Annotated in this window: 112 protein-coding genes and 1 riboswitch (2 of these 113 running past the window's edge); of the genes, 60 read left to right on the forward strand and 52 right to left on the reverse strand. The window is 62.1% G+C overall.

Going from position 1 to position 112,209, the window contains the following annotated elements; translation table 11 throughout:
• Positions 1-719: the start of an indolepyruvate ferredoxin oxidoreductase family protein gene (locus GGQ68_RS08730; protein ID WP_183965084.1), read on the reverse strand. It extends 2,698 nt beyond the left edge of the window; the window shows 719 of its 3,417 coding nt (coding positions 1-719); it begins with the start codon at positions 717-719; the stop codon falls past the left edge of the window.
• Between the two features lie 166 nt (positions 720-885).
• On the opposite strand from GGQ68_RS08730, the gene GGQ68_RS08735 reads away from it, so the two are divergent.
• The 5 genes from GGQ68_RS08735 (at position 886) to GGQ68_RS08755 (ending at position 6,369) form a co-directional block, all read left to right on the forward strand.
• Positions 886-1,791 (forward strand): LysR family transcriptional regulator, encoded by a 906-nt coding sequence (locus GGQ68_RS08735; protein WP_183965085.1) that lies wholly within the window; start codon positions 886-888, stop codon positions 1,789-1,791.
• Positions 1,792-2,118: 327 nt separating this feature from the next.
• Complete coding sequence (locus GGQ68_RS08740) at positions 2,119-2,514, forward strand: YbaN family protein (RefSeq protein ID WP_183965086.1); 396 nt, start codon at positions 2,119-2,121, stop codon at positions 2,512-2,514.
• A 78-nt stretch (positions 2,515-2,592) separates the two neighbouring features.
• Complete coding sequence (locus GGQ68_RS08745) at positions 2,593-3,162, forward strand: DUF6151 family protein (protein WP_183965087.1); 570 nt, start codon at positions 2,593-2,595, stop codon at positions 3,160-3,162.
• A gap of 75 nt (positions 3,163-3,237) precedes the next feature.
• Positions 3,238-5,397: a phosphoribosylformylglycinamidine synthase subunit PurL gene (purL, locus tag GGQ68_RS08750; RefSeq protein WP_183965088.1), complete on the forward strand. Its 2,160-nt coding sequence runs from the start codon at positions 3,238-3,240 to the stop codon at positions 5,395-5,397.
• Positions 5,398-5,682: 285 nt separating this feature from the next.
• Positions 5,683-6,369 (forward strand): M48 family metallopeptidase, encoded by a 687-nt coding sequence (locus tag GGQ68_RS08755; protein WP_183965708.1) that lies wholly within the window; start codon positions 5,683-5,685, stop codon positions 6,367-6,369.
• Positions 6,370-6,374: 5 nt separating this feature from the next.
• Here GGQ68_RS08755 and GGQ68_RS08760 read toward each other — a convergent pair whose 3' ends face one another.
• Both GGQ68_RS08760 and GGQ68_RS08765 read right to left on the reverse strand, forming a co-directional pair.
• On the reverse strand, positions 6,375-7,526 hold the full coding sequence (locus GGQ68_RS08760; RefSeq protein WP_183965090.1) for a hypothetical protein: 1,152 nt from the start codon (positions 7,524-7,526) through the stop codon (positions 6,375-6,377).
• Positions 7,527-8,306 carry an SDR family oxidoreductase gene (locus GGQ68_RS08765; protein ID WP_183965092.1) on the reverse strand — a complete coding sequence of 260 codons (780 nt, stop codon included), beginning with the start codon at positions 8,304-8,306 and terminating at the stop codon, positions 7,527-7,529.
• 127 nt (positions 8,307-8,433) lie between these two features.
• Here GGQ68_RS08765 and GGQ68_RS08770 point away from each other — a divergent pair, with 127 nt between their 5' ends.
• On the forward strand, positions 8,434-9,429 hold the full coding sequence (locus GGQ68_RS08770) for a Hint domain-containing protein (RefSeq protein ID WP_183965094.1): 996 nt from the start codon (positions 8,434-8,436) through the stop codon (positions 9,427-9,429).
• 180 nt (positions 9,430-9,609) lie between these two features.
• On the opposite strand, the gene GGQ68_RS08775 is transcribed toward GGQ68_RS08770, so the two are convergent.
• Positions 9,610-9,873 (reverse strand): DUF7218 family protein, encoded by a 264-nt coding sequence (locus GGQ68_RS08775; protein WP_183965096.1) that lies wholly within the window; start codon positions 9,871-9,873, stop codon positions 9,610-9,612.
• Positions 9,874-10,058: 185 nt separating this feature from the next.
• Between GGQ68_RS08775 and GGQ68_RS08780 the strand changes: the two genes are divergently transcribed.
• A complete protein-coding gene (locus GGQ68_RS08780) occupies positions 10,059-11,669 on the forward strand; it encodes a peptide chain release factor 3 (RefSeq protein WP_183965709.1) in 1,611 nt (536 codons plus the stop codon).
• A gap of 103 nt (positions 11,670-11,772) precedes the next feature.
• Entirely contained in the window at positions 11,773-12,192 is a 420-nt protein-coding gene (locus GGQ68_RS08785; protein WP_183965098.1) for a hypothetical protein, read from the forward strand.
• 92 nt (positions 12,193-12,284) lie between these two features.
• On the opposite strand, the gene GGQ68_RS08790 is transcribed toward GGQ68_RS08785, so the two are convergent.
• From GGQ68_RS08790 to GGQ68_RS08800, 3 genes are all read right to left on the reverse strand, one after another.
• Positions 12,285-14,549, reverse strand: a complete 2,265-nt coding sequence (locus tag GGQ68_RS08790) for an OmpA family protein (RefSeq protein WP_246429312.1) — start codon at positions 14,547-14,549, stop codon at positions 12,285-12,287.
• Positions 14,550-14,683: 134 nt separating this feature from the next.
• A complete protein-coding gene (locus GGQ68_RS08795) occupies positions 14,684-15,934 on the reverse strand; it encodes a vWA domain-containing protein (protein ID WP_183965100.1) in 1,251 nt (416 codons plus the stop codon).
• Positions 15,935-16,040: 106 nt separating this feature from the next.
• Complete coding sequence (locus GGQ68_RS08800) at positions 16,041-16,949, reverse strand: AAA family ATPase (RefSeq protein ID WP_183965102.1); 909 nt, start codon at positions 16,947-16,949, stop codon at positions 16,041-16,043.
• A 203-nt stretch (positions 16,950-17,152) separates the two neighbouring features.
• On the opposite strand from GGQ68_RS08800, the gene GGQ68_RS08805 reads away from it, so the two are divergent.
• The 11 genes from GGQ68_RS08805 (at position 17,153) to GGQ68_RS08855 (ending at position 29,839) form a co-directional block, all read left to right on the forward strand.
• Complete coding sequence (locus GGQ68_RS08805; protein WP_183965104.1) at positions 17,153-18,202, forward strand: glycosyltransferase family 2 protein; 1,050 nt, start codon at positions 17,153-17,155, stop codon at positions 18,200-18,202.
• Between the two features lie 82 nt (positions 18,203-18,284).
• A complete protein-coding gene (locus GGQ68_RS08810) occupies positions 18,285-18,929 on the forward strand; it encodes a sulfotransferase (RefSeq protein WP_183965106.1) in 645 nt (214 codons plus the stop codon).
• Positions 18,926-21,391, forward strand: coding sequence for a glycosyltransferase family 2 protein (locus GGQ68_RS08815; RefSeq protein WP_183965108.1), 2,466 nt, complete (start codon positions 18,926-18,928; stop codon positions 21,389-21,391). Before GGQ68_RS08810 ends, GGQ68_RS08815 begins: the two co-directional genes overlap by 4 nt.
• A 1-nt stretch (position 21,392) precedes the next feature.
• Positions 21,393-22,094, forward strand: a complete 702-nt coding sequence (locus GGQ68_RS08820; RefSeq protein WP_183965110.1) for an FkbM family methyltransferase — start codon at positions 21,393-21,395, stop codon at positions 22,092-22,094.
• Between the two features lie 55 nt (positions 22,095-22,149).
• Entirely contained in the window at positions 22,150-23,199 is a 1,050-nt protein-coding gene (locus GGQ68_RS08825; protein WP_183965112.1) for a glycosyltransferase family 2 protein, read from the forward strand.
• Between the two features lie 133 nt (positions 23,200-23,332).
• Positions 23,333-23,539: riboswitch (cobalamin riboswitch) on the forward strand.
• A gap of 134 nt (positions 23,540-23,673) precedes the next feature.
• Positions 23,674-25,476 (forward strand): TonB-dependent receptor plug domain-containing protein, encoded by a 1,803-nt coding sequence (locus GGQ68_RS08830; protein WP_183965114.1) that lies wholly within the window; start codon positions 23,674-23,676, stop codon positions 25,474-25,476.
• Positions 25,477-25,501: 25 nt separating this feature from the next.
• The gene (locus GGQ68_RS08835) at positions 25,502-26,353 is read left to right on the forward strand and encodes an ABC transporter substrate-binding protein (RefSeq protein WP_183965116.1); all 852 of its coding nucleotides are present in this window, start codon (positions 25,502-25,504) and stop codon (positions 26,351-26,353) included.
• On the forward strand, positions 26,353-27,336 hold the full coding sequence (locus GGQ68_RS08840; protein WP_183965118.1) for a FecCD family ABC transporter permease: 984 nt from the start codon (positions 26,353-26,355) through the stop codon (positions 27,334-27,336). Before GGQ68_RS08835 ends, GGQ68_RS08840 begins: the two co-directional genes overlap by 1 nt.
• On the forward strand, positions 27,333-28,088 hold the full coding sequence (locus GGQ68_RS08845) for an ABC transporter ATP-binding protein (RefSeq protein ID WP_183965120.1): 756 nt from the start codon (positions 27,333-27,335) through the stop codon (positions 28,086-28,088). The genes GGQ68_RS08840 and GGQ68_RS08845 overlap by 4 nt, the downstream gene beginning before the upstream one ends.
• Positions 28,088-28,747, forward strand: coding sequence for an adenosylcobinamide amidohydrolase (locus GGQ68_RS08850; protein ID WP_183965121.1), 660 nt, complete (start codon positions 28,088-28,090; stop codon positions 28,745-28,747). The genes GGQ68_RS08845 and GGQ68_RS08850 overlap by 1 nt, the downstream gene beginning before the upstream one ends.
• Positions 28,748-28,882: 135 nt before the next feature.
• Entirely contained in the window at positions 28,883-29,839 is a 957-nt protein-coding gene (locus GGQ68_RS08855; RefSeq protein WP_183965123.1) for a phosphoadenosine phosphosulfate reductase, read from the forward strand.
• Positions 29,840-29,842: 3 nt separating this feature from the next.
• On the opposite strand, the gene GGQ68_RS08860 is transcribed toward GGQ68_RS08855, so the two are convergent.
• Complete coding sequence (locus GGQ68_RS08860) at positions 29,843-30,118, reverse strand: hypothetical protein (RefSeq protein WP_183965125.1); 276 nt, start codon at positions 30,116-30,118, stop codon at positions 29,843-29,845.
• An 85-nt stretch (positions 30,119-30,203) separates the two neighbouring features.
• Between GGQ68_RS08860 and pyrC the strand changes: the two genes are divergently transcribed.
• The gene (gene pyrC, locus GGQ68_RS08865; protein WP_183965127.1) at positions 30,204-31,238 is read left to right on the forward strand and encodes a dihydroorotase; all 1,035 of its coding nucleotides are present in this window, start codon (positions 30,204-30,206) and stop codon (positions 31,236-31,238) included.
• A 329-nt stretch (positions 31,239-31,567) separates the two neighbouring features.
• Positions 31,568-32,035 carry a DUF6647 family protein gene (locus GGQ68_RS08870; RefSeq protein ID WP_183965129.1) on the forward strand — a complete coding sequence of 156 codons (468 nt, stop codon included), beginning with the start codon at positions 31,568-31,570 and terminating at the stop codon, positions 32,033-32,035.
• 9 nt (positions 32,036-32,044) lie between these two features.
• Here the strand turns inward: GGQ68_RS08870 and GGQ68_RS08875 are convergent, their stop codons facing one another.
• Positions 32,045-32,503 (reverse strand): thiol-disulfide oxidoreductase DCC family protein, encoded by a 459-nt coding sequence (locus GGQ68_RS08875; protein ID WP_183965132.1) that lies wholly within the window; start codon positions 32,501-32,503, stop codon positions 32,045-32,047.
• 147 nt (positions 32,504-32,650) lie between these two features.
• On the opposite strand from GGQ68_RS08875, the gene GGQ68_RS08880 reads away from it, so the two are divergent.
• On the forward strand, positions 32,651-33,316 hold the full coding sequence (locus tag GGQ68_RS08880) for an orotate phosphoribosyltransferase (RefSeq protein WP_183965133.1): 666 nt from the start codon (positions 32,651-32,653) through the stop codon (positions 33,314-33,316).
• Between the two features lie 245 nt (positions 33,317-33,561).
• Entirely contained in the window at positions 33,562-35,037 is a 1,476-nt protein-coding gene (locus GGQ68_RS08885; protein ID WP_183965136.1) for a replicative DNA helicase, read from the forward strand.
• A gap of 7 nt (positions 35,038-35,044) precedes the next feature.
• Here the strand turns inward: GGQ68_RS08885 and GGQ68_RS08890 are convergent, their stop codons facing one another.
• Positions 35,045-35,824 carry an adenosylcobinamide-GDP ribazoletransferase gene (locus GGQ68_RS08890; protein WP_183965138.1) on the reverse strand — a complete coding sequence of 260 codons (780 nt, stop codon included), beginning with the start codon at positions 35,822-35,824 and terminating at the stop codon, positions 35,045-35,047.
• Positions 35,825-35,939: 115 nt separating this feature from the next.
• On the opposite strand from GGQ68_RS08890, the gene alr reads away from it, so the two are divergent.
• The 14 genes from alr (at position 35,940) to GGQ68_RS08960 (ending at position 48,643) form a co-directional block, all read left to right on the forward strand.
• A complete protein-coding gene (alr, locus tag GGQ68_RS08895) occupies positions 35,940-36,977 on the forward strand; it encodes an alanine racemase (protein WP_183965140.1) in 1,038 nt (345 codons plus the stop codon).
• 8 nt (positions 36,978-36,985) lie between these two features.
• On the forward strand, positions 36,986-37,768 hold the full coding sequence (locus GGQ68_RS08900; RefSeq protein WP_183965142.1) for an MlaE family ABC transporter permease: 783 nt from the start codon (positions 36,986-36,988) through the stop codon (positions 37,766-37,768).
• A 67-nt stretch (positions 37,769-37,835) separates the two neighbouring features.
• Entirely contained in the window at positions 37,836-38,582 is a 747-nt protein-coding gene (locus tag GGQ68_RS08905) for an ABC transporter ATP-binding protein (RefSeq protein ID WP_183965151.1), read from the forward strand.
• A 60-nt stretch (positions 38,583-38,642) separates the two neighbouring features.
• Positions 38,643-39,029 (forward strand): hypothetical protein, encoded by a 387-nt coding sequence (locus tag GGQ68_RS08910; RefSeq protein ID WP_183965153.1) that lies wholly within the window; start codon positions 38,643-38,645, stop codon positions 39,027-39,029.
• A gap of 59 nt (positions 39,030-39,088) precedes the next feature.
• Positions 39,089-39,514 carry a paraquat-inducible protein A gene (locus GGQ68_RS08915; RefSeq protein WP_183965155.1) on the forward strand — a complete coding sequence of 142 codons (426 nt, stop codon included), beginning with the start codon at positions 39,089-39,091 and terminating at the stop codon, positions 39,512-39,514.
• A 145-nt stretch (positions 39,515-39,659) separates the two neighbouring features.
• Entirely contained in the window at positions 39,660-41,027 is a 1,368-nt protein-coding gene (gene radA / locus GGQ68_RS08920) for a DNA repair protein RadA (RefSeq protein ID WP_183965157.1), read from the forward strand.
• 54 nt (positions 41,028-41,081) lie between these two features.
• Positions 41,082-41,642, forward strand: coding sequence for a CvpA family protein (locus GGQ68_RS08925; protein ID WP_183965159.1), 561 nt, complete (start codon positions 41,082-41,084; stop codon positions 41,640-41,642).
• Between the two features lie 701 nt (positions 41,643-42,343).
• A complete protein-coding gene (gene purF, locus GGQ68_RS08930) occupies positions 42,344-43,834 on the forward strand; it encodes an amidophosphoribosyltransferase (protein ID WP_246429313.1) in 1,491 nt (496 codons plus the stop codon).
• Between the two features lie 82 nt (positions 43,835-43,916).
• The gene (locus GGQ68_RS08935; protein WP_183965161.1) at positions 43,917-44,465 is read left to right on the forward strand and encodes a DUF2199 domain-containing protein; all 549 of its coding nucleotides are present in this window, start codon (positions 43,917-43,919) and stop codon (positions 44,463-44,465) included.
• 197 nt (positions 44,466-44,662) lie between these two features.
• Positions 44,663-44,929 (forward strand): amidophosphoribosyltransferase, encoded by a 267-nt coding sequence (locus tag GGQ68_RS08940; protein WP_183965163.1) that lies wholly within the window; start codon positions 44,663-44,665, stop codon positions 44,927-44,929.
• Positions 44,930-45,178: 249 nt separating this feature from the next.
• Positions 45,179-45,814 (forward strand): SDR family NAD(P)-dependent oxidoreductase, encoded by a 636-nt coding sequence (locus tag GGQ68_RS08945; RefSeq protein ID WP_183965165.1) that lies wholly within the window; start codon positions 45,179-45,181, stop codon positions 45,812-45,814.
• Between the two features lie 125 nt (positions 45,815-45,939).
• Positions 45,940-46,725 carry a 5'/3'-nucleotidase SurE gene (gene surE / locus GGQ68_RS08950; protein WP_183965167.1) on the forward strand — a complete coding sequence of 262 codons (786 nt, stop codon included), beginning with the start codon at positions 45,940-45,942 and terminating at the stop codon, positions 46,723-46,725.
• On the forward strand, positions 46,722-47,363 hold the full coding sequence (locus tag GGQ68_RS08955) for a protein-L-isoaspartate(D-aspartate) O-methyltransferase (protein WP_183965169.1): 642 nt from the start codon (positions 46,722-46,724) through the stop codon (positions 47,361-47,363). The genes surE and GGQ68_RS08955 overlap by 4 nt, the downstream gene beginning before the upstream one ends.
• Before the next feature lie 65 nt (positions 47,364-47,428).
• Positions 47,429-48,643, forward strand: coding sequence for a M23 family metallopeptidase (locus tag GGQ68_RS08960; RefSeq protein ID WP_183965170.1), 1,215 nt, complete (start codon positions 47,429-47,431; stop codon positions 48,641-48,643).
• A 78-nt stretch (positions 48,644-48,721) separates the two neighbouring features.
• On the opposite strand, the gene GGQ68_RS08965 is transcribed toward GGQ68_RS08960, so the two are convergent.
• From GGQ68_RS08965 to GGQ68_RS08980, 4 genes are read right to left on the reverse strand one after another with little or no spacing between them, the layout of a single operon-like run.
• Positions 48,722-49,564 carry an ATP-binding protein gene (locus GGQ68_RS08965; RefSeq protein ID WP_183965171.1) on the reverse strand — a complete coding sequence of 281 codons (843 nt, stop codon included), beginning with the start codon at positions 49,562-49,564 and terminating at the stop codon, positions 48,722-48,724.
• A complete protein-coding gene (tatC, locus tag GGQ68_RS08970) occupies positions 49,561-50,511 on the reverse strand; it encodes a twin-arginine translocase subunit TatC (RefSeq protein ID WP_183965172.1) in 951 nt (316 codons plus the stop codon). The genes GGQ68_RS08965 and tatC overlap by 4 nt, the downstream gene beginning before the upstream one ends.
• Positions 50,508-50,993, reverse strand: coding sequence for a Sec-independent protein translocase protein TatB (tatB, locus tag GGQ68_RS08975; protein ID WP_246429314.1), 486 nt, complete (start codon positions 50,991-50,993; stop codon positions 50,508-50,510). The genes tatC and tatB overlap by 4 nt, the downstream gene beginning before the upstream one ends.
• Before the next feature lie 6 nt (positions 50,994-50,999).
• A complete protein-coding gene (locus GGQ68_RS08980) occupies positions 51,000-51,221 on the reverse strand; it encodes a twin-arginine translocase TatA/TatE family subunit (RefSeq protein ID WP_183965173.1) in 222 nt (73 codons plus the stop codon).
• 262 nt (positions 51,222-51,483) lie between these two features.
• Here GGQ68_RS08980 and GGQ68_RS08985 point away from each other — a divergent pair, with 262 nt between their 5' ends.
• Positions 51,484-52,137, forward strand: a complete 654-nt coding sequence (locus GGQ68_RS08985; RefSeq protein WP_183965174.1) for a helix-turn-helix transcriptional regulator — start codon at positions 51,484-51,486, stop codon at positions 52,135-52,137.
• Between the two features lie 78 nt (positions 52,138-52,215).
• Here GGQ68_RS08985 and GGQ68_RS08990 read toward each other — a convergent pair whose 3' ends face one another.
• The 4 genes from GGQ68_RS08990 to GGQ68_RS09005 all read right to left on the reverse strand — a co-directional run bounded on the left by GGQ68_RS08990 (position 52,216) and on the right by GGQ68_RS09005 (position 56,666).
• On the reverse strand, positions 52,216-53,112 hold the full coding sequence (locus tag GGQ68_RS08990) for a fructose bisphosphate aldolase (protein ID WP_183965175.1): 897 nt from the start codon (positions 53,110-53,112) through the stop codon (positions 52,216-52,218).
• A 165-nt stretch (positions 53,113-53,277) separates the two neighbouring features.
• Positions 53,278-54,633 carry a cytochrome P450 gene (locus tag GGQ68_RS08995; protein WP_183965182.1) on the reverse strand — a complete coding sequence of 452 codons (1,356 nt, stop codon included), beginning with the start codon at positions 54,631-54,633 and terminating at the stop codon, positions 53,278-53,280.
• Positions 54,630-55,859 carry a hypothetical protein gene (locus GGQ68_RS09000; protein ID WP_183965184.1) on the reverse strand — a complete coding sequence of 410 codons (1,230 nt, stop codon included), beginning with the start codon at positions 55,857-55,859 and terminating at the stop codon, positions 54,630-54,632. Before GGQ68_RS09000 ends, GGQ68_RS08995 begins: the two co-directional genes overlap by 4 nt.
• A 57-nt stretch (positions 55,860-55,916) precedes the next feature.
• Positions 55,917-56,666, reverse strand: a complete 750-nt coding sequence (locus tag GGQ68_RS09005; protein WP_183965186.1) for a cytochrome c biogenesis CcdA family protein — start codon at positions 56,664-56,666, stop codon at positions 55,917-55,919.
• An 84-nt stretch (positions 56,667-56,750) separates the two neighbouring features.
• Between GGQ68_RS09005 and GGQ68_RS09010 the strand changes: the two genes are divergently transcribed.
• Positions 56,751-56,981: a sulfurtransferase TusA family protein gene (locus tag GGQ68_RS09010; RefSeq protein ID WP_425502967.1), complete on the forward strand. Its 231-nt coding sequence runs from the start codon at positions 56,751-56,753 to the stop codon at positions 56,979-56,981.
• A gap of 68 nt (positions 56,982-57,049) precedes the next feature.
• Here GGQ68_RS09010 and GGQ68_RS09015 read toward each other — a convergent pair whose 3' ends face one another.
• Together GGQ68_RS09015 and GGQ68_RS09020 are read right to left on the reverse strand one after the other, a co-directional pair.
• Complete coding sequence (locus GGQ68_RS09015) at positions 57,050-60,346, reverse strand: Rne/Rng family ribonuclease (RefSeq protein WP_183965188.1); 3,297 nt, start codon at positions 60,344-60,346, stop codon at positions 57,050-57,052.
• Between the two features lie 687 nt (positions 60,347-61,033).
• A complete protein-coding gene (locus GGQ68_RS09020; RefSeq protein WP_183965190.1) occupies positions 61,034-62,167 on the reverse strand; it encodes an anhydro-N-acetylmuramic acid kinase in 1,134 nt (377 codons plus the stop codon).
• 62 nt (positions 62,168-62,229) lie between these two features.
• On the opposite strand from GGQ68_RS09020, the gene tyrS reads away from it, so the two are divergent.
• Positions 62,230-63,483, forward strand: a complete 1,254-nt coding sequence (gene tyrS, locus GGQ68_RS09025; protein ID WP_183965192.1) for a tyrosine--tRNA ligase — start codon at positions 62,230-62,232, stop codon at positions 63,481-63,483.
• A gap of 74 nt (positions 63,484-63,557) precedes the next feature.
• Here tyrS and GGQ68_RS09030 read toward each other — a convergent pair whose 3' ends face one another.
• Positions 63,558-63,734, reverse strand: coding sequence for a hypothetical protein (locus tag GGQ68_RS09030; RefSeq protein WP_183965749.1), 177 nt, complete (start codon positions 63,732-63,734; stop codon positions 63,558-63,560).
• Positions 63,735-63,886: 152 nt separating this feature from the next.
• On the opposite strand from GGQ68_RS09030, the gene GGQ68_RS09035 reads away from it, so the two are divergent.
• The gene (locus GGQ68_RS09035) at positions 63,887-64,666 is read left to right on the forward strand and encodes a GNAT family N-acetyltransferase (protein ID WP_246429315.1); all 780 of its coding nucleotides are present in this window, start codon (positions 63,887-63,889) and stop codon (positions 64,664-64,666) included.
• Here GGQ68_RS09035 and GGQ68_RS09040 read toward each other — a convergent pair whose 3' ends face one another.
• The 4 genes from GGQ68_RS09040 to GGQ68_RS09055 form a co-directional block, all read right to left on the reverse strand.
• Positions 64,667-65,638, reverse strand: coding sequence for a DUF3179 domain-containing protein (locus GGQ68_RS09040; protein ID WP_183965196.1), 972 nt, complete (start codon positions 65,636-65,638; stop codon positions 64,667-64,669). It abuts the gene before it with no gap.
• Between the two features lie 53 nt (positions 65,639-65,691).
• Positions 65,692-66,567 (reverse strand): alpha/beta fold hydrolase, encoded by an 876-nt coding sequence (locus GGQ68_RS09045; RefSeq protein ID WP_183965198.1) that lies wholly within the window; start codon positions 66,565-66,567, stop codon positions 65,692-65,694.
• A 74-nt stretch (positions 66,568-66,641) separates the two neighbouring features.
• Entirely contained in the window at positions 66,642-67,205 is a 564-nt protein-coding gene (locus GGQ68_RS09050) for a peptidylprolyl isomerase (RefSeq protein ID WP_183965200.1), read from the reverse strand.
• Positions 67,195-67,704: a peptidylprolyl isomerase gene (locus GGQ68_RS09055; protein ID WP_183965202.1), complete on the reverse strand. Its 510-nt coding sequence runs from the start codon at positions 67,702-67,704 to the stop codon at positions 67,195-67,197. The genes GGQ68_RS09050 and GGQ68_RS09055 overlap by 11 nt, the downstream gene beginning before the upstream one ends.
• A 146-nt stretch (positions 67,705-67,850) precedes the next feature.
• On the opposite strand from GGQ68_RS09055, the gene GGQ68_RS09060 reads away from it, so the two are divergent.
• Positions 67,851-69,065, forward strand: a complete 1,215-nt coding sequence (locus tag GGQ68_RS09060) for a phosphoglycerate kinase (protein ID WP_183965204.1) — start codon at positions 67,851-67,853, stop codon at positions 69,063-69,065.
• Positions 69,066-69,120: 55 nt separating this feature from the next.
• Here the strand turns inward: GGQ68_RS09060 and GGQ68_RS09065 are convergent, their stop codons facing one another.
• On the reverse strand, positions 69,121-70,059 hold the full coding sequence (locus GGQ68_RS09065; protein ID WP_183965206.1) for an alpha/beta hydrolase: 939 nt from the start codon (positions 70,057-70,059) through the stop codon (positions 69,121-69,123).
• A 251-nt stretch (positions 70,060-70,310) separates the two neighbouring features.
• On the opposite strand from GGQ68_RS09065, the gene GGQ68_RS09070 reads away from it, so the two are divergent.
• The 5 genes from GGQ68_RS09070 (at position 70,311) to GGQ68_RS09090 (ending at position 74,707) form a co-directional block, all read left to right on the forward strand.
• Positions 70,311-70,613: an FtsB family cell division protein gene (locus tag GGQ68_RS09070; RefSeq protein WP_183965208.1), complete on the forward strand. Its 303-nt coding sequence runs from the start codon at positions 70,311-70,313 to the stop codon at positions 70,611-70,613.
• Positions 70,614-70,771: 158 nt separating this feature from the next.
• Positions 70,772-71,779, forward strand: coding sequence for a pyruvate dehydrogenase (acetyl-transferring) E1 component subunit alpha (gene pdhA / locus GGQ68_RS09075; protein ID WP_183965210.1), 1,008 nt, complete (start codon positions 70,772-70,774; stop codon positions 71,777-71,779).
• Positions 71,779-73,176, forward strand: coding sequence for a pyruvate dehydrogenase complex E1 component subunit beta (locus GGQ68_RS09080; protein ID WP_183965212.1), 1,398 nt, complete (start codon positions 71,779-71,781; stop codon positions 73,174-73,176). Before pdhA ends, GGQ68_RS09080 begins: the two co-directional genes overlap by 1 nt.
• A 10-nt stretch (positions 73,177-73,186) precedes the next feature.
• Complete coding sequence (locus GGQ68_RS09085) at positions 73,187-73,429, forward strand: hypothetical protein (protein ID WP_183965214.1); 243 nt, start codon at positions 73,187-73,189, stop codon at positions 73,427-73,429.
• Positions 73,430-73,432: 3 nt separating this feature from the next.
• Positions 73,433-74,707, forward strand: a complete 1,275-nt coding sequence (locus tag GGQ68_RS09090; protein ID WP_183965216.1) for a 2-oxo acid dehydrogenase subunit E2 — start codon at positions 73,433-73,435, stop codon at positions 74,705-74,707.
• A gap of 58 nt (positions 74,708-74,765) precedes the next feature.
• On the opposite strand, the gene cysE is transcribed toward GGQ68_RS09090, so the two are convergent.
• The 19 genes from cysE to GGQ68_RS09185 all read right to left on the reverse strand — a co-directional run bounded on the left by cysE (position 74,766) and on the right by GGQ68_RS09185 (position 90,312).
• Complete coding sequence (gene cysE / locus GGQ68_RS09095) at positions 74,766-75,584, reverse strand: serine O-acetyltransferase (RefSeq protein WP_183965218.1); 819 nt, start codon at positions 75,582-75,584, stop codon at positions 74,766-74,768.
• A gap of 102 nt (positions 75,585-75,686) precedes the next feature.
• Positions 75,687-75,986 carry a DUF7742 family protein gene (locus GGQ68_RS09100; protein ID WP_183965220.1) on the reverse strand — a complete coding sequence of 100 codons (300 nt, stop codon included), beginning with the start codon at positions 75,984-75,986 and terminating at the stop codon, positions 75,687-75,689.
• A complete protein-coding gene (locus tag GGQ68_RS09105) occupies positions 75,983-79,939 on the reverse strand; it encodes a baseplate multidomain protein megatron (protein ID WP_183965222.1) in 3,957 nt (1,318 codons plus the stop codon). The genes GGQ68_RS09100 and GGQ68_RS09105 overlap by 4 nt, the downstream gene beginning before the upstream one ends.
• Positions 79,940-79,942: 3 nt before the next feature.
• Entirely contained in the window at positions 79,943-80,374 is a 432-nt protein-coding gene (locus GGQ68_RS09110) for an NlpC/P60 family protein (RefSeq protein WP_183965224.1), read from the reverse strand.
• Positions 80,371-81,255, reverse strand: a complete 885-nt coding sequence (locus tag GGQ68_RS09115) for a DUF2163 domain-containing protein (RefSeq protein WP_183965226.1) — start codon at positions 81,253-81,255, stop codon at positions 80,371-80,373. Before GGQ68_RS09115 ends, GGQ68_RS09110 begins: the two co-directional genes overlap by 4 nt.
• Positions 81,255-81,887 carry a DUF2460 domain-containing protein gene (locus GGQ68_RS09120; protein ID WP_183965228.1) on the reverse strand — a complete coding sequence of 211 codons (633 nt, stop codon included), beginning with the start codon at positions 81,885-81,887 and terminating at the stop codon, positions 81,255-81,257. The genes GGQ68_RS09115 and GGQ68_RS09120 overlap by 1 nt, the downstream gene beginning before the upstream one ends.
• 24 nt (positions 81,888-81,911) lie before the next feature.
• A complete protein-coding gene (locus GGQ68_RS09125; RefSeq protein ID WP_183965230.1) occupies positions 81,912-82,571 on the reverse strand; it encodes a phage tail tape measure protein in 660 nt (219 codons plus the stop codon).
• A complete protein-coding gene (locus tag GGQ68_RS09130) occupies positions 82,568-82,777 on the reverse strand; it encodes a rcc01693 family protein (protein WP_183965232.1) in 210 nt (69 codons plus the stop codon). Before GGQ68_RS09130 ends, GGQ68_RS09125 begins: the two co-directional genes overlap by 4 nt.
• Positions 82,764-83,096: a gene transfer agent family protein gene (locus GGQ68_RS09135; RefSeq protein ID WP_183965234.1), complete on the reverse strand. Its 333-nt coding sequence runs from the start codon at positions 83,094-83,096 to the stop codon at positions 82,764-82,766. The genes GGQ68_RS09130 and GGQ68_RS09135 overlap by 14 nt, the downstream gene beginning before the upstream one ends.
• Positions 83,096-83,518, reverse strand: coding sequence for a phage major tail protein, TP901-1 family (locus tag GGQ68_RS09140; protein ID WP_183965719.1), 423 nt, complete (start codon positions 83,516-83,518; stop codon positions 83,096-83,098). The genes GGQ68_RS09135 and GGQ68_RS09140 overlap by 1 nt, the downstream gene beginning before the upstream one ends.
• 45 nt (positions 83,519-83,563) lie before the next feature.
• Positions 83,564-83,980, reverse strand: a complete 417-nt coding sequence (locus GGQ68_RS09145) for a DUF3168 domain-containing protein (protein WP_183965236.1) — start codon at positions 83,978-83,980, stop codon at positions 83,564-83,566.
• On the reverse strand, positions 83,977-84,399 hold the full coding sequence (locus GGQ68_RS09150; RefSeq protein WP_343055903.1) for a head-tail adaptor protein: 423 nt from the start codon (positions 84,397-84,399) through the stop codon (positions 83,977-83,979). Before GGQ68_RS09150 ends, GGQ68_RS09145 begins: the two co-directional genes overlap by 4 nt.
• The gene (locus GGQ68_RS09155) at positions 84,330-84,920 is read right to left on the reverse strand and encodes a head-tail connector protein (RefSeq protein ID WP_183965240.1); all 591 of its coding nucleotides are present in this window, start codon (positions 84,918-84,920) and stop codon (positions 84,330-84,332) included. The genes GGQ68_RS09150 and GGQ68_RS09155 overlap by 70 nt, the downstream gene beginning before the upstream one ends.
• A 165-nt stretch (positions 84,921-85,085) precedes the next feature.
• Complete coding sequence (locus GGQ68_RS09160) at positions 85,086-86,267, reverse strand: phage major capsid protein (RefSeq protein ID WP_183965242.1); 1,182 nt, start codon at positions 86,265-86,267, stop codon at positions 85,086-85,088.
• A gap of 61 nt (positions 86,268-86,328) precedes the next feature.
• The gene (locus GGQ68_RS09165; RefSeq protein ID WP_183965244.1) at positions 86,329-86,877 is read right to left on the reverse strand and encodes an HK97 family phage prohead protease; all 549 of its coding nucleotides are present in this window, start codon (positions 86,875-86,877) and stop codon (positions 86,329-86,331) included.
• 103 nt (positions 86,878-86,980) lie between these two features.
• On the reverse strand, positions 86,981-87,187 hold the full coding sequence (locus tag GGQ68_RS09170; RefSeq protein ID WP_246429316.1) for a GTA head formation protein, RCAP_rcc01685 family: 207 nt from the start codon (positions 87,185-87,187) through the stop codon (positions 86,981-86,983).
• A gap of 13 nt (positions 87,188-87,200) precedes the next feature.
• Complete coding sequence (locus GGQ68_RS09175) at positions 87,201-88,406, reverse strand: phage portal protein (protein ID WP_183965721.1); 1,206 nt, start codon at positions 88,404-88,406, stop codon at positions 87,201-87,203.
• Positions 88,407-88,679: 273 nt separating this feature from the next.
• Positions 88,680-90,026 carry a DNA-packaging protein gene (locus tag GGQ68_RS09180; protein ID WP_484592949.1) on the reverse strand — a complete coding sequence of 449 codons (1,347 nt, stop codon included), beginning with the start codon at positions 90,024-90,026 and terminating at the stop codon, positions 88,680-88,682.
• Positions 89,962-90,312, reverse strand: a complete 351-nt coding sequence (locus tag GGQ68_RS09185) for a hypothetical protein (protein WP_183965250.1) — start codon at positions 90,310-90,312, stop codon at positions 89,962-89,964. The genes GGQ68_RS09180 and GGQ68_RS09185 overlap by 65 nt, the downstream gene beginning before the upstream one ends.
• A 348-nt stretch (positions 90,313-90,660) precedes the next feature.
• Here GGQ68_RS09185 and GGQ68_RS09190 point away from each other — a divergent pair, with 348 nt between their 5' ends.
• The 3 genes from GGQ68_RS09190 (at position 90,661) to GGQ68_RS09200 (ending at position 93,440) form a co-directional block, all read left to right on the forward strand.
• Entirely contained in the window at positions 90,661-92,769 is a 2,109-nt protein-coding gene (locus GGQ68_RS09190; protein WP_183965252.1) for a methyl-accepting chemotaxis protein, read from the forward strand.
• An 80-nt stretch (positions 92,770-92,849) separates the two neighbouring features.
• The gene (locus GGQ68_RS09195; RefSeq protein ID WP_183965254.1) at positions 92,850-93,020 is read left to right on the forward strand and encodes a YqaE/Pmp3 family membrane protein; all 171 of its coding nucleotides are present in this window, start codon (positions 92,850-92,852) and stop codon (positions 93,018-93,020) included.
• Positions 93,021-93,032: 12 nt separating this feature from the next.
• A complete protein-coding gene (locus GGQ68_RS09200) occupies positions 93,033-93,440 on the forward strand; it encodes a DUF4112 domain-containing protein (protein WP_183965256.1) in 408 nt (135 codons plus the stop codon).
• Between the two features lie 64 nt (positions 93,441-93,504).
• Here the strand turns inward: GGQ68_RS09200 and ndk are convergent, their stop codons facing one another.
• Positions 93,505-93,927, reverse strand: a complete 423-nt coding sequence (gene ndk / locus GGQ68_RS09205; RefSeq protein WP_183965258.1) for a nucleoside-diphosphate kinase — start codon at positions 93,925-93,927, stop codon at positions 93,505-93,507.
• A gap of 197 nt (positions 93,928-94,124) precedes the next feature.
• On the opposite strand from ndk, the gene GGQ68_RS09210 reads away from it, so the two are divergent.
• The 4 genes from GGQ68_RS09210 (at position 94,125) to GGQ68_RS09225 (ending at position 98,176) form a co-directional block, all read left to right on the forward strand.
• Positions 94,125-95,972: an ABC-F family ATP-binding cassette domain-containing protein gene (locus GGQ68_RS09210; RefSeq protein WP_183965260.1), complete on the forward strand. Its 1,848-nt coding sequence runs from the start codon at positions 94,125-94,127 to the stop codon at positions 95,970-95,972.
• A gap of 327 nt (positions 95,973-96,299) precedes the next feature.
• On the forward strand, positions 96,300-96,854 hold the full coding sequence (locus GGQ68_RS09215; RefSeq protein ID WP_183965262.1) for a J domain-containing protein: 555 nt from the start codon (positions 96,300-96,302) through the stop codon (positions 96,852-96,854).
• Positions 96,855-96,912: 58 nt separating this feature from the next.
• Positions 96,913-97,533, forward strand: coding sequence for a MarC family protein (locus GGQ68_RS09220; protein WP_183965264.1), 621 nt, complete (start codon positions 96,913-96,915; stop codon positions 97,531-97,533).
• Positions 97,534-97,594: 61 nt separating this feature from the next.
• Positions 97,595-98,176 (forward strand): retropepsin-like aspartic protease family protein, encoded by a 582-nt coding sequence (locus GGQ68_RS09225; RefSeq protein WP_183965266.1) that lies wholly within the window; start codon positions 97,595-97,597, stop codon positions 98,174-98,176.
• 52 nt (positions 98,177-98,228) lie between these two features.
• Here the strand turns inward: GGQ68_RS09225 and GGQ68_RS09230 are convergent, their stop codons facing one another.
• Entirely contained in the window at positions 98,229-98,687 is a 459-nt protein-coding gene (locus GGQ68_RS09230) for a DNA polymerase III subunit chi (protein ID WP_183965268.1), read from the reverse strand.
• 86 nt (positions 98,688-98,773) lie between these two features.
• The gene (locus tag GGQ68_RS09235; protein WP_183965270.1) at positions 98,774-100,255 is read right to left on the reverse strand and encodes a leucyl aminopeptidase; all 1,482 of its coding nucleotides are present in this window, start codon (positions 100,253-100,255) and stop codon (positions 98,774-98,776) included.
• Between the two features lie 143 nt (positions 100,256-100,398).
• Here GGQ68_RS09235 and lptF point away from each other — a divergent pair, with 143 nt between their 5' ends.
• From lptF to rsmA, 6 genes are all read left to right on the forward strand, one after another.
• Positions 100,399-101,532, forward strand: coding sequence for an LPS export ABC transporter permease LptF (lptF, locus tag GGQ68_RS09240; protein WP_183965272.1), 1,134 nt, complete (start codon positions 100,399-100,401; stop codon positions 101,530-101,532).
• Positions 101,529-102,623, forward strand: a complete 1,095-nt coding sequence (lptG, locus tag GGQ68_RS09245; RefSeq protein WP_183965274.1) for an LPS export ABC transporter permease LptG — start codon at positions 101,529-101,531, stop codon at positions 102,621-102,623. The genes lptF and lptG overlap by 4 nt, the downstream gene beginning before the upstream one ends.
• Positions 102,620-104,812: an LPS-assembly protein LptD gene (locus GGQ68_RS09250; protein ID WP_246429317.1), complete on the forward strand. Its 2,193-nt coding sequence runs from the start codon at positions 102,620-102,622 to the stop codon at positions 104,810-104,812. Before lptG ends, GGQ68_RS09250 begins: the two co-directional genes overlap by 4 nt.
• Entirely contained in the window at positions 104,803-106,035 is a 1,233-nt protein-coding gene (locus GGQ68_RS09255; RefSeq protein ID WP_183965276.1) for a peptidylprolyl isomerase, read from the forward strand. The genes GGQ68_RS09250 and GGQ68_RS09255 overlap by 10 nt, the downstream gene beginning before the upstream one ends.
• Positions 106,036-106,157: 122 nt before the next feature.
• Positions 106,158-107,132, forward strand: a complete 975-nt coding sequence (pdxA, locus tag GGQ68_RS09260; protein WP_425502971.1) for a 4-hydroxythreonine-4-phosphate dehydrogenase PdxA — start codon at positions 106,158-106,160, stop codon at positions 107,130-107,132.
• A gap of 169 nt (positions 107,133-107,301) precedes the next feature.
• A complete protein-coding gene (gene rsmA, locus GGQ68_RS09265; RefSeq protein WP_183965280.1) occupies positions 107,302-108,141 on the forward strand; it encodes a 16S rRNA (adenine(1518)-N(6)/adenine(1519)-N(6))-dimethyltransferase RsmA in 840 nt (279 codons plus the stop codon).
• 707 nt (positions 108,142-108,848) lie between these two features.
• Here the strand turns inward: rsmA and GGQ68_RS09270 are convergent.
• From GGQ68_RS09270 to GGQ68_RS09285, 4 genes are all read right to left on the reverse strand, one after another.
• On the reverse strand, positions 108,849-109,727 hold the full coding sequence (locus GGQ68_RS09270) for a DUF4167 domain-containing protein (RefSeq protein WP_183965282.1): 879 nt from the start codon (positions 109,725-109,727) through the stop codon (positions 108,849-108,851).
• 214 nt (positions 109,728-109,941) lie between these two features.
• On the reverse strand, positions 109,942-110,784 hold the full coding sequence (prmC, locus tag GGQ68_RS09275) for a peptide chain release factor N(5)-glutamine methyltransferase (protein ID WP_183965284.1): 843 nt from the start codon (positions 110,782-110,784) through the stop codon (positions 109,942-109,944).
• On the reverse strand, positions 110,781-111,830 hold the full coding sequence (gene prfA, locus GGQ68_RS09280) for a peptide chain release factor 1 (protein WP_183965286.1): 1,050 nt from the start codon (positions 111,828-111,830) through the stop codon (positions 110,781-110,783). Before prfA ends, prmC begins: the two co-directional genes overlap by 4 nt.
• A 114-nt stretch (positions 111,831-111,944) precedes the next feature.
• A protein-coding gene (locus tag GGQ68_RS09285; protein WP_183965288.1) for a DUF1499 domain-containing protein crosses the window boundary here: on the reverse strand, positions 111,945-112,209 show its 3' portion. 143 nt of this gene lie beyond the right edge of the window; the window shows 265 of its 408 coding nt (coding positions 144-408); its start codon lies beyond the right edge, outside the window; it ends in the stop codon at positions 111,945-111,947.

Consider the following 112,209-nt stretch of genomic DNA (forward strand, 5'->3'; position numbering starts at 1 on the left):
GTGTCGCCCAGACGGATGTTCAGACCGCCCTCCGGCATGGGGAAATCCGGCGTGACCAGCTGCACGCGATCCGGGCGGCCATCAACGACGGCCGTGGCCTCGACCGTGTCTTTCATGGTCTTGAGGCCAACCCAAACCCCGGCAAAGCGGCTGAGCGCGTAGCCATAAATGCCGTAATCGAGGATTTCCTGCACGCCTGCGGGACTGACAACGGGCATGTAGGCGTCCACCAGCGCCCATTCGGACTGGTGCAGAACGGTGGAGGATTCGCCGGTGTGGTCGTCGCCCATGGCCATCAGCACGCCGCCATGCTGCGACGTTCCGGCCATGTTGGCGTGGCGCATGGCGTCGCCGGAACGGTCCACCCCCGGCCCCTTGCCGTACCAAAGACCAAAGACGCCGTCGAACTTGCCCTCGCCGCGCAGTTCCGCCTGCTGGGCACCCCAAAGGGCCGTGGCGGCGAGGTCCTCGTTCAGCCCCTCCTGAAAAAGAATATCGTTTTCATGCAACTGTTTTTGGGCGCGGTGCATTTGCATATCGACGGCGCCGAGTGGCGAGCCCCTGTAGCCAGTGCAATATCCGGCGGTGTTCAGACCCGCAGCGCGGTCGCGCGCCTTTTGAGTCAACATCAGCCGAACAAGTGCTTGCGTGCCGTTCAACAGGACCGTGTCCTTTGTCAGGTCGAACCTGTCATTCAGGGTAATCCGATGCTTGCTCATGATACGCCTCCCAACGCTGAGTTTAGAGGCATTATACAGACAAACAAGGTCAATGAAACTGACCTATGCGTGATTTTTTTCTTAAAGACCGACGCTTAAATCAAGTTGGTATTCATTTAATCGTTTTCTGCGTCTATGTGTGCGCCAGCAGCTGAAAGTGTAAGATATGGACTGGGACAAGCTAAGGATATTTCACGCGGTCGCGGATGCGGGCAGTTTGACCCATGCGGGCGATGCGCTGCATTTGTCGCAATCTGCCGTGTCCCGACAGGTGCGCGCCCTCGAAGAGGCGCTCAACACCACCCTGTTCCACCGCCACGCGCGGGGGCTGATTCTCACCGAACAGGGGGAGTTGCTGTTCGAGGCGACCTCTTCGATGATCAAGCGGATCGACAGCGCCACCGCGCGCATCCGCGACTCCGAAGAAGAGGTGTTCGGCCAGCTCAAGGTGACGACCACGCATGGCTTTGGCGCGCTGTGGCTCGCGCCGCGGCTGGCGAAACTTTACGACAAATATCCCGACCTCAAGATCGACCTGATGCTGGAGGAGCGCGTGCTCGACCTGCCGATGCGGGAGGCCGACGTTGCCATCCGCATGAAGGAGCCGAGCCAGGCCGATCTGATCCGCAAACGGCTGATGTCGATCCGGATGCGGATGTATGCATCACCCGAATACCTTGAGGCGCACGGTGTGCCGACGGAAATCTCGGACATTCAGAACCACCGTCTGATCTGCCAAGCGCCCGGCGCACCGCAGGTTATGGCGGGTGAACAGCTGGTTGAATCGCTGCTGGCGCATGATGTTCAGACGTCGCTGACGGTGAACAACTACTTTGGCGTCTTGCAAGCCGTGGTTGCAAACCTCGGGATCGGCGTGCTGCCGGATTACATCATCGAGGACTTCCCCACGATGATCCGCGTGCTACCTGATATAGAAAGCATCGAAGTGCCTGTTTTTCTGGCATATCCAGAAGAACTGCGTCAGTCGAAGCGCGTTTCGGCCTTCCGCGACTTCGTTCAGGACGAAATTATAGCACACAGACGCCAAAGACGCGCCATGGGCGCCGACTAAATCAACTCAGGGGAGAAATTCTCAGTGTGGTATGCGCACAACGCATAACAGCAATGCTGCATCTGCGACATGGTTTTGCTTGCTCGACTCATATCTGATGATTTAATCGGCACATGTTGATGCAGCGTAGTATCTGCGATGCATCTTCAACCTCCCTGTTGGACTTCGGCCGAGCTTTGTGCTCGGCCTTTTTTTTGGCCAGGCGCGAGGACGCGACACCGTGTTTTAACGAAGTCTGCGCGATACTTGGCTTGCCCTCTTCCCCAACCTGCGGCGCGCGCTAGCATTCCTCCCAGTCAGCCAGCCCGAAAGGTATACAAAGTGCAAATGCCGCCGCCCCGTGTGCCGTACCGTTCGGCGCATCGCTTTGCCCGTCCACTGTGGACGGCTGCGGGGATATTGGCCGTGGCCCTCGGAGTGATCGGCATCGTGCTGCCGGTCTTGCCCACGACACCGTTCCTGCTGCTGGCGGGGGTGTGCTTCGGCAAGGGATCGCCGCGGCTGCGCCATTGGCTGGAAACGCATCCACGCCTTGGCCCGCCGGTTGTCGCCTGGGAGCAGACAGGCGCGATTGCCAGACGGCACAAGAAAATGGCGCTTGGCATGATGGCGGCGACCTTTGCCGTCGGCCTTGCCGTTGGCCTGCCCGCGCATGTGCTGGGCATCCAGGTGATCTGCTTTCTGTGCGCGGGCAGCTACGTGTGGACCCGCCCCGACGCGTGATCGCGAAAACCCTCAGTTGCATCGCCGGGGAAACAGCCTAACCTGATTGCATCGCTACAGACGTTCCGGGACCTTTCGATGCAAAGCACGCAACATATCTCCTGCTCTTGTCATGCCATGACCTGGAGCCTGTCTAACAGCGCGCCGGGTCGCCACGTGGTCTGTTATTGTGCCGATTGCCAGTCGTTTGCGCGCCATCTGGGACATACGGAGATCTTCGCGCCCCACAACGGCACGCACATCTGGCAGACCGTGCCGGAGGCGTTGCAGATCACCGGCGGGCTGGAGCATCTGCGCGCGCTGCGCCTGTCTCCAAAGGGATTGATGCGCTGGTACGCGGGCTGTTGCGGGACGCCCATCGCCAACACGCTGGCCAAGCCGACGGTGCCCTTTGTCGGGGCCATCCTGCCCGCGCCGGGCGACGGGTTCGGCCCGGTGAAAGGTCATGTGAACACCGCCATCACGCGCGGCGCGGTCAAGGAACGGGGGCTTCACGCGGCAGGCGGCACGATCCTGCTGCGCGCCGTCGGTGCCCTGCTGCGGCAAAAGACGCGCGGCAGCTTCTTTGACGAGGCGGGCCAGCCGGTGCGCGATCCGCAGGTGTTGACCGTGGCAGAACGCACAGCAGCACGGGGCGCGACGGCCTGAGGACCGCCTTGCCCCTTCCCCCCGCGCCCGCCTTGGCTTAAAGAGCGCGGCAAATGCCAATCGAGGGGGAATCCCATGCAGGAACCGGCCATCACCGAAGAGCTCATCGCATCTCACGGCATCAAGCCCGATGAATACGCCGAGATCCTGCGCATCCTGGACCGGGAGCCGACCTTTACCGAGCTCGGCATCTTCTCTGCCATGTGGAACGAGCACTGTTCCTACAAGTCCTCCAAGCTGCATCTGAAGAAACTGCCGACCACCGGCCCGCAGGTGATCTGCGGCCCCGGTGAAAACGCCGGTGTGGTGGATATCGGCGACGGTCAGGCCGTGGTGTTCAAGATGGAGAGCCACAACCACCCCTCCTACATCGAACCCTATCAAGGTGCTGCGACGGGCGTGGGCGGCATCCTGCGCGACGTGTTCACCATGGGCGCGCGGCCGATTGCGGCGATGAACTCGCTGTCGTTTGGTGAGCCGGACCATCCCAAGACACGGCAACTGGTGCATGGCGTCGTCGAAGGCGTCGGCGGCTATGGCAACGCGTTCGGCGTGCCGACGGTCGGTGGCGAGGTGCGCTTTCACGCGGCCTACAACGGCAACTGCCTGGTGAACGCCTTTGCCGCCGGTCTGGCGGATACGGACAAGATCTTTTACTCCGCCGCGTCGGGCGTGGGCCGTCCCGTGGTGTACCTTGGGGCCAAGACGGGCCGTGACGGGGTTGGCGGTGCGACTATGGCCTCGGCCGAGTTTGACGAGACCATCGAGGAAAAGCGCCCCACCGTTCAGGTCGGCGACCCCTTCACCGAAAAGCGCCTGATGGAAGCGACGCTGGAGCTGATGCAGACCGGTGCGGTGATCTCCATTCAGGATATGGGCGCGGCGGGCCTGACCTGCTCTGCTGTTGAGATGGGCGACAAGGGTGGCCTTGGCGTGCGGCTGGACCTGGAAAAGGTGCCGCAGCGCGAAACCAACATGACAGCCTATGAAATGATGCTGTCGGAATCCCAGGAACGCATGTTGATGGTGCTGGACCCGGCGAAGGAAGCCGAGGCCAAGGCGGTGTTTGTCAAATGGGATCTCGACTTTGCCATCGTGGGCGAAACGATTGCCGAGGACCGCTTCCTCATCGTGCACAACGGCGAGGTCATGGCGGACATGCCGCTGTCCAAGCTGTCGTCCTCCGCTCCTGAATACGACCGCCCGCATGTGCCCACCCCGGAGGCCGCGCCGCTGGCGGATGTGCCGCAGATCGACCCGATCGACGGGCTGAAGGCGCTGCTGGCCAGCCCGAACTACGCGTCAAAGGCCTGGGTCTACAACCAATACGACAGCCAGGTGATGGCTGATACCATGCGCACGCCGGGCTTTGGCGCGGGCGTGATCCGCGTGCATGGCACCGAGAAGAAGCTCGCCTTCACCTCCGACGTGACGCCGCGCTACGTCAAGGCCAACCCCGTCGAGGGCGGCAAGCAGGCGGTGGCCGAAGCCTATCGCAACCTGAGCGCCGTAGGCGCGCTGCCGCTGGCCACCACCGACAACCTGAACTTCGGCAACCCCGAGAAGCCCGAGATCATGGGCCAATTCGTCGGCGCGCTGGATGGCATCGGTCAGGCCTGCATTGCGCTTGACATGCCCATCGTGTCCGGCAACGTTTCGCTGTACAACGAAACCGACGGCACCGGCATCCTGCCGACGCCAACCATTGGCGCGGTGGGCCTGATTGCCGCCGACGAGGCCCCGATCCTCGACACCCCGCGCGAAGGCCATGTGGCCCTGCTGCTGGGGGACACCGGTACACATCTGGGCCAGTCGGCCTTGCTGGCAGAGGTCTTCAACCGCGAAGACGGCGATGCGCCGCATGTGGACCTCGCAGTGGAAAAGGCCAACGGTGACTTCATCCGGGCCAACCGGGACTGGATCAAATCCTGCACCGACCTGTCGGATGGCGGCCTTGCCATGGCCGCGTTCGAAATGGCCGCAGCCGGTGGCGTGGGTGTGGTGCTCGACAGCGCCGACACGCAGGAGCTGTTTGGCGAGGATCAGGGCCGCTACCTGATCGCCTGCAACTTCGACCAGGCGGAGGCCCTGATGCTGGCCGCCGCGCAGGCCGGCGTCACGCTGACCACAGTGGGGAAATTCGTTGGCACCACGATGAAGATGGGCAGCTCCGAGGCCCCCTTGTCCGAGTTGGTCAACGTCCACGACGGCGCCTTCGCCGCCACTTTCGGCTGACCTCGTCAGAAGCTTTTGCTTCGGAGCCGCCGTCGCCTGAGACCGGGGCGACGGACGGTATCACGGCGCGCAAGCTGTTTCGCCGAGGGGCCCCGCCGCGCGGGGAGACGGCTAAACCGCTTGCGGGACGGGGTGGCGTGCGTCAGCACAGGATCAGGCGACGGCGGCTTTGATGCATTTGCTTTGCTGAGCCAGAGCCCCCCTTCCCTTCCGCTCACCGGCAAATCAATTCTTTTCACGCATTGCGCCCTTCCCCGCTGGCACGTCGTGCCCCATATTCACACCATGCTGAAGTTCACGCCCCTCCTGCTCGCCATTCTTTATGCGCTGGTCATGTATCAGGTCTCGTCCTGGCGCACCCGTCGGGAGCTTGATGCGAAATCCACCGAACTGGCTGATCCGGGGTTGAAACGCCTGACCGACCGCATGGCCAAGGCGTTGGATCTGCCGCGGATCAAGGTGCATATCTACGAGATCGATCCCGTGAACGGGCTTGCCGCGCCGGACGGGCGGATTTTCATCACGCGCGGGTTCTATCGCAAGTACCGCAATGGCGAGGTCACGGCAGAAGAGCTGGCCTCGGTCATCGCGCATGAATTGGGCCACGTGGCGCTGGGGCATTCGCGGCGCCGGATGATCGACTTTTCCGGGCAAAACGCAATTCGCACGGCCTTGATGATGATCCTCGGACGCTTTCTGCCCTTTGGGATCGGCGCGCAGCTGGCGCATTTCGCGGCGTCCTTGCTGGCGGCACGACTGTCGCGCAGCGATGAATACGAGGCCGACGCCTACGCCAGCGCGCTCTTGCACAAATCCGGCATTGGCCTTGCCGCGCAAAAGAGCCTGTTCCAAAAGCTCGAAGCCCTCACACAGTCGCGCGGTGGCGCCCCTGCCTGGCTTATGTCACATCCGAAAACCGACGAGCGGATCAAGGCCATCGAAGCGATGGAGACCCGCTGGCAGAACACCTAGGCCTGTCATCCTTCTGCGTCGGACAACAGCTCGAAGCCGCCTTCGGCCACGTCCTCGCCATTGACCTGCACCACCAGCCGGTGCCAGCCCGGATGCAGCTTGTAGGTCGTTGCATCGCCGCGCAGGGGATGGCGTTTTTCAAACGTGGTCGGCTGTCCCTTTTGCAAGCGCCCGGTCTTCAGCTTGAACACCTTTTCCACCGCGCGCCCCGGTCGGGCAAATCCCAGACGGTAGTCGACCATGACATTGCGGTCGTCTGCGCCAAGCAGGTCGACGGCAAAGTGCAACGCATCACCGATCCGCAAGGTCGGCGTCTGGACCGTAAGATGCGCGGTGACACCGCCCGCGCGATAGCCAAGCAACGCCAGGGCACCGGGTTCGCCGCGCTTGACCGCGGTGCGCAGCGCGTGGCGGGTGATCCAGTCGATCTCTTTCGGGGCCTGGCGGCCGGACGCTTGCCAAGCTGACAGATGTGTCACCACGGTCTCTGGCATCACCTTTGACAAATCGTTCATGTGGTTGGCCACAGACCGCGTCACGTAGCGGGTGGGATCGCTGTGCAGCGCATCGAGGAAGCGCAGCGGCACGCTTGGGTCCAGGATCAGGTTGCGCGCCCACGGCAGGCGGGGCCGCGTGCCTTCGCTCACCAGCCTGCGCACGTGGTAGTTGTCGTCCTCAACCCACCGGTCCAGCCGCGCGAGCGTTTCCTCCGGCCAGCGGTTGAGGAAGGGACGGATGTAGAATTCCATCGAGAAGCGTTTGGTCGCGGCGTAAAGCAGATCCAGCGCCCGCTCCCGGTGATCCTCCAGCCCGTGCCGCACCGCGAGGATACCCGGCACTGCATGGATAAAGCGGCCAAAATCGTTGTCCGTCAGGCTGCTGTCCAGCGCAGGTGGCATGGCGGCCTCCAGCGCGTCGGCCATGGCGGCGAAGTTGGAGGGCAGTTGCGCCTCCAGCCCGTCCGCGATCCAGTCGAGCCGCTCCAGCAAGCTGCGCGACGCCAGTCCCGGCACAACCTGTGCCACGAAACGGTCCGCGTCAAAGCCCGGCAGCACCGCGAATTGCGCCCCCAGATCCGCGACGGACTGCGCGTTGAACAGTTGATCGGCGAGGGAGACGCCTTTGCCGCCCCCCACACCATCCGGTCCACGGGCCATTCAGATCGTGGCCAGGGTCGCGCCGCCGTCGAGCAGCACGTTCTGCCCCACCATGAAGCCCGCGTGTTGCGAACACATGAAAGCGCACATGGCCCCGAACTCCTCGCGCGTGCCGTAGCGCTTTGCGGGGATCGTCGCCTGACGCTGTGCCTTGGCCGCGTCGAGGGAGATGTTCTGCTGCTGCGACACGCCGGTGTCCAAGGCGATGGCGCGGTCGGTGGCGTGGATGCCCGGCAGCAGGTTGTTCACGATCACCCCGTGCTCTGCCACTTGCCGCGCCGTGCCTGCCACATAGCCTGTCAGCCCGGTGCGTGCCGCGTTGGACAGTCCCAGCACCGCGATGGGCGCCTTGACCGATTGCGAGGTGATGTTGACCACCCGGCCCCACCCCTTGTCGATCATCTTCGGCATCAGCTCCGTCATCAGCGCGATTGGAGTCAGCATGTTCGAATCGAGCGCGCTGAGAAAATCCTCGCGGCCCCAGTCGGACCACATGCCCGGAGGCGGTCCGCCCGCGTTGGTCACCAGGATGTCCACATCACCGGCGGCCTCCAGCACCTTGGCGCGGCCGTCCTCAGATACAATGTCCGCCGCGACAGTGGTGACCGTCACGCCAAAGCGGTCGCGGATAGACTGAGCCGTCTCTTCCAATGCCTCCGCACCGCGCGCGTTCATGACCAGATCCACGCCTGCTTCGGCCAATGCCTCGGCGCAACCGCGTCCCAAACCCTTACTCGACGCACAAACCAGTGCGCGTTTCCCTCGAATGCCCAGATCCATGGCACCCTCCTTGCTTTGTTTACGCAACGTCAGCAAATCGCCGACCTCACACCTATTTGATGCCACAATGTGGTGGCATACAATGGATGTGCGCTGCATCACTTTTCAGTACGTCAGGGACGCTATAATGCCCACCACCGATTTGAATGTTTTCCCCGCCACCGCGCTGCGCGTGATCAACGGGGCGAACCTTGGCGACGCCTTGTCATGGGCGGATGATCTGGTGCCTGACGATGTGTACCGCCTGTCACCGATGTCGATGCTCAAACCGCTCAGCGTCACAAGCGCGGCAACACCGCCATTCCGCCTGGCGGAGCAGTCGGAACAGGGGGTGCCCGGCCACGCCCTGCACCTCGATTGCTGCGTCACGTTCATGTCCAGGTCGGGCGAGACGACGGAATGCCTTGTTCTGGTGGAAACCGACGACGCGGGCGACGCGGCACAGGTCCATGTGATGCCGCTGGCGGAGATGACGCCAAACACCGACTACGTGCTGGTCGGCGTCTCAGAGGAGGCTGCGCTGGCCCGCTATGCCCAGACGGCCTGCACCTCCTTTACGGCCGGGACCATGATCACGCTGGCAAGCGGCGCACAAAAAGCGGTTGAGGATCTGGCGATTGGCGACCGGGTTCTGACCCGCGACGACGGCCCGCAGCCTATCCAATGGATCGGCCACCACACTGTGCGCGCAACGGGGCGTTTTGCACCGATCCGCATTGCCGAGGGTACGCTGAACAACGCGCGCGACCTCTATGTCTCTCCGGATCATCGGCTGTTCATCTATCAGCGCCTCGACAAAATCGGAGCCGGTCGTTCAGAGATTCTGGTGCGCGCACGCCACTTGGTGAATGACAGCACGGTCACCGTCGCGCCGGGTGGCTTTGTCGACTATTACCAGATGCTGTTTGACGCCCATCAGATCATCTACGCCGAAGGAATCGCCGCGGAATCAATGCTGGTCAACACGCGCACCCAAGCCGCCCTGCCAGAGGAGCTTTTGGACTCGCTGTCCAACCTGGTGCCCGGACACAAGCGAAGCGATATTTCCGATCTGGAGATTGGAGAGTCGCTGCTGTCGCACCCGGATGCGGCAGCGCTGCTGCGCAGGTCTTCCACGGGTTAGAGCCTCTCTTCTCCGCGCTTAAGCGATAGCCGGATGAAGTTTGCATCCGGCTGGCGGCCCCGGGCGTGGGACGCATTGTGGCCGCGCAATGACGCGCCGCTGCCCAGCCTTTCGGGGAGTGTCACGGTGGGCATGACTCAGCGCCGCCCTGAGGTGTCCGCCGCGCCGATCTTACCAGCCTCAATGGTTGCGCAAAGCCTCGATCAACGCGTCCTTGTTCATGTCTGACCGCCCATCAATCCCGATCTCCTGCGCCCGGGCATAAAGGTCGTCCTTGGTCCAGTCCTCGTACGGGGGCTGCTTGCCGCCCTTTTCCGACGGGTGCATGTTGTCATTGGCCTGCGCGTTGGCGATCCGCGCGGCCTTTTCCTTGGACATGCCCTTGTCACGCAAATCCCCGTAAAGCTTGTCATTCTTGATCGATGATCCGTGGTCTTCGGCCATGTCAGTCACTCCCTGTCTGATCTGCACATCAAACCCGAAGCCATGGCACAGAGTTCCCGATCATATGTCCGGCGCGACGAAGCCCGCCAAGCTTCCTCGCTTTTAGAAATACTCAAGACGCTTCGGCATCAGGCGGCGTAACATCCCCAATGGACGAGACCTCGAATTCACGCTATCTGCGCGCCATGCTTGACAATCGCCCCACCCTTCCGCCTGAAATCGCCCGCCGCCGGACTTTTGCGATCATTTCGCACCCGGACGCCGGCAAGACGACGCTGACTGAAAAATTCCTTCTCTATGGCGGCGCCATCCAGATGGCCGGTCAGGTACGGGCCAAGGGCGAGGCGCGGCGCACGCGCTCGGACTTCATGCAGATGGAAAAGGACCGGGGCATCTCTGTCTCGGCCTCCGCCATGTCGTTCGATTTTGCCAGCGGCGACAATAACTTCCGCTTCAACCTCGTGGACACCCCCGGTCACTCGGACTTTTCCGAGGACACATATCGCACGCTGACCGCCGTGGATGCCGCCGTGATGGTGATCGACGGGGCGAAAGGTGTGGAAAGCCAGACGCAGAAGCTGTTCGAGGTCTGCCGCCTGCGCGATCTGCCGATCCTGACCTTCTGCAACAAGATGGACCGTGAAGCGCGCGACACCTTTGATATCATTGACGAGATTCAGGAAAACCTTGCGATCGACGTAACGCCCGCTTCCTGGCCGATCGGCATGGGCCGCGATTTCCTGGGCTGTTACGACATGCTCAACGACCGGCTGGAGCTGATGGACCGCGCCGACCGCAACAAGGTCGCGGAGTCCATCCGTCTGGAAGGTCTCGACGATCCGCGCATGGAGCAGCACATCCCCGCAGGCCTGCTGGAAAAGCTGCGCGAAGAGGTCGAGATGGCGCGCGAGCTGCTGCCAACGCTTGACCCGCAGTCGGTCCTCGAAGGCCATATGACCCCGATCTGGTTTGGCTCTGCCATCAACTCCTTTGGCGTGCAGGAACTGATGAACGGCATCGGCACCTACGGGCCGGAGCCGCAGATCCAGAAGGCGACGCCGCGAGAAATCGCGCCTGAGGAAAAGAAGGTCACCGGCTTTGTGTTCAAGGTGCAGGCCAATATGGACCCCAAGCACCGCGACCGCGTGGCCTTTGTCCGTCTGGCGTCGGGGCATTTTCATCGCGGGATGAAGCTGACCCATGTGCGCACCAAGAAGCCCATGGCGATTTCCAACCCGGTGCTGTTCCTCGCCTCCGACCGCGAATTGGCCGAAGAAGCCTGGGCCGGTGACATCATCGGCATCCCGAACCACGGGCAGTTGCGCATCGGCGATACGCTGACCGAAGGCGAGCCGATCAAGGTCACGGGCATCCCGTCCTTTGCGCCGGAACTGCTGCAGGGCGTTCGGGCGGGCGATCCAATGAAATCCAAGCACCTGGAAAAGGCGCTGATGCAATTCGCAGAGGAAGGCGCGGCCAAGGTCTTCAAACCGATGATCGGCTCGGGCTTTATCGTCGGCGTCGTTGGCGCGTTGCAATTCGAGGTTCTGGGCAGCCGGATCGAGATGGAATACGGCCTGCCGGTGCGCTTTGACCCGTCGCAATTCACCTCTGCCCGCTGGGTGCACGGGGAGAAGGACGCCGTCGAAAAGTTCGTGAACGCCAACAAGCAGCACATCAGCTACGACAATGACGGCGACGTGGTCTACCTGACGCGGCTTCAGTGGGACATCGACCGGATCGAGCGCGATTATCCGGATGTCACGCTGTCCGCGACCAAGGAAATGATGGTCTGAGACACGCCGCGCCGAACAAGCGCCAAATCGCCATCGTGAAGGGCGCCCTCTGGCAGAGTGGCGCCCTTCGTTTTATGTCTCAATCAAACCAAAGGAGGTTCTCATGCGCGTCCCCTCTCTTTTCGCGGCCTTTTGTTTGGTCGCGGCTCCCGCCTTTGCCAATCCATGGGAGCTGATCACCGGCATCGAATACGCCGAAACCGAGACGGAGACCGAGTGGAAGGTCGAAAAAACCATCCCCGAGGCGCTGCGCGCGCAGGCGGAGGCTTTCGAGATCACCGGATTTTACGTGCCGGTCGAGGCGCAGCCCTACGTCAGCCAGTTCCTGATCGTTCCAGACCCTGAGGACTGCCCGTTTTGCGGGTCGAACGGCTATGGTCCCACGTTGGAAGTCCACCTGTCCGAGCCGATGGAGGATATCCCGGAAGCGACGGAAGTGAAGGTGCGTGGCACATTGAATTTCGATGAAAGCACCGAGACCTATCGCGCGGTCTTCTTGACGGATGCCGAAGTGGCTCAGTAATCCGCTCGGAGCTGTTGTTCCGAGAGCCTAGTACAAAAGCGCCCCCGCAGTGTCCTGCGGGGGCTTTTTTACATCGCGGAAGCGGTGTCAGATCAATTCTGAGCTTGCAGCAGTGGCGTGATGCGACGCACGGCGGCGCGGCGGTTGGCCCGCTCGGCTTGTGTCGTCGGCACGACAAGGTCGCTTTCACCGTAGCCTTGCAGGATCATGTTCTCCGGCGGCACCTGAAAGTACTCGGTCAGGGCAAGCGCCACGGATTCTGCACGACGGTCGGACAGGGCAAGGTTGTAGGCATAGTTGCCAACGGCGTCGGTGTGGCCCTCGATCAGGAAGACCTCGCCGGGGTTGCGATCAATGGCGTCACGCATGGCGTTGCCCAGAGCCGAAAGTTCCTCGGCCTCGACGGCACGAATGGCGGCACTGTTGGTTTCAAAGTTGATCGTGTCCACGGTCACTTCGGGCACCAGTTGGCGCACTTTCTCGATGTTACGCACCTGGTTCAGCGAGAACGTACGGTTGACGCCTTGGACCTCCTGAGCGGACAGCGCACGGGCAAGAGCGTCGGTGTCGTTGGTGTCACGGTAGACCACACGCTCACGCGGGCGGGTTGCGTTCACCTGCGGCAGATCGTTGATGACCACCTCTTGCGTGGCTTGCGTGTCATCGAACAGAACAACCTCGTTGCCATTGGCCAGAGTGCGCGAGCGGCGCAGAACGCGGCCATCGGCAGCTTTGATGGTTTCGACCACGGTGCCGTCTTCGTAGGTCACCACGTTGCGGGTGGAGCCATCGTCGTAGCGGTAGGTGGTCACGTCAGCACCGGGGCGGCGCAGCAGGACGTCGTCGTTGCGCAGCACGCGGAAGTTGCCGTTGTCCTCGATCACCACGCGGTCACCGCTGTTGGACACGACCTTTTCGTCGCCTTTGAGGATTTCGTTGAGCGCGACAGCGCCGAGACCCAGCAGTGCGGCACCTGCGACAGTGCGGGCGCGTTCGGCATCCCTGCCGTTGTCACGGGCACGGTCCTTGGCGTCCTCAAGCTCCTGAGCGGAGATGTCGGTCGGGGCGGCCGTGACGGAGTTGGCGAAGTCCTCGGTGGAGCTGCGCACCTCGTCTGCGGTCACGGTTTCTTCGACCACTTCCGGCTCGTTGCCAGAAGCACCTTCACCGGCTGCGGCGGCGGCAGTCGATTGGTCAGCCTGAGAGACCGCATCGGCCTGCGCCTGCGCATTGGCATCGGCCTGCGCCTGAGCTTCGGCATCCAATTCGCCTTCGGCGTTGGTTTGAGCCTGCGCTTCGGCAGCGGCTTCGGCCTCGGCCACCGTTTCGGCGGATTCATTCAGCCCGGCCTGCTCAAGGGCCTGTGCAAGATCGCTTGAGGAAATACCGGTGTCGGCCACCGGGGCCTCAGGATTATCGGTCAGGGGCGCAGCGACTTCGTCTTCGTCGAGTACTGGCGCCTCGGTCTGAGCGGTTGCCTCACCCTCCTGGGTGCCGGATGCAACGTCTGGCTCTGATGCGGCATTGCCTTCGGAGGCAACATCAGCACCGGCGGCGGCGTCTGCATTTTCTGCGGCTTCAACCTGCGGAAGCGGATCTGTGGTCGTGTCGGCCTGTTGTGCGGCCTCTGCATCCGCTTGCGCGGCTGCGTCGGCTTGAGCCTGAGCCTCGGCGTCTGCTTGCGCCTGTGCCTCGGCGTCTGCTTGTGCGGCAGCCTCGGCATCTGCCTGCTCGGCTTCGGCCTGAGCGGCCTGCTCTTGCTCGGCTTGAGCTGCTTGTTCAGCCTCTGCCTGGGCCTGGGCTGCCTGTTCGGCGTCTGCCTCGGCGGCCTGCTGTGCTTCGGCTGCGGCTTGTGCTGCTTGCTCGGCTTCGGCCTGCGCGGCGGCTTCTGCTTCGGCAACTGTCTCTTCGGCTTCGGCCTGAGCGCTGTCTGCCTGCGCCTGAAGATCGTCGGCTGCGGCTTGAGCCTGTGCTTTCAACGCGGCGGCAAGGTCGTCCTCGGTGGGCGCAGCAGCCTCGGCATTTGCATCAGCTGCGACGGTCGCCTGCGTATCAGCCTGCGCCAGTTGCATCAACTTCCCCGATGCAGGGAGGTCGACGCCGTCAGCTGCAAGGTCCGCGGCCATGTCCATAAGCTGAGGTTGCTTGGACGGGTCGGCCTGTGCTTCGGCTACAAGGGCGCAATCCAATGCCTCGGGGAGCGCCTCGCCTGTGGCGCAGAGATCGGTGAGCGCGTCGACAATCTGGTTCACCTGGCCGTTCGGCAGGTTGGCGGCAGCGTTCTGGGCCTGTGCTACGCTGCTGACGCTGAGTGCCAGAGCGGCGGTCGACGCCGTAAGAAACTTGCGGGTTTTCATTATGTCTCCTCTCAATGCCCCGACGGGGCTTGAGCTTATAACGCGCGGTAAGGCATTCGGTTGCGTGGCGCATTTGAAACAGGCGGTTTAACGCTGGGCAGAGACAGAGCGCCCTCAGGGCAGGCCCTTGCGCGTCACAGCATCGCCATGAGACGGGCCTTTTCGCCTGCATCGTCGGGTTTGGAGATCGCTTCGGCCAGTTGTTCAAGCGACTGGATGGAATGGCCGGCGCGAAAGCTGTCCACATACGGCAGCATGGCACGGATGCCGCTGGCCTTGGGCGCAAACCCGTCCCAGCGCAACAAGGGGTTCAGCCAGATCAGCCGCTTGGAGGACAACTGCAAGCGCTGCATTTCCTTCTCCAGGTCGGAGGCGGCATCCCGGTCCAGCCCGTCCGTGATCAGCAGCACCACGGCACCCTGCCCCATGACGCGGCGGGTCCAGTGCTTGTTGAAATGATGCAGGCAGTCGCCGATGCGTGTGCCCCCCTCCCAATCCTGCGCTTCGGCCCCGGCGGCCTTGAGCGCGGCATCCACGTCGCGGGTGGCAAGGTGGCGGGTGATGTTGGTGAGCCGCGTGCCAAAGGTGAAGGCGTGCACCTTCGCCCAGCCCTGCCCCTTTTCGTTGGCGACCGCGTGCAGGAAGTGCAGCACCATGCGGCTGTACTGACTCATCGACCCGGAGATGTCGCAAAGCACCACAAGGTTGGGCCACCGCAAGCGCGGCTTGGCATGGGCGATGGCGCGGATTTCCCCGCCCTTGCGCACGGCATCGCGGATCGTCTTGCGGTGATCGGTGCGCTTGCCGTGGGAGGCCGCCATGGAGCGACGGCTTTTGATCGGCTTCACCGGCAAGGTCAGCTGCGCGATCATCTTTTTGGCCTGCGCGATCTCGTCGAGCGACATTTGCTCGAAATCCAGCGTCTTGAGCTTTTCCTCGGTGGAGATGGTGAAGGAGGCGTCGACTTCGATCTGCTCGGCCTCTTGTTCCTGCTCCGGTTCGGGCATTTCCGGCATCTCGTCGCCCAAAAGCGCCTGAGCCGCGCGTTTCTCGGCGGCCTGGGCCAGCTTTTCCTCCTGGACGCCGCGCACGGCGGGCAGCAGCATGGACATCATATGTTCGAGGAACCGGGGGTCACGCCAATACAGGCGAAAGATCTGGGCGTAGACGATGCGATGTTCCGGACGGTTCACAAAGCAGGCGTGCAGTGTCCAGTAGAAGTCCATGCGGTCGGTGAAGCCTGCCACCTGCACGGCCTTGATGGCCTCGATCACGCGGCCCGGCCCGATGGGCAAGCCCGCACGACGCAGGGCGCGCGCGAAATGGATGATGTTCTGCGCCAGTCTTGGATTGTCCGGCACGGACAGCGGGATGTATTCTGCCATGGGTGCGGTCCTTGGTGCGGCCTTGGGGGTCGGGGCGTTGCCCCGGACCCCGGAGTATTTCACAAAGCACAGACGCCGGGGCGCGTGCTGCCCGCGGATTGACGGCTTATGCCTCTTCGAGGGTTTTTCTCGCGTCCTTGAGAATGCGGGCCGTTTCCGATCCGCCGATCTTGGCGATGTCGTCCTGATACTTGAGGATCGCGCCAAGAGTGTCGGAGATCACCTGCGGGCTGAGATCGACCACATCGAGCGCGAGCAGGCATTTGGCCCAGTCGATGGTTTCCGCGACGCCCGGCTTCTTGAAGATGTCCTCGGTGCGCAGCGATTGCACGAAGGCGATGATTTCCTTCGAGAGTTGCTCGGAGACCTCCGGCGCGCGGGCATTGAGTATCTCTACCTCGCGGTCGAAGTTGGGGTAATCGACCCAATGGTAGAGACACCGACGTTTGAGGGCATCGTGCACCTCGCGCGTGCGGTTGGAGGTCAGAATGACGATGGGCGGCTCGGGCGCCGCGATGGTGCCGATTTCGGGAATGGTGACCTGAAAGTCGGAGAGCGCCTCCAGCAGGAAGGCCTCGAACGGTTCATCCGTGCGGTCGAGTTCGTCGATCAGCAGGACCGGTGCGCCGTTTTCATCGGGGCGCATCGCTTGCAACAGCGGGCGTTCGATGAGGTAGTCCTTGCCGAACAGCTCTGTCTGCAGGGCGGTCCGGTCCTGTGTGCCTGCCGCCTCTGCGGTGCGGATGGCGATCATCTGCGCCGGAAAGTTCCACTCGTAGACGGCGCTCGACGCATCGAGGCCCTCGTAGCATTGCAGGCGGATCAGGCGGCGGTTCAGACATTTGGCCAAGGCCTTGGCGATCTCTGTCTTGCCGACGCCTGCCTCTCCTTCGAGGAACAGCGGGCGGCCCAGTTTCAGCGACAAGAACACCACGGTCGCCAGCGCGCGGCCACACACGTAGCCGGTCTCGGACAGGCGGGCCTGCACCTCGTCAATCGTATTGGGAATGGTCATGTCTCTCTCCTTGGGGGAGAGGTGTCCCAGCCCGCAGGCATGGGGTCAATAGCGCGAAGGTCGCACACTGCGCCCTGCGGTTCGGGTGGACGTTGACGCGGGACCACCGGAATGTAATGATTCGTGCATATAATCATCGGGGCCAACCCGGGATGGGACAGCAGGCAGAGCCGCCTCACGAACACGAAGGAAGCGGAGCGCCGATGCGCATCACCGCCGTCACATGCGTCAAGAACGAAGGCCCCTTCCTGCTGGAGTGGATCGCCTTCAACCGCCTGCTGGGCGTGACAGATCACCTGTTTTATTCCAACGACTGCAGCGACGGGACCGATACCCTGCTGGATGCCTTGGCGGGCCGGGATGATCTGGCTGAATTGACAGGCAACGTCGTTCATTTGCCCAACCCCGCGAAGGGTCGCAACTACCAGATGGAGGCGCTGAAGAACGCGGCGCATCAGGCGGTTGTGAAACAGGCCGACTGGGTCTGGGTGGCGGATGTGGACGAGTTCCTCAACATCCATGTGGGCGATCACACGATCCCCTCGTTGATCGCGGCCTGCGGCCATCCGCAGGCGATTTCCGTGACCTTCCAGTTTTTCGCCAATGGCGGCGTTGACGCATTCGAAGACCGGCCGGTGATCGCGCAGTTCGATCATTCGCACAACCCCGACCTGTGGTGTGGCGAGACGGCAATCGAGCTGAAGTCTTTGGTGCGCAAGGATTTTCCGTTGCAGTACTTCGGCGCGCATCGCCCGTTTTTCAAGAAGGGTCTCGACAAGGGGTCTTATCCAACGTGGACTGACGGAGCGGGCCGGGATGTGCCGCACAAGTTCCTTGTGGCCGACAACCCGCGCCGGATCCGCAAGTTTCCCGCCGCCGGGGCGCGGGCCTTCGCGACGTTGAACCACTATGCGTTGCGCTCTCTCGACAGCTATCTGGTGAAGAACGACCGCGGGGATGTGAACCGCGAAAATCGGGCCTTTGACGACACCTATTGGCGGGAACGTAACGATCCGGCGTGGCAGGACACCAGCATACAGCGCTATCTGCCGCAGCTGGAAGCGGCCCTTGAGGCGCTGAAGGCGGACGGCCGGATCGGCGCGCTGCACGCCCGGGCCGTGGCCGCGCACAAGGCCAAACGCGACGAATTGATGGCGCAACCGGCCTATCGAGAGATGTTTGCACATTTGAAGGGGCTGCCCCCCTATCCTCCCGGTGAGTACGCGTTGATGAAGGAGCTGGGGTTGGCATGATACCACTGGTGATGCGCGGATCGGGTCGGGACGAATTTGGCCAGCGACGCTGCGCTCCAATCTTGTGTAGGAAGGCCGTGACATGACCCAGACTGGCCGCCTCAAGATCGTCAACCTTGGCCTGCCGAAGACCGGCACGACCACCTTTGCCCGCGCGCTGCAAGAAGCGGGCCTGTTCGTTGCGGATCACCGCGTGCGCGGAGAGCACACAGACGACACCAGAATTCGGCGCGATTTCGTCGGGGCCGGCATCTACACCAGTTGGTATGCGACGGGAAATCCGCTGGAGCTGTTGGACTTCTACGATGCCTTGACGGAAATCAGCGGGCTGAAGCCGCCGCTCGCGCTGTTTCCGCAGTGCGATTACGCCTTGTTGAAAGCCATGCGGGACAAGAACCCGGACGTGAAGTTCGTGACCACGACCCGCCCGCCGGAGGCGATTTGCGCCAGCATGGACAATTTCCGCAACATGGGGAAACGCGTCGCGCAGGCCAATATGCCCGGCCTGCCGCACGGTTTTGGCAAGAACTGGACGGAGCGTGTGACGTGGATCGAGACCATGCTGGACATGCACCGCGACGTGTTCGCGGGCCGCGATAACTATCTGCAACTGGATGTCGGCGCGCCGGATGCAGCCGAAAAGCTGTCGGCGTTTATCGGTATGCCCTTGCCCTGGTGGGGACGAGAGAACGTGACGCAGCCCCCCGGCGGAGACCCGGTGGCGTGACACGGATCTTTGTTCATATCGGCCCGGATGCCGCGACCTCTGACCGGGTGCAGCGGATCCTTGACGCCAAGCGCGACCAGTTGAGGTCCAAGGGCGTGCTGTATGCCCGGTCTCCCGGTGCAAGAAACCACACGCGGCTTTTCATGGCTGTCAGCGCCCCGGCCAACGTGGATTCTCTGCGCTTCAATCGTGGGTACATCACCCCGGAGAAACAGCAGGTGCTGCATGATGATGTGGCCCGCAAGCTGGCGGAGGAAGTGGCGCGCTCCGGCTGTCACACGGTGATCCTGTCGGCGCATCAGCTGGGAACGTCGCTGGTCACCCGGTCGGAGCTGGCGCGGCTCAAGGCCCTGCTGTCGCAGATGTCCGACGATATTCGCATCGTGGCGCATCTGGATGATCCGGCGCGCATGGCTGTACGACGCTACACCGCGCAACTGCTGGAAGGGCGCGCCACATCGCTGGAGGCGGAGTTGGCTTGCTGTGAAGCGCCGTCGTTCCGGGAGGCCGCGCTGCGCACACGTCCCGCGCCAGACCCGCAGGCAGGCGTGTTCGCGGAGGTGCAAGGCGCGCAGTTCTGGCTCGATTTCAGGCGGATGACGTCCGAATGGGAGGCGGTTTTCGGCCCCGGCGCCATGCGGTTGCGCGCCACCGATCCGGATGTGCTGTCGTCGGAGACCGCGCCGGAGGAATGCCGCGCGGCCTTTGACATCGCGGAAACCATCGGCAAGGCCGACCCCTGGACGCCGCCAGAGCAGCCCTCGGCGGCCTGGATGACCCGCTGTCGCCTGTTCAACGACGCGGCCCTGCGGTTGCTGGCGCGCGAGGACGTCATTCTGCCCCGACAGTTGTGGCGCAAGCTTTTGGGCGAGATCAAGGTGCATGGTCCGGCGATCGCGCCCGGCAGCCTGCATGCATTGACGGACCGATTTTCCAACGATATCAAAATGCTCTGCGACGAACATGATCTTCCGGAGAGGCTGATGGCACCGGACGCGCCCGTTGCCGACTGGGCTGAGGCGGACCCGACGCGCGGCTTTCGCGCGACGCAGTACCTCATGGCGTTTCGCCGGCGGATCAATCAGGCGACGAAGGAAGAGCTGGCAAACAAGGCCGCCGACCTTGCACACCGTGCCGCAGCGCAACCGGCCCCGATGGGCAGCGCCGCGACGGTATCGGCCCCGGAAATGGCTTGTGCGGCCGCCGATGTTTCACCTGCTTTGCGCGCCGCAGCCAAAGCCGCGCGCCCCATGGTCCCCAACGACGTTGATGCGCTGCTGACCCCCAGCGCGCGGCGACTGATGCCGGATCTGGCCAAGCAGAACTTCGTCAAGCTACAGACCTCCTCCTATGCCCCGCACAACCGAATGGGCAAGGTGAAGGAAGACGTGCAAGGCATTGATTATACGCCCTCTTCCGCGCGCGACATTCCCACGGGCAGCTCTGGCCGCGTGATCGTCGGCTGCATGAAGAACGAAGGTCCCTACATCCTTGAATGGGTGGCCTATCACCGCGCCGTCGGCTTTGACACGTTCCTGATCTACACCAATGACTGCACTGACGGGACGCGCGAAATTCTGGATCGGCTGCAAGAGCTTGGCCTTGTCCAGCACCGCAACAACGACAATTGGTCCGGCAACAGTCCGCAACAGTTCGCGCTGGACAATGCGCTGAATGAGCCGGTGATCAAGACCGCTGAATGGATCGCCCATATCGATGTAGACGAGTTCGTCAACATCCGGACCGGCAATGGCACGCTGGACGATTTCTTTGCCGCGGTGCCGGATGCGACCAATGTGGCGATGACCTGGCGGCTGTTTGGCCACAACGATGTGGTGACGCTGGAGGACCGTCCGGTGATCGAACAGTTCGACACCTGCGCCCCGAAATTCTGCCCCAAGCCGCACACCGTCTGGGGATTCAAGACCATGTTCCGGAACATGGGCGCCTATGCCAAGATGTCCTGCCACCGGCCCAACAAGCTGACCGACGGGATGGACGCGCAAGTGAAATGGGTAAACGGTTCGGGCAAGGACATGACCTCCGAGGCGATCCGGAACGGCTGGCGCTCGTCGAAGAAATCCATCGGGTATGACCTGATCCAGTTGAACCATTATGCGCTGCGCTCCGCCGAAAGCTATCTGGTGAAACGCCAGCGCGGCCGCGCCCTGCACGTGGACCGCAGCATCGGCATAAACTACTGGATTCGCATGGATTGGTCGGTGCACCGCGACGTGACGATCAAGCGCAACCTGCCCCGGCTGCGCGCAGAACTGGATCGGCTGATGGCGGACCCGGTGTTGAAGGACTGGCACCGCCGGGCCTTTGACTGGCACCGCGCCAAGGCAGATGAGCTTCACCGCATCCCGGAATTCGAAGAGCTGTACCAGCAGGCGCTGTCGTTGAAATTGACGGAAACGGAACGGGTGGCCTACGCGCTGTCCCTTGATCTGGAGAACTGACATGGAGGACGAAAAGGTCATCACGCCCAGCCCCTTCATCCGCTCCCGCGGGTTGAAGATACCGAAGCATCCGGAGCTGACCACCGGTCGCGTGCGGGCTGCGCTGAAGCAGGGCACCTACGAGCGCAAGGAATGCGACGCCGTGATGCGCGTGGTGCGCGAAGGGGATACCGTGCTCGAACTGGGGGCGGGGATGGGCTACATGTCGACGCTTTTGTCGGTGAAGAAGAAGGTCAAGCGGGTCGTGTCCTACGAGGCGAACCCCTCGTTGATCGATTATATCCGGTCGGTTCATGCCGCAAACGGGGTGCAGGTCGCGGAGGTGCGAAACGCGCTGCTGACGCCGGAGGGCGGCGACCCCGTGCCGTTTTACATTCGCCAGAATTTCCTTGCGTCCTCGATGGATGGCACCATTGACACGGATCTGATCACCGGGACCGCCCAGATCGATCAGCACGCCATTGGCCCGGTTCTGGATGAGGTGAAACCGGATGTCCTGGTGTGCGACATCGAAGGCGCGGAGGCCGATGTGCTGCCCGCCGGGGATTGGACCGGCCTGCGTGTGGCGGTGATCGAGCTGCACCCGCAATGGATCGGTCAAAGCGGCGTGCAGGCGGTGTTTGACGCCATGCACAAGGCCGGCCTGAGCTATTTCCCGAAAGCCTCGGAACAGAAGGTCGTGACCTTCCGCAAGGGCTGGTGACGCCGCGCAGGGTCTGTCAGGTTCAGCCCCGAAACACGCCACAGGATTGCGATACATGAACATCACAGCCGTGCTTTGCGTCCGCAACGAAGCGGCCTTTTTGCTGGATTGGATGGCGCATCATCTGGCCTGTGGCGTCACGCATGTGGTGGCCCTGTCCAACGCCTGTGACGATGGCGCAGATGCGATGCTGGATCGGCTGGCCGAGCTGGGACACGTGACCCACATCCGCAACGATGGCCCCTATGGCAAAGGAGGCATCCAGTTCACCGGGCTGAAGCTGGCCGACACATGCAGCGCCGTGCGGGAGGCTGACTGGCTTTTGTCGCTGGACATCGACGAATTCGTGAACGTCCACGTGGGCGAGCGTACCCTGCCCGGCCTCATCGCCGCCCTGCCCGACGCGGATGCCATAACGCTCACGTGGCGGTTGTTTGGCAATGCGGGCGTGGTGCGGTTCGAGGACACTCCGATCCCTGAACAATTCACCCGCGCCGCGCCCGAGATCATGCACTGGCCATGGCGCGCGGCGATGTTCAAAACGCTCTACCGCAATGATGGTACCTACCGAAAGCTTGGCGTGCATCGGCCGCGCAACCCCGATCCCGACCGGGTAAATCAGGCGCGGTGGGTGGATGGCTGCGGCAACGCGCTGGATGCACAGTTCCGCACCCGCCGGATCTTTTCCAACTATGGGCGGCCCATGTACGCCATGGCGCAACTGAACCACTACCCGCTCGGCGCGATGGAAAGCTATGTGCTCAAGGCCGACCGGGGCCGCGCGGTGCATGCGGATCAATCGCTTGGAATGGATTACTGGGTGGAGCGGAACTGGTGTGACGCCGAAGACCGTTCCGTGCTTGATCTGCCGGGGGTGGCGGAGCATCGAGCAGGGTTTGCCGCTGATCCAGTGCTGGACCTGTTGCACACGCAGGCCGTCGCATGGCGCAAGGCGCGGTTCGAGGCGCTTTTGGCGCAGGAGCCCATGCGCGCGCTTTTTGCCCGGCTCCTGATGACGCCCCCGGCGCGCCCCGTCCCTCTGGACGCCGCGCGGTTTCTGGCCCGGCACGCCACGATGGCCCGGCAAGGCGACGACACGGACTGAGGGCGACCGCCGTATCGTCCTGCGCAGATCACGTGCACCAAATATCGGCCGCGCGGTGTTGCATTCGCGCCGCACTCCCTGCATCCGCGCGCTCTACGACCAAGCGACGGCTTTCCCCGTGTGCGCGGCCCGGCTAGTCAGGCGCTGCTTCGGTCCGGACACTTTCCGGATAATAGGGAATGCGGTGCGGGCAATCTGGCCCAATGCCGTGACTGCCCCCGCAACTGTAAGTGGCGAGTGAAGCCGGAAGAAACCACTGCGTCAGGCGTTGCCTGCGCGGGAAGGACCGGCCAAGCTGCGACCCACAAGTCAGGAGACCTGCCGAAGAGATCACCCAGCCAGACGCGGGGCGCGTCAGGAGCTACGGTCCCATTCCGTTGAGGTGACGTTTCGTCGGGCCCGTCGGATCTGTCTGTCGGGCACCAGATCTGACCCGTGGTCCCTGACCGGATCACCAAGACGGAGTGTCCGTGTATGACCCACGCACGCATCCTTTGCACCACCGCGCTTTGTGCGCTGGCCTCGACCGCACACGCGCAAGCCTATGACCTTGGCACGCTGGTTCTGTCGGGCAGCCTGTCGCCGGTTCCGGCAGAACAGACCGCCTCCACGGTGGAGATCATCGAAGAAGACGCGCTGTCCGTGGCTGCCGACACCCCGCTTTTGCAGACCCTGTCGCGCCAGCCCGGCCTGTCCTATTCATCCAACGGCGGGCTTGGCACCACGACCAACCTGCGCGTGCGGGGGCTGGACGTGCGCTATACCGCCGTGCGCTTTGACGGCATCGACATGTCCGACCCGTCCAGTGCGCAGACGTCCTTCAACTTTGGGCGCCTGTCCGGCACGGCCGTGTCGCGGGTCGAGGTGCTCAAGGGCGCGCAATCGGCGCTTTATGGCTCCGAAGCGATTGGCGGCGTTATCAACCTTGAAAGCTGGAAGCCCACGCGTGACGGTGCCTCCGCCGAGGTCGCGCTTGAGGCCGGCAGCTACGAGACATTCATCGGGTCTGCTTCCACCGGGTATAAATCCGCACGTGGCGAGATCGGCCTGACCTTTGGCCGCACCGCGACGGAGGGGTTCTCCACCCGTCCGGGCAACGATGAGGACGATGGGTTCTGGCAGGATGAGGTCGTGGCCTCGGCCCGCTACGACGCGACAGAGGCCGTCGAAGTGGGCTTCACCGCCTTCTGGCGCGACAGCGAGCTGGACATCGACCGCAGCAACACCAACCCCGATGGTCAGAATTTCACGATCGAGCGCGGCGCGCGCGTGTTCGCCGAAGGTAACAACGGCGGCCCGCTGACGGCGCTGCTGGCCTTCAGCCGCTATTCCATCGAGCGCGATGACCCGACCGGCTTCACCACGTTTTTCGACGGTATGCGCGATGAGGCGGAGTTCAAGCTGGGCTACGACGCCGGTGGCGCGATCACCGCGGACTTTGGCCTGACCGGCACCGTGGAAACTGCGGAGACCTCAGGCTTCGATGAGGAAGACGAGGTGAACAGCGCGGCGTTCGGCGAAGTGCGCTGGCAGATGAACGATGCGGCAACACTGTCGTTCGCCTTGCGTCACGATGACAATTCCGACTTTGGCGGGCAGACCACCGGGCGTCTGGCCATGACCTACGGCATTGCCCCCGACCTGATCCTGCGCGCCGTCGCGGGCACGGGCTATCGCGCGCCCTCCCTGTTCGAGCGCTACAGCTCTTACGGCAACCCCGATCTTGACCCCGAGAACAGCCGCACCGCCGAGATCGGTATCGAAAAGCGCTACGGTCAGGACACCTTTGTGAAGGCGACCCTGTTCTACACCGAGATCGACGACCGCATTGACTATGATTTCGGGACCTCGACCTACAATCAGGTTTCCGGCACCACCGTATCCGAGGGGCTGGAACTGTCGGGGGCCTATGCGCTCAATGATGCTGTGACCTTTGCCGGAGCCTACACCTATACCAACGCCGAAACCGATGGCGTCGCGGCACAGCGTGTGCCGCGCTACGATCTGGTTCTGGGTGTAGAAGCAGATCTGTCCCCGCGCCTGCGTGGCAGTGCCGAGGTGCAGCGTCTGGCCGACATCGAGGCGTCGGAATTTGCCCCGGCGGATCACAAGGTCGGTGATTACACGCTGGTCAATCTTGGCCTCAGCTACGACGTGATGGACGACAGCGAACTGTACATTCGGGTCGAAAACGCGCTGGACGAGGATTACGAAACCGCTGGCGGCTACAACACCTCGGGTCGGGCTGTCTATGTCGGTATCAAGACCTCCTTCTGAGCACATCCCGTCGCGGGTCCGGGGGATGCTCCGGGCCTGCGCCGGGCCTTTTGTCATCGCGGCCACGGTCGCGGTGGCTTTGCCTGCCATGTCGCAGGACATGCCGGAGCGCCCCGAAAGGGTCGTCTCCGTCAACCTGTGCACCGATCAGCTTGCCATGATGCTGGCGGCGGAGGGGCAGTTGATTTCCGTCTCTGACGTGGCGCTGGACCCGCAGGTCTCTGCCATGACCGAAGAGGCGCAGAAGTACCGCATCAACTATGCGCTGGCCGAGGATATCTATCTCATGCAGCCCGATCTGGTGATCGCGGGCAGCTATTCGGCGCAGGCGACCCTGGATATGCTGGAACGGCTAGGCATTCCCGTGGCGCGCTTTGCACCGGCCTATTCGCTCGCGGAGGTGCGCGATCGCATGGCGCAGATGGGCGACCTTCTGGGACAGCAAGAGGCTGCGGACGCCATGATCGCCGATTTCGACGCGCGGCTGGCTGCCCTGCGCGCAGAGGTCGATGAACGTCCCACCGCCGCGCTGTATTATGCCAACGGTTACACCTCCGGTGACAAGACCCTGTCGGGCGAAATCCTCGCCGCCGCCGGGTTCGAGAACATCGCAGGCACGTTGGGCTTTCCCTCCTTCGGGCGTATCCCGCTGGAGGTTCTGGCGCTGGCACAGCCGGACGCGCTGGTCACGTCCCGCCCCTACCCCGGTGCGTCGCGGTCGGAGGCGATCCTCGACCATCCCGTGGTCGAAGCCTTGCGCGAGGGGCGCGCGGATGCGAGCTTCTCCGACAAGGATTGGGTCTGCGGCACGCCCTATGTGCTGCGCGCGATCGAAAGCCTGCGCCCCCTGCGCAACGCCCTGACCAAGGAGCCCTGATGGCACGTCCTGCGCTATGGCTATCGTTGCTGACGGTCGGCCTGTTTGTGATCGCGTTGACTCTTGGCCCGGCGCAGATCGGGCCGTTTGAAAGCCTTGGCGCGCTGATCGTCGACGATTCCAGCCCGCTGACCATGGTCATGCGTGAAATTCGTCTACCGCGCGCGATCCTTGCGGTGCTGGTGGGCGCGAGCCTTGGGCTGTCGGGCGCTGCGATGCAAGGCTACCTGCGCAACCCGCTGGCCGAGCCGGGGCTGATCGGCGTATCGGGCGCTGCGGCTTTGGGGGCCGTGCTGGCGATCCAGACGGGTGTGGCGGCGACGGTCACCTTGGGCCTGCCGCTGATGGCGCTGGCCGGGGCGCTGATCGGGGTGCTGCTGATCCTCGCACTGGCCGGGCCGCGCGGGTCATCGCTGACGCTGATCCTTGCCGGGATTGCGATTTCGGCGCTCAGCGGGGCGCTGACCTCGTTGGTGCTGAACCTCTCGCCCAATCCCTTTGCGGCGTCAGAGATCATGTTCTGGATGATGGGCTCGCTTGCGGACCGGTCGATGACCCACGTGTGGATCGCCCTGCCCTTCGTGCTGGTCGGGGGCGGCGTGCTGCTGTCGCTGGGTCGTGGCCTCGACGCGCTGACACTGGGCGAAGACGCGGCCAGCGCCATGGGCATCCGCCTGACCCGCCTGCGCTTGGTGCTGGTGTTGGGCACGGCATGCGTGATCGGAGCGACCACGGCCGTGGCGGGGGCCATCGGCTTTGTCGGGCTGGTGGTTCCCCATATCCTGCGCCCGCTGGTCGGCGCGCGTCCCTCGCGGCTGCTATGGGCCTCGGCGCTGGGTGGGGCTGTGATGGTTCTGGCCGCTGATATCGCCGTTCGTCTGATCCTGCCAGAGCGCGACCTGAAGCTAGGCGTTGTCACCGCGCTGGTGGGTGCACCGCTGTTTTTGCACCTGATCTACAAGACGCGGAGCCAGTTGGGATGAGCCTTTTGCGTGTCGAGCACCTGAGCGTCACCCTGCGCAATCGGCCCGTCTTGCGCGATGTCAGCTTTGACGTGGAAGAAGGCGAATGCGTCGGGCTAATCGGCCCCAATGGCGCAGGCAAGAGCACCCTAATGCGCGCGGCGCTTGGGTTGGTCGCGCACGAGGGGCAGAGCTCCATCGCCGTGATGCGCGACGCCGATCGCGCCCGTGCCGCCGCGTGGATGCCGCAGATGCGCGAGATCGCCTGGCCCGTGACAGTGGACACGCTGGTGATGCTGGGCCGTATTCCGCATATGGCGGGCGGCCAGAAACCCGGCGCCGAGGACCATGCCCGCGTGGATGCGGCCATTGCTGCGACGGGGTTGGAAGCCTTTCGCCAGCGCACCGCGACCCGGCTGTCAGGCGGCGAACAGGCGCGCGTTCTGATCGCCCGCGCCCTGGCCCAGGACACGCCGCTGATCGTGGCGGACGAACCGGTGGCCGGACTGGACCCGGCGCATCAGATTTCCACGATGGAGACCTTCGCCAAGCTGGCCCGTGACGGACGCAGCGTCATCGTCTCGCTGCATGATCTTGGGCTGGCGGCACGTCATTGCACGCGCCTGATTATCCTGTCCGAAGGGCGCATTGCTGCTGATGGCGCGCCAGCAGATGTGCTGACGCTGGACAGCCTGCGCGATGTGTTCGGGATCACCGCCTATTTCCGCGACACTGACCAAGGTCCGGTGTTTCAGCCGCTCTCGGTGATCTGATGACGGACCGGGTGACGCTGGATCGTCCCTGGCTGACGCTGGACCTTGGCCAGCCCATGCAGGTGCTGAGCTGGGCGCTGAACCGTCCGGGCTTTGTCATCGCGGATCGCATCGTCTGGCGCGAAGTGCGCAATGCCGACCTTCCCGAGGATCTGGATGTGGCGGTCTGGTTCGACGACGCCTTGCAGGCGCGCGGCGTGGCCGACAGCGTGGCGTTTCTGACCTCGCGCGACATTCGCCGCTTTTGCACTGCCGAGGCGCAGGTTGGCGATACACATGTCTTTTGCCTTGCCACCGTAGGGCTGTCGAATGCAGAGCGGATCGGCCAGCGCCTGCCCTACCACGCGCCGCCCACCGGGACGATCAACGTGGCAGTGCAGATATCCACCGGGCTGACGCAGGCCGCGATGCTGGAGGCCATGAGCCTTGCCGTTCAGGCCCGCACCGCAGCCATCATGGATGCCGAGATTCGCATTGGTCCGGACAGGCTGCCCGCCACCGGCACCGGAACCGATTGCGTCGCCGTCGCCGCGCCGGAGGGGTCGACCTGCTTTGCCGGGTTGCACACCGCGTTGGGAGAAGCCGTTGGCCGCGCCGTCTACGACGCCGTGTCCCGCGGCGCGCGCGATTGGAAGGCCGAGCCGCGTCCCGGCCAGTAAGCACACAGAAACTCCCCCTCTTCGCCACACTCTTGCCATTGAGCGACGACATTGTTTCCCTGTAGGCGTGAGAAGCGTCGGAAATTTCCATTTCGGCCACAGGTTTGGCCACAGCATTGAGCCAAAGGATTTGGCATGTCAGCACAGAACGGCTTTTCCCCCGATTTCAGCGCGCTTGGCCGCGGCGAATGGTTGTCAGCCCTGCGCACGTTGGGGCAGGAACACGGCTTTGCGGAACCGCTGGGCAAACGACACGCCGGTATCTTCATCGAGGATGGCGACACGCTGCTGGTGTCGTTTGAAACCATGTCGGGCATCGAGGCATTGTCGCAAACCCGCACGCCGCTGGGCTTTGACATGGTGCGCACAAAAGGCTGGTCCTCGCTCTCGCTGCTGAGCCACGGCGACACTTGGTTCCGCGATCCGCGTGTCTATGAGTTCTTTGACCAACTGCTCGATGACGACTTTTTCGACGAATTCGAACAGGTGGTGTTTTACGGTGCCGGCCCGTGCGGCTACGCAGCGGCGGCCTTTTCCGTGGCCGCTCCCGGTGCCCGCGTGCTGTTGCTGCAACCGCAGGCCACGCTCGATCCGCGCGTGACCGAATGGGATGACCGGTTCACAGACATGCGGCGCCTGGATTTCACCTCGCGCTATGGCTATGCGCCTGACATGCTGGACGCCGCCGATGCAGCCTACGTCCTGTACGATCCGCGCGAGAGATTGGACGCCATGCACGCGGCTTTGTTCACACGATCGAATGTGACCAAGCATAGAATGTCTTTGTTTGGCAACGCCTTGCAGACCGATGTTCGCATGATGGACGTGATGCCAAGACTGTTGGAGGACACGGCAGAGGGCAATCTGACCCGGGAACGTTTTGCGGGCTACATGCGCGCACGCCGCAGCTATCTGCCCTATCTGCGCCGGCTTCTTGCGCATACGGACGGTGAAAAACGCGACGCGTTGACCCGTATGCTGTGTCACAATGTGTCATCACGCCTGAACGCACCGAGATTCCGGCGCCGACTGGCCGGGCTTGATGCCGCCGCGTCGGACACCGAAGACGGCGCCACACAACAGGTCGGGTGAGCGCTAGCGCTTGCGGGACAGGACGCTAGCGCGCAGCTCCTGCTGGAAATAGCCAAGGCTGGCAATCAGGGTGAAGAGGAAGACCCGACCGCTTTCGCCCAGCAGGCTGAGGATGGCCGCCGCCGCCATCAGGCACAGCAGCAACGACGCCACGCCACGATCCTGATCGGCGATCATGTGGTCATCGCCCAGCCAGCGATACAGCTGGTCGGTCACCTGCGTTTCGATCTGCCGAGCGCCCCATCCCGCCAGCGCGCCAAGGATGACTGTAAGGATCATCGCCACATTCCCTCTTTCGGTTTCAGACGTTTTAACCCGCATCGTGGCTCTGGTGAAGAACCCGACCTCATGCTAGCTCAATCGCATGACCCAGATCACTTTGCCCCGCCCCGATGACTGGCACCTGCATCTGCGCGATGGCGCAATGCTGCGTGCCGTGACACCCGAGACCGCACGCCATTTTGGACGCGCGATCATCATGCCCAACCTCGTGCCGCCGGTCGTGACCGGCGCGCAGGCCAGCGCCTACCGCGACCGCATCCGCGCCGCCCTGCCCGAGGGCAGCGATTTCACGCCGCTGATGACGCTGTACCTGACGCAGGAAACCGACGCTGCCGACCTCGTGCAGGCGCATAAGGATGGCATCATCACCTCGGTAAAGCTGTATCCGGCAGGTGCGACGACGAATTCTGCGTCTGGCGTGCGCGACTTCGACAAGGTGCGCCCGGTACTGGAGGCGATGGCGGAAAACGGTGTGCCGCTGTGCGTGCATGGCGAGGTCGTGGACCCGGACATCGACATCTTTGACCGCGAGGCTGTGTTCATCGACCGCGTGCTGGACCCGATTCGACGCGCAACGCCCGGCCTGCGCGTCGTGATGGAACACATCACCACCTCTCAAGGCGCGGATTACGCGCGCGAGGGTGGTGACGATCTGGGCGCGACGATCACCACGCATCACCTTGTCATCAACCGCAACGCGCTGCTGGTGGGCGGGATCAAGCCGCATTATTACTGCCTGCCCGTGGCCAAGCGCGAAGAGCATCGGTTGGCCTTGCGCAAGGCTGCGATCTCGGGCGATCCGTCGTTTTTCCTTGGAACCGACTCGGCGCCGCACACCGATCCGCTGAAGGAAAACGCCTGTGGCTGCGCGGGATGCTTCACCGCAACGAACACGCTGTCGATCCTGGCCGAAGTGTTCGAACAGGAAGGCGCGCTGGATCAGCTGTCGGCATTTGCCTCTCGGAATGGACCCCGGTTCTACGGGCTACCGGTCAGCGACCAGACCGTGACCTTGGAAAAGGGCGCGCCCGTTGTCTATCCGGACAAGATCGAAACAGAGGATGGCCCGGTCACCGTGTTCGATCCCATGATGCCGCTGCATTGGCGGGTCCTCTAAGACCTCTGGGGCACCGCCCGACGGTGCCCCGACCGGCCATTGGTCGACTGGAAAAACTCTCCCACATCACCGCGCATTTCGTGACCGACAAATTGATCGCTGTCACGCCAAACGTCTGCGAAGCTGACTGATCCATCACCGCCAGATCCGCCTTCAACGCGCGTTTTCGCCGACGGTCAGCTCCGCATATGGTAAAGATTGCACAGCATTTCACCAAATGTTGCGATGACAGGAGCTCCGACCGCAGGCTTCATTTGATTTTAAGGGGTCTTCAGTTAGCCTGTTCTGGAAGTCGGTCAAGACCGAGGGACAGAAAAAAGGAGCCATCCATGGAAGGCTTGATTGATTTGCTTCTCAGCTTCGTGGAAGATCACAGCGCCTATAACGTCGCGGGCATGGACCACCCGGTGGTGGTCGAGGTCAGCCGACAGGATCTGACGAAGCAGTTTTTCCGCGGCCGCGCCCACATGATGCCCGCCGACGGGGTGGAGGAACGGCTGAACGCGCTGTATGTCGCGGGACGTGACGGGCCTGATGTGATCTTTATCGTTCCTGCCGAAGAGGTTTCGGGCGCGAGCTACTTTGACAACCCGCATGACAATCCGCTCTGGCGTGAGATTTTGCTGCACGAACTGGTACACCACGCCCAAAACCAGCAAGGCGGCGAAACCTGGAGCTGCGTATCCAGGGGAGAGGCTGAGGCCTACGAGATCGGCGGCGTCTATCTGGAAACGCTTGGCCTGCCTGACCCCATGTCCAACCGCAACATCTGGAAAGACCTGTACGAGAGCTGCTGACACCCGAAGTCATGGCAGCAGGCGCCGTTGCAGTTCCGGGTCGGGCATGGCGCAGAGGTCGGTTTTGCCAAAGTGATAGCGGTTGCGCGCGATCCGGGCATACAGCCAATCTTGGGCGCCAATAGGCAAAACCCGCAGCAGCTTCAGCGGCGAAAACCCTCGATGCAGCCGGGGGAAAAGCGCAATCATCGCATCGAGCGAGCCGCGCGCTTCCCCGTTTTCCAGCAAAAGCCAACTGTCCGGATCATCGGGGTTCAAACCGAAGTGACCGAGCAGCCCCTGCCCCAAGGGGGACTGCGCCGTACAAATGCGGATCCGGTCTGCCCGGTCAAGCCGCGCGATGCGCCGCGCCGTGGCCGAACAGATCGCGCAATCGCCATCCATCACCACGACTGTATAGCGATCATCAAAGTCAGGCACCGCCGGATCGGCGCGGTACGAATGGGGCAATCGTGTTTTGGGCCGCATGAGCAGTCTCCTTCCAAGAGACACTATCGCAGCACGGCGCGCGGCACACGCGGCAATTGATCGAAACACGCAGCGGAGACGCGCCTGCGGGCTTCCCCCTCCGGGCAAAACCCGCTAATCGGCGGGCAGCCCAAAGGAGTGCCGCCCATGATCCCCTCGACCTACCCCACCGCCGAAGAAATGGCCCGCCTGACCGCGCGCATGTTGTGGGAGATCGAGGCGGTGAATTTCATGGCAGACGAGCCGTTCAAGCTCGCCTCCGGTCAATTGTCGCCGGTCTATATCGACTGCCGCAAGCTGATCTCCTTCCCGCGCATCCGCTCCACCCTGATGGATTTCCTGACCATTACGGTCATGCGCAACGCCGGGTTCGAGGCGTTTGACAACATCGCCGGTGGCGAGACAGCCGGCATCCCCTTTGCCGCATTGGTGGCGGAACGTATGGCGCTGCCCATGACCTACGTCCGCAAGAAGCCCAAGGGCTACGGTCGCAACGCCCGAATCGAAGGTGCCATGTCCGAGGGCGAGCGCGTTCTGCTGGTCGAGGATCTGACCACCGATGGCGGATCAAAGCTGTCTTTCGTGGACGCCATCCGCGACACGGGGGCGACATGTGGCCATACAGCGGTCATTTTCTATTACGGTATCTTCCCGGAGACGATCAAAACGCTGGGCGATCACGGCGTGCAACTGCACCACCTGTGCACCTGGTGGGAGGTGCTCGCAGAGGCGCCAGCGAAGCATTCCGGCGTTCTGTCCGAGGTCGAGGCGTTCCTCAAGGATCCGCACGCCTGGCGCGCTGCCCGCGCCTGATTGTTGACGTAGCGAAAGCCTTACATTTACGCGCGTCCATTTTTGCAACGGCGTAACCTCGCCGAAAAGCCGGTAGACAGCGAAACCAAATCTTGCGCGGGGATGCGTTTTCCGGGCAAGATAAGGTGTTTCCGACGGTCCACAGAGATATCCCCAGAGATATACATTTTGCCTGACGGCCTTGGCATCTGCTAGGTGGGCCGCCTGGGCGACAGGCCAAACAGCAGCAGAATAATGGGGAAACCATGAACGAGATCGCAGCGATCAATCCGACCGGAGTCCAAGTCGACGCGGCGGAGACCATGCCCCACTCCATCGAGGCTGAGCAGCAGCTTCTGGGTGCCATCCTCACCGACAACGAGATCTTTGACCGGATCGCCACGCTGATCCGTGCAGAGCATTTCTATGACCCGGTTCACCAGCGCATCTTCGAGATTGCCGCGGCACGAATCGCCAAGAACAACCTCGCCTCGCCGGTCACGCTGAAGGCCTTCATGGCCGACGACGAGGGCTTGGCCGAGCTGGGCGGCGCGGCCTATCTGGCGCGACTGGCGGCATCCGCCGTGTCCACCTTTGCGGTGCGCGATTACGCGCAGATGATCTACGATCTGTCGATTCGCCGCGACCTGATCCGTCTGGGACGCGACATTGCCGATCAGGCGGCAAAGGTCGACGTGGCCTCCGAGCCGAGCGAGCAGATCGTCAACGCTGAACAGAAGCTTTACAAGCTGGCGGAACAGGGACAGTCTGAATCGGGTTTCCAATCGTTCCTGCGCGCCGTGACAGAAGCCGTGAACGTGGCCAACGCCGCCTATCAGCGCGATGGCGGCATGGCCGGCATTTCGACCGGGCTGCTCGACATGGACAAGAAGCTCGGGGGGTTGCACCCGTCCGACCTTTTGATCCTCGCGGGACGCCCGTCGATGGGTAAGACCTCGCTGGCAACCAACATCGCCTTCAACGTGGCCAAGGCGTATCGCAAGGGCGCAAAGCCTGATGGATCGCATGGCGCCTTGGAGGGCGGCGTGGTCGGCTTCTTCAGCCTCGAGATGAGCGCGGAACAGTTGGCGGGTCGTATCCTTGCCGAAGCCTCCGAGATTTCGTCCCACAAGATCCGTCAGGGTGACATGGAGGAGGAAGAGTTCCGCCGCTTCGTTCAGGCCGCCAAGGATCTCGAAGCCTGCCCGCTTTACATTGACGACACCCCTGCCCTGCCGATTTCGCAGGTGGCGGCACGGTCGCGTCGCCTGAAGCGGACGCATGGGCTTGACCTGATCATCGTCGACTACCTTCAGCTGTTGCGCGGCACCGCCGACAACCGCGTGCAGGAAATCGCCGAAATCTCCATGGGGTTGAAGGCCATCGCCAAGGAGCTGAATATTCCCGTGATCGCGCTGTCCCAGCTGTCGCGCCAGGTGGAAAGCCGCGAGGATAAACGCCCGCAGTTGTCCGACCTTCGGGAATCTGGCTCGATCGAGCAGGATGCCGACGTGGTGATGTTCGTGTTCCGCGAAGAATATTATGTTGAACGGGAAAAGCCCGGCGAGCACGAGCTGGACAAGATGGTGGACTGGCAGGAACGCATGTCCCGCCTGCACGCCAAGGCCGAGGTCATCATCGGCAAACAGCGTCACGGCCCCATCGGCACGGTCGAGTTGTCGTTCGAAAGCCAGTTCACGCGCTTTGGCAACCTTGTGAAACCCTGGCAGAACGAAGGCTGATCCTGCGCTACACCGCCAGGGCCAGCCCGAGATAAGCGCCAAGCTGGGCCGCGATCTGAATTGCGCCCAGCCCCTCGCGCGTAAAGCCCCCCAGCCGGGCCACAAGCCGCCAGCGCAGGGTCTGGCCCGACGTAACTGCCCCCAGAAACGCCATGGCGGCCGCGCCGAATCCGATGGTCAGCCAAAGCCCCAGAAGCACGAGCAGGGTCGACAACAGCGCCACGCGGTAGCCGTCTTCGGTGATGGTGAACAGCCGCGCCTGCATCCCTTCGGTGCCGACTTTCCACGTTGTCGCCTTTACATGCACGCGCGCCATGCCGCCCAGTGCGGCGCCCGCAATCAGCGCCCCACCCGCGGCGCTGGACGGCAACGTTGCCACAATTGCGGCTGACAATCCCAGACCCAAGGCGAGTGTCATGCCGCCACAGGCATCCAGCCCCGGCAAGCGCATGCGCCGCAATACGTCCTGTGTCCGGCGGCCTGACGTCAGCCCGTCCATTGTGGCCGCCAACCCCTGCCAATTGCCGCCGTCGCCCAGCAATATCAAGGCGATCAAGGCAAGAACCGCAGCAACGATTTGCGCCAGGAACAGCCCTGCCCCCCACAGCACAAGCGCGGCCATCAATCCGCACAACGCCTGCGTCACGGGCCAGAATTGGCGAGACCGGATGTCGAGATCATCGGACGGCAGCAGCCCGCGCGCCGCGGGCAAGCCTGTCGTCGACGCCAACGCGCGGCGGAACAAGTCCGCTTGAAGCGACAGTCTTTGCGTGGTGGCCCGTTTCATGCGCAGTGGTCTCTCGAACGTCATACTTCAATATGGCAGTCAGAGTGCCAATAACCACCTAATGCGACTGCGTTTCCCTCTTGACCCGGCATCAAATCTTGCCAAGACAGGCGCCATGGCCCAGGCAAGACTGACAATCGACCTCGACGCGCTCTGTGACAACTGGCAGAGCCTCAACGCCCTTTCCCAGACCGAGACCGGCGCGGTGGTGAAGGCCAACGCCTATGGTCTGGGTGTCGACCGGGTCGCCCCGGCGCTGGCCAAGGCTGGCGCGCGCACCTTCTTTGTCGCGATCGCCGAAGAAGGGGCAAAGCTGCGCCGCATTCTTGGACCGGACGTGGACATCTGCGTGTTCTCCGGCCACATGCCCGGCGATCTGCCCCTGATCCGCGATGCGCGGCTGGTGCCGATGATCAACTCCATCGACCAGATGCTGATGCATGTGGAGGGGCTGCCCGGCCATCCTTTTGGCATCCAGCTCGACAGCGGCATGAACCGTCTGGGGATGGAGCCCGCCGAATGGTCGGCGCTGCGCGACATTGCCCTGGCGCAAAAGCCGCGTCTGGTGATGAGCCACCTTGCCTGCGCCGATGAGCCGGATCACGCCATGAATCGCCGTCAATTGCAGGCCTTCGTCGCCATGACCGAGGGCATCGACGCGCCGCGTTCGTTGGCGGCCACCGGGGGCGTTCTGCTGGGCGAGGACTACCATTTCGACATGACCCGGCCCGGGATCGGCGTCTATGGCGGCCTGCCGTTCAGCGATGCCAAGCCCGTGGTGTCACTTGATATTCCCGTCATTCAGTCGCGTGACGTCCTGGCCGGGGAAAGCGTCGGATATGGCAACACCTGGGTGGCGGAGCGGCCGACCCGCGTCGCCACCATCGCCGGTGGATACGCCGATGGTATCCTCCGCGCCATGGGACCACGGGCCAGCGTTTGGGCCGGAGAGCACAAGTGCAAGGTGCTTGGCCGCATTTCCATGGACCTGATCGGGGTTGACGTCAGCGCCGTGGATCGCATGCCTGAAACGGTGGAGCTGCTTGGCCAACACCAGGGCATCGACGCGCTGGCCGATTGGGGCGCGACCATCGGGTACGAAATTCTCACCGCGCTCGGCGCGCGTTACGACCGCAGTTATCTCGGCGGGTGAGCGCGGCCATGGCTCTCCTGCAGGCTTTGGGTGCGTTGGGACGTGCCACATTGGCGCTGCTGGCGGCCATTGGACGTGTGACGCTTTTTGCCCTCAGCGCCGTCAGCCACATGGTCCGGCCCCCGTTTTATGGGCGCGAACTGGCTGTGGCGCTGCTGAACATCGGCTGGCTCTCGCTGCCCGTGGTCGGGCTGACGGCTGTGTTCACCGGGGCCGCGCTGGCGTTGCAGATCTATTCAGGCGGCGCGCGGTTCAGCGCCGAGGCGGTGGTGCCGCAGATCGTTGCCATCGGCATGGTGCGCGAACTTGGCCCGGTTCTGGTGGGCCTGATGATCGCGGCGCGCGTGACCTCCAGCATCGCGGCAGAGATCGCCACAATGAAGGTCACCGAGCAAATCGACGCGCTGACCACGCTATCCACCAACCCGATGAAATACCTTGTCGCGCCGCGCGTTCTGGCGGCGCTGATCGTAGTGCCCCTGCTGGTCGCGGTGGGGGATGTGATCGGGGTTTTCGGCGGCTTTGCGGTGGCGACCGGATCGCTGGGGTTCAATCCCGCCTCGTATCTCAAGAACACTGTGGATTTCCTTGAACCGCTGGATGTGTTGTCGAGCCTTGCCAAGGGCTGCGCCTTTGGCGGGATTGCCGCGACGATGGGCTGCTATTTCGGCATGAACTCCGGCCGCGGCGCACAAGGTGTGGGCCGTGCAACCAAAGGATCGGTCGAAGCCGCGGCCATCCTGATCCTTGCGGCGAATTTCGTTCTGACGGGGGTTTTCTTTTCGCTATGAGTGTCGCAGCGCGCCCTCGTTTTCATGTGGATCACTTGGCGATGCCTTGCGCATCCGGGTGGGAGAGATGATAGAACTCTCCAACCTTTCCAAAGCCTTCGGGGCCAACCACGTTCTGCGCGGCGTCAATCTGGAGATCAACAAAGGCACCTCGATGGTGATCATCGGCGGCTCTGGCACCGGGAAATCGGTTCTGCTGAAATGCATTCTGGGGCTGGTGTCGCCGGACGCCGGGACGATCACACTCGACGGACGTGACGTGACGCAACAGGATCGCGATGCCTTTCTCGCCCGGTTCGGCATGTTGTTTCAGGGCGGCGCATTGTTCGACAGCCTGCCCGTCTGGCAGAACGTGGCTTTTCGCCTGCTGCGGGGATCGCTGAAGAGACCCAAGGCCGAGGCCCGCGAGATCGCCATCGAAAAGCTGCGCCGCGTGGGGCTGACGCCGGATGTTGCGGATCGCTTTCCCGCAGAGCTGTCGGGCGGCATGCAAAAACGTGTGGGGCTGGCGCGCGCCATCGCCGCCGAGCCGGAAATCATCTTTTTCGACGAGCCGACCACGGGTTTGGACCCGATCATGGCGGGCGTCATCAACGATCTGATCCGCGAGATCGTGACCGAGATGGGCGCCACGGCCATGACCATCACCCACGACATGAGCTCTGTCCGGGCCATCGCGGACAACGTGGCCATGTTGCACGGCGGCAAGATCCGCTGGACAGGGCCGGTGTCGCAGTTGGACCATTCGGGCGATGCGCATGTGGACCAGTTCATTCATGGCCGCGCCGAAGGACCGATCGAAGCCGTAAGGTGATCCGTTGCCAAGCCGAGGCACTGGTGGCATGACAGCCGCACTGTCGTATCCGGGGGTTCCATGGAAAGCTTCTTTCAGCCGCCGCCCGAGGTGGTTGCCTTCTTGTTCATCAAGAAATTCGTCTACCTTGAACTGCTGGCCTGTCTGGCACTGATCCGGGTGATTGTCGGTCGCGGCATAGCACGTTGGCCGGCGTTGGTGACGCTGTTGATGGCCGCTGCGGGCATCTTTACCACCTTTGCACCCGCGCTGAATCTGGCGCAGGGGCCGATCTACACCAGCCTAGCGCAATTCATGGCGGGCGGCGGCGGCATGTCCGCACTGCTGGTGCCATCGGTGGTGTTTCTCATCTCCTCGATCACGCCGCGCGCACGGTGGCGGGTGATCGACTGGATCCACATCCTGATGATGGCGGCGCTGGTCGGCCTGTGGTGGTGGACCTCCTGAGGGGGCAGCACGAGGCGCCCTGCCCCAAGGACGGGTGATCCACAAAAGGATGGACACGCATGCGCTGGCTGAACCTGGCATTCATAATCCTCTACCCTTTGTCGTGGTTTGCGCCCTTGATGCGGGCCGGGTTGCTGCCGCTGTTCGGGATGTCAGAGATTTACGTGGTCTCCGGGCTGCGATCGTTGTGGGCCTCTGACCTGTTCCTTGGGCTGGTGGTGGCGGTTTTCGCCTTGGGGGCGCCGATGGCAAAGACCGTGGGGCTGGCGCTGGTGCAGTTCGGGGTTTGGAACCGCAGGAGCCTGACAGCGATCAATATTCTTGGCAAATTTGCCATGGCGGATGTGTTTTTGATCGCGCTCTATGTGACGCTGGCGAAGGGACTGGGGGTTGGCCGCGTGGAAACTGCCTGGGGGCTGTACCTGTTCACAGCGTTGATCCTGGGGTCGATGGTGATCGGAGCCCTTGAGGCGCGGCGCAGCTAGAGTGCCGGAGCGTCCGGAACGGGGACTGCCCCCATGCCCCCGGAGTATTTTCGAAGCAAAGAAGCCAATGCGAACCCGCATTCCCGGCGTTTCCTTTTCTGGCGGAACGGTCTAAACCCGGCGCTCAACGCAAGGGGAGCGTGTCATGGCCAAGGCCACCAGCCGGTTCGTCTGTCAAAAATGCGGCAACGTCACGAACAAGTGGGCGGGGCGCTGTGATACCTGTGGCGAATGGAACTCCATCGTCGAGGAGACGCCGCTGGCGCAAGGCCCTTCTGGCAAGACCATCGGCACCAGCCGGGGCCGCAAGGTGCCGCTGTCCGATCTGTCGTCCAAGGAAGCGCCGCCGCCGCGCACCGCCTGCAAGATCGACGAGCTGGACCGCGTTTTGGGCGGCGGGCTGGTGCCCGCATCTGCCGTGCTCGTCGGGGGGGATCCCGGCATCGGCAAGTCGACGCTGCTGTTGCAGGCCGCCGCCGCCTTTGCGCGGGCGGGTCTGAAGGTGGTTTATATCTCGGGCGAGGAAGCCTCTGCCCAGGTGCGGCTGCGCGCGCAGCGGCTGAACCTCACGGACGCGCCGGTGAAGCTGGCGACGGAAACCAACCTGCGCGATATTCTGACCACGCTTGACGAAATCAAGCCTGACCTCGCGATCATCGATTCGATCCAGACCATGTGGGCCGACAACGTGGAATCCGCCCCCGGCTCTGTCAGTCAGGTGCGCGCGGCGGCCCATGAGCTGACCAGCTTTGCCAAGCGGCGCGGCTGCGCGGTGTTCCTCGTGGGGCACGTCACCAAGGAGGGCAACCTCGCCGGGCCGCGCGTGGTCGAACACATGGTGGACACCGTGCTGTATTTTGAAGGCGAGCGCGGCCACCAGTTCCGCATCCTGCGCTCGGTCAAGAACCGCTTTGGCCCCGCAGACGAAATCGGCGTTTTCGAGATGACCGGCGGCGGCCTGGCCGAGGTCAAGAACCCCTCGGCCCTGTTTTTGGCGGAGCGCGGCGAACCTGCGCCCGGATCGGTGGTGTTTTCAGGGATTGAGGGCACGCGCCCTGTGCTGGTGGAGTTTCAGGCGCTGGTCGCCCCCTCGCCCCACTCGCAACCTCGGCGCAGCGTGGTGGGCTGGGATGGCTCGCGGCTGGCGATGATTCTCGCGGTGCTCGAATCACGCTGCGGCATCCCCTTTGCCGGGCTCGATGTTTACCTGAACGTGGCGGGCGGGATGCGTGTTGGCGAGCCTGCCGCAGATCTGGCTGTGGCGGCTGCGCTACTTTCCGCCCGAGAGGACGCGGCCCTACCGGCGGAGACTGTCGTTTTCGGGGAAATCAGCCTATCAGGTGCGCTGAGACCCGTGGGGCAGACCGAAAATCGCTTGAAGGAAGCCGCGAAACTTGGTTTTTCCACCGCGATTCTGCCGACGGGCGGCAAGGCGCGGGGCAGCAAGTCGATGAAGCTGATCCAGATGAGCGATCTGGCCGGTTTCGTGGGTGAGGTCTTTGGCGCCGGCTAACGGCGTCTGACCAGTGATTGAAATACAAAAACGCAGGCAAAAAAGGCAGCGACTATGGAAGGTTTCACTATCGTCGACGGGGTCGTCGGGCTGATCATTGTCATGTCGGCTTTGCTGGCGTATTCGCGCGGCATCGTCCGGGAGGCCATGGCCATCCTCGGCTGGATCGCCGCTGCCGTTCTGGCGTTCATGTTCGCCGCGCAAGTTCAACCGTTGGTCAAGGAAGCGCCGATGGTTGGCGAGTTTCTTGCCGACAGTTGCGAGTTGTCGATCATCGCAGCCTTTGCGGTGGTCTTTACCATCGCGCTGTTGATCGTGTCGTTGTTCACGCCTTTGTTTTCCTCGCTGGTGCAACGCTCGGCGTTGGGAGCATTCGATCAGGCGCTTGGCTTTTTGTTCGGCGTGGCGCGGGGCGTGTTGCTCGTGGCGATCGGGTTCTTTGTCTACCAGACGGTCATCACCGCGCAGGACATCGCCATGATTGACGATTCGCGTTCGGCTGCGGTGTTCAGCCAGTTCACCGGCAAGATCGAAGAGCAGAACCCGGAGCAGGCGCTTGGCTGGATCACGGCGCAATACGAACAGCTTGTCGGCACCTGCGACGCGCCGGTCTAAGACCCGCCTGTCGGGGCGTGCATTATCAATGGCAACGCGGCTGGCATGAATTGCCGGCCGCCGCGCCGCAGATTGGAAACGCTCCCGCACACCCCAAATCATCGAAGACACCGGCATGTATTTCGGGTTTTGCCGCTTGGGATGCCGCGACCTTGCAAATTCTGTCTGCCCAAGGGTGCAGGTCTGGCCAAGCGGATGACGCAGAGCCCCAACCATTACGATCAAGATGCGCCCACCCGTCAGGCGCATACGCTGTTCCCTGCGACACTGGCTGATATCCGCCTGCCACGTGTTGGCGGAACAGACCCGACGCGCCTCTCACTTTTGGCGACGGTGTTCCGAGCCCCCTGATGGACCACGGATCACATGCCAGCGACCTTGGCGATGCACCAATAACCATGGTCGCAACGCGGTCAGAAGCGCATGGCGACGCGCTGGGGGTCCTGAGCACGGCAATTTACAGCGCCGCGTCAGGTTTTTCCTTCGCACATTGACCGACCTATCCCTCAGACGCGCATGGCGTCGAGCCGGCGATTGTGCGGCGACCGTAGGCGGGTTGAGCACCCGCTGCCGTGCCGATGGGCCTGTGGTGTTTGTGGCGAAACAGCCCTCTCACGGATAGTTTTGTGATCCTTCCGTGACACTGCGCATTTAACACCGTATGTGGAGCGCGACCTTACCCGGAATCGGAGACGCGCCTCTTGTCCGACCCCCAATCCGCCCCCCGTACCCTGACAACAAATCCCTTCGATGCTGACGGCGACACTCTCCATGAAGAGTGTGGCGTTTTCGGTGTCGTCGGTGTCACGGATGCTGCCAACTTCGTCGCCCTCGGCCTGCACGCGTTGCAGCACCGTGGCCAGGAAGCCGGTGGTATCGTGTCACATTCGTCGGATGTGGGCTTCAGCTCTGTCCGTCGTTTTGGCTATGTCCGGGATAACTTCACCCGTGCCTCGCTGATGGAAACGCTGCCTGGCCCGCTTGCCATCGGACACGTGCGGTATTCCACCGCCGGGTCCAAAGCCGCTGCGATTCGCGACGTTCAGCCCTTCTTTGGAGAATTCTCCATGGGGGGCGCGGCGATTGCCCACAACGGCAACATCACCAACGCCAATGCTCTGCGGCGCGAGTTGATCGAACGCGGTTCGATCTTTCAATCGTCGTCCGATTCGGAATGCATCATTCACCTGATGGCCCGATCGCTGCAACGCGACATCCCAAGCCGGATGGAAGACGCATTGCGCCGTGTCGAAGGCGCGTTCTCGATCGTTGCCATGACCCGCACCAAGCTGATTGGCGTGCGCGACCCCTTGGGCGTCCGTCCGCTGGTTCTGGGCAAAGTGGGTGACTCAGGCTGGGCCTTGTCGTCGGAAACCTGTGGGCTGGACATCATCGGTGCGACCTACGTCCGCGAGATCGAGCCCGGCGAGATGGTCGTTATCACCGAGAACGGTGGCATCGAATCCTCTCACCCCTTCCGCAAGGCAAGCTCACGCTTCTGCATCTTCGAGCATGTCTATTTCTCGCGCCCTGATTCGATCATCGGCAACCGCAGTGTCTATGAGACTCGCCGCCAGATCGGTGTGGAGCTGGCCCGCGAAGCACCGGTGGACGCGGATCTGGTCTGCGCCGTGCCCGACAGCGGCACGCCTGCGGCCATCGGGTTTGCCCACGAAAGCGGCATTCCGTTCGGGATGGGAATCATCCGCAATCAATATATGGGCCGGACGTTCATCGAGCCGACAGAGCAGATCCGGAACATGGGTGTGCGGCTGAAGCTGAACGTGAACCGCGCTCTGATCGAGGGCAAACGCGTCATCCTTGTCGACGACTCCGTCGTGCGCGGCACCACCTCTCGCAAGATCAAGGAGATGGTTCTGGATGCGGGCGCGGCAGAGGTTCACTTCCGCATTGCGTCGCCGCCGACCTCATGGCCGTGCTTTTACGGTGTGGACACGCCGCAACGCGAAAAGCTGCTCGCCGCGACCATGTCCGAAGAGGAGATGACCCGGCACCTGGGCGTCGACTCGCTGAAATTTGTGTCTCTCGATGGCCTGTATCGGGCCGTGGGCCAGGCCGAAGGCCGCAACAACAAGTGCCCGCAGTATTGCGACGCATGTTTTTCCGGTGAGTATCCGGTCAAACCAGCCGACATGATCGAACAGGGTTTCGAGATGAAGGCGGCGGAGTAATCCTCTTTAAAATATGTTTTCAGATGGGTGGTCCTCGGGCCGCCCATTTGCGTTTCTTCCTTTTGACGACAGGACTCTGGCCATGAATCTTCTCGACCTCGACGCCCGCTGGAAGCGTCTGAATGACCCGGACTATGTCTGCCCCTGCTGTGGTCGCAGCTTTGGCGGGGTGATCGACATCGGGTTCGAGGAACCCGAGGATTGGCCGCACGGCCCGTTGCAGGGCGAGGACATGACCGTGGGCGAGGATCGGCTGACGCCGGACCTGTGCCGTCTGATGGGCCGATATTTCCTGCGCGTCACCCTGCCCTTGCCCATTCGGGGCGCATCTGAGGCCATGAATGTCAGCCTTTGGGCAGAGGTCGCGCGCGACACCTTCGATGCTTACCTCGACACCTTCGACAGTGGCGCGGCCTTCGCCGGTGAGGGGCTGAGCGCCAACACCGTTCCCGGGCTCGACAATGACGCCACTCCCCTGGCGCTGGAAGCCGCCGATGCCAGCCAGCGCCCCGTGGCCAAAGCGCTGGACGGGCCGATGGCCGAAACACAGGCGGAAGGTCTGTCGCTGGACGATCTGCTGGATCTTTATGCGGCGTCGGGCAACGATATCCGGCCTCACCTGAAGGGCTAAGCGCTGTTTTCGGGTCGGCGGGCGGGCGCCTTCGGGCGCAGCCCGAACAGTACGTCCCGCCGACAAAGCAAGTTTCCGCACAGTCGTCTCCGCCGATGGGCGAGGCTCCGCACGGCGGAAATCCCCCGTCTTTGCTTTCTGACCCAAGGCTCTTAAACGCGGCTTTCTCAGACACACAGGGAGCAGCGAGACGACCCATGGCACAGGACACCACCACCTCTGACGCCGTCAATCAGGCGGCAACGCAACGCTCCGTTGGCGCGCTCGACGGGCTCATCCTGCTTGGCACATTCGGCAACGACGAGACGCCGCGCGCATTGGTGCGCACATCCAAGGGACAGACGGTGACGCTCAAGGTTGGCGACCGCATCGGCACGGCGCCGGTGGTCGCAATCCAGGACGGTCGGCTGGCCTACGCGGCGCATGGCAACACCAAATGGCTGAAACAGCCGGCCAAGCCGTGAACGCGCCAGTGTTTCCCCCTGCCGGGCGACAGGCGTAGGTGGCGCGGTGCAGAAAACAATCCGGTCCCGGATACCGCGGCGATGGTTCTGATTGTGACCAAGGCCACGCCGCCGACCGCCGGACCTGACCCCGCTACACGCGGCTCGCAGCCCCGGATATCAAACTCCTGCAGTCCTGCGGCCACTTGACCACAAACAGGGGTCACGCGCCCGCTTGACGGGCCAGCATTTCAGGTCCAAACCCCCGCCATGACCAAGCTTGCTCTTATCACCGGCGCCTCACGTGGGCTGGGCTATGCCCTCGCTCTGAAACTCGCGCCCGAGTATCACATCCTCGCCGTCGCACGCACCGTGGGCGGGCTGGAAGACCTGGACGACGAGATCAAGGCCAAGGGCGGCGAAGCCACTCTTGCGCCGATGGATCTGACGGACCGCGATGCCATGGCGCATTTGTGCCGCTCGGTTTTTGACCGTTGGGGTGGGCTGTCGCTTTGGGTTCATACGGCGATCCACACCGCGCCATTGGCCCCCGCCTGGCAATTGGATCAGAAGGACTGGCAGAAGTCCGTCGACACCAACGTCACGGCCACGGGCTACATGATCCCCTTCGTCGCACCCCTGCTGGGTGAGCAAGGCAAAGCCGTCTTCTTCGATGACCAGCACGGCGGCGAAAAGTTCTACGGCCATTACGGCACCACAAAAGGTGCTCAGATCGCATTGGCGAAAAGCTGGGCCGCCGAGACGGAAAAAACCGGCCCCCAGGTGCAGTTTCTTGAGCCGCAGCCGATGTGCACGGGCCACCGCGCGCGCTTTTTCCCCGGCGAGAGCCGCGATACGCTGGCGACGCCCGAGGCTGAAGCAGCCCGCTTGCGCCCACTGATCTGATAATACCAATGGCCCGCGCCGCAGGGCCCGCTGCCATAACGCGTCGCCCTTGCAATAGGGCTGCGCCGCTTGTTCTCGACGCGCCCATCCCGTAGAGAACACAAAACACTTTTCCGGGCGGTCCCATGCGTATTCTCATCACCAACGACGACGGTATCAACGCGCCCGGCCTGGCCGTGCTGGAACAGATCGCACAGGAGCTGGCCGGGCCTGACGGTGAAGTATGGACCGTCGCGCCTGCCTTCGAGCAATCGGGCGTCGCGCATTGCATCTCCTACGCCCATCCGACGCTGATCTCCAAGATGGGAGAACGTCGTTACGCAGCCGAGGGCAGCCCCGCCGATTGCGTGCTGGCAGGTGTGGGCGATGTGCTGAAGGGCCACCCGATCGACCTGATCCTGTCCGGCGTGAACCGGGGCAATAATTCCGCTGAAAATGCGATGTATTCAGGCACTTTGGGCGGCGCTCTCGAAGGCGCGCTGAAAGGTCTTCGCTCCATCGCCATGTCGCAGTACCTCGGACCGGACAACGTCAACATCGACAACCCGTTCGAGGCCGCCGCTCAATATGGCGCAGAGGTCGTCCGCAAGATCATCGCGTTCGATGCCGATGAGCAGGATGGATACCGGCTGTTTTACAACGTGAATTTCCCGCCCGTTCCTGCGGCGGCTGTCAAAGGTATCTGTGCCGCGCCGCAAGGCAAGCGCGACCACACAGGGTTCAGCGTCGAGCCGCACATGTCACCCTCCGGCCGGCGGTTCCTTTGGGCCAAGGGCGGCGACCAGCGCGCGCCCGTGGCCGCGGGATCGGACGCGGCTGTGAATATGGACGGCTGGATCTCCGTGACGCCCATGCGCGCGGATTTCACCTGCCGCGACAGTCTGACGGCGCTGGAGGATGCCTTGAAATGACCTTCGACGCCGACGCCAAGATGCAGTTCCTCTTTGCTCTGCGCTCCAAAGGGGTGACAGACAAGGACGTGCTCAACGCCATGGAGCGCATCGACCGCGGCTTGTTCATTCAAGGTTATTTTTCCGAGCGTGCCTACGAAGACATGCCCCTGCCGATCGCCTGCGGGCAGACGATTTCGCAGCCGTCGGTTGTCGGTCTGATGACGCAGTCGTTGCAGCTCGGCTCGCGCGACAAGGTGCTGGAGGTCGGCACCGGTTCTGGCTATCAGGCCGCGATCCTCAGCCAGCTGGCGCGGCGTGTCTACACTGTTGACCGGCACAAGCGTTTGGTGGCCGCCGCGCGCAAGGTGTTCGACACGCTCGAGCTGGCCAACATCACGGCGTTCACCGCAGATGGATCGTTTGGATTGCCAGATCAGGCGCCGTTTGATCGCATTCTCGTGACCGCCGCCGCCGAGGACCCGCCCGGCCCGCTCTTGGCGCAGTTGAAGATTGGCGGTATCATGGTGGTGCCCGTCGGCCAGTCCGACGCGGTGCAACATCTGATCCGGGTCACCCGGACGGAAACAGGGTTTGACTACGACGAATTGCGCCCCGTGCGCTTCGTCCCATTGGTAGAGGGGCTGGGCAAGGATTGACGCCCGGCTGGCAATTTTTGAGTGACGCTCCGACCACAAGGTGCGCATGAGATGAGGACATCGAGATGACGACCCATACGCCTTCCTGGGCCCGCCCCATTTCCGCACTCGCGCTGCTGACCGCCCTTGGCGCCTGTGCGGGCGATGGCCTGGATCTTGACATGCGGGGGCGCATGGGTGGTCCTATGGATACCTCCGCTGCGGCGGCCACTGCGGTTGCCGACCGTCCGGCCCCTGATGATCGCGGTGTCCTGTCTTATCCCAGCTATCAGGTGGCCGTGGCGAAACGGGACGATACCGTCGCGCGGCTTGCGGACCGCGTGGGCCTGCCTGCGCAGGAGCTGGCACGTTACAATGGGCTGCAAACCGGTGACACGTTGCGTCGGGGCGAGATCGTCGCCCTGCCCCGCCGCGTGGCCGAGCCGTCGACCTCCACCGGACTGAGCCGCGCCCCCGCCGTGGATGTGGCGACACTGGCAGGCAACGCCATCGAGCGTGCCCAGCCGACCACGCCGACCCGCACCAGCAGCGGCACCGGGGTTGAACCGGTCCGCCATCAAGTGGCACGCGGCGAGACCGCCTTTACCATTGCGCGCCTTTACAATGTCACCCCGCGCAGCCTTGCGGAATGGAATGGTCTGGATAAAGAGTTCACCGTCCGCGAAGGTCAGTTCCTGCTGATCCCGACCAGCACAGCCTCTGCGAGCGCATCCAGCACGACCACTGTGTCGCAGCCGGGGGCCACGTCCAGCACGCCCATCCCGCCGTCCTCCGCCACGCCGCTGCCAGAGGTCGACGCAGAACCATTGGAACGCGCAGCGCCCGCTGCGCCGGCGGCCTCAAGCACAGCCGCCGCAGACAAGCCCAAGCCCAAACCTGCGAAACCCGCAGAACCGGTTGCCGACATTGGCCAGTCGCAAGCGAAAGCCAGTGGCGAAATGGCGATGCCCGTTTCCGGCGCGATCATCCGCGAGTACAAGGCCGGCGTGAACCCCGGCGTGGATATTGCAGCGTCCCCGGGTCAGCCGGTGGGTGCGGCGGCCTCCGGGAAGGTTGTACACATCAGTGAAAAGACCGATGGAACGCTGTTCATGATCGTGCGCCACCCCAACGAGGTGAGCTCTGTCTACATGAACATCGCCGACGCGACCGTGAAGAACGGCGATTCGGTCAGCCGTGGTCAAACCATTGCGCGGGTCGGCCCCGGCTCGCCGTCCTTCCTGCACTTTGAGGTGCGCAAGGGACTGGATGCCACTGACCCGATGGCCTACCTCAACTAAGGTCATTCCATAAAATACAAAACGGGCGCGTCCGAGGTTTCCCGGACGCGCCCGTTTTTGTTTCCGTGGCCTTTAACCTCAGGCCAGAGAGATCCCCTGCCGCCCTGCCAGATCGACAAAGAACTGCCAGGCCACACGACCCGATCGAGAGCCGCGCGTCGCCTGCCATTCGATGGCCTCCGCACGCAGTGTGTCGGCGTCGACCTCGAGGCCATGGCTGTCGCAGTAGCCTCTGATCATGTCGAGGTATTCGTCCTGCGAACAGGGATGGAAACCGAGCCACAGCCCAAAACGATCTGACAAGGAAACCTTTTCCTCGACCGCCTCTGACGGATTGATGGCAGAGCCGCGCTCGTTTTCGATCATGTCGCGCGGCATCAGATGGCGCCGGTTCGATGTGGCATAAAGCACCACATTCTCGGGCCGTCCCGCAACGCCACCGTCCAGCACGGCCTTCAAGCTTTTGTAATGCTCGTCGTCGTGACTGAAGGAAAGATCGTCGCAGAACAGCACAAACCGATATGGCGCATGGCGCAGCACATCCAGCAGTCGACCGACGGTTGGCAGGTCTTCGCGCTGCAGCTCCACCAGTTTCAGGTCATGCCCCTCGGCGCGCACGGCGGCGTGAATCGCCTTGACGATGGACGACTTGCCCATGCCCCGCGCGCCCCAGAGCAGGGCGTTGTTGGCGGGCAGACCGCGCGCAAACTGGCGGGTATTGGCGAGCAGCGTGTCGCGTGACCGTTCCACGCCGATCAGCAGATCAAGCGCCACGCGGGACACGCGGTCAATCGCCATAAGACGGTCTGGGCGTGTCTCCCAGACGAACGCTTCGGCGGTGAAATCAGGGGCGCCGAGCGGCGGCGGAGACATCCGCTCCAAAGCCGCCGCAATGCGTTCCATCGGGTCCGTATTGGTCATTTGTCCTCGTCAAATTCCTTGAACATCGGATCGTCTTTCGACGCCTCTGCCGGATCATCCTCGAACCACAGACCCTGGGCCCGCAGATCCTTTTCCCGCTTCTTCTCGACGCGGCGCACCAGAAGGATGGAAACCTCGTAAAGCCCGTAGACCACGCAGAACAGGATCATCTGCGTGACCACATCCGGCGGCGTGACCACAGCGGCCAAAACCAGAATCGCCACCATGGCGTATTTGCGCACCGAGCCCAGACCATCCGCAGAGACCAGCCCGGCCTTGCCCATCAGCGTCAGCAGAACCGGCAACTGGAAGCACAGGCCAAAGGCCATGATGAAGATCAGCGAAGTTTGCAGGGATTCGTTCACCTTACCAAAGAAGGTGATCTGCAACCCGCTCGTCGTTTCCGGCACCACCACGGTCGTGGCAGGCGTATCCACGGCGCCGCTCATCATGTTGACAAAGATCGACGGCGCGTCGGTGAAGCCCAGGAAAAAGGTCATCGCCAGTGGGGTCACGACAAAATGCGCGAATGCCGCGCCGAGCAGGAACATCACCGGCGAGGCGATGAGGAACGGCAGGAAAGCGCCCTTTTCGGATTTATAGAGTCCGGGCGCGACAAAACGCCAAAGCTGCGTCGCGATCACCGGAAAGGCCAGCGCGAAACCAAAGACCATCGAAATCCGGAACAGAACAAACAGGTATTCCTGCGGGCTGGTGTACTGCAGCGTGGGCGACGGGTCGCCCATGGCACGCAGGGTCGCCTCGATCGGGCCAAGCAGGAACCGCAGCACATGTTCCGCCAGGAAATCTCCCTGAATCGGAATGAACATGATGCAGATGCCCACGAACAGGGCAAGGATCGACCGGATCAGCCGCGTGCGCAGCTCTGCCAGATGTTCGATCAGCGGCGCAGCGCTGTCTTCGAGGTCGTCTTGGGTTTGGCTCATGCCTTGTCAGCCTCGTCCTTTGCGGCGTCTTCGGCCAGCGCGCGCTCCATCTCTGCCGCTTTTTGCGAAGCGGCTTCGGCTTCGCGGGATTTGCGGTCAGCGGCCGCGCGGGCGGCGTTCGCCTCGATCTTGCGGCGGGCAGCTTCGCGTTCCTCGGACAGCTTCGGCTTGTCCGCGCTTTTTCCAGTGCCGCCTGACCCGCCGATGTCGGTCATGGATTTCGCCGCGTCGCGGACCCCATCCATGGCGCTGCTCATCGGGTTGCTCGCCGACTTGAAGGTCTTCTGAATGTCCTTGACCCCGGCATCGTCGGCGGCGTCATTCATGGCGCGGGAAAACTCGCGCGCCATGCCGCGGGCCTTGCCCATGAAGTGCCCCACGTTGCGGAACAGCATCGGCAGCTCCTTCGGCCCGACGACGATCAACGCCACGATACCGATGACCAGAAGCTCGCCAAAGCCGAAATCGAAAACCATCGGCATGGTGATTTACACCTTGTCCTTATCTTCGGAAGCGGGCGTGACGTCTTTGGCGTCTTCGGACTTGTCGTCTTCGATTTCCTTGCTGCCGTCGCTCACGCCCTGTTTGAATGCTGTGATGCCTTTGCCCACTTCGCCCATCAGCGACGAAATCTTGCCGCGGCCGAACAGCACCAGCACGACGACGGCAATCAGCAGAAGGCCTGGCAGGCCGATGTTCCCGATACCCATGGTTCAAGTCTCCGTTTGTCTGAGCGCGGGCCGCCTGTTGCTGCGAACGCCCGCTGGAAAATTCACACCGTTGGATACGGCAGCTTTGCCGCAGGGAAAAGACGCAATGCGCGAGCGCGGGCGGGCTTGTGTGTCATGAGGTTGTCAGTTGTCAGGTTTATGTCAGTATGGTCGCGCAGCGCGCCGGATTATTCAGCCGAATCCGTGCTCTGCCCGCCGCAGTGACGCGGCGGATCACGCCACTTTCGGGAATCGCCGCACCATGAATCGCAAGGATCGTCTCTACGCCATCACCCAGCGCCTGCGCGACGGAGCGTTGCATACAGCGGAAGCCATGGCGCAGGACCTCGATGTTTCCGTACGAACGATTTACCGGGATATGGAGGTCTTGGCCGCGTCAGGTGTGCCTGTCGCTGGCACGCGCGGCTATGGCTACACGGTGCAGGCTGCGATCACCTTGCCCCCCCTGAACCTGACCGAAGCTGAGCTGGAAGCTTTACATCTGGCGCTGGCGATCCTCGGCGGATCCGACATGGACGAGCACGCGGAAGCGGCGCGCCAGTTGTCGGCCAAGATCGACGCGGTCCTGCCTGAGGAAGCTGGGCAGACGCCGGCCCCTTTTGGCTTTGCCACCGATGCCTTTGCCGAAGCGGCGCATGGGTTTGTGCATATGCCGTCGATCCGGTCGGCCATTCGGTCGCGGCAAAAGCTGCGCGTGTCTCTGGATGGCGTGGAACACGATCTGCGGCCCCTGACGTTGGACTACTTCGGGCGCGTCTGGACCTGTGTGGCCTGGTCGGAGATGACAGCGGATTTTCTGAGCTTTCGCATCGACCGGATCGACGCGCTGCGCCCGTTGCCCTCGCTGTTCGTTGATGAGCCGGGGCGAACACTGGCGGACTGGCGTGCGCGCTGAATTGAAAACGCCCCCATCCGGGAGGACGGAGGCGTCGAGTATCAGAGAGACGGCAGGGTCGCCCCTGCCCTGCGGACGTCAGATCGAGGCTTGGTAGATCTTGTCGATGTTCGACCCCAGAGCCGCGTTGAACGCTTCATCGGACTGCTGTTTTGACAGACCTTCGGCAAGCGCACGGCTGAACGAGGCGATCATGGTCGGCTGTTTGGACAGGCGTTCGCAGGCCTCGTCGGTGGAATAGCCACCGGACAGAGCCACGACCCGGATCACGCGCGGGTGTTCTGCCAGGGTGTCGTAAAGGCCGACTTCGGTCGGGATCGACAGTTTCAGCATCACCTCCTGACCCGCATCGAGTGTATCGAGGTGCTTGGCGATCTCATCCTTGAGCATTGCTTCGGCTTCGGCCTTGGTGCCGGAGTGGATGTTCACCTCGGGTTCGAGGATCGGGACCAGACCACAGGACAGCACCGTCCGGCCCACCTCGAACTGCTGCGCCACGACAGCGGCGATGCCGTCGGAGTTTGCCTCGTGGATGACGGAGCGCTCTTTCGTTCCAAAGATGCCAAGTCCCGCCGCGTCTTTCAGCGTGTCTTCGAGACCCGGGATCGGCTTCATCATCTGAACGCCGTTGGCCTCGTCTTCCAAGCCCTTGTCAATCTTGAGAAACGGAACGATGCCGCGGTCTTCCCACAGGACGGTCGGGACGGGTTTGCCATCGATGTCACCGCGCATGGTGCGCTCGAACAAGATCGCGCCAAGCACCTTTTGCTTGGTGAAATCCGGCGCTGTGATGATGCGCGTGCGCATGGCGTGAATTTCGCCGAACATCTCTGCGTCGCCGTTGTACATGTCCTCGGTCACGCCATATTGACCCAGCGCCTTGGGCGTCGAGCCGCCCGACTGGTCCAGCGCCGCGATAAAGCCCGCGCCCTCGGTCATTTGGTGTTTCATCGCGTCGAATGCGTCGCTTGCCATTATGCTTCTCCCGGTCAAATTGGTTACCAACCGGTTACCCGGTATTCTCCTACAAACCTAGAGCAATATCAGACTGTTAACGCTAAACCTTGCAAAGGTTTCGTGACCTTGCGGTTTGGACTGCCAGAGACCGGGCAAACCTGTGTTTGGTGTCTGGTGCGAACCCTATCGCGAGTCGACGCGCAGCCAGATGCCGTCCCGTGCCCGCACGGTCAAATGCGCTTCCGGTACAGGCTCTTTCCCGTCAACCAAGGTCACACGAAGATCGCGCAGCAGAAGCGAGAGCATAAGTACGCCTTCGACCATGGCAAAACCGGCGCCAGTGCAGACCCGTGGCCCCGCCGAAAACGGGATGTAGGCCTCGCGTGCGCAGGTCCTGCCGTTCTCCGTCTGCCAGCGCGCGGGGTCGAAATCGTCCGGACGGTCCCACAAACGCTCATGACGATGCAGGTGCCATGGGCTGAGCACCATCTGCGCCCCTTTTGGAATATCGCGGTCGCGGAACCTTTCCGGGCAAGTCGTTTCGCGGACCATCATCGGCACCGGCGGATACAATCGCAGCGTTTCGCGGAAGACGTCACGGCTGATCCGCAGGCGACCGACCTCTGAGAATGTGCCGTCGACGAACTCGGCGCGGGCCTCCTCGGCCAAGCGGTCCTGCCACTCCGGATACAGCGCCATAAGGTAGAGCGCCCAGCCGAGCGCGCTGGCCGAGGTCTCATGCCCAGCGAGAAAAAAGATCGCCACCTGATCCACCATTTCCGAGGCGGTAAATGTCTCTCCCGACTGCGGGTCGGCGGTGGTCATGATCTTGGTCGCCAGATCGTCGGGCGCGGTGCCCGCCGCGATCTGGGCGGCGCGGGTTTCCGTCAGCTGGGCAATCAGGCCGCGAATGCGCTTGGCTGTCTGCTTGGTATCACGTCGAAACAGACGCGGCATCCAGGCGGGCCCCTTTATGAAGGCGGCAAGGTTCAGGATCGGCTGCGTCCGCTGGTAGCTGCGAAATTCATGAAAGACGGCACTGGCCATGTCATCGTCGATGGGCAGGCTGAACAAGGTGCGAAAGATCACGTCGGCGGCGGCATGGCTGGCCTCTTGCTCGACCTCCACCACCTGCCCTGCCTGCGCGGCCAGGCGGACGCGCGCGGCCTCGGCAGCCGCGTACATGGCGGGAAAGGTGTCCTTCAGTCGACCGCCCTCAAATGCAGGGTCGATGATGCGACGCTGCCGCTGCCACTGTGCGCCGTTGGTCAAAAAGACAGAGTCGCCCAGCAAGGGCCGCAACCCTGCGCCGATGCGATCGGATTTCGGGAAGTCCATTGGCCGCTTCTTCAAAACCTCCGCAACCAGATCGGGCTGGTTCAGCAAATAGGAGCGGAAGAAGGGCGTTTTGAACTCCGCCATCCATGCCCGATACAGCCGCGCGGGCTGGGCCGACAGGATGTCCTGCCGGAACAGTTTGACATAGCGCCAGAGCGACACGCGGTCGGCACGCGGTACGGGCTTTGGCGGCTGTCTCATGGCGTCATGGAAGTGTATTTCGACACCGCCGTGTCGATACGGCTGGCCGAGGGCGGCCTGTCGGCGTAGCGCGCGGCCAGCGTCTGCGGCCCGGCGGTGATGCGGAAGTAGTCGTAATCCAAGGGGCGGTCGAACGCGCAGAGATACTGGAAATGCAGTCGGAAGAACTTCCACCGCAGCGCCTTCCAGCGCTCGGGCGACAGTGATTTCGTGAATTGCGCCGAAAACACCAGCGGCCAGCGCTTGTCCTTCGGTGCGACACCCGACACGCTGACCGGGTCGCACAGCGCAAAGGCGCAACCGTCGCCGGGCGCCGTGACATCGATCCAAGCGAGTTCGGATCTGGCGCTGAGGTAATGCAGATCGCCCCGCAAGCGATATGCATCGCGCAGGAATGACACCATGGGAACAACCTGCCCCAGGCTCAGGAAGGATAGCGCGGGACCGTCGGCAGGCACGCGGTCTGCGCGCAACAGATCAGCAAGGATCGACACCGCCAGATGCGCGCCTGAGGAGTGGCCGACAACCAGGACTTCGTCCCAGTCCTCGGTCAGCGCCTCGGCAATGGTGTCGGCAAATTGTGCCATGCGGGTTTCCAGCTCCGGGGGATTGGCCCCCCGATACTGAGCCGAATAGGCGTAGTCGTGCATCAGATAATAGACAAAGGTCTTGCCGTCCTTCGCCTTGAACCAGCGGAGCAGCAGCACGGCAACGGCCAGTCCCGCACATGTGCCAATGATCCGCCCGGCGGTCCCGCCAAAGCTGCCGATCCCGTACAGGATCCATCCCGCCAAAACCGCCAAAAGCAGTTGCAGCAGAAGCGCCCCAACGGGATAGAGCGCTGCAATCACCGGCCCCTTGCGCAGCCGCATCAGACGAAACAGCGCGCCGGTGGCGATGTATTCCCAGGCCGTCCGCAGCATCTGGCCATAGGTTGCGACAATGGTGTTGGACATGCTGTCGCGCACGATGTCGGACCAAACCAGCACGTCGATATCGGCGCGCACAGCCTGCCCCTCCTGCGTGCTTTCGACGTGCCAGCCGTAGGCGCCGCCGGTCTTTTTTGGCGACAGGCTGAGTGAATAGCCAGAGATTTCGGCCTGCGCGGCCCCCTCCTTGCGATAAAGCTCGCGGTACCTGCGGGGATGAATCGGGTCATAACCGGGGATGTAAAACACCCGGCGGCGTGTGACCTGTCTGTCGCTCTGGGCTACCTGCGCTGTCATGCCTTGCCTCTTTTCATCAAGGTTAACGCAGCTTTCAGGCGAGAGTAAGGCGGCCCATCACCCCAAGGTGGCCAGCGCTGGGAACGTCTCCAACAGCCAGAAGGAGAACGCCGAGAACGCCCCGGTCAGAAGTGCCAGACCGACCGCGATCAGGAGCGCGCCCATCACCCGCTCGATCGTTTTCATGTGGCGCTTGAGGCGGTTCATCAGGCCCATGGCGCGGCTCAGGAAAATCGCAGCCAGCAGAAAAGGAATACCCAGACCAGCGGCATAGACGCCGAGCAGAAGCGTGCCGCGCGCCAAGGATGCTTCGGTCATGGCAAGGCTCAGGATCGCGCCAAGCTGCGGGCCAATGCAGGGGGTCCAGCCAAAGGCGAAGGCAAGCCCAAGAACGTAGGCCCCAAAGGCCGACCCGCCCGTATCGCCTGCGTCAATGCGCGCTTCGCGGTCAAGAAAACCGATGCGGTAGACCCCAAGGAAGTGAAGCCCGAAGATGATGACGACAACGCCTGAAATTCGGCCCAGAAGCACTTGGTTCTGCAAGAAAAACGACCCCAGCCATGAGGCTGTGAACCCCAGCAGCACGAAGACGGTCGACAGACCCAGCACGAAAAACAGCGCGGCAAGAATCACGCGCCCACGAGCGCGCCCCTCCTGCATTTCGCCCATGCTGACTCCGGACATGAACGCCAGATAAGGCGGCACGATCGGCAGCACACATGGGCTGAGGAAGGACACAATGCCGGCGCCAAGGGCAACCAACATGGCGGGCGCGAGCGACGCGTCAATGATCTCGATTCCAAACATATGCACAGGCTTAGGGCAAAGCATGGGTGGCGTCACCCACCGACCGCTCACATCCCCGTGGACGTGTTGTCACAAGCGGTCTACATGGCGGGCATGACACATATTCTCGACGCAACCGGTCTGCTATGCCCGCTTCCCGTGCTGAAGGCGCGCAAATGCCTGAAGGCACTGGAGACGGGCGAAACGCTGACCGTCACCACCGACGACCCTGCCGCGGTCATCGACATCCCACATTTTTGTGCAGAGGCGGGGCATGACCTGATCGAGAGCCGCGAACACGGTGCCAGCATGGTCTGGACCATCCGCAAAGGCTAGGCCGTTCAGGCAAAACGAAAAAAGGCCCGCGTCATACGCGGGCCTTTGTCATTTGGTGTTGGTTTGGATCAGCGTCCCAGCGACCACCAGCCGCGGCGCTTCTTCTCTGGAGCGGCTTCCGTGTCGTCCTCCGGCGCGGCGTCGGCGGCCGGGGCCGGCGCTGCATCGGAAGACGCGTCGACCTTCGGCGTGTCCGTCACATCCGCCGGCTTTTCAGGTGCCTCTGCGACGGCCTCTGGCGCAGGATCCGTCGCCGCGTATTGCGCAATGACATCAGATGCCTTCACGCGGGTCCGGGCGGGGCGTGCTTTTTCGCCACTGTCGTCAGAAGCGGCCTCCTGTACAGGCGCTTCCGCAGCGGCAGGCTCTGGCTCGACCACCTCTGCCACGGGAGCTGGTGCTGGTTTCGGAGCAGGTTCCGGCTCTGCAGCAACAGCAGGTTCGTCCGCAGATGCCACAGCAGGTTCGGCCGGAGCAGCAACCGGTTCCGGCGTCGCAACGGGCGCGGCTTGCGCCTCTTCAGGCTGGGCCTCTGCCTTGACGTCGGTGGCTGGCTGGGCGCTTTCAGTGGGCGCCTGATCGCTGCTGTCCGGCGATTTGGGTTTGCTGCGCGAGCGGGACCGGGACCGGGAGCGCGTCGGTTTCTTCGGCGTCTCGGCATCGTCGTCACCGTTTCCGTCTGACGCGGCTGCCGACTCATCGCTCGTGTCCTGAGCCTCGCCTTTGGGCGTCGGCTTATGACTGGACACATCCCAATCGTCGTCATTGCTCTTGTCGTCAGAGGACTGATCGCCAGCGTCACTGCTGCTATCGCCGTTCTGCTCGTTGTCCTTGGACTTCGACCGACGCCGACGACGGCGGCGCTTCTTTTTCGGTTTATCGTCGGACTCGTCGCTCTGTTCCGGGCGGTTGGTGTCAGATTTGGCCTGTGCCGCCGGAGCTTCTTCGGCCTCTTCGACCTCCTGAACATCGTCCACGACGTCCTCGGCCTCGGCCGCCTCGTCGATGGCATCCATGATGGAGGTGTCAGCAGAGACGACAGGCGCGCTTGCCTCTGGCACGGCCCGTGTCGCGGTCTTGAACTTCTCCATGGAGAAATCCGGCGCGATGAGATGAGGATCGCCTTCGATGCGAACGGCCATGCCGTAGCGTGCCTCGATGACGGCAATGTGTTCGCGCTTGGCGTTCATCAGGTAGTTGGCGATGCCGACCGGGCATTTCACCAGAACCTCGCGGGAGCGGCGGCGCACGCCCTCTTCCTCGATCTGGCGCAGGATCTGCAGCGCCATGTTATCGTCGGAGCGGATCAGGCCAGTGCCGTGGCACGCGGAACAAGGCTGCGTTGTCGCCTCGATCATGCCGGGGCGCAGGCGCTGACGCGACATTTCCAACAGACCAAAGCCCGAGATCCGGCCCACCTGAATGCGGGCGCGGTCGGTCTTCAGCTTGTCCTTCAGCTTCTTCTCGACGGCGGCGTTGTTCTTGCGCTCGTCCATGTCGATGAAGTCGATGACGATCAGACCGGCCAGGTCACGCAGACGCAATTGGCGCGCCACCTCTTCGGCGGCTTCCAGGTTGGTCTTGGTGGCGGTGTCCTCGATGGACCCCTCTTTGGTCGCACGACCGGAGTTCACGTCGATGGCGACGAGTGCTTCGGTGACGCCGATCACAATGTAGCCGCCGGACTTCAGCTGCACGGTCGGGTTGAACATCCCGCCCAGGTAGCTTTCGACCTGATGGCGCGCGAACAGCGGCATCGGCTCGACATAGTGTTTCACGTTCTTGGCGTGGGACGGCATGATCATCTTCATGAAGTCCTTGGCCACGCGATAGCCACGCTCCCCTTCGACCAGGACTTCGTCGATCTCACGCGAATAAAGGTCGCGGATCGACCGTTTGATCAGGTCGCCTTCTTCGTAGATCTTCGCCGGTGCGATGGATTTCAGCGTCAGCTCGCGGATCTGCTCCCACAGGCGCTGCAGGTATTCATAGTCGCGCTTGATCTCGGTCTTGGTGCGCTTGGCCCCGGCCGTACGGATAATCAGGCCCGCGCCCTTGGGCACGTCGATCTCGTTCGCGATCGCCTTCAGCTTGGACCGGTCAGCGGCATTGGTGATCTTGCGGGATATGCCGCCGCCACGCGCGGTGTTCGGCATCAGCACACAATAGCGACCGGCCAACGACAGGTACGTGGTGAGCGCCGCGCCTTTGTTGCCGCGCTCTTCCTTGACGACCTGCACCAGCATGATCTGGCGAACCTTGATCACTTCCTGGATCTTGTAGCGACGCGGACGCGGCTTGCGCACGGGACGAATATCCTCATGCGTGTCGTCGTCGGCGACGTTCTCGATGTTTTCGTCGCGTGAGGAAGCGTCGGCATTGACTGTCTCATCGTCGTCACCGTCGTCGTCCGATTGGGTCTCCCCCGGCTCGCTGGTCACGACATGCGCATCGTCGTCGGAGTTCGCCGCCATGGGACGAGACGGCGAACTGTCGTCGTCATCCTCGTCGGAGGCGGTTTCCTGATGCTCGGACGCCTCGGCCGCGGGTCCGTCCACTGGCTGAACCGGAGCGGCATCGGCAGGCACCGCTTCCGCGGAGGGAGGCGTATCTTCTGCGGAAACACCGATGGACGGCAAAGCCTCGGCCGGTGTCGGCTCGGGCGTTGCAACTGTTACGGCCGGTTCGGAAACAGGCGCTGATTGCAGCGATGCTGCATCAGCCTGAACCGGCGCAGCCTCGACGCCAGGCACGGCGGAAGCGTCTTCGGCAGTGGACGGCTCAGGATTGCCATCCGATTCGATTGAGTCGACCGGCTCGCCCACAGGCGTTTCGGCCACGCGCTCCATCGGGGAGAGGCCCTCACCCGGCGCTCCGGCGTCGGTTCCGGTCTCGGCGTCATCGCTGAGATCAATGGTTTCCATACCAGAGGGTTCGCGCGCAGTGTCTTGCGGCGCTGCGTCTGTCTGGTTTTGCTCCGACGTGTCGGAGGACGTTGTCTTCGACGCAGGCTTTTTGCGTGAGCGTGACCGTGTGGACCGCTTCGGCTTGTCCTCTTCTTCCTCGGCGGCGGCTGCAAGTGCGGCCTCCTCCTCCATCAGCGCCTTACGGTCGGCTACGGGGATCTGATAATAATCCGGATGGATTTCCGAGAACGCAAGGAACCCGTGGCGGTTGCCACCGTAATCCACAAATGCCGCCTGCAAGGACGGCTCAACGCGCGTTACCTTTGCGAGGTAAATGTTTCCGGCGAGCTGCCGTTTGTTCTCCGATTCAAAGTCGAATTCCTCAACCTTGTTTCCGTCCACAACCACAACACGGGTCTCTTCCGCGTGTGTGGCGTCAATGAGCATCTTCTTTGCCATGTAACCTTATTGCACGCCGGGAGCCCCCTTGAACCGGGTGGCGCAAGGAGTCGCGGGGCGTGTCTTGTCTGAGCGAAAAGTGACGGCGGCGCGCATAGGTTCAGGCGGGCGTTTCCGCTCCTGCCCTTTTGCCTCAAATGCGTCGCGCGCGTCATCGCGGTTCTTCTCCGACGTCGCTCTTGCGCATACTCCGCACGCGACGCCCGTTCATGAAACCCGTCGCCTTTGGCGGATCGGGTTCGGTTCACTGGCCTTCGCGTTGCGGCGGGTCCTGCCCGCCCGCACCTCTAGGGCCCAATCGGTCCGTGCGGTGCGTCATATGACACCGTCACGGCGAATCTCTGAAGCTCTCCGGACTTTGTCACGCATCTGTTGAGACGACATGACACCCGGATTCAGCCTATCGGTTAGCATAAGGCCCTGACGCGACAAAACACAATGGACAAAACGCGCTGACGGCCTCCCCTTGCTGAAGCTTTTCCACAAGCGCCCGAATTTCTACCGTTCGTTCAGGTTTCTCGGCCACGCGGAACACCCAACCGGGGTCTGGGGTTAAACCCGTCGGTGCACAACCACGCGTACTGCACGAAGAATTAAGGTCTGGTTAACACCCGCGCGCGGGTGGCCGTGATGTTTGCATTGAAATGCGGTGGCCTGATAGCTTTGTGCGTCGCTCCGCGCACGCCTTCACGCACCACCACCACGCGCCCTGCGCGCGCCTTTTGCCAAGCCGGTGCGACTGATCTGACCACCGCCAATGGGCGTCGCCACCCCTGTTGTGCCCGGTGCTGAGGTCGGCAAACCACGCGCCACGCGCACCGCAAGATAGGCAAAGGCCTGCGCCTCAAGCATGTCGCCGTCCAGCCCCACGTCCTCCACCGGCTGCACGGGACAGTCGAGCCCGACGGACAGCATCTGCATCATCACCGGATTCTTGCGCCCACCCCCGGTCACCAGAACGCGCGAAGGCTGAACAGGACAATGCTCCATCCCGACCATCACAGCCGTCGCCGCCATTCCGGTCATGGTCGCCGCGGCATCAGCGTCGCCAAGCTCGCGCACGAGGTCCAGCATCAGGGAAAAATCGTCACGGTCCAGGGACTTGGGCGGCATTCGGCGAAAGAAAGGCTCGTCCAGAAACAGCTCAAGTGCACCATCCTCGACCGCCCCCTGTCGCGCCAAACCGCCATCGCGGTCAAAACTGACACCCCGTCGCTGCATCATCAGATCGTTGAGCGGGGCATTGGCCGGACCCGTGTCAAAAGCCAAGAGCGCGCCGTCCTCCTCGGGTTTGGACAGGCGCGGATCAACCCAGGTCAAGTTGCCGACGCCGCCAAGGTTGAGAAAGCACACTGGCTCCGTCGCCCCAATCCACTTGGCACAGGCCCAGTGAAAGAATGGTGCAAGCGGCGCGCCCTCCCCCCCCAAAGCCACATCCGCGGATCGGAAATCCCAGACCACATCGCAGCCCAACCCCTCGGCCAGCGCCGCCCCATCGCCCAGCTGATGCGTGCCGCGCCCCTGCGGGTCATGCGCCAGGGTTTGGCCATGAAAACCGACCAGATCTGCGCCGTCAAAGGGAGACAGCGCGTCCATGTGGGCGCGCTGGATGACCTGCCGGGCTGCCTCCAGATCCGCACCGGGCCATTTGCCCAAGGCCGCGCGCAGTACCGATTGCTCTGGCTCGGTATACGGCCGATAGCCGCTTTCTCCGAACCGGGAGATCGTCACCCCATCGGTCAAAACACAGGCCGCATCGACCCCGTCCAGCGACGTGCCCGACATCGCCCCCAATGCCCAGATTGGCCCTTGCTTATTCATGCCCTTTTCCTCGCGCGCCTCGGCCCTTATACGGCTGACACGTTATATACGAGAGGGCCACCATGACCTACCATCCCAAATCGGATTTCATGCGCGTCATGATGGAGCGCGGCTATCTGGCCGATTGCACCGATTACCAGGCATTGGACGAAAAGCTGTCGAACGGGGTAGTCACGGCCTATATCGGGTATGACGCCACGGCGCAGTCGCTCCACGTCGGGCACCTGCTCAACATCATGATGCTGCGCTGGCTGCAAAAGACCGGACATAAGCCGATCACCCTGATGGGCGGTGGCACCACGAAAGTAGGCGACCCATCGTTCCGATCCGACGAACGCCCGCTTTTGGGACCGGAGCAGATCGACGCCAACATCGAGGGTATGAACCAGGTCTTTGCCAAATACCTGAGCTATGGCGACGGCAAAACCGATGCGCTGATGCTGAACAATGCCGAGTGGCTGGACGGGCTCAACTACCTGGAGTTCCTGCGCGACATCGGTCGGCACTTTTCCGTCAACCGGATGCTGTCCTTTGAATCCGTGAAATCGCGCCTGGACCGGGAGCAGTCGCTCTCCTTCCTCGAATTCAACTACATGATTCTGCAGGCGTATGATTTCCTTGAGCTCAACAGACGTTACGGCTGTCAGCTGCAAATGGGCGGCTCGGATCAGTGGGGCAACATCGTCAACGGGATCGACCTGACACGCCGGGTCATCGACCAGCAGATCTTTGGCCTGACATCGCCGCTTCTGTCGACCTCCGACGGCAAGAAGATGGGCAAGTCAGCGGATGGCGCGGTGTGGCTGAACGCCGACATGCGCGCGCCCTACGAGTTCTGGCAATTCTGGCGCAACACCACCGATGCGGACGTTGGCCGGTTCCTGAAGCTCTATACCGAGCTGCCTGTCGAGGAATGCGAGCGCCTTGGTGCGCTGGATGGGCGTGAGATCAACGACGCCAAGATCATCCTTGCGAATGAGGTGACAACCTTGTGCCACGGCGCCGAGGCGGCGGCAGCGGCTGAGGCCACGGCGCGCGAAGTGTTTGAAAAGGGCGGTGTCGGGGATGACCTTCCGACGCTGGAACTCTCGGCAGAGGAATTGGGCGACGGCATTTCCATCGTGCAATTGATTGTGCGGGCAGGTCTGGCGAAATCCGGCAAGGAAGCCAAACGTCTGATCGCCGAGGACGGTGCGCGCATGGACGATGCACCCCTGTCCAACGCTGGCCTGATGGTGGACGCGGGCGCGCTGGCGTCGCCGATCAAGCTTTCAGCCGGTAAGAAGCGCCACGCTCTGGTAAAGCTCACGGACTGATCAGCGCAACACATGCGAAATCTGGCAGGGTGGTCCGTCGGGTCGCCCTGTCTTTCGTTCGCCTCCGCGCTACGTCAGAGCAACGCTTGAATTACCGACATCAGCAACACGGGAACCGAAAGCGCCGCCGTCATCAGCAGCGCCGCAGCGAAGGTGGGTCGCGGCCGGGCGATTGCCTGCGCGGCGCGGTTGTTGGTCAGCTCAGAGCGGGGCGCGGTGCGGCGCAGAGTTCGTGTCATCATGACGGCCATTAAGCCATTCATAAGTTTTCATAGCGTTAATAACCGGCATGACCGACTCACTTGCCCTCCCCCTTCCCCAAAGTCCGCAATTTGCACGGACCTGTGAGGTTCTGGGCGTGCCGTTGCGTCTGTGCAAACGAGAGCGGCGACGACATGTCAGCATGATATGGCAGGTACAATCGCGGCGGCTTGGCCCATTGGGACGAGTGGATCTGGTGTCGCGCGGCCCCGTGGCAGAGAATCCGGATGATTTGAACGACTGGGCGCAGGTTTGGCGTCACTGGCATGATGGCCGGCCCATGATTCTAAACGCCGACGGGATAGCCGCCAAAACCCTGCGGGCCGCCGGGTTCTGGCCCTTGCTGACGCCTGCAACCTTGTGCGTGTTGCCTTTGGGCGATACGGCAAAGATGCGCGCGGCCCTTCAACAGAAGTGGCGAAATCGGCTCAATCGCGTTCAGCGGACCGATGTGACGGTGGTGAAACGGGCGTTGAAAACTGATGACTGGCTGCTGCAAGCGGAAGCCGAGCACGCAAAGACAAAGGGCTATCGCGGCTTGCCCCCCGCTTTTTCCGTGGCCTTCGCGCAAGCTAACCCGGGCCTCGCCTGCGTCTACGAGGCGCGTCACAAGGGGCAGCCCATCGCCGCCTCTTTGATGTTGCGACACGGGCGGATGGCCACTTGGCAAATCGGGCAGAGCACCGAGGCGGGCCGCGCCCTGAACGCCATGAACCTTGTTCTGTGGGAGGCTATGCAGGATCTGGCACGCGCGGGACACGATCAAATCGACCTTGGGATCCTGAACGAACAAGACGCCGCCGGTCTGACACGCTTCAAGCTGGGCACAGGGGCCCGGGCGCATCGATTGGGCGGCACCTGGCTGCATCTGGGATGCCTCGCCCCAATGGCGCGATGGCTGCCGGATCGCATGTGTGCCTGATCAGTCGAGCATCCATATTCCGTCGGGCCAGAATGCATGGAAGGCAAAGGCAAACATGACGTCATGCGGCAGATCCTTGCCGTCGGCATCCCGCACTCGGACAGAGCCGACATCCCGCCCGTCGCGGATGAAATCACTGTCCAGAGCCGAAGCCTGACCTGCGCGCCAACTCAGCACCACACCGTCTTCGCGCAGTTCCTTGGCCTCCGCCAAGCGCGCGAGGGGCCATGCGCGGTCCCCGACACGCACCACGCGCACAAGGGGCGCGATGCCATGGGGCGGCATCTCGCCGGAATAAAGGAACGGACGATGCGACGAATCATAGCCACGATAGGGGTTGCGCCCATACGCCCGGTTCCACGCAGGCTCTGCCATCACCAGCCCGTCCGGGGACCGGGCGGTAAAATCGTCGTAGCTTTCCATCCATGACGGCAGGCTCGTGAGCGTTTTGCCCGTCATCTCGCCCACGATCCCGGTGCCGATCGCCTGCTGCCACCAGCTTTGGGTTTCACGGTCGTACATGATCATGTCGGAATTGCGCAGCTTGCCGGAGACGCCGAAGGTCAGCTCCTGCCCCGCCACGCGCCGGTCAAAGGTCAGGGCGGAGTTGCACAGAGGACAGAAAGTCACCGCAACCGGCACGTCACCGATGCGATCATTGACGATTTCGTGCCACGTCAGATATCGGATCGGATAAGCGCGCGGTGCTTCGCCGTCGAGGTCCACGGTAATGACAGGTTCGCGAGCATCAATCCCCCGCCCCTCCGCGACAGGCAGGAACGACGGATCAGACAGCGCGGGGATACCGTCCTTTCCCGGCCCACCGGAAATGACCTCGGCCCAACTGTCCAATGACGTCTGCGAGAAGTCCGTCGCTGGCCATTCGTTTTTCCAAAAAGACGGGTCTGCCGCGGTGGCGTGCCCTGTCAGGGCAAGCGTGCCGCCCAAGACCAGTCCCAAAAGTCGTCGCATCGCCGCCCTCCCCCAATGGTCAGAAACACCTTGGCAAGAAACGACGCTTTTGCCTAGGCGGTGTGCAGATCGCGTTGATCGAGGAAGGTCAGGATCGCTTCAGCCAGATGCGGCGCAACGGTCGGGTCGAGATGAAAGTGGTGGTCGCCGTCAAGATCCAACCGTGTGTAATCACCGATCAGATCAGCAGCCTGCGTCAGGAGGGCGGCCAGTGCAGGACGTGTGCAGATGCCGTCTCGGGCCATGATGTTCAGGACAGGACAGCGCAGGTTGCGCAACACATCCTCCACATCGGTTTGGGTCAGCTTGACGGCAGAGCTTGCAAAGAGCCTGCGGTCGCCGCGCAACTGGTACCCGCCGTCAACGGCCTGCAAGGCGCGAGCCGCAAGTGCTTGGGAAGTGGCGGCGCTATTGCCTTGGGCGGCGCGACGGGCCGCATAGGCGTCGGCGGTTTCAAACGTGCGCGGCGAACGCGAGGATTGGGCGCGCACGTCGGTCACAAACTTGCCGAGGGTCTCTGCAAAGCCAACCTGCGTCGGCTCCGGTGCCAAGGCATCCAAAGACACCAGGGCACGCACCCGATCCGGCTGCGCAGCGGCAAAGAGTGCCGCAATATTGGCACCCCGCGAATGCCCCATCAGCACGGGCTGCACCCAGCCGAGGCGATCCAGTATCCCGGCAATCTGAGGCAGATCATCCCAGATGTTGTAGGTCGCGTGAGCCGCGCGATGGGCGCTCAGACCCTGCCCGCTCAAATCCAGCGCCACCACGCGGCATCCGGTCAAACGCGGCGCCAGTATGGAAAAGCTGTCGGCGTGGTCCATCCAACCATGCAGCGCCAAAACCGGTGTACCGTCTTCCGGCCCCCACATGCGGCCAGCATAGGTCAGCCCGTCAACCGTCCACTCTGCGTCGATACCCTGCGTCATGTCATTGCCTTTGTTACGAAAAAGCCCTCCCCGCGCGGGCGGAGAGGGCTGATCTATAAAAACCGTCAGAGCCGTCAGTTGGTGACAGTGACTTTGGTCATACGGTCCGGCTCGCCAGACACTGCGCCAGAGCGGGCTGCGCCACGCTTGATGCCGTCGACCACGTCCATGCCGCTCGTGACTTCACCGATGACCGTGTACTGACCGTTCAGAAACGGGCCGGGCTCGAACATGATGAAGAACTGAGAGTTGGCGCTGTCCGGCGATTGCGACCGGGCCATGCCCACGACGCCACGCTCGAACGCCCGGTCGGAGAATTCCGCACCGATCATGCCAAGGTCAGACCCGCCGGTGCCAGCGCGCCGCATGTCGAACCCATCGTCGGTTGCATCGCCGAACTGCACGTCGCCGGTCTGCGCCATGAAGCCGTCGATCACCCGGTGAAACACGACACCGTCATAGGCACCCTGTTCAGCCAGCTTGGTGACCTGTGCCACATGGTTCGGCGCGACGTTCTCAAACAGGTCGATGGCAATGGTGCCCTTGGGGCCGCCTTCGCCGGCGACCTCGATCTGCAGGCCCGTGGCCAGCGCAGGGCCTGCCAGAACCGTCAGAGCCAGAGTCAGCTTACGCAACATCTGCGGCCACCTTTACAGAGATCATGCGATCCGGGTTCGCGGGCGGCTCGCCACGCGTAAGGGCGTCGACATGCTCCATGCCTTCGATCACCTGACCGTAGACCGTGTACTGGCCGTTCAAGAAATCGTTGTCCTTGAAGTTGATGAAAAACTGCGAGTTGGCAGAGTTCGGGTTCTGCGACCGCGCCGCGCCCAGGGTGCCGCGGGCATGCGGCACGCGGGAAAACTCCGCGGGCAGATCCGGCAGCTCGGAACTGCCTGTGCCAGCGCGGCGTGGGTTGTAGTCTTTTTCCATGTTGGCATGCTCGACATCGCCGGTCTGCGCCATGAAGCCGTCGATGACGCGGTGGAAGGCCACGTTGTCATAGGCACCTGCACGGGCCAGCTCTTTCATGCGTTCAACGTGCTTGGGCGCAACGTCGGGCATCAGTGCGATGGTGACAGTGCCACCTTTGAGTTCCATCACGATGGTGTTCTCGGGATCCTTGATCTCAGCCATGGGGTCCACTCCTTGTCCACATTGCCGGGATGTGTATCGTGCTGCGCGCGCAAAGCCAAGCAGACGTTGACCTTGGGCCGCGCAGAGGGCAACACGGTGCAAAAGTGCGCGGACCCTCGCGTATTCAGGGATATGGGAGCAAAGACATGACCTGGAAAACCCTTGATGACATGGATCTTGATGGCCAGCGGGTGCTGACGCGCGTCGATATCAACGTGCCGGTCGAAAATGGGAAAGTCACGGACACCACCCGGATGGAGCGGATCGCCGCGACAGTTCAGGATATTCTCGCCCGCGGCGGCAAGCCGGTGCTGCTGGCCCATTTCGGCCGCCCCAAGGGGGAACGCCGCGATGACATGAGCCTGAAGATGCTGGTGCCCGCGCTGCAGGATGTTCTGGGGGCCGACGTGGTCTTTGCAGACGACTGTATTGGACCGGTGGCGCAAGCCGTCGTCGACACGCTGGAAGAAAACCAGGTGGCGCTGCTGGAGAACACCCGTTTCCATGCCGGCGAAGAGAAAAATGACGAGGCGCTCGCGGCACAAATGGCCGAACTGGGCGACATCTATTGCAACGATGCGTTCTCTGCCGCGCACCGCGCCCATGCCTCGACCGAGGCGCTGGCGCGGTTGCTGCCGTCCTGTGCCGGTCGCCTGATGCAGGGCGAATTGCAGGCGTTGGAATCGGCGCTTGGCTCACCGGAGCGCCCTGTGCTGGCGGTGGTCGGCGGCGCCAAAGTGTCCACCAAGCTGGATCTTCTGTCCAACCTTGTTGAAAAGGTCGACATGCTGGTGATCGGTGGCGGGATGGCGAACACCTTCCTCGCGTCCCAGGGCATCAATGTGGGCAAATCGCTGTGCGAGCACGACATGACCGACACCGCGAAGGCAATCGCGGAGAAGGCCGTGACCACGGGTTGCGCCCTGCTTCTGCCGCGTGACGTCGTCGTCGCGCGTGAGTTCAAGGCCGGTGCCGAGAACGAGATCGTGCTGACCGAGAACTGCCCGTCTGATGCGATGATCCTCGATGCCGGGCCCGACAGTGTGGCCCATATCAAGCAGGCCATCGACGACGCGAAAACCCTGATCTGGAACGGTCCGCTGGGCGCCTTCGAGATCGAGCCGTTCGATGCGGCGACCAATGCGGCGGCCAAACACGCGGCGGCCCGGTCCGAACACGGTCAGCTTGTGTCCGTCGCGGGCGGCGGTGACACGGTTGCAGCTTTGAACAAAGCCGGGGCAGCGGAAGATTTCTCTTACATTTCAACCGCGGGCGGCGCGTTTCTCGAATGGATGGAGGGCAAGGTTCTGCCCGGCGTCGCGGCACTCGATCAAGGTGAGAAAGCCACTGCCGAAGGCTGACCCTTCGTGAGACAAGAACAGGCGGCTCGGACTGGTTCCGAGCCGTTTTGCGTTGTCAGCCACCCGGACTGCCGCTCATGTCCTTCAGCAGGCGAATGGCCTCTGGCGCGGTAAAGGCGGTCAAATGGCCGCCGCGAGCCCCCCCTTTCATGTCCGTCAGGTCGATGACCTGCACAGGAAGGCGGCCCAGCCTCGCAGGGTCGTCGATAGAGCCGAGCCTAGTGGGTTTGCCGGTCAGAAAGGCCGAGAGTTCCAAGACCCTGTCCCGCTCTGACACCAGCAGGGTAAAGGGGCGCGGGAAGGGTTTTATGCGGCTGGCCTGACGGACAAAGACATCCTCGTCGATGTCCGGGCTGATGAGCGCGACGCCGGTCACATTGGCAAGAGCCGCGCGGTTGCCGGAGATCGACATTTGCCGCAGCGTCTCCATCACCAATTGGCTGCCCATGGAATGCGCCACCACCAGCACACCGTGGCCGCCTTGGTCGAGCGCTGTCAGCAAAGTCTCCAACCCATCGCGGGAAAACATCACGCTGTCACGGTCGTAGGCGTAGCCACGCGGACTGCCCGCTGACGGCCATGAAAATGCGATCACCGGGACGCGGGCGTCATAGTCGACCGCGACCTGCCCCAGCCGATAAATCGCTTCGGCGTTGTTGATGTTGAAGCCGTGGACGAACAGCACCACCTCCTCGCCAGGTGCGCCATGCTGGTCTAGCGCGGCGACGAAGGCCTCCGCGTTTTGGTACCCGACACTGGCGCTGACGATGAAGTGCTTTTGTGGGTCCGGCACGGCACTTCCAGGCCATTCGATCTGGCCGGTGGTGTGCGCCGGCGGCACCGACAGGTCCACCCGACCAAAACGCAAGGTCGGATCACGCACATCGCCCAACTGCTGGCCGAAGAAGATCGACTGTTCGACTTTACGCGGCAGGCGATTCGAGGCGACAAAAACCTGCTGAACCTGAGGCTCCGCCCCGGCGAGAGTTGGCATCAACGTCACCACTCCGCGCGGCGCGCAAGCCAAGAGAACCAGACCAAGCAGGATAGAAAAAGGGAATCGCGTCATGGGCGCAAGATACCCTGGCATGCGGCTGACGCCAGAGAAGCTTTGGTCATGGCAGGAATGCAACGGTCCGAAGCCGATTCGCGGCCTCACAACAGTGTTGGTTTCACCGATTCGCTGCCTATGACAAATTGGCGACAATAGCATCCAGAGACGATGCACCGCAGGCAGACACATTCATGACGCACCGCCAATCTCGTCCGTCGCTCGGCAGCCTTGTGTTCTTTGCAGGGACCATGAGCCTTTCGGCCTATTTTACCTTTGCCGCCGTGCAGGGGGATTTTGGCGTGTTTCGCCGTGCCGAGATTTCAGTGGAATCCTCAAAGCTGCAAGCAGAGCTGGACGAATTGCAGGACGAGGTGACGCGCATGGAAAATCTCACCATGCGTCTGTCGGATGACTATCTGGACATCGACCTGCTCGACCAGCAGGCTCGCGATGTGCTGGGGCTGGTGCGCGGCGACGAGATCGTCGTGAACTAGAGCCCCGTCCTGACTTTATGCGTAGATCCCAGACCCGTGCCCATTAATCTGACGTATTGAGCGCGAAATAATCTTGCGTTGTCTGGACGCCATCGGCCGGCCAGTCTACCCTCTGTGGCAACCGTTTAATATTAAACATGTCCTGGGGAGGAGAGGCGATGGTCACGCGAAAGCCGGCTGCAAAGCCGAACGTCTCAGCCGATGCGCTGAAGACTTGGTATCGCGACATGCTGCTGATCCGCCGGTTCGAGGAAAAAGCCGGACAGCTTTATGGCATGGGTCTGATCGGAGGATTCTGTCACCTTTATATCGGTCAGGAAGCCGTCGTCGTTGGGCTGGAATCCACTGCAGAAGAAGGTGACAAACGCATCACCTCGTACCGCGACCACGGGCATATGCTGGCCTGCGGCATGGACCCAAAGGGCGTCATGGCAGAGCTGACGGGACGAGAGGGCGGCTATTCCAAAGGCAAAGGCGGCTCGATGCATATGTTCAGCCGAGAAAAGCACTTTTACGGAGGTCACGGGATTGTTGGCGCGCAAGTGCCGATTGGGGCCGGGTTGGCGTTTTCGGACAAGTATCGCGGCAACCAGAACGTGACATTCACCTATTTCGGCGATGGCGCGGCAAATCAGGGTCAGGTCTACGAGACCTTCAACATGGCCGCATTGTGGAAACTGCCCGTGATCTTTGTGATTGAAAACAACCAATACGCCATGGGCACGGCGCAGGTGCGCTCCACCTCCACGCCGGATCTGCACACGCGCGGAGAAGCCTTTGGCATTCCCGGCGAAATCGTCGATGGGATGGACGTGCTGGCGGTGCGGGACGCGGGCGAGAAAGCGGTGAAACACTGCCGATCCGGTAAGGGGCCGTATATCCTCGAAATCAAGACATACCGTTATCGCGGCCACTCCATGTCCGATCCGGCGAAGTATCGCACGCGGGAAGAGGTGCAGAAGATGCGCTCTGAACGAGACCCGATCGAACATGTCCGTGAGCTATTGCTGCAGGGAAAGCACGCAACCGAGGATGACCTGAAAGCCATCGACAAGGAGATCAAGGCGGTGGTGACAGACGCCGCTGATTTCGCACGCAAGTGCCCCGAGCCGAAGCTGGACGAACTTTGGACGGATGTTTACGCAGACGCAGGGGAGGCCAACTGATGGCGACCGAGATCCTCATGCCCGCGCTCTCCCCCACGATGGAAGAAGGCACATTGGCCAAATGGCTGGTGAAAGAGGGCGACACCGTACACTCCGGCGATGTGATCGCAGAAATCGAGACCGACAAGGCAACGATGGAATTCGAGGCCGTGGATGAGGGCGTCATTGGCCGCCTGCTGGTGGCTGACGGCACGGCCAACGTCGCGGTGAACACCCCCATCGCCGTGCTGGTGGAAGATGGCGAGACTGTCGCGGCTCCGCCCAACCGCCCTGCGCAACAGCCGGTTCCGGCCGACAAGATGCTGACCTCGGAAAGCGCACCTGCATCTGCCAAGCAGCACCCCTCCCCCGGTTCGTCAACACAGGATGCGCCCGAGTGGACCGCGCCGGAACCCGATTGGCCCGAGGGGACACAGACACGCAGCCAGACGGTCCGAGAGGCATTGCGCGACGCGATGGCCGAAGAGATGCGCCGGGACGGAGACGTGTTCCTCATGGGCGAGGAAGTGGGCGAGTATCAGGGTGCCTACAAGATCAGCCAGGGATTGCTGGACGAATTCGGATCGAAGCGCGTGATGGACACGCCGTTTACGGAACATGGCTTTGCCGGGATCGGCGTCGGCGCGGCCTTTGGCGGTTTGCGCCCGATTGTCGAATTCATGACCTTCAACTTCGCCATGCAGGCGGTAGACCAGATCGTCAATTCCGCAGCCAAGACCCTGTACATGTCCGGCGGGCAAATGGGGTGCCCGATCGTATTCCGTGGCCCCAACGGCGCAGCGGCCCGCGTCGGCGCACAACACAGTCAGGATTACGCCGCATGGTACACCCATATACCGGGGCTGAAGGTGTGTATGCCGTATTCGGCTTCTGACGCGAAGGGCCTGCTGAAAAGTGCGATCCGCGATCCGAATCCGGTGGTTTTCCTCGAAAACGAGATCTTGTACGGGCGGTCCTTCGACGTGCCCGTCATGAAGGATTTCACCGTGCCTTTCGGCAAAGCCCGCATCTGGCGAGAGGGCACGGACGTCACGCTGGTAAGCTTTGGGATCGGCATGACCTACGCGCTGGAAGCCGCTGAAAAGCTGGCAGCCGAGGGGATCAGCGCCGAGGTCATCGATCTGCGTACACTGCGGCCACTCGACACTGCCACGGTGATTGCGAGCGTGCAAAAGACCAACCGCTGTGTCACGATCGAAGAGGGCTTTCCGGTGGCCAGCATCGGCAACCATATCTCGGCCAAATTGATGCAGGAGGCGTTCGATTATCTCGACGCGCCGGTGATCAACCTGACAGGTAAGGATGTGCCGATGCCCTACGCCGCCAATCTGGAAAAACATGCGCTGGTGACCACCGACGAGGTGATCGCTGCCGTCCACAAAGTCACCTATCGCTGAAGGGAGCGTCATGGCTGAAGAGATCGAGATCCTGGGCCTTGGCCCGAACGGGCTTGCCGTTGGCATGGGGCCGCACACTGCCTTGGTTCCCATGCCTTTGCTGGAACGCGAGATGATGGAAGTCACAAAAGATGGTGCGGAGGAATGGGCCGCCGCGCAAAGGTTTGAACTGGCACAGGCCATTGGCAAGCTGGTGAAGGGCGAGGTGCCCCCCGCCCCCTTTGACGGCATGGTGCTGGAAGCGGAGGCCTGAGCAATGCCTATCGAGATCCAGATGCCTGCCCTGTCTCCGACGATGGAGGAAGGGACATTGGCCAAATGGCTGGTGAAGGAGGGCGACACGGTCTCCTCTGGCGATGTGATCGCAGAGATAGAGACGGACAAGGCAACGATGGAATTCGAAGCCGTGGACGAAGGGGTGATTGCCCGGATCGACGTGGCCGAAGGCACCGCACAGGTGAAGGTGGGCACGGTGATTGCCATGCTGCTGGAAGAGGGCGAAAGCGGTGCGGACCTTGGGTCTGGACTGGGCGCGTCGGTATCAGTCCCCGAGCCAGAGGTCGCGGCGACGCCGACCGTGGCTCCTGCCGTTGGGTCTGGTGATAAAGGTGCGCGTATCTACGCCTCACCGCTGGCGCGCCGCATTGCTGACGAACGCGGCTTGGACCTCAGACAGATCACCGGGTCCGGGCCACGCGGCCGGATCGTCAAAGCAGATGTGGAAAGGGCCCTGGAAGGTTCGGTTGCGACTGCACCGCCGTCGAAAAAGGCGGCACCCTCCGCAGCGCCCGCACCTGCCCCGGTCGATCCGGACAGCGTTTTGGCGCTCTATGCAGATCGGGCGTATACCGAGGTGCCGCTGGATGGCATGCGTCGCACCATTGCCGCAAGTCTGACCGAGGCAAAGCAGACCATCCCGCATTTTTATCTTCGCAGGGAAATACGGCTTGATGCGCTCCTGTCGTTTCGGGAACAGCTCAATGCCCAGCTGGCAAAGCGTGGCATGAAGCTGTCGGTGAACGACTTCATTATCAAGGCCTGCGCACTCGCACTGCAGGAAGTGCCCTCGGCCAATGCCGTTTGGGCGGGTGACCGGGTTTTGCAGCTCACCCCCTCGGACGTTTCCGTGGCGGTGGCCATTGAAGGCGGGCTGTTCACCCCGGTGTTGAGAGACGCCGAAAGCAAATCGCTCTCGCAGCTGTCATCTGAAATGAAAGACCTTGCAGCACGGGCCCGTGACCGCAAGCTTGCCCCACAAGAGTATGAAGGCGGGAGCTTTGCCATTTCCAATCTGGGAATGATGGGGGTGGAGAATTTCGATGCTGTCATTAACCCGCCTCAGGCGGCGATCCTCGCCGTGGGCGCAGGGATCAAGAAGCCTGTGGTAGGCGCAGATGGTACTCTGGGGGTCGCCACCGTGATGTCGGTGACGCTATCAGTGGATCACAGAGTGATTGATGGGGCGCTGGGGGCTGAATTGCTCGGCGCGATCAAGGACAACCTAGAAAATCCTGTGGCGATGCTTGTCTGATTAAGACTGCATAAGGCCCCGAAATCCTCCGGGCCTTTACTTCAATTGTCGGACGCTTTTACATTCCGAAGGTGTCACCTTTGAACACATGATCCATCTGCATTGCGGGCTGGTCGCAGCCCGCTTCGCCGACGATCTTGGCCGGAATGCCCGCGACGGTGGTGCAAGGCGGAACCTCTTTGAGAACCACAGAACCGGCCGCAATGCGGGAGCAGCGCCCCACTTTGATATTGCCCAGAACCTTAGCGCCCGCGCCGATAAGAACGTTGTCACCGATCTTGGGATGGCGATCGCTGTCTTCCTTACCGGTGCCGCCCAGCGTCACCGAATGCAGCATCGATACGTTGTCGCCGACCACTGCTGTCTCCCCGATGACGATGGAGTGTGCGTGGTCGATCATGATCCCCCGCCCGATGCGTGCCGCGGGGTGGATATCAATGCCAAAAGCCTCTGAGGAGCGCATCTGAAAGAAATACGCCAGATCCTTGCGCCCTTGCCGCCATAGCCAATTAGCGACCCGATAGGCCTGAACCGCTTGAAATCCTTTGAAAAACAAAAGCGGTTGAAGGTAGCGATGACACGCTGGATCACGTTCAAAGGTGCCCGTGATGTCCGCGCGCGCTGCCTGGCCCAGTTCCGGGTCGGAGGCATATGCCTCATCACAGATTTCCCGCAGAATCTGTTCCGACATTTCACCATTCGCGAGCTTCAGGGACGTGCGGAAACTAAGCGCGCGTTCAAGGCTGGGATGGTGTAGAATAGAGTAATGCACCATGCCACCCAGAAGTGGCTCAGCGGCAACCGCCTCTTCTGCTTCGTGCGTGATGCGCCCCCAAACGGGATCCACCTCGGCCAGTCTTGCGCGTGTCTCAGCCATACGGCGTCCTCCTTGGGCCTCAAACTTGAGGATTAGATTAGCAGATAGCCCCTATCATGAGAAACGCAATTCCGTGATGACGCAGTTTGTCAAAAGAAATGTTCAAATCCGCTCTTTGCTGGGTGCAAAATGCCTGCGCAAGGCGTCAATGATCGTGGCATGACAGTGAAGATAGTCCGGGTCGCCGAAATTCGGCTCTTTCGCAATCGGATGCGCTAGGGCGGCGGCCATCAAAGTACCATCACCCCAATGCGCGTGGCATTTGCCAAGCCTGCGTCGATGACGGTCCGCAGCATGGGCTTGCGCAATGATATCATGGGCAAGTCCGGGGCGCACGGACTGTGGCACGCGCAACAAAGCGCGCGCCACAGCGGTTACATCGCCTGCGAGGACCGGTCTCATGCCTCTCGTCGCATACTGGCAAAGGGTCCGGGACCGAAGCGTCCCGAGATCTGCGCCACAGCAAGATCGTAGCTGCCCGACAGATTGTCCGCGGATTGCTCAGCCGCCGTGTAGGTCCAGTTTGGCGTGTCTGTCTGAACCTCGCGCACGACAGTTCCCGCTTGCAGCACGCGGACCAGATAGGCTTCGCTGTCCTCGCCGAGCGGCACCTCGTAAAGGTCCCAGCCATCTCCGTCGATACGCGTGCGTCTCACCCAGCTGAGCGACAGATCTCCACCGGTTTCCATGACAGTCAGATGCGCCGGACGATAGGGACGAAGACCATTTCCGTGGAACGCTTCTACCTGATGTACGAAAGACGGGTCGTCATAGGCGCGCTTGGCCGGCCCGATCCGAAAATGGCGTGAAACGCGTCTGAGCGAAGGCGACAAACCGATTTGCTCCGCAGCGCCATTCATCAGCACAACGTAGGACCCGGCGGGCCAGACCTCCGGCATCACGGAATCGCTGCCCGCCTGGCCGCGCAGACGATGAGACAAGGCCCATTGATCTTTAGACAGCAAAGCCGCATCCCGAAACTGGAACAACTCCCAATTGCCAGCCGTTCCATCGCCAATGGCCATCAAGTTGCCCCCGGCAAGAAAGGCCGCCTCTCCGATGGAGGACAAGACACCATGGGCGAGCCGAACGCGCAATGGCGCTCCGGGGTCTATCGATCCAGGGCGAGCGGCCATGAGAGGGGTTTGGGTGACACCAACCACCGCGCGAGTGTGTATCAGCGTGTTGAGCGTATAATCCGCGTCGTCCGGCGCGTCATAGACCGCGACAGATCCGGCCCAATTCTGCGCCGTGACCGCCAGATGTGGCGCATGCGGCACCTCCTCACCGCTCATGAGCGGCAAGTCCATGAACAACGGCGTCACCGGACCGACGGCTGTAAATGGCCGGAGCGACATGCCTTCATCATGATACGGCGACGGTTGGAAGACATCCGGTTCGATCCGCACTGCGTCGATCACTTGATGGTCCATCACGTCCACCCGATCGACGCGAGCCAGTACAGGACCGGATTTTGTAGGCACCCGCACCACATCCCCCGCGCCAATTGCAATCCGCGATGGCGGCAGGGCAAAGCGCAGGGTGTCGCGCGCCACGCGAGCCTCAGCCAGCCAGCGTTCCGCAGTCTGCCGCCCCTCCGCACGGGTCATGGAGAGAGCTATATCCGTGTCTGCGACGGCGTGGGTGGCATCATCGGGCAGCACAGCTTCTTCAGCTGCAATCTGGTGGTCGGCATCGGCGAGCACAAAGCCCAGGCGCACACGGCCTGTCATCTCCGCCTCGCCGGCGCGCACCTGCACAAGGTCGCCATCCGTTTCATCGCTGACCGCGAGCGCATCCAGCTCCAGATCAACCGGAGACTGCCCGTTGCGCATCCGAAAGACCAGCGCGCCATCCCGCTCGATGGCGTCAAACCCATAGGCCAGCATCAGCGGCTGCAAGCTTTGCCGCGCATCTGCAACGCCCGGGCCCACATACCCGCGGACGAAGCCGACAAGCCCACTGGTGTCGACATGCGTGAGGCCAACCCGCTGGCAAATTTCATCTACCACGGACGATAGCGTCCGCCCGGAAACCCGTCCGTTCAACCAATGCCCAGCGCGGTAGTTTGGCCCATCTGACCAAAGATCCTCATTGGCAGGAAACCAAGGAAAAGGTCGTGCATCCCACGCCCAGACAAACGCGCGGTTCATATCCAGCATCGGGCCGCCGTAGACGCCAGAGGTCGGGTTGTTGGCAGCCTCACCCCAGTAACCCAGCATCGCGCGAAGGTATTGGTGCTGGATTGCCTCGTCTCGCAAGCCATTCGAATAATGCGGCAAGCTGGATTCAGAAGACTTCGGATCGACGAATTTGTTTGGCTGGTTTGTACCCTTGTCCACCGAGGCACAGCCCAGTTCCGTAAACCAGATGGGCTTGCTTTGCGGAACCCACGCCGTGGATGACGCCAGACGGACGCCCCCGATGCGCTCGTGGTGGGGATTGCCCCACCAATTGCGGATGTCCTTGTACCGCCAAACCCATGGCTCCCCGTAGGTGCCATCGGTGATCACCGCGCGGGTCTGCGTCTCACGCGCCTCCTGCGAGGGATAATACCAATCGTAGCCCTCACCGCCCTCTATGTTGGCGCGCAGATAATCGATGTTGTGGATTGCGCCCCATTCCGCATCTGCATGGTCGCTCTCATCGCGCCAATCAGACAGCGGCATGTAGTTATCAATGCCGACAAAATCGATGTTCGGGTCGCTCCAAAGAGGGTCGAGGTGAAAATAGAGATCACCAGATCCGTCCTGCGGATGATAACCGAAATACTCCGTCCAATCGGCGGCATAGCCGATCTTCACCTCTGGCCCGAGAATCGCACGACACTGTACGGCCAGAGCTTTCAAGGCCATCACGGCAGGAAAGCCCGCAACCCCACGGATTTGCGTCAGCCCACGCATTTCAGATCCGATGCAGAACGCCTCAACGCCGCCCGCCGCAGCGCACAATGCCGCCTGATGCAGAATGAACCGGTTGTAGCGCCATTCCGATGGGCCGCTGTAGCTTACGACGCCGTCATTGATTGAGAAATCCGAAGCCTGCGCTGTACCAAAAAACGCATCAACCTCCGTATCGGCGGCGGCTGATTGATCGGGCGAGCCGCTCTGCCCCGGTGCCGCGCTCAAGGTGATGCGACCACGCCAAGGTAAAACGGGCTGATCTGGATCGCCCGTCCACGGATCAGTTAGTCCGTTTCCGTCCATCTGCTCCATCAAGATGAAGGGATAGTACATCACGTCCAAACCTTGGTCGTTCATCTTCTGGATCGACTGGATGACGGATTGGTCGGTTGGTGTCCCCCCATAGACAGGACGACCGTTCTCCGTTGGAACTTCGAGCGCCTCATCCCGCGTTACGCCGCTCACCGTCCACGCCATCTTGGCGTCGTATTCGGTTTGCTCGACCTTTGGCATGATCTGACATGTGCCACAGCGCAGGTCACTGCCGAACCAGCTCACGATCAGCGAGCTTGCTGTGCAGGCCGGTGCCTCGTCGGTCAATTGGCGCAGAGACGTGTTGAAATCCGGCTCTTCTGCCGGTGAATTGACATTGGCCACGGCCTGGCCGCCTGACCCGACGCCAAAGATCCTGTCGGACCCTGCCTGATGGTTCCAATACACCGGCTCTGTGGCCAAGGCGTACTCGCCCGTTCCCGGTATCATCGCAACGGCGTTCAACAAGGCGGGCAGTTGGTCCGAGCCAAGGTCAGGGCGCGTGACCTCAAAGCTAAACTGAGGCACGCGATTGCCAAAGCGCGTCAAATCCAAGTCTTCTATAACAACATAGGCCGTACCACGATATGCCGGCACCATCCCCGTTCCCTCGACGGCTTCCATCTTCGGATCAGGCTGCTGGTCCTGGCTGCCGGAGTAGACGCGCATATTCAGATCATCGATGGGTATTTCTGCGCCATCGGCCCAGATCCGATTGACGCCAGTGATTTCTCCCTCGCAAAGCGCCATCGCAAGGCTTACTGTGTAGCTGTAGCTCACACCCTTCGGCTCCGCCGGCGATGACGTCCCCTTGCCCCCGCCGGAGCCACCGCTCTTCTTGCGATGTTCCTCGAATTCCGTCGCCCAGATCACATGACCGCCGATGCGGGCACGCCCGTAGACCTGACCAATCGGATGGCCCTCACCAGAGCCTGTGATGCGAAACCGCTCAACGCGACCCGTTTCCACCACGTCCGACCCCTGCCCCATAAGGCGCTGGCTCATTAGTCGCGCATCAATGGAACGGCCAACAGCAGCCCCGACAAAACGTCCGGCCGCCATGGCAGACAGCCCCAGCACGGATCCACCGATCGAACTGCCGATGGCCGCCCCTGCAGCGGATAAAAGGATCGTTGCCATCGCTCAAGCCTCCGTTGGAAAGGTAAAACGGGCCACCACCCGCCGCGCCCATGGTGCGCTTAGCGCGCTTTCGATCACGCCGTGACCGCTGTAGGCATGGACAAAACTCGGGGATTGACCGACCTCAGCCTGCACGCCTATGTGTTTGGCCACAGCGCCATCGCGCATACGGAACAGCAGCACATCACCGGGAGCCGCATCAGTCAGTGTCTTGCGGCGAAGATGGGTCAGGCCCGCGCGCAGAAGACGCTCATCCCCCTGAGGTTCAGACCAATCTCGGGTATAGGCCGGGATGGGCTCCGGCTCTGACCCTATGATGTCGCGCCAGACACCGCGCAACAGGCCAAGGCAATCGCATCCGGCCCCTTTGGCAGACGCCTGATGCACATAGGGTGTCCCGATCCAGGCGCGCGCAGCGGTCACAATGGCGGTCATCGTCGGCTCCCCCCGGTTTTTGACTTTGCACTGGAAGGTTGGACTGTCATCCAGTCATCCTCCGGCACATCCGGGAACCCTTGAAAGTTGATCAGGTTGGCGAATTTTTCGCGACAGGTGCGGAACTGCTTGTCACAGCCAGCATCGAGCCGCACCAAGTCGCCCGCCTGCGGTTTCGCGCGCAGCGGTTCCCAGATCTCGATGACACGAGAGCCATCGGATGTCCGGTGATCACGTTTTATCGCCGCAACGAGGCCCGAAGCTGAACCGCTCAAAACTGTCAGCTTGCCACGTTGAAACCAGCCATCTGCAAATTCAGACAACATCCCGCAATCGAACACCCGTGCATCTTCGACCGCGTTCAAAGCTGTGTCATGACGGTAGCCTCCGGTTCCGAGGTCAAAGCCACAGGAACTGTCGCCCAAGACCGCTGTGCAGGGCTTTTGAAATACGCGCCCTACAGGTCGGTTCAGTCGTTCCGTCAGCCCGCGCAATTCGGCGTGGAACGCACCGTCGCCACGACGAAGCTCGCCGATATGGCCTCGGAACATGACGCGCCGGGCGTCGACATCAGCCCAATTCACCAACCACGCTGTCACCTCCGCCCCGTCATAGCGGCCAGCAGCGATGTCTTCCTCACGGATCGCAGTATCGGTGAGCGCGCCCATCGCCTCAGTGTTGTCCACCGACAGACCCGTCGCCTGTGCCAACGCTCGGGCGGTTAAGCCTGTCTCCGCCTTGAAGGTCACGCCATCAAAGGCAAGGTCACGATCATGGTCGGTGAAGCCAAGGGTGATGCCGTCCGACCGTGTGACTGCCCAGGCGCGTGCGACCGTACTGACACCCTCTGCCAGATGCGCATGTAACGCTTCTCGTCCCATCAGACCCGCACCTCCACGACCGGCACATCCGGCACCTGGCCCGCGCGAAAGCTCGCCACGCTGACCGTGATCCGATCCGTGTCAAAGCGGACCGGCACGTCAAATTCGAAACCGGCGGTAATTTCCTCCTCTGAGGCCGGCGCGGTGGCGAAGGTGACGATCCCCGTACTTGCATCGACGGTAAAATCCGCTCCCTCGTTCAAAGCGGTTCCATCAACGGCAATCACCACTGTGCCTGCGATGGGCTTGGTAATCGGCCGCACATAGGATCCCTCGCCCGAACGATAGGTCTTGATCAGCGGAAAACTGACCGTCGCCCCATCCCCCAACGCAATGACCTGGTCCGACGCAGATATCGTGTCAGACGGTAAGCAGGATTTGAAATCAACCCAGTCCTTCCATCGGAATCCGAACAGTTGCCCCTGCCGTGCCTCGAAGAAATCAATCACCGAGGACACGTCATCCAGCGACCGCATCCCAAGCCCCGCATCGTAACGCCTGCGCGAATGTGCCCACGGCGTGTTGCGCTCTTCGAACCCGCTTGTCAGCGAGACGATGTCGGTCCGCCGCTCTGGCCCGCCGACCGAGCCAAAGCTCAGGTCCGTCGGAAATCTCACCTCGTGAAAGCCCATCTGTCCCTCCGTCTACCTTGATTTTCAGCGATTGCGCGCACCACGGCCCAGCGCCATGCTCATTCGTGCCGCGATCTGGCTTTGGCTGCGCTCGAAAGACCGCGCATCCGGCGTCGAAATATTCATGACCACCGTGACCGGCTGACTGCCACCAGCAGCCCGCACGCCCAGTTTGCCATCGGCCCCACGTGCCAGTGGCATGATGGCTTCGGGCCCTGCCTCGCCCATCAGGCCCGCACCGCCCCGCACCGGAAAGACCGTCGGGCCATTCACGATCCCACCGTTGGCAAAGGGCATCACCCGGCCTTGGGCAAAACCGCCCCCCTTCGCAAATGATGAATGGTCGCCCAGTACCGACGACACGCCGGAGGCTATGAAGCCACCGACATGATTGGCCACAGGACGGACCGCGGCTTTCCATGCCGCGTCGATCATCGACTGCGCTACGGTGCCCAGCGCGTCCGACAGCTTCATGCCATCCAGCACCACGCCGTCGATGGCGCGCGACACACCACGCGACAGGCTTGCCTCCAACCGGACGGCGCTGCGCCCCGTGGCGGAAAAGGTCGTGTTGATCCTGTGCATTTCTGCGTCAAAGGCCGCTGCCATGCTGGTGGCCCCGGACAGGGATCGTTCCAGCTTGGCCGCCTCTTCGCCCAGATCATCCACATCCAGCGTATTCATATCTCGTCACTCCTGTCCGGAAAGGCCGCCATCAGCGCGTCCAGCCGCTGACGCCCCAATGGGCGCCCGCCAGAGCCTTCACCAAGCAGCATCTGCAATTCGGCGGGGGTCAGCGCCCAGAACTCCCAAGGCTTCAACCCGAGGCCCCGCATGCCGGCACGCATCAACGCGGGCCAGTCAAAGCCTTGCGGCTCAGGCCCCGCCATCTGCCTGCTCCGGCACCATGAAGGCACGGGCCAACAGCTCAGCCGCAGCCCGAGCTGCCACCATAGGCCCGCCTTCGATTTCAGCTGTCGTCAGGTCCGAAGCCCGTCCAGCCCAGCCACCGCCGCGCAGGCCAGCCACGATCAGCGCCAAAACATCACGAGTGCTGAAGTTGCCCGCCTCGAAGCGCTGCGCCAGCTCCACCAGGGATCCGGTCTGCAAACCTGCCTCAAGCTCCGCCAACGCACCAAGCGTCAGCCGCATCACATGGCGCTTACCATCGATGACCAGCGCCACATCCCCCCGCCATGGATTGGCCATCACGCCACCGGGGCGGCGGTGAAGACCAGATGCCCCGCAGAGGCAAGCGCCATCTCATAGGTCGCCTCGCCGTTGTGAGATCCCGCGTACTCGATAGATGTCAGCTGAAACTTGCCTTCGACCGTGCCGAAATCCGGAATGATCACCTGAAAGTCCGGGGTGACACCATCAAAGAAAATCTGCCGCGCGCGCTCGTCCGAGCTGTCATCCTTGAAGACGCCAGACCCGCTGATGTTGGCCGATTTCACCCCGGCACCCGCCAGCAGTTCCCGCCAGCCGTCCTGGCTTTCGAGCGTGGTCACATCCACACTATCGGCGTTGAAACTGATCCGCGTCGCCCGCAGCCCCGCCATGGTTTGAAAGACCCCATTGCCGGTCATGTCCACTTTGATCAACAGATCTTTGCCGTTTTGAGCAGCCATCATTCATACTCCGTCCAAGATGTTTGGTTGTCCCTGACCGGCCCCTCAAGGCGCAGTCGTGTCCTCGACCCGAGCGCGAAACGTCAGATCAATCCGACGTCGCCCATCGGTTTCCCGTTTGGCGGTGGCTTTGCGAAACCACATGCCGATCAGCCGACCACGGGTCAGTGCGACCTGCGCATCCTGCAAGCTGTCGCTCACCAGACCGGCGGCTTGCTTGGCACCCAGAAAACCTGAATTTTCTGACACCACGGAAATCACGAATTCATGCCAGGCACCGCTGTCGCTGCCATCGCTTGCGTCCCGCACCCGCTCCGGGCCAAGCGCAACATACATCGCGGGCAACGGACCTGACGGCGGATTGTCGAAGATGTTCCCATCTACCATCAACCCAAGCTGCATGTTGTCCTGAAGCAGTCCAAAGACAGCCGTCTGCAAGGAAGCCGAAAGCGCATAGGTCATACGTAAACCTCCTCTTTGCAGAGGCATCGCAGGTACAGTCCGTGTGGTTCCTGTTCCGTGACGGACTCGATCAGCAGACGCCGACCGGCCATTGTGAACCGCTGGCCCGGTACGGGACGTGCCCACTGACCAATCGGCGCCGCGCGCACCCAGACATCAAAATCCGTGGTGGAAACCGCGCCAGCTTCGCCTGTGCTCAACCGCCCTGCCCCAGGCTTCACCTTCGCCCAAAGAGTGCCAACCGGCAGCCAAGTTACAGACGAGCCGCCCGCATTGTCAGGAATCGCCCCCGAGGTCTCGAGAACCACCTTGTGGTTCAGTCGCAAAGACCGCTGTGCCGCCCCGCCCCTCATGCGCCCAGTCCGATGCGCACAGGACGATAGCGCGCGATCAGGCTTGTCACGCCGAAGGGCATGCATCCCTGACCCAGAGCTGTTTCATCGCGATACTCGTAGTAATGTGCAGCCAGAAGCATCACCGCCTGCTTCAGATCATCCGGCACGTCACCAAAGCTGAAACCGAACCCAGCTTGAAATCGGATCTCCACCGACCCGTCTTCCGGAACGCTTGGAAAGCTGCCCAGCGCCCGCAGTTTTGGCGCAAAATTGTCCTTGATCAGACGATACTTGCCCGGGTCCATCACATCGGTGCCGCCAAAGGCATCAACAACGACGACATCCGTCACAGACTGGACCGGTGCAATCGGCAGGTTTTGCTGTCCGTAATTCTGCCACGCCTCAAACGTTACCACGAAACCGCGCTGAATAAGGGCCTTGGATGTACGAGCTTCAATCGCTGCAAGCGCTGCCCGCAAGAAGGCGACGAGCAGATCGTCCTGCAGGTCGGTCTCGGAAAAGCCGCTGCCCAATCGCAAATGCGCCTTGAACGCATCCACGGGAAGAGCCGCCTCCGCCACCTGTGTTTCTTCCACCAACATCATGTTTCTTCTCCGAAATCCTCGGCCCACCGCCGCTGCGGCTCGGGCCCCCATCATCAGGTGGGCGCGCGCCGCCCAGGTCGCACGGGCGGAGGGGAAGCTGGACAACTCAGGACCACGCGCGCCCGTCGGAAGGTGGCTCTCACCACCCCCCGGTCCGGTCCGCGTTTACGACGTTGCGCAGCGCAGCAGCTTGATCGCCGAATAGTCGCTGACACCGCCGCCCACGCGCTTGGAGGCATAGAACAGCACATGCGGCTTCGCAGAGAACGGGTCGCGCAGGACGCGAATGTCTGGACGCTCCGCAATGGTGTAACCCGCACCGAAGTCACCAAACGCGATCGGATAGGTGTTGCTCCCGATGTCCGGCATGTCTTCTGCGATCAATACCTTGTAGCCCATCAGGCGCGCTGGCTCCGCCGCAGCCAACCCGTCTGCCCACAGGTGACGTCCATCGTTGTCCTTGAGTTTGCGCAGCGCGCCGGCGGTCTTCGAATTCATCACGAAGGTGCCATTCGGGCGATAGCGGCTGTCCAGCGCGTAAACGAGATCGATAAGCGCATCCGCGTCGTCGATCGCAGAGGCAGACCCGGATGCCACATAGCCGAGCGACCCCCAGGACCATGTGGCGTTTGCAACGATGGTATTGGTCAGCAGGCCTGTGGGCTTATCCACACCGTCGCCAGAAATGAAGGCCGCCGCTTCGGCACGAATGAACTTGTCCGCGATGCGACCCGCCAGCCAGCTTTCCACGTCGAACGCCGCGTCATCCAGCAGACGCTGCGAGACCTTTGGCATGGCATTCAGCTCATACAGCGGGATCGAAATGCGTTCGATGGTCGGCGTCGCGGTCTCAGCGGCCGTGGAGGTCTCCGCCGCCCAGCCCGCGCCGGTGTCATTGCGGTCAATCAGGACGTCGAAAGCAGAGGCTTCAACGTTCACGACGTTGGAAATTGCGCGGATCGACACAAGGCTTTCCAGCTTAGACTTGATGATCTGCGAGGTAGCAGGATCCACCAAGTAGCCGCCGTCCGCATTTACGGCTGTGGACATCGCCTTGCCTTCAAGTTCAATGCCCCGAAGGCCATCATCATCCCCTGAACGCAGATAGGCATCGAACGCCTTCTGGTGGGGGGCTTCGACCTCGGTGCGGGTCGAAAGGGCTGGGCGTTTCGCCAAGGCGGATTTATGATCAAGCATGGTCAGTCGCTCTTCCTGTTTTGAAAGCTTTTCTTCCAGTTCGGCCTGAATGGCCTTGTAGTCCCCGATCAGTCCCGCCATCGCGGCACTCACTCGGGCGACCGGAGACACATCTTCCCCGGTCCGAGACGTGGTCCCGGTGTCACTCATCTTGATGTTCCTCGTATTGTGCCCTACCGCGCCCATGGGGTGCGGCCATGCGTGACGTGCGTCAGACGCCCGTCAGGTTCCGGCGCATACCCTCCAGGGCCTCCGCCAACTCACGCAGGCCGTCCATATCCTGAGGAGGCTCTTCCCCCTTGGACGACACCCGCGCACTGGGCAGCATTGGAAAGGTCACCAGCGACACCTCCCAAAGCTCCAGTTCCGCCAGAAGCCGGTGGCCTCTGTCATTCTTGGTTGATTTCAGCGTGCGATAGCCGATGGACAGACCATCAATAGCGCCCGCTTCTATCAGCGCGGCGGCTTCCCGCCCCTTTTCCACACTGTCGAGTAGCCGGCCTTTTACGAACAGGCCGCGCTCATCCTCACGCACCTCGTCCCAGATGCCGATGGGTTGCGCCGGGTCATGTTGCCACAACATCTTTACGGCGCGCCCCTCGGACATCAGCCGCTTCAGCGAGCGGGCATAGGCCCCCTTTGACACAACGTCACCGCCTTGGTCGCACTTGCCAAAGAGTGAGGCGTAGCCTTCTATCTTCATGCCTTCGACCAAAACCGCGTCCTGATCGAAGCGGCAGAACTTGTGTTCCAGATCCATTTCCATATCTCCTTTGAGGTGCTCACCTCGCAGCGCATTGAAATTCAGCGCACCTACGGTGGCTTTCGCCTGGCGCACCTACGGTGCCTTCTGCCCGGCGCACCTACGGTGCGACGCTCAAAATTCCTTGGAACGCTTGCGCCAGGATCACCGCCGCCACGCCGTAGACCGCCAGCCACAGCCGTCGCTCCAACCGTTCCATCAGGGCCTCAAGCCGTGTGAAGCGGTCGTTCAAAGCCTCGAACTGCAACTTCGAGACCCTCTCATGTGCCTCCAGCCGCATCCCCGGCGCACAGGCAAAAGGCTCCATTCGACTGCGTCGTTCAGTCACCGCCAAGGTCCGCATCCGCATCCAACGCCGGCAAGCCCAGCGCCGCGCGCTTCTCAGCCACCGTCAGGAAATCCGCCGAGGCCACGCGGTTCCAAACCGCATCCCGCTCCGCGGCAAGCGCAGGCACCTGATCAAGATCCGGCCGCAGCTCGACGTCTTCGCCGACAAAATCCGACAGCCAACGCCCCACCTGTTGCGCCACCTTTGAGGCCAACGGCAGCACGGTTTGACGATAGAACGCGCGATGCGCCTCGGCATAGTTCGCATAGGTCGCCTCACCCTGAATCCCCAACAGCATCGGCGGGACGCCAAAGGCCACAGCGATCTCCCGCGCCGCTGCTTCCTTGGTCTTCTGGAACTCCATATCGCTGGGCGAGAAGCCCATCGGCTTCCAATCCAGGCCACCTTCCAGCAGCATCGGGCGCCCGGCGTTGCGCGCGCCTTGGTGATGCGCCTCCATCTCGGCGGTCAGGCGGTCATATTGCTCCGTTGTCAGGTGCCCTTGGCCATCCGCGCCCTTCCAGACAATCGCACCAGAGGGGCGCGCCGCGTTATCAAGCAACCCCTTAGACCAACGTGACGCGCTGTTGTGCACATCGACGGCCTGCGCCGCCGCCTGCAAAGGCGATAAGCCGTAGTGATCATCCTGCGGATGAAACGTCTTTACATGAAGAACAGGCGACACCGGCCCGGTCACATTGAAGCGATGCTTGCGCCCCGCCACCTCGTAGACATAAGCTACAGGCCACCCATCCGGGCCCGGCACGACGCTCATCCGGTCAGAGCGCAAAACATGCAGCTCATAGGGCAGCCCCTGTTCACCGGCGACCGCTTCGACGTAGCCATCCCCCGACAGCAGCAGCTGGCCATAGAGCGCTTCGAACAATTCCGCCCGCCCCTGGCCGGGGTTCGGTGCCGTGACAAGTTTCAGGATCGGATGCTCCGCGTACCGTGCCGTCTGATCCTGAAGCACCAAGGGCAGTGCCGCCGCCGACTCCGCGATCAGCTTCACCGCGCGAAACCCTACCGGATTGCCCGCAAATGCCTGCCGCGTCAACGACACCGTATCCCGAGGGCTCCAGGCCACGCGTCCGCCGGACATATGAGCGACAACGCGCCCGGTGGCAGAGGCCTTCACCTCAGGCACAGCCGACGCCACATCGCGCGGTCCGGACCGCCGCAGAAAATCGAATACCATGGTCATGCTCCTTTTCCCTCCGGTCGTCACCAAGCCGCCAGGCCCCGTGACAAACCTCCGAGCGCGCCGACATCCTGTCTCACGGCCCTTGGTCTTGGCTTCTCGTCAAACTGGCGAAGACCCACGGTCAATCGCGCTTCGAGATACAGACTATGATTGGGAGGTTAAGGCTGCGTAGGACCACCGTACGGTGCCCAGACCACTATCTTTTACACGCAATATCAGATACATAATTAGAAACATCGAAGGTCGGGGCTGCCCCCGACCTTCCTGTCAAGCAGACCGGACGCGCGGCGCCTGCGGTCCACGGCCAAAGACCAACTCAGTAACCGCCCAAACCAACGCATCGACACGATCCGGGCTGCCCTGGCCCTCGAACCCCATCGGTGTCATCAGGCACAATTGCGACTCCAGCTCAGACAGCCCGCCGGCGTGACGTACCCGCCCCTGTTCATACAAGGCAGCCACAGGCTCCGCCCGCGCACTCTTGCCGTCGGTCGCATGAACACGGCGCACCGGAAGATCCGGGTCCACCTGATGAAGCACCTCCTCCACCATAGCCCCGCCTTGGTTTACCTCGGCCACAACCCTGTGCGCACCCCAGCGCTTCGCTGCGGCCGCCACCACGCCCGCCCATCCTTGCGGCCGCATACCGCGTACACTGGCGTCCTCCAGCACATGAACGTGCAAACGCCCGTCCTCCGCGCGCCACGCCCCGGCCACCACGATCCCACAGGCGTCTGATCTTTTCGTGTCCCCCGCAGGAGGATCGACGGCAACCACGATGCGCTCCAGACCGGGCACCAGTCCCCCTTTCGCGGCATCCATCATCTCTCGCGTCCAAAGCGCGCCATCCACCTCATCCAGCAACATCCCGTCCAACTCCTGCCGCCCAAGCGAAGTGTCGGCATAACGCGCCCTCACCTCTTGTAGAAAACTGCTCGCCAGATTGGCGCGGTTCGCCTCCGTCGGCGCTTGCGTGACCACAGTGGACGGCACCGCCATGAGTTCCTTCAACACACCGACGTTGCGCGGAGTCGTCGTCACACACACCTGCGGATGCGCGCCCAGGCGCAAGCCGAATTGCAGCATGTCCCACGTGTCGCGCGCTTTCTTCCACTTCGCCAATTCATCGACCCATGCGCAGTCGAACTGTGGCCCGCGCAGCGCCTCAGGTTCGCTGGCGGAAAACAGCATCGCTTCGGCGCCATTGGGCCAGACCAGACAGCGCCGCGTCGCCTGCCATGTCGGGCGCCGATCCGGCGGCGAACAGGCCATGATGCCGCTGTCGCCAAAAACCATGACCTCGCGTGCTTGGTCGAAGGTTTCGCCGATGATCGCCAGGCGCCGACTTTTCCCCGGCGACAGCGGCAATGCGCCTTCGACCTGACGGCGCACCCACTCTGCGCCCGCGCGCGTTTTACCTGCGCCACGGCCGCCAAGGATCACCCAAGCCCGCCAGTCGCCGTCTGGTGGCAACTGATGCCGATGCGCCCAGAATTCAAAAAGAAAAGGGAGCGCCATGCGCCCCCCTTCCGATAGCCCATCGAGGAACTCAGCCCTCTTCGCAGCAGGTTCGGATGCGAGCCAGACGGCACCCGATTTCAAGCTCTGCCGCATCAAGGTCGAGCCCCCAGGCACCGACAATGCCACTGTCTCGTTTTCTGATCGTATCAAGTTCAGCCTCCGTTTCTCTCAGGGCTTTCAGCCAATATCGCAGGTCAGACATCACACCGCCGACCTCGGTTTTCTTCGCCTCGCCGTTTCGGATTTTTCCCTGTAGGTCGCGGATATCCGCAGCCAGTTCGTCCAACGTCTGCGCAATCTCTTCGCGTTGCGCTTCAAGACGTCCGGCCTCACACACCGGAACCACCAGAACACAGCCTTGTTGTTGTTTGCTGCTCATATGCTCGACACCTTTTTTGCCTGTAAGGTTGCCCCTCCTCGGGCAGGCACGAAACGGCCACCATGGGTCTTACCCTTTTGGCCCCTGCCGCACCTTGTCCAGCATGTCTGAAAAGCTACTCAGGACAGTGCGCTCAGTCAATCGGGCCATCGAACGCAAGGCGTTGAATTTGTTCACACTTCCAAACCACGCCTTAACGCGCGACACAGGGCTGACGCGCCATCCTCTCGCTTGAGGGATGAACGTTGCATTGCGAAAATGACAAATTCTACGGAAAGCCATGTCAGGCGTCAGGAATGTCTTAACCGAAACAGCGCAGATTCCCGGCGACGTCGGGAAAGGCTTGTCATGACTCTGCGCGAATCCATGTTACTCATCCTCGTTCCGCTTTTTGCTGTGGTGGCATATTTCAGTCATCAAGAATGGCGAGAGATGTCAGGCCATATTGCAGACCTTGACGCCAGCATCGTCTCGATCACCGAAACCGATAGCATCGGAAATTTGATCCACGAGCTTCAAAAGGAACGCGGCTTTTCAGCGGGATACACATCCTCGGGCGGCAAGAACTTTGCCGATGCGCTGCCCGAGCAACGCAACGCTACCGACATCGCTATCAAGGCTTTTGCCACGCAGACGGCCACGGCGCGCACCCATTTCCCGGAGGCTTTTTCAGCGATCGAGCTCACCCTGGCTGATCTAAAGGAATGGCGGCGCGCCATCACGGCAACAGAACGCACGGTTCCGGAATTGGCCGGCTTCTACACTGGCCTGATCAACTCTCTTCTCGATGTCACGAACCAGAGCCTCCATGTCGACACAAACTCTGATCTCAGCTTTCGTCTCGATGCTAAGATGCTTATTTCTCAAGCGAAGGAGAGCGCAGGGCTGGAACGTGCCATGGGTGCAACCGGCCTCGGCGCTGGAGCATTCGCCGCTCCCATACACATCCGATTTGTCAGTCTCGGTGCGGCACAACGCAGCAATCTTCAACTTGCTGCCGATGAACTGATGCGTCCGGAGTTCATGACCGAAATTCAAAATTCACCTTCTGCACGAGCTGTCTCGCAGATGCGCGACATACTCACGCAATCGGTCTATACCGGCGACATGGGTAATTTCACAGCGCCGGAGTGGTTCGCCGCCTCTACCGCTTGGATCGACCTTCTTCGAGAAAGGGAAGTGGCGTTATCGGCCGAAATCATGACTCTTGCAGAGGCAATTCGCGCCGATGCAAGCCAAAGCCTCCGGACCACCTTTGCCATGATCGGAGGAATATCCATTCTGGCTGCAATACTTTCAATTTTCTTTTTTGAAAATATGATACGACGGATCAAAAACCTGATCAATTTGATGAGCATCTACCGCGATGGCAATCTGGAGCAAGACGTGCCGCGGTATTCTCGCCGGTCTGAGCTCGGTCGCATGGCAAGCGTTCTTGATGACTTCAAAAATGCAATGCTCGACCAACGCAATGCCTCTGCACGTTCCAAAGCCGAAGACGAAGACCGTCTGAACGCCATCCACCAAAAGGTCGTCAACATGATGGCGGACGGATTGGAATCTTTGGCTGCAGCGGATCTGACCCGCCGCTTCGACGAACCGCTTGACCCGAAATACGACCATATTCGACAGCATTTCAACACGACTGGGGATCGTCTGCACGAGGTCATCTCTGCTCTTGCGGGAGCGGTATCGAACCTGAACAACAGCGCCACCGACATGGATAGGGACACCGAAAGCCTCGATCAACGGACCCGCCAGCAAAGCGAAACCGTGACCAGCAGCGCCAGCGGAGTCAATCGGGTGGCCGATGAGATGCGCAGTGATCTTAGCAAACTGGACGAAGCCAGATCCGAGGCACGAACCGCCTCAGATAACGCTGCGCAATCCGACCAGACCGTCGCCACCGCTATTTCCGCCATGGATCGGATTGCCGTCCGTTCTGATGAAATCTCCAAGATCGTAACAGTGATAGAAGAAATCTCCTTCCAGACCAACCTTCTGGCGCTGAACGCCCGCGTAGAAGCCGCGCGCGCAGGTGAGTCAGGACGGGGCTTTGCTGTGGTCGCCGAAGAGGTCCGCGACCTCGCTGGCAGATCGTCGAAATCGGCAATGGACATCAAGAAGCTCATATCGGAGAGCCACAAGGAGGTGCATAACGGGGTAGAGCTTGTGAATTTAGCGGGAAAATCCCTGCAAAGCATGATTGCCAGTATCCAATCCATGGACAGCACGCTGACCGATGTCTCGACGTCGGCTAAGTCTCATGCCGAGGATCTGTCCGACATCGACCACGCCATGCGTATTCTTCAGGATTTGACCAATGCCAATACCAAAATGGTCAAAGACAGCCGCGCAACAGCGACTGACATAACCCACACGGCCAATCTCATCTCGCAGTTCGTCGCAGACTTTCAGATCAATCGCGAGAAAGCGCAGACCTCGAACGCCGCCTGACATAGCACTCCAGGTCAAACGGGAACCCCCAAGGTCAATCACGCGTTCTCTCCTTAGCTCACGAAAAAGGGAGAAGAACGATGGATATTGTTCGAATACTGCTCAGTCTGTTCCTGCCACCGCTCGGCGTCGCCCTCGAAGTGGGTCTGACCAAGCATTTCTGGATCAATATTCTGCTTACGCTTCTGGGTTGGCTGCCGGGCGTCGTGCACGCCATATGGATCATCTCCCGTCGCCCAGTTGCAGCCTGAAGGGGAAAAGAAATGACCCTTGACCAACATATGAGAAACGTCGATCGGGCTGAAAAAATCGCCCGTCGCATGGATGCCGCATTTCATCTCCCCGGCACCCGAATCCGCATCGGTTACGACAGCATAGTCGGCTTGGTTCCCGGCATAGGCGACACGCTCGCTCTGGCGCCATCTGCCTATATCGTCAAACTCGCGCACGAATGCGGCGCGTCTCACGCTTTGCTTGGCCGTATGGGAGTTAACCTTGGCATAGACTGGCTCATAGGCCTCGTACCATTAATTGGTGACATCTTTGACGTGGGTTGGAAAGCCAACCTTCGCAACGCAGCATTGCTTCGCGCGCATGTCGAGTCACTTCACGGCCTGACGCCGCAAAACCCTGTTGGTGCCGACAGTCAGCCGGCCACAGCAAATCCTTGAAGTCATAAAGCAAAAGGGGAGCCGTATAGCTCCCCTTCGCATTTGGTCTAGACCCGAAACTGGATCAGCCAACCAACTCAAGGCCGGAGAAGAAATACGCGATTTCTTCCGCTGCGGTCTCAGGAGCGTCGGACCCATGCACAGAGTTCTCACCAACTGACTCTGCGAATTCTGCGCGGATAGTGCCCGCAGCCGCATCAGCCGGGTTGGTTGCGCCCATCACTTCACGGTTCTTCGCAATGGCGCCTTCACCTTCAAGAACCTGCGCGACGATCGGCTCGGAGGCCATGAATTCACACAGTTCGTCGTAGAACGGGCGCTCGGCGTGCACTTTGTAGAACTCACCCGCTTGTGCCTTGGTCAAGTGGATGCGCTTTTGTGCGACGATGCGCAGGCCGGCATCTTCGAACTTTGCGTTGATCTTGCCTGTCAGGTTGCGGCGCGTGGCGTCGGGCTTGATAATGGAAAACGTGCGTTCCAGAGCCATGGGTTTTCTCCGTTGATACTGGCCGGAGGATCCGGCCTAATTCTGGGCAGGCGCGTACCACGGGCTATCCCCGTTGAAAAGCCCCGGCCGCCTATGCGGCTTGGGAATGGGTCGGTGGGCGGGCGCTTTTGCGTCAGCAAACAGAGCAGAGCCCGACGGACCTTCCCCCGGGCGAAACCCTCTGCTAAAGCGCGCTCATGTTGCGCATCGAAAAAATCAACTTCTCCATCGACGGCCGCCCCCTCTTCGAGGAAGCCTCCGCCTCCATTCCTGACGGTCACAAGGTTGGCCTCGTCGGACCGAACGGCGCGGGAAAGACCACGCTGTTCCGCCTGATCCGCGGTGAACTCACGCTGGACGGCGGACAAATCGACATTCCGGCGCGGTCGCGCATCGGCGGTGTCAGCCAAGAAGTCCCCTCGTCGGAAACGACAATCCTCGACACCGTGCTGGAGGCCGACACAGAACGCGCCAGCCTGATGAAAGAGGCCGAGACCGCTGACGGCCATCGCATGGCAGAGGTACAGACCCGTCTCGCCGACATCGACGCCTGGAGCGCAGAGGCCCGCGCATCCACAATCCTCAAAGGTTTGGGTTTTGACACGCCCGAACACAGCAACCCCTGTTCCGCTTACTCCGGCGGTTGGCGCATGCGCGTGGCTTTGGCCGGCGTGCTGTTTGCCCAACCGGAACTGCTGTTGCTGGACGAACCGACCAACTACCTCGACCTCGAAGGGGCGCTCTGGCTCGAATCCTACCTGGCGAAATATCCGCACACCGTCATCGTGATTTCTCACGATCGGGGACTGTTGAACCGCGCGGTGAACACGATCCTTCACCTTGAGGACCGAAAACTCACGTACTACGGCACTCCCTACGATGGTTTTGTCAAACTGCGCGCAGAGAAGCGCGCCCAGCTGACCGCCACCGCCAAAAAGCAGCAGGACCGTCGCGCTCACCTGCAGGGCTTCGTGGACCGTTTCCGTGCCAAGGCCTCCAAGGCGAAACAAGCGCAGGCACGTCTCAAGATGATCGAGAAGATGGACATGGTTACCGCGCCCGAAGAGGCCGCGAAGCATGTCTTCACCTTCCCGCAGCCCGACGAACTCAGCCCGCCGATCATCAACATCGAAGGCGGCTCCACCGGCTACGACGGCACGGCCGTGCTGCACCGCCTGAACCTGCGCATCGACCAGGATGACCGCATCGCATTGCTTGGCAAAAACGGTCAGGGCAAATCCACGCTCTCCAAATTGCTTGCCGACCGGCTTGCGCTGCTTGACGGAGAGATGGTCCGCTCGTCGAAACTGCGGATTGGCTACTTTGCTCAGCATCAGGTGGATGAACTGCACCTGAACGAAACTCCGCTGCAACATTTGCAAAGCGCACGTCCCGGCACCCAACCGGCTCAGCTCCGCGCGCGTCTGGCAGGTTTCGGTCTGCATGCGGCGCAGGCAGAAACTGAGGTCGGACGGCTGTCTGGCGGGCAAAAGGCCCGCTTGTCCTTGCTGCTCGCCACGCTCGATGCGCCGCACCTGCTGATCCTCGACGAACCAACGAACCACCTTGATATCGAAAGCCGCGAAGCCCTGATGGAGGCGCTCACCGCCTACAACGGCGCGGTTATTCTTGTCAGCCACGACATGCACCTTCTGTCCATGGTCGCCGATCGCCTCTGGCTTGTATCCGGCGGCACTGTCAAACCTTACGACGACGACCTTGACGCCTATCGTTCGCTGCTGCTGACCAAGGAATCGCCGGCCAAACCTGCGAAGCCCAAGCAAAAGCAAAAACGCGCCACCCGCGATCAGGTGCTCGACCTGCGCGCAGACGTCCGTAAATGCGAAGAGCGCGTCACGAAGCTTGAACAGATGCGGGAAAAACTGGCCAAAAAACTGGCAGACCCGAACCTTTACGACAACGAAAAGGTCGGTGAACTAGAGGTCTGGAACAAGAAATACGCCGAGATCATGGAAGCCCTTGGCCGCGCCGAGGAACTCTGGGTCAAGGCTCAGGAAAAGCTGGATCGGGCGCAAGCGGATTAACGCGCCCCGCAGCGGCTCGGGCGTATCTCGCCCGGGCCAGCTCATTTACCCCTCTTGAGAAACTCGGGCCCTGGTGCGCGCTTGATTGCGAAATACCGGACACGAAATCGCCTCAATTCCATCCGCACTCTCAAGCGCCAAACTCTGAAAAATCAAACTGTTAACAGCCATTCCGCCGACCCGAAGCGCTTGGATAAGGCAAAGTCGCGTTAACTTTATGTCCTAATTGAGGCTTCTTCGACTCAATTGCCCAGGTTATGCCTTATTTAATGAAGGCACAGGCTGCGGGGGCCGCCGGTGTCAAAGGCAACCCGAAGGACGCTCGAAATGGCCCGTACATCCGGAACGCAGACACCGTTCCAGACCCTTGGTGTAACTGCCGCTGACGATCAGGCGACCATTCGCGCCGCGTACAAACGCCTCGTGCGGGCCAACCATCCGGATCGCTGTCCCGCAGATGCCGCCCACCTCAATGCCAAGCTGGCCGAGCTGAACGCGGCCTATGACAAACTGCGGCACCACACGCCATTCCGCAGGGCAGGCCGAAAAGCCGAACGCAAACAACCGGATTTCAGTGCCGAAAACGACGCTCGACAGGCCGCCGCCGCGCAGGCTCAAGCGTTCCGTGAACAGCAGGCCAGCGTCAAAGCCGCCGCAGAGGCAAAGGCACGCGCGGACCGTGCGCGCCACGCCGAAGATGCACGCAAAGCCGCAGCCGAAAGAGCTGCACGCGCAGAACAGGCCCGCCAAAACGCCGCGCGCTCGGCAAAGCCTTTTACCCAAGCGGAGCGCAAGGCGCTGGCCACAGCCAGCCGTGCGTTTGCCTCCGCCCGCGCAGCGCTCGACACGCCGCAACCGCCGGCTTTCAAACGTGCGGCCTGAGCCAGCAGCACATGCGACGGGACTTTACCTGTCCTGCGTTCTCGCCTAGGCGAGAGATATGGAAACCGCTTTCCTCATCTCTGCCTTTGCGACACTTTTCGTTGTCATTGATCCGATTGGCCTGACACCGATTTTCATCGCTCTGACGCAAGGCACCCCCACGGCCGCACGCCGGGCCATTGCCATCCGTGCGACGGTGATCGCCTTTGCCTTACTGACCCTTTTCACCTTTTTCGGCGAGGCGGTTCTTGGCTTCATCGGAATCACCATGCCCGCCTTTCGCATCGCGGGTGGCATCTTGTTGTTCATTACCGCGCTCGACATGCTGTTCGAACGCCGCACCAAGCGACGCGAGGATCAGGCCGAAGGTGACCATCCACCGGACCCGTCTGTGTTTCCGCTGGCGATCCCCCTGATTTCCGGCCCCGGAGCCATTGCCACCATGATCCTGCTGGCGGGGGAAACCGACGGCGCTCTTGGCATGGCGGCCATCCTCGCAGTGATGAGCAGTGTCTTGCTGTTGGCTTTGGGCATGTTCCTGTCGGCAGGCATCATCGAACGGGCCTTGGGGCCGATCGGGATCACCGTAACGACACGCCTGCTGGGAATGTTGCTGGCCGCGCTATCGGTGCAATTCGTGCTGGACGGGCTTTCAGGTGTCGGTATCGGCGGTCCCTGACCTTTGCCGATCCTGACCCAGTGCTTACATACAGAAGGCAGGGCTTTGAGGGAGCAAAGAGATGAGCAACGACCAATTGGCCCAGGCTTTGTTTCTCGGGCTGCTAGCCGCCAGCGGGTTGGGCTGGGTTTATATGGCCTTCCGCCAGTCTCCCGGACGTTTCACTCAAAATCTTATTGCATGGGCGCTGCTCTTTATCGGCGCCATCGCTGCGGCAGGACTTTGGCAGGACGTTCAAGGCAGCCTGAACGAGCGACAGGCGCTTGTGACGGAGGACGGCCATGTAGAAATTCCGCGCGGCTATGATGGGCACTACTATGTCACGTTGGAGCTTAACGGTCAGCCCGTGCGCTTTGTCGTTGATACGGGCGCATCCGGTATTGTTCTAAGCCGCGAGGCCGCGGCCTCGGCTGGACTGAGTGCCGAAACTCTGGAATTCTATGACATTGCCCGGACCGCAAACGGTGTTGTGGAAACCGCCCCCGTCACGCTCGACACTGTGGGTCTCGGGCCATTTCTCGACCACCGTGTCAGAGCGTACGTGAACGGTGCCGAAATGAGCACGTCGCTGCTTGGCATGGACTACCTCGACCGGTTTGACCGGTTGGAAATCTCGCGTGGCCGAATGATCCTCGAACGCTGACTTGTGTCAGCATCCGACAAATACGCGCTGAAACCGCGAGATTTAGCCCGGCTCAGGCCTCGGCCTTCTTTTCCCAACGTCCCGCGTCTTCGGACCAGTATTGCGCCTTGCAACCTGCGCCGCTGAGCGCTTTCCACTGTCCACGCGCGGCCTGAACCGCGTCGGCGTCGTGGCCGTTGAACAAGATGCAGACCCGCTCCAATCGGTTCACCTCGTCTGCGGCAACGTCGGCCCCGTCCACAGCCATCAAGCAGGCCGGGTCATTGGCTGCCGCTGTTCCGCTGATCAAAAGGATCGGTTGCTCCGCGTCATGCGGGCCGCCCTCGACCCCATGTGGCAAAAACCCATCCTCGCGCCCAAGCCACAGTTGCTGGTCCAGCCACTGCAAGCGACCCTGATCCGTTCCGCGCACCGCGACACGCCATCCACGTTCCAAAGACTTTTCCAAAAGCATGGGCAGCGTTACTTCCAAAGGCTGCCGCGTCAGATGATAGAATAAGGCGGTCCCCATCAGCTTGTGCGCCCCTTAAAAGAATACGGAAGAGCGCGCCAAAGCGCGCCCTCCTCGAATTTGCATGCCAACAAACGCAAACCGGATCACTCCGCTTTGGCTTGAGCTTCAAACCGATCACGGATCAGCCGATCCAGTGCCATGACACCCCATCCTGTCGCGCCCTTGGGCGCCAGCGTGGTGTCCTTGGTGACCTGCGCCACACCCGCGATATCGAGGTGAATCCACGGCATGTCATCCTGGACGAAGCGTTTGAGGAACTGTGCCGCAGTGATCGACCCGGCGGCGCGACCGCCGGTGTTTTTAACGTCGCCTTTGGTGCCTTTGATCAGGTCATCGTAAGACTTCGCCAGTGGCATCCTCCACGCACCTTCGCCCTCGGCAGCCGCTGCCTTGAGGAAGTCGTTGGTAAAGCCTTCATCCGTCCCATAGACCGCCGCCATGTCGTGGCCCAGGGCGACGATGCAGGCCCCGGTCAGCGTGGCAAGATCGACAATGGCAGCCGGCTTTTCGGTTTGCTGCGTGTGCCAAAGCACATCTGCGAGAACCAGGCGCCCCTCCGCATCCGTGTTGAGCACCTCGATCATGTCGCCCTTCATGGACTTCACGATATCGCCGGGACGCGTCGCGCGATCCGACGGCATGTTCTCCACCAGACCGACGAGGCCCACCACATTGGCCTTGGCCTTGCGCAGCGCCAGCGTCTTCATCACGCCAGAGACGACGCCCGCACCGCCCATGTCCATGGTCATGTCTTCCATACCGGCCGCCGGCTTCAGCGATATGCCGCCCGTGTCGAACACCACACCCTTGCCGACCAGCGCCAGAGGCGCCTCATCCGCGCCGCCCTTCCAGCGCATGACGACCACCTTCGACGGCATGATGGACCCCTGCCCCACCGCCAGCAGCGCGCGCATGCCCAGCTCCGCAAGACGCTCCTCTTCAAGGACCTCGACCTCCAGCCCGATGTCGCGCAGCGCTTCCAACCGGTTTGCGAACTCCACCGTGCCCAGCACGTTGGCCGGCTCGCTGACCAGATCGCGGGTAAAGAAGACCCCCTCGGCCACAGCATGTGTGTCGGCGAAGGCAGCATCCGCTTCTTCAACCGATTTGACCATGATCGTCGCCGCTGCGGGTGTCTCCGACGGCTCCGCCTTGCGCGCGGTAAACGCATACCCCTTCAGCCCAAGACCAAGCGCTAACTGCTCTGCCCGGCGCGTCCCGTCGGTGAGCACAGTAATCTCTCCCTTGCCAGCGGAGCGGGCCAGCGATGCCCCGGCCTTGCGCGCGTCCTCGACCGAGGGGCGGCGCGGCAACTTTACCATGACGACGGCCTCGGCCTTCATGCCTGCGGGATAGTTCAGTGCCATGACATCGCCCGCCGACAACTTGCCCCAGGCCTCACTTTCCAGGGCACGGGCCAGTGCTCCTTTGGACAGCTTGTTCACGCGCCGCGCGCTTGGGCCCATCGTGCCCTCCGCAGGCACCAGCACCGCCACCTTGCCTGGGACCTCCGTCAAGGCGTCCAGATCAGTCTCGGCAAAGCGAATGTCGCGCAGGTCAGTCATTCCGGGTCTCCTGTGAAAAGGTAAGCAGTTCCTTGCCCAAAGACCTAGCCCCGCCCGCCGCCGATGACCAGAGCCTGCTTTCCCCCCCGGTCCGTTTGGCATAATGTGAACGGCAACAATAGACCCCGGGGGGACGATCCAAAGTGCAGAGATTCGACAGATATGTGCTGTCGCAACTTATGGTTCTGTTCGGTTTTTTTGCCCTGGTCCTGGTGTCGGTCTATTGGGTCAACCGGGCCGTAGTGCTGTTCGACCGGCTGATTGCCGATGGCCACTCCGCGCTTGTGGTGCTTGAATTCACGCTGCTCTCGTTGCCGGCCGTCATCGCGCTCGTGCTGCCGTTGTCGGTCTTTGCCGCCGCCGTCTACGTCACCAACCGACTGTCTGGCGACTCCGAACTGACCGTGGTGCAGGCCACGGGGTATTCCCCGTGGCGGCTGGCCCGTCCCTACCTGATCTTTGGCGTCTTCATCGCATTTCTCATGGCGGTGCTGACCAACATCCTTGTACCGCAAGCCATGCAGCAATTGCGCGACCGCGAGCAGGAATTGTCCGGTTCCTTGTCGGCGGCACTGCTCCGCGAAGGCACCTTCCTGCACCCAACAAGCGGCATCACATTCTATATCCGTGAAATCACCGTTCAGGGCGAATTGCGCGATGTCCTCCTGTCCGACCGGCGACAAGCGGATCGCGCCACCACCTACACGGCAGAACGCGCATACCTGCTGCGCGATGACGAAGGACCAAAAATGGTGATGCTGGCGGGCATGGCGCAAACCATGGAGTTGGATAAACAACGTCTGTCCACCACCAATTTCGCGGATTTCACCTATGATCTGTCCGGTTTGATCAGCACCGGGAGAACCCGCAGCCAGAAGACGGATGCAATCCCGACACTGCAGCTTCTGTCGGACCCCGCGGCTATCGAAGCAATCAACGGGGACACCCGTGGCGAGGTGCTCGAAGAAGCGCATTCGCGCATTCAGGGTCCATTGCTGTGCGTTGTGGCCGCCCTGATCGGCTACGCTGCCCTGATGATCGGTGGTTTCTCCCGCTTTGGTGTGACCAAGCAGATTGTCTTTGCCATCTTCCTTCTGGTCCTGGTCAAAGTTGTCGAAAGCGCCGCAGCACCGGTCGTTGTCGCCAACGCGGCACTCTGGCCGCTGATCTACGCGCCCTCTCTGGTCGGCAGTCTGATGGTATGGGGCCTTTTGTGGCAGGCGGCGCGCCCCTTTCGCCCACGCCGCCGCGCGCAGGTCACAGAGGCCACGGTATGAAGCTGCACTACTACTTCGCGCGCCGGTTCATGACGATTTTCTTCAGCATACTTGGCGTCTTCGGTCTGTTTCAGGCCCTGCTCGACCTGATCGACGAAATGCGCCGCCTTGGCGATGAGCTGGAGTTCGGGCAGATCCTTCTGCTCGTTTTCCTGAAGCTGCCAGAAGGCCTCTACGAAGTCCTCCCGCTCGTCATGATCCTCGCCACTGTCGGCCTGTTCATTGGCCTGGCGCGCTCTTCCGAATTGGTCGCGACCCGAGCTGTGGGGCGGTCGGGACTGACCGCTCTGATGTCGCCGGTGCTGACCGCCTTTGCCATTGGCGTTTTTATCGTCGCCGTGATGAACCCGATCGTGGCCGCGACCTCCAAACGCTACGCCGATCTGCGCGAAAGCTTCCAGTCTGGCAACACGTCCACATTGTCATTGGGTGCCGAGGGGCTCTGGCTCAGACAAGGCGGCGAAGACGGACAATCGGTGATCCGCGCCAGCAGCGCCAACCCGGAGGCCACAGAGCTTTACGACGTCAGCATCGTTCAATACGCGCCAAACGGCGGCCCCGATCTGCGCATACAGGCCGAGAAAGCCGAATTGATAGACGGCGCATGGCGTCTGACCAACGCAAAGGCATGGCCATTGTCCCCGGGCCTGAACCCTGAACTGGGGGCCAAGGTCCATGCCACCTATGACCTGCCCTCCACCCTGACACGCGACAGCATCCGCGACCGATTTGGCCGCCCGTCGGCGGTTCCAATCTGGGCTCTGCCCAACTTCATCGAAGGTCTGGAAGACGCCGGCTTCTCCGCCCGCCGGCACACCGTCTGGTACAACATGGAGCTTGCCCGCCCACTCTTTCTGGTGGCGATGGTCTTGATCGGCGCAGCTTTCACCATGCAGCCCACGCGGCTTGGCCGCACCGGGCCGGCGGTGCTTTGGGCGGTGCTGCTTGGCTTTGGGCTTTACTATGTGCGAAGCTTCGCGCAGATCATGGGTGAAAACGGCCAGCTTGGTCCGATCATTGCCGCTTGGGTGCCCCCCACGGCGTCGGTCCTTCTGGCCTTGGGTTTGGTGCTGCATATGGAGGACGGATGATGCGTGGATCTCACCGCCTGATCGCCTGTTTCTTCGCGGCAGCCGTCACAGCGGCGACCCCGGCCATGCTCTCCGCCCAAACCGACGTGACCGCCAGTGCACAGGCCAATGGCGACCCTGCCCTTCTGGTGGCCGACAACGTACTGGTGGCGCAGGACGAACGCCTGATCGCCACCGGCAACGTGGAGGCGCTCCAGGGCGACTACCGCCTCAGCGCTTCGCGGATCATCTACGACCGGTCGGCCGACCAGCTCACCATCGAGGGGCCCATCCGCATTGCCGACCCCGAACAGGGCATCCTGATCCTCGCGGACCAGGCCGAACTGGACGAGGGCTTTCGCAACGGCCTCATCAAGGGCGCACGCCTTGTCATAGACCAGCATCTGCAACTGGCCGCCGTCGAAGCGGCCCGTGTCGAAGGCCGCTATACCCAACTCAGCCGCGTCGCCGTCACCTCCTGTCAGGTCTGTGGTCCAAACGAAACGCCGCTCTGGCAGATCCGCGCCAGCAAAGTGATCCACGATCAGGAGGCGCGACAACTCTACTTCGACAACGCGCAATTCCGCCTGATGGATGTGCCGATCTTCTGGCTGCCACGTCTGCGCGTTCCCGACCCGACCCTGGACCGTGCACGCGGGTTTCTGTTTCCCACCTTCACCAGCTCGACGCTGCTGGGTTTCGGCATCCGCACGCCGTATTTCATCCCGATCGGTGACAGTCAGGACATCACCCTGACGCCGCATCTGACCACCAAATCACGCACGCTGGAGTTTCGCTATCGTCGCGCCTTCCGCAATGGTGACGTGACTCTGCTTGGCGCAGTGTCAGGCGAAGACTTCCGCAAAGAAGGCGCACGCGGCTATCTCTTTGCCGAAGGCCTTTTCGACCTGCCGCGCGACTACAAGCTGCGGTTTGATATCCGCGCGGTCTCTGATGAAGCCTACCTGAATGATTACAACTATTCCTCTGATGAACGGCTGGCCAGCAATCTGACGATCGCGCGGGTTCAGACGGATCGCCGAGTGTCGTTCAGCCTGACGAATTATCAATCGTTGCGTGACTACGAAGACAACGAAACGCAGCCCGGCATCACCGCCAGCGCCTACACAGACCGCCGTTTCTTCTTTGATCGGGTGCCCGGCGAATTTCGCCTGTCTGCCGAACTCAGCGGGCTGTACCGCGAGTCAGATCTGGACGTGGACGGACCCGATGACGATCTGCTGGTCGACGGACGCGACGCTGCGAGGATGAACATAGAGGCGAGCTGGCGCAATCGCTGGACGCTGGCGGGCGGCTTGCGCGCCGGCCTGTCGACCCATCTGTTTTTTGACCATTACGTCACTGATCAGGACGCCGCTGTACCGGACAGGGTCACCAATGTGACGCCCGGCGCGGCACTCGAACTGCGCTACCCGCTGGTTCGGCGCAGCCCCCGTGGCGCCCGCACCCTGCTGGAACCGATCATGCAGGTGGGCTGGGTCGGCGGCGAACGAGGCCTGAACGCCAACGAGGAAAGCACCCGCGTCGAATTCGACGAGGCCAACCTTCTGTCGCTGTCCCGCTTCCCTGCCGCCGACCGCCGCGAACACGGGACAACCCTCGCTGCCGGTCTGCGTTGGATGCACGAGGCGCCAGCAGGCTGGTCCACGGCACTGACGGTGGGCCGCGTCTGGCAGGACACAACGGACCCGGAATTTTCGCGCTCATCGGGTCTGGACAATGAAACCAGCGACTGGCTGATCGCCGGGCGCTTTGCCAACCCCCTTGGCATCACCCTCAGCGCTCGCGGCCTTTTGGACGAAAATGACCGCTTCTCCAAAGCGCAGGCCCGCGCAGGGTGGTCCAACACCCGCATGGACCTCGGGGCGTCCTACGTTCTTTTGACCAAGGACGTCTTTGAGGAGCGCAACAATACCGTTTCGGAATGGACGTTCGACAGCCGCTATCAAGTGACCCGCAATTGGGAAACCGCCACCGAGGTCAGCTATGATCTTGCTGACCGTCGCCTTGACCGTGTGGGGTTGGGGCTGCAATACCAAAACGAATGCATCCAGGTGGATTTTGGTGCGACGCGGGAATTCGCCTCCGCCACCAACCTGGAGCCATCCACGGAATTCGACCTGACCATCGCGCTGAAAGGCTTCGGCATCGATGGCAGCGCCAAGGAGTACCGCCGCATATGTCGCTGAAAATCTCGCTTTCTTCCATGGCCCTCGCCGCCGCCCTCGGCCTTGGATCACTGATGCCGCAGACCGTTACCGCCCAGGGGCTTTTTTCTCCGGCGATCATCGTCAACGACGAGGTGATCACCGGCTATGAGCTGCAACAACGCAAGGCAATGCTGCGGGCCATGCGCTCCCCCGGCAACCTTGACGACCTTGCGCGCGAGCAGTTGATCGACGACCGCTTGCGCCTGCAGGCCGCCAAGGACGCGGGCATAACCCTGTCGCCCGAAGAGATCTCTGACGGGATGGATGAATTCGCAAGCCGTGCCTCCATGACCCAAGAACAGTTTACCGCGGCACTGGCCCAGGAGGGCGTGGACAAAGAAACCTTCCGTGACTTCGTGCGTGCGGGTCTCAGCTGGCGGTCGCTTGTGCGGCAACGCTTTGCCGGGCGAGCAAACGTGTCCGAAGCAGAGGTGGATCGCGCGCTGTCCGCACAAAGCGGCGGCTCAGGCGTCCGTGTGCTGATGTCAGAGATCATCATGCCAGCCCCCCCCGGACAGGAGGCGACCGTTCAGGCCCGCGCAAACCGCATCGCAGAGCTGACCGACGTCGGTGCATTCTCCGCGCAGGCGCGCCGGTATTCTGCCACCGCGTCCCGTGACAATGGCGGTCAGCTGCCTTGGAAAGACATCAGCGAACTGCCCCCGCAACTGCAACCCATCCTGCTGGGCCTGGAGCCCGGGGAAGTGTCTCCACCGATCCCGCTCCAAGGGGCTGTCGCCCTGTTTCAATTGCGTGCCGTAGAAGAGACAGACTATCAGCGTGAGGGCGTTGGCGCCGTTGAATATGCCGCCTACTACCTGCCCGGTGGGCGCAGCGCGGAAACCCTTGCCAAAGCGGCTGAGATTTCAAGCCGCATCGACCGCTGCGATGACCTTTACGGCGTGGCAAAGGGCCAGCCTCCCGAGGTCTTGGAACGTGGCAGCCTTCCTGTCTCGGACGTGCCCACCGATATTGCCTACGAGCTGTCGAAACTGGACCCCGGCGAAACATCCACGGCGCTGACACGGGCGGACGGGCAAACTCTGGTGCTGTTGATGCTCTGTGGCCGGACCGCCGCGATGGGCGATGAGGCACCGGACCGGGACACTGTTATGCGCGGCCTGCGCGACCAGCGTCTCACCGGCGCCGCCGAGGGATACTTGTCGCAATTGCGCTCCGATGCTGCGATCATTGACCAATGAGTGGTGTTGAAAACACCTCAGCCGGGGTGCTGAACGATCCCGAAGTGACGGAAAACACGGTCACCGATCAGGATAAGACCAGCCCCGACGCCTCTGCAGTGCCCGATGTCGCAAACGCCACGCTGGACAAGGCACCGACCGTCCCCGTGGCCGTCAGCTGCGGTGAACCCGCTGGCATCGGCCCGGAGCTGATCGAAAGCGCGTGGGAGTCCCTGCGCGGCGATCTGCCGTTTTTCTGGATCGGTGAGCCTTCGCACTTGCCCGGCCGTGTGCCACATGAGCTGATCTCTGAGCCGGCCGAAGCTGTCGCCGTCTCCGGCCGTGCGTTGCCCGTGCTGTCCCTGCCCATGCCCGGCCCGCGGGTGCCCGGCACGCCGCAGGCCAATCACGCCGCGGGGGTCATCCGCGCCATCGAAGTGGGCGTCGAGCTTGTGCACACCGGTCAGGCTGCCGCGCTCTGCACCCTGCCGATCCACAAGCAGGCCTTGGCCGAAGGTGCCGATTTCGCCTACCCCGGCCACACGGAATTCCTCGCACATCTCGCCGGAGTCGACGATGTGGTGATGATGCTCGCCTCAGACCGGCTGCGGGTGGTGCCCGCCACGATACACATTCCGTTGTCCGACGTGCCCAAGGCGCTCACCGCTGAATTGCTGGAGGAACGCATCCGCATCACCCACCGCGCTTTGGTCGAGCAGTTCGGCATTGCCCACCCGGTGATTGCAGTGTCAGGCCTGAATCCGCACGCAGGCGAAGGGGGGCGCATGGGCCATGAAGACAGTGCATTGATCGCGCCCGTTCTGCAAAAGCTGCGCGATGAGGGTCTGAACCTGAACGGGCCCCTTCCCGCTGACACCATGTTTCATGACAGGGCCCGCGCCGGCTACGATGCGGCGGTCTGCATGTATCACGACCAGGCGCTGATCCCGATCAAGACGCTGGATTTCGACGAGGGCGTGAATGTGACGCTTGGCCTGCCCTTTATTCGGACGTCACCTGACCATGGCACCGCCTTTGATATTGCGGGAGCAGGACTGGCAAACCCATCGTCGACCTTGGCGGCGCTGCGCATGGCCGCGCGCCTCGCACGGCGGTGACAGCCATATCTTGCGCGACGCGCAAGTCAGGGGGCTCTGCCCTCCACCCTCCCGGAAGTCTTTTGAAGCAAGCAAGACTCGCGGGGACATGTGGGCAGGCCGGGTGTCCACCTGCCCTGCGCTGGACTGTGCTCCTTGACCCGGCGCAGGCGATGGGCGAAGGGACAGCATGAGCCAGATCGACGACCTGCCCCCTCTTCGCGATGTGATCGCGACCCATCAGCTTTCAGCCCGCAAAGCGCTGGGACAGAATTTCCTGTTGGACCTGAACCTGACCGCCCGGATTGCGCGGGTCGCCGGTGATCTGTCCGGCATGGACGTGCTGGAGGTTGGCCCCGGCCCCGGCGGCCTGACCCGCGGCTTGCTGTCCGAAGGGGCGCGCCGCGTTCTGGCGATTGAGAAAGACGCGCGGTGCCTGCCTGCGCTGGCGGAGATCGGCGCGGCCTGCCCCGGACGTCTTGAGGTGATCGAAGGGGACGCGCTGAAGGTTGACCCGCTCGCATATCTGGAACCACCGATCGCGATTTGCGCCAACTTGCCTTACAACGTCGGCACCGAGCTTCTGACGCGCTGGCTTACGCCCCCTGAATGGCCCCCGTTCTGGACCACGCTGACTTTGATGTTTCAAAAGGAAGTCGCTGAACGCATCGTCGCGCAACCCGGTTCAAAGGCTTACGGCCGTCTTGCACTGTTGTCGCAATGGCGCTGTGATGCCCATATCGCACTGACGCTGCCGCCGGGGGCTTTCACACCGCCGCCCAAGGTCAGCTCTGCCGTGGTGCATCTGAAGGCTCTGCCAGAACCGCGCTTTCCTGCGCAACAGAAGATCCTTGAACGGGTGGTGGCCACAGCCTTCAACCAGCGTCGGAAAATGTTGCGTTCCTCGCTGAAGGGAATGGCGGCTGACATAGAGGATCGGCTGAACGCGGTCGGGATTCCGCCCACCGAGCGGGCCGAACAGGTGTCGCTGGAAGCGTTCTGCGCCCTTGCCCGGACGTTCGAGACCTGAAGCTTTAGACCACCGACACGGCAGAACACCACACGCGCGGACCCCGGATTACGGGCCCAAGCCCATGGAAAAAAATCATTTCTTGGGGTGACATGCGGATCACGGGCAACGTTTGCAAACATGCGGGTTGCGAAATCCCGCAAGCAAATGAGAGACCGCGCGAGACGTCAGCTTGTTAGGCGCGGGCAAAGCTGGACCCTCGGCTGAGGCGATATTCGCACTCACAAAAGATCATCGTGTCCCCGCCACCAAGATGACGCTTGAGAGCCGACGTTACGGCTCGCCGCTATCACAGTGACCGCCGGTCCGGCTGAGGACCCTCCCGATCAACGTGCTGAACGAGCCAACCACCCGGGTGCTGCCGATATGGATGTTGAAATATGCCAGCGCAGTGACAGGGAGTTTTCAAAACATCTGAGCGCCCTGACCACACGATGGTCCAATTTTCGATATTGAACCGTCGAGCCCTGACAGGCACGGAAAGCGCTGTCAGCTATGCTCCCGACGAAATCCTGAACCAATTTTTCGGCTTACCGTGGCTCCGGGACAAAGCTTCGCTGCGTTGACTGGTCGGCAAAGAGGATATTCAGAAAATCAAACGGCTACCGGTGCATGTTCCGGTAGCCGTTTCTGTTCATCACAAGACCTGAACGGAAAAATGTTCCCCGCGGCGGGCCTCTCCATGTGTCGGATCACACTGCGGGCGATTATTCCGCCGCGTCGGGTGTGGTGTCACCGGCTTTTTCCGCCGGGGCCTCTGCCGCGTCTGCCGGTGCATCGTCCTTCTTCACCGGCTTTTTACGGGTGCTGGGTTTGCGCGGGGCACGTGGCTTCTTTGGCTTTTCGTCGGCTTTGGGCTTTTCGTCGGCCTTGGGCGCGTCTTCAGCCTTTGGTTTCTCCGCCGGGGTGGCTTCCGACGGCGCTGCATCCGCGCGCGCTTCGGCCTCGCGGGCCAGTTGCGCCGGGCTCATCTGCTCTGCGCGGCTTTCAGGCGTTTCGACCAGGCCCGTATCTTCTTCGTCGCGTGTCTCGATCACGTCAGACTGTTGCGGCTGCACCGGCTCACGGCGCTGACGTTCGCGACGCGGCTTGGGCTGAGGGGGCTGGCCATCGTTATTGGTATTCTGATTGCCATTGTTCTGGCCGCCGTTGTTCTGACCGCCATTGCCCTGTGTATTGCCACTGTTCTGACCATCGTTGGTCTGGTTGCCTTGGCCGCTCTCCTGGCCAGAGTTCTGACCGTCGTCACGCTGCGACCGTTCCTTGTCACGCTGGGCCTGACGTTCACGGTTCTCGCGTTCCTGCTGCTCGCGACGCTGGTCCTGTTCCTTCTGCGCCTCACCGAGCATGCGCATGTAATGCTCCGCGTGCTGCTGGAAATTTTCCATGTTCACGCGGTCATTGGACAGGCTCGCGTCACGGGCAAGCTGATTGTACTTGTCGATGATCTGTTGGGGGGTGCCACGCACCTTCCCCTCGGGACCACTGGAATCGAACACCCTGTTGACGACATTGCCCAACGAGTTGTTGTTGTTGCTGCGATTGCGGTTGTTCTTGTTCCGCGAGCGGGATTTGGAAGAGCGCATGAGTTTATCTATTCCAGCCTGTGATTTACGGCTTGGTGACACTGCGGCGCGAAATGCACCATTTTAGTTCGTGGTCACCTGCATTTGGGCTTATCGTCTAGCGGGAGCGGCGGGTGCCGCTCAACAGCAGACTGGGTTTGAATAACCACATAGAATGTCTTGGTACAAGGGGAAATGGCGGCAATATGCGCAAAATTGCACGAAACGCGCTGTCTCACAGCGATTTCGTGCCGGTTACGACCCGATCCCGGCCATCAAGGTCCGGTACGACCCGCACGCCCCTGAGCCCCGCGCGTTCGAACAAGCGCGAAACCGCGCCACCCTGGCTCATGCCGATCTCCACCAGCAGGCGACCGCCGGGGGACAGCCACTGTTGGTAGTCTTCAAGAATCGCGTGGTAGGCGGTCAGCCCGTCGCGCTCATCTGTCAGCGCCAATCGGGGTTCGTGATCGCGCACCTCCGGGCTGAGGAAGGGCATTTCGTTCACGGCGATATAGGGCGGGTTCGACACGATCAGATCAAAGGTCTCATCGACACCCTCCAGCGCGCCGTACCAGCGGCCCTCGCACAGTTCGGCCCGCCCTTCGAGCCCAAGGCTGTTGCGGTTCCAATGCGCCACGTTCAACGCAGCGGGGCTGATGTCACAGCCAAAGCCCACAGCATCTTCGCGTTCCGACAAAAGGGTAAACAGAATACACCCGGATCCCGTGCCCAGATCCAGGACCGTGCTGTAAGGCGCCGCCAAGGCAACCTCGATCAAGGTCTCCGTCTCGGGGCGCGGGTCCAGCACCTCTGGCGTCACAAGGAACTCGCGCCCGTAGAACGCGCGCCGCCCCACCAGATGTGACACCGGCACCCGGTCCGCACGACGTTCGATCAGGGCGAGGTAGATGACCGACAGTTCCGGATCGACAGGCTCCGGCAGAAACAAGGTCAGGCGACCCGGCGGCACTTTCAACACATGCGCCATCAAACGACGGGCATCGCGTCCGGCATCTGGCACACCGGCCTCGTTCAACCGGCGCGTGGCTTGCGCCAAGACCTCCGCCGCTCTCATCCTTGCATCTCCGCCAGCAGCGCCGCCTGATGTTCGGTGGTCAGCGCGTCTATGATCTCATCCAGATCACCGCCCATGATGGCCTCCAGACGGTACAGCGTCAGGCCAATGCGGTGATCTGTCAGACGGCCCTGTGGGAAATTGTAGGTCCGAATACGCTCCGAACGGTCGCCAGAGCCCACTTGCGCCTTTCGATCAGCCGAGCGTTCGGCATCGGCTTTGGACCGTTCCAGATCGAACAGTCGCGCGCGCAGCACCTGCATGGCGATTTCGCGGTTACGGTGTTGCGACTTCTCAGAGCTGGTGACCACAAGGCCGGTGGGAATGTGGGTGATCCGCACCGCCGAATCCGTTGTGTTGACGTGCTGGCCGCCTGCCCCGGACGACCGCATGGTGTCGATGCGAATATCCTGGGCGTTGATAGCAATGTCCACTTCCTCCGCCTCGGGCAGCACAGCCACCGTTGCCGCCGACGTGTGGATGCGCCCGCCCGACTCTGTCTCCGGCACGCGTTGCACCCTGTGCACGCCGCTCTCGAATTTCATGCGGGCAAAGACCCCGTCCCCGGCGATCCGCACCACCAGTTCCTTTACACCGCCCAACTCGGACAGCTGTTCTTCAATCACTTCCCAACGCCAGCCCTGTGCCTCGGCGTAGCGCTGATACATCCGCGCCAAATCGCTCGCGAAAAGCCCCGCTTCGTCCCCGCCCGTGCCGGGCCGGATCTCCAGCATCGCCGGGCGCGCATCCGCGGCATCGCGCGGCAGCAGCGCCAGCTGCATCGCTTTCTCGGAGCCGGGCAGCTGCGCGCGCAGGGCGTACAGCTCATCCTCGGCCAGTGCCTTCATCTCCGGATCGGCCAGCATTGCCTCTGCATCCGCGATGTCTGCGACCAGCCGTTCGTAATCGAGGATCTGCCGCACCACCGGCGACAGCTCCGCATGTTCGCGGCCAAGCGCCACAATATCGCCGGACCCTGCCGCCATCTGCGCCTCGACATATTCGAGCCGCGCCTTGATCTGTTGCAATCTGTCATTCGGGATCATGGCTGCTCTTCGCCCAGTCCCGCGCGGCGGTCAAGTATCCGGTACGCTCATAATCGGCAGCGACCGCTTGAAACTCTCGTCTGGTCGCCTGAACACCGTCAGCTTTCAGGCAGATCAGTCGCGACGCAGTGCCGCCAGCCAGCCATCCACACGGGCGCGATTGACGCCCATATCGTCGCTGCCAAAACGCAGGCGCGCCCAGATCTCCAGAACGCCGTCCTCCTCGCGCACGGTGGTGTAATCGGGAAACCCCATCCACATCGAGCGCGTGACATAGGTCACAAAACCCTCGTCGACACTGCCCGCCAGCACCTCGGTGCGCGGTGTCGCCAGAATCAGGCCGTTCAGGCGCAGAAAGTCACCGTCCTCAGCAGGAACA

It is taken from the genome of Sagittula marina (assembly GCF_014196795.1).
In the GTDB taxonomy this organism is placed as follows: Bacteria; Pseudomonadota; Alphaproteobacteria; order Rhodobacterales; family Rhodobacteraceae; genus Sagittula; species Sagittula marina.

Coding starts and splice junctions, on each gene's coding strand:
- GGQ68_RS08785 (WP_183965098.1), top strand. CDS start 11,773: ATGCGCGTCCCCTCTCTTTTCGCGGCCTTTTGTTTGGTCGCGGCTCCC.
- GGQ68_RS09070 (WP_183965208.1), top strand. CDS start 70,311: ATGACGCACCGCCAATCTCGTCCGTCGCTCGGCAGCCTTGTGTTCTTT.
- GGQ68_RS09150 (WP_343055903.1), bottom strand. CDS start 84,399: ATGCATGCCCTTCGGCGTGACAAGCCTGATCGCGCGCTATCGTCCTGT.
- GGQ68_RS09050 (WP_183965200.1), bottom strand. CDS start 67,205: ATGTTGCGTAAGCTGACTCTGGCTCTGACGGTTCTGGCAGGCCCTGCG.
- GGQ68_RS08995 (WP_183965182.1), bottom strand. CDS start 54,633: ATGAGACAGCCGCCAAAGCCCGTACCGCGTGCCGACCGCGTGTCGCTC.
- GGQ68_RS09180 (WP_484592949.1), bottom strand. CDS start 90,026: ATGCGGCAGAGCTTGAAATCGGGTGCCGTCTGGCTCGCATCCGAACCT.
- GGQ68_RS08990 (WP_183965175.1), bottom strand. CDS start 53,112: ATGGCAAGCGACGCATTCGACGCGATGAAACACCAAATGACCGAGGGC.
- GGQ68_RS08940 (WP_183965163.1), top strand. CDS start 44,663: ATGGCACAGGACACCACCACCTCTGACGCCGTCAATCAGGCGGCAACG.
- GGQ68_RS09065 (WP_183965206.1), bottom strand. CDS start 70,059: ATGCCAACTCTCGCCGGGGCGGAGCCTCAGGTTCAGCAGGTTTTTGTC.
- GGQ68_RS08735 (WP_183965085.1), top strand. CDS start 886: ATGGACTGGGACAAGCTAAGGATATTTCACGCGGTCGCGGATGCGGGC.
- GGQ68_RS08855 (WP_183965123.1), top strand. CDS start 28,883: ATGTCAGCACAGAACGGCTTTTCCCCCGATTTCAGCGCGCTTGGCCGC.
- GGQ68_RS09005 (WP_183965186.1), bottom strand. CDS start 56,666: ATGTTTGGAATCGAGATCATTGACGCGTCGCTCGCGCCCGCCATGTTG.
- GGQ68_RS09235 (WP_183965270.1), bottom strand. CDS start 100,255: ATGACTGACCTGCGCGACATTCGCTTTGCCGAGACTGATCTGGACGCC.
- GGQ68_RS09035 (WP_246429315.1), top strand. CDS start 63,887: ATGATATGGCAGGTACAATCGCGGCGGCTTGGCCCATTGGGACGAGTG.
- GGQ68_RS08820 (WP_183965110.1), top strand. CDS start 21,393: ATGGAGGACGAAAAGGTCATCACGCCCAGCCCCTTCATCCGCTCCCGC.
- GGQ68_RS08810 (WP_183965106.1), top strand. CDS start 18,285: ATGACCCAGACTGGCCGCCTCAAGATCGTCAACCTTGGCCTGCCGAAG.
- GGQ68_RS08900 (WP_183965142.1), top strand. CDS start 36,986: ATGGCTCTCCTGCAGGCTTTGGGTGCGTTGGGACGTGCCACATTGGCG.
- GGQ68_RS09100 (WP_183965220.1), bottom strand. CDS start 75,986: ATGAGACCGGTCCTCGCAGGCGATGTAACCGCTGTGGCGCGCGCTTTG.
- GGQ68_RS08905 (WP_183965151.1), top strand. CDS start 37,836: ATGATAGAACTCTCCAACCTTTCCAAAGCCTTCGGGGCCAACCACGTT.
- GGQ68_RS08805 (WP_183965104.1), top strand. CDS start 17,153: ATGCGCATCACCGCCGTCACATGCGTCAAGAACGAAGGCCCCTTCCTG.
- GGQ68_RS09090 (WP_183965216.1), top strand. CDS start 73,433: ATGCCTATCGAGATCCAGATGCCTGCCCTGTCTCCGACGATGGAGGAA.
- GGQ68_RS08960 (WP_183965170.1), top strand. CDS start 47,429: ATGACGACCCATACGCCTTCCTGGGCCCGCCCCATTTCCGCACTCGCG.
- GGQ68_RS09230 (WP_183965268.1), bottom strand. CDS start 98,687: ATGGGGACCGCCTTATTCTATCATCTGACGCGGCAGCCTTTGGAAGTA.
- GGQ68_RS08935 (WP_183965161.1), top strand. CDS start 43,917: ATGAATCTTCTCGACCTCGACGCCCGCTGGAAGCGTCTGAATGACCCG.
- GGQ68_RS08755 (WP_183965708.1), top strand. CDS start 5,683: ATGCTGAAGTTCACGCCCCTCCTGCTCGCCATTCTTTATGCGCTGGTC.
- GGQ68_RS09255 (WP_183965276.1), top strand. CDS start 104,803: ATGTCGCTGAAAATCTCGCTTTCTTCCATGGCCCTCGCCGCCGCCCTC.
- GGQ68_RS08875 (WP_183965132.1), bottom strand. CDS start 32,503: ATGCGGCCCAAAACACGATTGCCCCATTCGTACCGCGCCGATCCGGCG.
- GGQ68_RS09140 (WP_183965719.1), bottom strand. CDS start 83,518: ATGGCTGCTCAAAACGGCAAAGATCTGTTGATCAAAGTGGACATGACC.
- ndk (WP_183965258.1), bottom strand. CDS start 93,927: ATGGCTCTGGAACGCACGTTTTCCATTATCAAGCCCGACGCCACGCGC.
- GGQ68_RS09045 (WP_183965198.1), bottom strand. CDS start 66,567: ATGACGCAGGGTATCGACGCAGAGTGGACGGTTGACGGGCTGACCTAT.
- GGQ68_RS09215 (WP_183965262.1), top strand. CDS start 96,300: ATGGCCCGTACATCCGGAACGCAGACACCGTTCCAGACCCTTGGTGTA.
- GGQ68_RS09015 (WP_183965188.1), bottom strand. CDS start 60,346: ATGGCAAAGAAGATGCTCATTGACGCCACACACGCGGAAGAGACCCGT.
- GGQ68_RS09270 (WP_183965282.1), bottom strand. CDS start 109,727: ATGCGCTCTTCCAAATCCCGCTCGCGGAACAAGAACAACCGCAATCGC.
- GGQ68_RS09145 (WP_183965236.1), bottom strand. CDS start 83,980: ATGACCTATGCGCTTTCGGCTTCCTTGCAGACGGCTGTCTTTGGACTG.
- GGQ68_RS09060 (WP_183965204.1), top strand. CDS start 67,851: ATGACCTGGAAAACCCTTGATGACATGGATCTTGATGGCCAGCGGGTG.
- GGQ68_RS08985 (WP_183965174.1), top strand. CDS start 51,484: ATGAATCGCAAGGATCGTCTCTACGCCATCACCCAGCGCCTGCGCGAC.
- GGQ68_RS09250 (WP_246429317.1), top strand. CDS start 102,620: ATGATGCGTGGATCTCACCGCCTGATCGCCTGTTTCTTCGCGGCAGCC.
- GGQ68_RS08915 (WP_183965155.1), top strand. CDS start 39,089: ATGCGCTGGCTGAACCTGGCATTCATAATCCTCTACCCTTTGTCGTGG.
- GGQ68_RS09020 (WP_183965190.1), bottom strand. CDS start 62,167: ATGAATAAGCAAGGGCCAATCTGGGCATTGGGGGCGATGTCGGGCACG.
- GGQ68_RS08910 (WP_183965153.1), top strand. CDS start 38,643: ATGGAAAGCTTCTTTCAGCCGCCGCCCGAGGTGGTTGCCTTCTTGTTC.
- GGQ68_RS08790 (WP_246429312.1), bottom strand. CDS start 14,549: ATGAAAACCCGCAAGTTTCTTACGGCGTCGACCGCCGCTCTGGCACTC.
- alr (WP_183965140.1), top strand. CDS start 35,940: ATGGCCCAGGCAAGACTGACAATCGACCTCGACGCGCTCTGTGACAAC.
- GGQ68_RS09195 (WP_183965254.1), top strand. CDS start 92,850: ATGGATATTGTTCGAATACTGCTCAGTCTGTTCCTGCCACCGCTCGGC.
- radA (WP_183965157.1), top strand. CDS start 39,660: ATGGCCAAGGCCACCAGCCGGTTCGTCTGTCAAAAATGCGGCAACGTC.
- GGQ68_RS08925 (WP_183965159.1), top strand. CDS start 41,082: ATGGAAGGTTTCACTATCGTCGACGGGGTCGTCGGGCTGATCATTGTC.
- GGQ68_RS09170 (WP_246429316.1), bottom strand. CDS start 87,187: ATGGAGCCTTTTGCCTGTGCGCCGGGGATGCGGCTGGAGGCACATGAG.
- GGQ68_RS09190 (WP_183965252.1), top strand. CDS start 90,661: ATGACTCTGCGCGAATCCATGTTACTCATCCTCGTTCCGCTTTTTGCT.
- GGQ68_RS08870 (WP_183965129.1), top strand. CDS start 31,568: ATGGAAGGCTTGATTGATTTGCTTCTCAGCTTCGTGGAAGATCACAGC.
- GGQ68_RS08965 (WP_183965171.1), bottom strand. CDS start 49,564: ATGACCAATACGGACCCGATGGAACGCATTGCGGCGGCTTTGGAGCGG.
- GGQ68_RS09110 (WP_183965224.1), bottom strand. CDS start 80,374: ATGACCGCCATTGTGACCGCTGCGCGCGCCTGGATCGGGACACCCTAT.
- GGQ68_RS08840 (WP_183965118.1), top strand. CDS start 26,353: ATGGCACGTCCTGCGCTATGGCTATCGTTGCTGACGGTCGGCCTGTTT.
- tyrS (WP_183965192.1), top strand. CDS start 62,230: ATGACCTACCATCCCAAATCGGATTTCATGCGCGTCATGATGGAGCGC.
- GGQ68_RS08845 (WP_183965120.1), top strand. CDS start 27,333: ATGAGCCTTTTGCGTGTCGAGCACCTGAGCGTCACCCTGCGCAATCGG.
- GGQ68_RS09135 (WP_183965234.1), bottom strand. CDS start 83,096: ATGGCCAATCCATGGCGGGGGGATGTGGCGCTGGTCATCGATGGTAAG.
- GGQ68_RS09125 (WP_183965230.1), bottom strand. CDS start 82,571: ATGAATACGCTGGATGTGGATGATCTGGGCGAAGAGGCGGCCAAGCTG.
- pdhA (WP_183965210.1), top strand. CDS start 70,772: ATGGTCACGCGAAAGCCGGCTGCAAAGCCGAACGTCTCAGCCGATGCG.
- GGQ68_RS08745 (WP_183965087.1), top strand. CDS start 2,593: ATGCAAAGCACGCAACATATCTCCTGCTCTTGTCATGCCATGACCTGG.
- GGQ68_RS09185 (WP_183965250.1), bottom strand. CDS start 90,312: ATGAGCAGCAAACAACAACAAGGCTGTGTTCTGGTGGTTCCGGTGTGT.
- GGQ68_RS09225 (WP_183965266.1), top strand. CDS start 97,595: ATGAGCAACGACCAATTGGCCCAGGCTTTGTTTCTCGGGCTGCTAGCC.
- GGQ68_RS09030 (WP_183965749.1), bottom strand. CDS start 63,734: ATGGCCGTCATGATGACACGAACTCTGCGCCGCACCGCGCCCCGCTCT.
- GGQ68_RS09200 (WP_183965256.1), top strand. CDS start 93,033: ATGACCCTTGACCAACATATGAGAAACGTCGATCGGGCTGAAAAAATC.
- GGQ68_RS08760 (WP_183965090.1), bottom strand. CDS start 7,526: ATGGCCCGTGGACCGGATGGTGTGGGGGGCGGCAAAGGCGTCTCCCTC.
- GGQ68_RS09115 (WP_183965226.1), bottom strand. CDS start 81,255: ATGGGACGAGAAGCGTTACATGCGCATCTGGCAGAGGGTGTCAGTACG.
- GGQ68_RS08780 (WP_183965709.1), top strand. CDS start 10,059: ATGCTTGACAATCGCCCCACCCTTCCGCCTGAAATCGCCCGCCGCCGG.
- GGQ68_RS08945 (WP_183965165.1), top strand. CDS start 45,179: ATGACCAAGCTTGCTCTTATCACCGGCGCCTCACGTGGGCTGGGCTAT.
- GGQ68_RS08860 (WP_183965125.1), bottom strand. CDS start 30,118: ATGATCCTTACAGTCATCCTTGGCGCGCTGGCGGGATGGGGCGCTCGG.
- GGQ68_RS08890 (WP_183965138.1), bottom strand. CDS start 35,824: ATGAAACGGGCCACCACGCAAAGACTGTCGCTTCAAGCGGACTTGTTC.
- pyrC (WP_183965127.1), top strand. CDS start 30,204: ATGACCCAGATCACTTTGCCCCGCCCCGATGACTGGCACCTGCATCTG.
- GGQ68_RS09080 (WP_183965212.1), top strand. CDS start 71,779: ATGGCGACCGAGATCCTCATGCCCGCGCTCTCCCCCACGATGGAAGAA.
- GGQ68_RS08830 (WP_183965114.1), top strand. CDS start 23,674: ATGACCCACGCACGCATCCTTTGCACCACCGCGCTTTGTGCGCTGGCC.
- GGQ68_RS09000 (WP_183965184.1), bottom strand. CDS start 55,859: ATGACAGCGCAGGTAGCCCAGAGCGACAGACAGGTCACACGCCGCCGG.
- purL (WP_183965088.1), top strand. CDS start 3,238: ATGCAGGAACCGGCCATCACCGAAGAGCTCATCGCATCTCACGGCATC.
- GGQ68_RS08955 (WP_183965169.1), top strand. CDS start 46,722: ATGACCTTCGACGCCGACGCCAAGATGCAGTTCCTCTTTGCTCTGCGC.
- GGQ68_RS09220 (WP_183965264.1), top strand. CDS start 96,913: ATGGAAACCGCTTTCCTCATCTCTGCCTTTGCGACACTTTTCGTTGTC.
- GGQ68_RS08770 (WP_183965094.1), top strand. CDS start 8,434: ATGCCCACCACCGATTTGAATGTTTTCCCCGCCACCGCGCTGCGCGTG.
- GGQ68_RS09210 (WP_183965260.1), top strand. CDS start 94,125: ATGTTGCGCATCGAAAAAATCAACTTCTCCATCGACGGCCGCCCCCTC.
- tatB (WP_246429314.1), bottom strand. CDS start 50,993: ATGCCGATGGTTTTCGATTTCGGCTTTGGCGAGCTTCTGGTCATCGGT.
- surE (WP_183965167.1), top strand. CDS start 45,940: ATGCGTATTCTCATCACCAACGACGACGGTATCAACGCGCCCGGCCTG.
- GGQ68_RS08795 (WP_183965100.1), bottom strand. CDS start 15,934: ATGGCAGAATACATCCCGCTGTCCGTGCCGGACAATCCAAGACTGGCG.
- GGQ68_RS09040 (WP_183965196.1), bottom strand. CDS start 65,638: ATGCGACGACTTTTGGGACTGGTCTTGGGCGGCACGCTTGCCCTGACA.
- prmC (WP_183965284.1), bottom strand. CDS start 110,784: ATGAGAGCGGCGGAGGTCTTGGCGCAAGCCACGCGCCGGTTGAACGAG.
- tatC (WP_183965172.1), bottom strand. CDS start 50,511: ATGAGCCAAACCCAAGACGACCTCGAAGACAGCGCTGCGCCGCTGATC.
- GGQ68_RS08800 (WP_183965102.1), bottom strand. CDS start 16,949: ATGACCATTCCCAATACGATTGACGAGGTGCAGGCCCGCCTGTCCGAG.
- GGQ68_RS09010 (WP_425502967.1), top strand. CDS start 56,751: ATGGCGGGCATGACACATATTCTCGACGCAACCGGTCTGCTATGCCCG.
- GGQ68_RS09055 (WP_183965202.1), bottom strand. CDS start 67,704: ATGGCTGAGATCAAGGATCCCGAGAACACCATCGTGATGGAACTCAAA.
- GGQ68_RS09165 (WP_183965244.1), bottom strand. CDS start 86,877: ATGGATCTGGAACACAAGTTCTGCCGCTTCGATCAGGACGCGGTTTTG.
- lptG (WP_183965274.1), top strand. CDS start 101,529: ATGAAGCTGCACTACTACTTCGCGCGCCGGTTCATGACGATTTTCTTC.
- GGQ68_RS08740 (WP_183965086.1), top strand. CDS start 2,119: ATGCCGCCGCCCCGTGTGCCGTACCGTTCGGCGCATCGCTTTGCCCGT.
- GGQ68_RS08775 (WP_183965096.1), bottom strand. CDS start 9,873: ATGGCCGAAGACCACGGATCATCGATCAAGAATGACAAGCTTTACGGG.
- GGQ68_RS08850 (WP_183965121.1), top strand. CDS start 28,088: ATGACGGACCGGGTGACGCTGGATCGTCCCTGGCTGACGCTGGACCTT.
- GGQ68_RS09155 (WP_183965240.1), bottom strand. CDS start 84,920: ATGATGTTGGTGGAAGAAACACAGGTGGCGGAGGCGGCTCTTCCCGTG.
- rsmA (WP_183965280.1), top strand. CDS start 107,302: ATGAGCCAGATCGACGACCTGCCCCCTCTTCGCGATGTGATCGCGACC.
- GGQ68_RS08885 (WP_183965136.1), top strand. CDS start 33,562: ATGAACGAGATCGCAGCGATCAATCCGACCGGAGTCCAAGTCGACGCG.
- GGQ68_RS08825 (WP_183965112.1), top strand. CDS start 22,150: ATGAACATCACAGCCGTGCTTTGCGTCCGCAACGAAGCGGCCTTTTTG.
- prfA (WP_183965286.1), bottom strand. CDS start 111,830: ATGATCCCGAATGACAGATTGCAACAGATCAAGGCGCGGCTCGAATAT.
- cysE (WP_183965218.1), bottom strand. CDS start 75,584: ATGGCTGAGACACGCGCAAGACTGGCCGAGGTGGATCCCGTTTGGGGG.
- GGQ68_RS09120 (WP_183965228.1), bottom strand. CDS start 81,887: ATGGGCTTTCACGAGGTGAGATTTCCGACGGACCTGAGCTTTGGCTCG.
- GGQ68_RS09130 (WP_183965232.1), bottom strand. CDS start 82,777: ATGGCGGGGCCTGAGCCGCAAGGCTTTGACTGGCCCGCGTTGATGCGT.
- GGQ68_RS08980 (WP_183965173.1), bottom strand. CDS start 51,221: ATGGGTATCGGGAACATCGGCCTGCCAGGCCTTCTGCTGATTGCCGTC.
- GGQ68_RS08765 (WP_183965092.1), bottom strand. CDS start 8,306: ATGGATCTGGGCATTCGAGGGAAACGCGCACTGGTTTGTGCGTCGAGT.
- GGQ68_RS09105 (WP_183965222.1), bottom strand. CDS start 79,939: ATGGCAACGATCCTTTTATCCGCTGCAGGGGCGGCCATCGGCAGTTCG.
- GGQ68_RS09085 (WP_183965214.1), top strand. CDS start 73,187: ATGGCTGAAGAGATCGAGATCCTGGGCCTTGGCCCGAACGGGCTTGCC.
- GGQ68_RS09175 (WP_183965721.1), bottom strand. CDS start 88,406: ATGGTATTCGATTTTCTGCGGCGGTCCGGACCGCGCGATGTGGCGTCG.
- GGQ68_RS08835 (WP_183965116.1), top strand. CDS start 25,502: ATGCTCCGGGCCTGCGCCGGGCCTTTTGTCATCGCGGCCACGGTCGCG.
- GGQ68_RS08880 (WP_183965133.1), top strand. CDS start 32,651: ATGATCCCCTCGACCTACCCCACCGCCGAAGAAATGGCCCGCCTGACC.
- GGQ68_RS09160 (WP_183965242.1), bottom strand. CDS start 86,267: ATGAGTGACACCGGGACCACGTCTCGGACCGGGGAAGATGTGTCTCCG.